This is a genomic window from Marinospirillum minutulum DSM 6287, assembly GCF_000422325.1.
Lineage (GTDB): Bacteria > Pseudomonadota > Gammaproteobacteria > Pseudomonadales > Halomonadaceae > Marinospirillum > Marinospirillum minutulum.
The window spans coordinates 1-115,343 of sequence record NZ_KE383818.1; the positions used below are offsets into that span (position 1 = coordinate 1).

At 43.4% G+C, this 115,343-nt stretch carries 106 protein-coding genes, 1 rRNA gene and 2 pseudogenes (1 of these 109 running past the window's edge); 75 read left to right on the top strand and 34 right to left on the bottom strand.

Annotated elements, in window-relative coordinates; genetic code table 11:
- The first annotated feature begins 203 nt into the window (after nt 1-203).
- A 5S ribosomal RNA gene (gene rrf, locus H571_RS0109525) occupies nt 204-319 on the top strand.
- A gap of 128 nt (nt 320-447) precedes the next feature.
- Nucleotides 448-1,008, top strand: a complete 561-nt coding sequence (locus H571_RS0109530) for a gamma carbonic anhydrase family protein (RefSeq protein WP_027849098.1) — start codon at nt 448-450, stop codon at nt 1,006-1,008.
- A gap of 61 nt (nt 1,009-1,069) precedes the next feature.
- On the opposite strand, the gene H571_RS0109535 is transcribed toward H571_RS0109530, so the two are convergent.
- The gene (locus tag H571_RS0109535; protein WP_027849099.1) at nt 1,070-2,065 is read right to left on the bottom strand and encodes a zinc-dependent alcohol dehydrogenase family protein; all 996 of its coding nucleotides are present in this window, start codon (nt 2,063-2,065) and stop codon (nt 1,070-1,072) included.
- 92 nt (nt 2,066-2,157) lie between these two features.
- Here H571_RS0109535 and H571_RS0109540 point away from each other — a divergent pair, with 92 nt between their 5' ends.
- Complete coding sequence (locus H571_RS0109540) at nt 2,158-3,033, top strand: AEC family transporter (protein WP_036218072.1); 876 nt, start codon at nt 2,158-2,160, stop codon at nt 3,031-3,033.
- 15 nt (nt 3,034-3,048) lie between these two features.
- On the opposite strand, the gene H571_RS0109545 is transcribed toward H571_RS0109540, so the two are convergent.
- A complete protein-coding gene (locus H571_RS0109545) occupies nt 3,049-5,538 on the bottom strand; it encodes an AsmA family protein (RefSeq protein ID WP_027849101.1) in 2,490 nt (829 codons plus the stop codon).
- Nucleotides 5,539-5,631: 93 nt separating this feature from the next.
- On the bottom strand, nt 5,632-6,072 hold the full coding sequence (locus H571_RS0109550) for a hypothetical protein (protein WP_027849102.1): 441 nt from the start codon (nt 6,070-6,072) through the stop codon (nt 5,632-5,634).
- Nucleotides 6,073-6,298: 226 nt separating this feature from the next.
- Here H571_RS0109550 and fabV point away from each other — a divergent pair, with 226 nt between their 5' ends.
- Nucleotides 6,299-7,510: an enoyl-ACP reductase FabV gene (gene fabV / locus H571_RS0109555; RefSeq protein ID WP_027849103.1), complete on the top strand. Its 1,212-nt coding sequence runs from the start codon at nt 6,299-6,301 to the stop codon at nt 7,508-7,510.
- Nucleotides 7,511-7,595: 85 nt separating this feature from the next.
- Here fabV and polA read toward each other — a convergent pair whose 3' ends face one another.
- On the bottom strand, nt 7,596-10,346 hold the full coding sequence (gene polA / locus H571_RS0109560) for a DNA polymerase I (protein ID WP_027849104.1): 2,751 nt from the start codon (nt 10,344-10,346) through the stop codon (nt 7,596-7,598).
- Nucleotides 10,347-10,458: 112 nt separating this feature from the next.
- On the opposite strand from polA, the gene H571_RS0109565 reads away from it, so the two are divergent.
- The 3 genes from H571_RS0109565 to H571_RS0109575 all read left to right on the top strand — a co-directional run bounded on the left by H571_RS0109565 (nt 10,459) and on the right by H571_RS0109575 (nt 12,850).
- Entirely contained in the window at nt 10,459-10,740 is a 282-nt protein-coding gene (locus H571_RS0109565; RefSeq protein WP_027849105.1) for a DUF2782 domain-containing protein, read from the top strand.
- Between the two features lie 13 nt (nt 10,741-10,753).
- Nucleotides 10,754-11,662: a lysophospholipid acyltransferase family protein gene (locus H571_RS0109570; RefSeq protein WP_027849106.1), complete on the top strand. Its 909-nt coding sequence runs from the start codon at nt 10,754-10,756 to the stop codon at nt 11,660-11,662.
- A gap of 66 nt (nt 11,663-11,728) precedes the next feature.
- Nucleotides 11,729-12,850 carry a Fic family protein gene (locus H571_RS0109575; protein WP_027849107.1) on the top strand — a complete coding sequence of 374 codons (1,122 nt, stop codon included), beginning with the start codon at nt 11,729-11,731 and terminating at the stop codon, nt 12,848-12,850.
- On the opposite strand, the pseudogene H571_RS15855 reads toward H571_RS0109575, so the two are convergent.
- Nucleotides 12,839-13,483 (bottom strand): annotated as a pseudogene (locus tag H571_RS15855) (IS30 family transposase). The gene H571_RS0109575 and the pseudogene H571_RS15855 sit on opposite strands and share 12 nt — an antisense overlap.
- A 380-nt stretch (nt 13,484-13,863) precedes the next feature.
- Here H571_RS15855 and H571_RS0109595 point away from each other — a divergent pair.
- The gene (locus H571_RS0109595; RefSeq protein ID WP_027849109.1) at nt 13,864-14,847 is read left to right on the top strand and encodes a hypothetical protein; all 984 of its coding nucleotides are present in this window, start codon (nt 13,864-13,866) and stop codon (nt 14,845-14,847) included.
- A gap of 518 nt (nt 14,848-15,365) precedes the next feature.
- Here H571_RS0109595 and H571_RS0109600 read toward each other — a convergent pair.
- Nucleotides 15,366-16,667 carry an ISL3 family transposase gene (locus H571_RS0109600; protein ID WP_027849110.1) on the bottom strand — a complete coding sequence of 434 codons (1,302 nt, stop codon included), beginning with the start codon at nt 16,665-16,667 and terminating at the stop codon, nt 15,366-15,368.
- 132 nt (nt 16,668-16,799) lie between these two features.
- On the opposite strand from H571_RS0109600, the gene H571_RS14855 reads away from it, so the two are divergent.
- Complete coding sequence (locus H571_RS14855; protein WP_036218074.1) at nt 16,800-17,009, top strand: helix-turn-helix domain-containing protein; 210 nt, start codon at nt 16,800-16,802, stop codon at nt 17,007-17,009.
- A 166-nt stretch (nt 17,010-17,175) separates the two neighbouring features.
- On the opposite strand, the gene fic is transcribed toward H571_RS14855, so the two are convergent.
- From fic to def, 6 genes are read right to left on the bottom strand one after another with little or no spacing between them, the layout of a single operon-like run.
- Nucleotides 17,176-17,781: a protein adenylyltransferase Fic gene (fic, locus tag H571_RS0109610; protein ID WP_027849111.1), complete on the bottom strand. Its 606-nt coding sequence runs from the start codon at nt 17,779-17,781 to the stop codon at nt 17,176-17,178.
- Between the two features lie 27 nt (nt 17,782-17,808).
- Entirely contained in the window at nt 17,809-18,096 is a 288-nt protein-coding gene (locus tag H571_RS0109615; protein ID WP_027849112.1) for a type II toxin-antitoxin system RelE family toxin, read from the bottom strand.
- Entirely contained in the window at nt 18,086-18,328 is a 243-nt protein-coding gene (locus H571_RS0109620; protein ID WP_027849113.1) for a type II toxin-antitoxin system RelB/DinJ family antitoxin, read from the bottom strand. Before H571_RS0109620 ends, H571_RS0109615 begins: the two co-directional genes overlap by 11 nt.
- Nucleotides 18,329-18,375: 47 nt before the next feature.
- On the bottom strand, nt 18,376-19,677 hold the full coding sequence (rsmB, locus tag H571_RS0109625) for a 16S rRNA (cytosine(967)-C(5))-methyltransferase RsmB (protein WP_036218077.1): 1,302 nt from the start codon (nt 19,675-19,677) through the stop codon (nt 18,376-18,378).
- Nucleotides 19,674-20,630 carry a methionyl-tRNA formyltransferase gene (fmt, locus tag H571_RS0109630; protein ID WP_027849115.1) on the bottom strand — a complete coding sequence of 319 codons (957 nt, stop codon included), beginning with the start codon at nt 20,628-20,630 and terminating at the stop codon, nt 19,674-19,676. Before fmt ends, rsmB begins: the two co-directional genes overlap by 4 nt.
- Nucleotides 20,631-20,635: 5 nt before the next feature.
- A complete protein-coding gene (gene def / locus H571_RS0109635) occupies nt 20,636-21,142 on the bottom strand; it encodes a peptide deformylase (protein ID WP_027849116.1) in 507 nt (168 codons plus the stop codon).
- Between the two features lie 127 nt (nt 21,143-21,269).
- On the opposite strand from def, the gene H571_RS0109640 reads away from it, so the two are divergent.
- The 11 genes from H571_RS0109640 to H571_RS16115 all read left to right on the top strand — a co-directional run bounded on the left by H571_RS0109640 (nt 21,270) and on the right by H571_RS16115 (nt 33,311).
- Nucleotides 21,270-22,280: a LysM peptidoglycan-binding domain-containing protein gene (locus H571_RS0109640; protein ID WP_027849117.1), complete on the top strand. Its 1,011-nt coding sequence runs from the start codon at nt 21,270-21,272 to the stop codon at nt 22,278-22,280.
- A gap of 14 nt (nt 22,281-22,294) precedes the next feature.
- The gene (dprA, locus tag H571_RS0109645) at nt 22,295-23,446 is read left to right on the top strand and encodes a DNA-processing protein DprA (protein ID WP_051168272.1); all 1,152 of its coding nucleotides are present in this window, start codon (nt 22,295-22,297) and stop codon (nt 23,444-23,446) included.
- 30 nt (nt 23,447-23,476) lie between these two features.
- A complete protein-coding gene (gene tsaC, locus H571_RS0109650) occupies nt 23,477-24,076 on the top strand; it encodes an L-threonylcarbamoyladenylate synthase type 1 TsaC (RefSeq protein WP_051168360.1) in 600 nt (199 codons plus the stop codon).
- Nucleotides 24,077-24,098: 22 nt separating this feature from the next.
- Nucleotides 24,099-25,016 (top strand): oxygen-dependent coproporphyrinogen oxidase, encoded by a 918-nt coding sequence (gene hemF, locus H571_RS0109655; protein WP_027849120.1) that lies wholly within the window; start codon nt 24,099-24,101, stop codon nt 25,014-25,016.
- The gene (locus tag H571_RS0109660; RefSeq protein ID WP_027849121.1) at nt 25,017-26,132 is read left to right on the top strand and encodes an NAD(P)/FAD-dependent oxidoreductase; all 1,116 of its coding nucleotides are present in this window, start codon (nt 25,017-25,019) and stop codon (nt 26,130-26,132) included.
- 3 nt (nt 26,133-26,135) lie between these two features.
- Nucleotides 26,136-26,975 carry a shikimate dehydrogenase gene (gene aroE / locus H571_RS0109665; protein WP_027849122.1) on the top strand — a complete coding sequence of 280 codons (840 nt, stop codon included), beginning with the start codon at nt 26,136-26,138 and terminating at the stop codon, nt 26,973-26,975.
- A gap of 5 nt (nt 26,976-26,980) precedes the next feature.
- Nucleotides 26,981-28,510: a dGTPase gene (gene dgt / locus H571_RS0109670; RefSeq protein WP_027849123.1), complete on the top strand. Its 1,530-nt coding sequence runs from the start codon at nt 26,981-26,983 to the stop codon at nt 28,508-28,510.
- Nucleotides 28,511-28,595: 85 nt separating this feature from the next.
- Nucleotides 28,596-29,414 carry a crotonase/enoyl-CoA hydratase family protein gene (locus H571_RS0109675; RefSeq protein ID WP_051168273.1) on the top strand — a complete coding sequence of 273 codons (819 nt, stop codon included), beginning with the start codon at nt 28,596-28,598 and terminating at the stop codon, nt 29,412-29,414.
- 5 nt (nt 29,415-29,419) lie between these two features.
- Nucleotides 29,420-31,228 carry a DNA repair helicase RadD gene (gene radD / locus H571_RS0109680; protein ID WP_027849125.1) on the top strand — a complete coding sequence of 603 codons (1,809 nt, stop codon included), beginning with the start codon at nt 29,420-29,422 and terminating at the stop codon, nt 31,226-31,228.
- A gap of 89 nt (nt 31,229-31,317) precedes the next feature.
- On the top strand, nt 31,318-32,271 hold the full coding sequence (gene rfaD / locus H571_RS0109685) for an ADP-glyceromanno-heptose 6-epimerase (protein ID WP_027849126.1): 954 nt from the start codon (nt 31,318-31,320) through the stop codon (nt 32,269-32,271).
- A 56-nt stretch (nt 32,272-32,327) separates the two neighbouring features.
- Nucleotides 32,328-33,311: an RpnC/YadD family protein gene (locus H571_RS16115; protein ID WP_027849127.1), complete on the top strand. Its 984-nt coding sequence runs from the start codon at nt 32,328-32,330 to the stop codon at nt 33,309-33,311.
- Between the two features lie 121 nt (nt 33,312-33,432).
- Here H571_RS16115 and H571_RS0109695 read toward each other — a convergent pair whose 3' ends face one another.
- On the bottom strand, nt 33,433-34,929 hold the full coding sequence (locus H571_RS0109695) for a RimK family protein (RefSeq protein WP_027849128.1): 1,497 nt from the start codon (nt 34,927-34,929) through the stop codon (nt 33,433-33,435).
- Nucleotides 34,930-35,071: 142 nt separating this feature from the next.
- Here H571_RS0109695 and H571_RS0109700 point away from each other — a divergent pair, with 142 nt between their 5' ends.
- The 6 genes from H571_RS0109700 (at nt 35,072) to H571_RS0109725 (ending at nt 41,153) form a co-directional block, all read left to right on the top strand.
- Nucleotides 35,072-36,160 (top strand): M14 family metallopeptidase, encoded by a 1,089-nt coding sequence (locus H571_RS0109700; protein WP_036218080.1) that lies wholly within the window; start codon nt 35,072-35,074, stop codon nt 36,158-36,160.
- Nucleotides 36,157-37,299, top strand: coding sequence for a GNAT family N-acetyltransferase/peptidase C39 family protein (locus H571_RS0109705; RefSeq protein WP_027849130.1), 1,143 nt, complete (start codon nt 36,157-36,159; stop codon nt 37,297-37,299). Before H571_RS0109700 ends, H571_RS0109705 begins: the two co-directional genes overlap by 4 nt.
- A 192-nt stretch (nt 37,300-37,491) precedes the next feature.
- A complete protein-coding gene (locus H571_RS0109710; RefSeq protein WP_027849131.1) occupies nt 37,492-38,496 on the top strand; it encodes a cytochrome-c peroxidase in 1,005 nt (334 codons plus the stop codon).
- 134 nt (nt 38,497-38,630) lie between these two features.
- Complete coding sequence (locus H571_RS0109715; protein ID WP_027849132.1) at nt 38,631-39,452, top strand: ion transporter; 822 nt, start codon at nt 38,631-38,633, stop codon at nt 39,450-39,452.
- Between the two features lie 23 nt (nt 39,453-39,475).
- The gene (locus tag H571_RS0109720; protein WP_156887863.1) at nt 39,476-40,108 is read left to right on the top strand and encodes a CoA pyrophosphatase; all 633 of its coding nucleotides are present in this window, start codon (nt 39,476-39,478) and stop codon (nt 40,106-40,108) included.
- Nucleotides 40,109-40,139: 31 nt separating this feature from the next.
- Nucleotides 40,140-41,153, top strand: a complete 1,014-nt coding sequence (locus H571_RS0109725; protein ID WP_027849134.1) for a tryptophan--tRNA ligase — start codon at nt 40,140-40,142, stop codon at nt 41,151-41,153.
- Between the two features lie 58 nt (nt 41,154-41,211).
- Here the strand turns inward: H571_RS0109725 and H571_RS0109730 are convergent, their stop codons facing one another.
- Both H571_RS0109730 and H571_RS0109735 read right to left on the bottom strand, forming a co-directional pair.
- The gene (locus H571_RS0109730) at nt 41,212-42,510 is read right to left on the bottom strand and encodes an HlyC/CorC family transporter (protein ID WP_027849135.1); all 1,299 of its coding nucleotides are present in this window, start codon (nt 42,508-42,510) and stop codon (nt 41,212-41,214) included.
- Between the two features lie 12 nt (nt 42,511-42,522).
- Entirely contained in the window at nt 42,523-43,359 is an 837-nt protein-coding gene (locus tag H571_RS0109735) for a cytochrome C assembly family protein (protein WP_245562341.1), read from the bottom strand.
- A gap of 86 nt (nt 43,360-43,445) precedes the next feature.
- Between H571_RS0109735 and ffh the strand changes: the two genes are divergently transcribed.
- The 10 genes from ffh to recJ all read left to right on the top strand — a co-directional run bounded on the left by ffh (nt 43,446) and on the right by recJ (nt 54,905).
- Nucleotides 43,446-44,843 carry a signal recognition particle protein gene (ffh, locus tag H571_RS0109740; RefSeq protein ID WP_027849137.1) on the top strand — a complete coding sequence of 466 codons (1,398 nt, stop codon included), beginning with the start codon at nt 43,446-43,448 and terminating at the stop codon, nt 44,841-44,843.
- Nucleotides 44,844-45,125: 282 nt separating this feature from the next.
- Complete coding sequence (gene rpsP / locus H571_RS0109745; RefSeq protein WP_027849138.1) at nt 45,126-45,374, top strand: 30S ribosomal protein S16; 249 nt, start codon at nt 45,126-45,128, stop codon at nt 45,372-45,374.
- A 47-nt stretch (nt 45,375-45,421) separates the two neighbouring features.
- Entirely contained in the window at nt 45,422-45,979 is a 558-nt protein-coding gene (rimM, locus tag H571_RS0109750; RefSeq protein WP_245562342.1) for a ribosome maturation factor RimM, read from the top strand.
- Nucleotides 45,966-46,775: a tRNA (guanosine(37)-N1)-methyltransferase TrmD gene (gene trmD / locus H571_RS0109755; RefSeq protein ID WP_051168274.1), complete on the top strand. Its 810-nt coding sequence runs from the start codon at nt 45,966-45,968 to the stop codon at nt 46,773-46,775. Before rimM ends, trmD begins: the two co-directional genes overlap by 14 nt.
- 17 nt (nt 46,776-46,792) lie before the next feature.
- Nucleotides 46,793-47,149, top strand: a complete 357-nt coding sequence (rplS, locus tag H571_RS0109760) for a 50S ribosomal protein L19 (RefSeq protein ID WP_027849141.1) — start codon at nt 46,793-46,795, stop codon at nt 47,147-47,149.
- A 148-nt stretch (nt 47,150-47,297) separates the two neighbouring features.
- Nucleotides 47,298-48,014, top strand: coding sequence for a DsbC family protein (locus H571_RS0109765; protein WP_027849142.1), 717 nt, complete (start codon nt 47,298-47,300; stop codon nt 48,012-48,014).
- Between the two features lie 50 nt (nt 48,015-48,064).
- On the top strand, nt 48,065-49,369 hold the full coding sequence (locus tag H571_RS0109770; protein ID WP_027849143.1) for a homoserine dehydrogenase: 1,305 nt from the start codon (nt 48,065-48,067) through the stop codon (nt 49,367-49,369).
- Nucleotides 49,370-49,388: 19 nt separating this feature from the next.
- On the top strand, nt 49,389-50,783 hold the full coding sequence (thrC, locus tag H571_RS0109775) for a threonine synthase (protein ID WP_027849144.1): 1,395 nt from the start codon (nt 49,389-49,391) through the stop codon (nt 50,781-50,783).
- 68 nt (nt 50,784-50,851) lie between these two features.
- Nucleotides 50,852-53,122, top strand: a complete 2,271-nt coding sequence (locus H571_RS14860; protein ID WP_051168275.1) for a methyl-accepting chemotaxis protein — start codon at nt 50,852-50,854, stop codon at nt 53,120-53,122.
- Nucleotides 53,115-54,905, top strand: coding sequence for a single-stranded-DNA-specific exonuclease RecJ (recJ, locus tag H571_RS0109785; protein WP_027849145.1), 1,791 nt, complete (start codon nt 53,115-53,117; stop codon nt 54,903-54,905). Before H571_RS14860 ends, recJ begins: the two co-directional genes overlap by 8 nt.
- On the opposite strand, the gene H571_RS0109790 is transcribed toward recJ, so the two are convergent.
- From H571_RS0109790 to H571_RS0109800, 3 genes are read right to left on the bottom strand one after another with little or no spacing between them, the layout of a single operon-like run.
- Nucleotides 54,898-55,146 (bottom strand): hypothetical protein, encoded by a 249-nt coding sequence (locus H571_RS0109790; RefSeq protein WP_027849146.1) that lies wholly within the window; start codon nt 55,144-55,146, stop codon nt 54,898-54,900. The genes recJ and H571_RS0109790 overlap by 8 nt on opposite strands.
- A 53-nt stretch (nt 55,147-55,199) precedes the next feature.
- Complete coding sequence (gene dauA, locus H571_RS0109795; RefSeq protein WP_027849147.1) at nt 55,200-56,912, bottom strand: C4-dicarboxylic acid transporter DauA; 1,713 nt, start codon at nt 56,910-56,912, stop codon at nt 55,200-55,202.
- A 43-nt stretch (nt 56,913-56,955) separates the two neighbouring features.
- The gene (locus tag H571_RS0109800) at nt 56,956-57,669 is read right to left on the bottom strand and encodes a 2OG-Fe(II) oxygenase (RefSeq protein ID WP_084482781.1); all 714 of its coding nucleotides are present in this window, start codon (nt 57,667-57,669) and stop codon (nt 56,956-56,958) included.
- Nucleotides 57,670-57,764: 95 nt separating this feature from the next.
- Between H571_RS0109800 and glnE the strand changes: the two genes are divergently transcribed.
- Entirely contained in the window at nt 57,765-60,686 is a 2,922-nt protein-coding gene (gene glnE, locus H571_RS14865) for a bifunctional [glutamate--ammonia ligase]-adenylyl-L-tyrosine phosphorylase/[glutamate--ammonia-ligase] adenylyltransferase (RefSeq protein ID WP_051168276.1), read from the top strand.
- A gap of 8 nt (nt 60,687-60,694) precedes the next feature.
- On the opposite strand, the gene H571_RS0109810 is transcribed toward glnE, so the two are convergent.
- Together H571_RS0109810 and H571_RS0109815 are read right to left on the bottom strand one after the other, a co-directional pair.
- Nucleotides 60,695-61,066: a type II toxin-antitoxin system death-on-curing family toxin gene (locus H571_RS0109810; protein ID WP_211219788.1), complete on the bottom strand. Its 372-nt coding sequence runs from the start codon at nt 61,064-61,066 to the stop codon at nt 60,695-60,697.
- A 14-nt stretch (nt 61,067-61,080) separates the two neighbouring features.
- Nucleotides 61,081-61,305 (bottom strand): AbrB/MazE/SpoVT family DNA-binding domain-containing protein, encoded by a 225-nt coding sequence (locus H571_RS0109815; protein ID WP_027849150.1) that lies wholly within the window; start codon nt 61,303-61,305, stop codon nt 61,081-61,083.
- A gap of 141 nt (nt 61,306-61,446) precedes the next feature.
- Here H571_RS0109815 and H571_RS16195 point away from each other — a divergent pair, with 141 nt between their 5' ends.
- From H571_RS16195 to sufT, 12 genes are all read left to right on the top strand, one after another.
- On the top strand, nt 61,447-61,578 hold the full coding sequence (locus tag H571_RS16195) for a hypothetical protein (RefSeq protein ID WP_281167279.1): 132 nt from the start codon (nt 61,447-61,449) through the stop codon (nt 61,576-61,578).
- Nucleotides 61,579-61,670: 92 nt separating this feature from the next.
- Nucleotides 61,671-62,642 (top strand): lipopolysaccharide heptosyltransferase II, encoded by a 972-nt coding sequence (gene waaF / locus H571_RS0109825; RefSeq protein ID WP_027849151.1) that lies wholly within the window; start codon nt 61,671-61,673, stop codon nt 62,640-62,642.
- Nucleotides 62,643-62,808: 166 nt separating this feature from the next.
- Nucleotides 62,809-65,031 (top strand): NADP-dependent isocitrate dehydrogenase, encoded by a 2,223-nt coding sequence (locus H571_RS0109830; protein WP_027849152.1) that lies wholly within the window; start codon nt 62,809-62,811, stop codon nt 65,029-65,031.
- Nucleotides 65,032-65,284: 253 nt separating this feature from the next.
- Nucleotides 65,285-65,971, top strand: a complete 687-nt coding sequence (locus H571_RS0109835) for a response regulator transcription factor (RefSeq protein ID WP_027849153.1) — start codon at nt 65,285-65,287, stop codon at nt 65,969-65,971.
- Between the two features lie 146 nt (nt 65,972-66,117).
- On the top strand, nt 66,118-67,857 hold the full coding sequence (locus H571_RS0109840) for a hypothetical protein (RefSeq protein WP_027849154.1): 1,740 nt from the start codon (nt 66,118-66,120) through the stop codon (nt 67,855-67,857).
- A gap of 251 nt (nt 67,858-68,108) precedes the next feature.
- The gene (locus tag H571_RS0109845; RefSeq protein WP_027849155.1) at nt 68,109-69,896 is read left to right on the top strand and encodes a hypothetical protein; all 1,788 of its coding nucleotides are present in this window, start codon (nt 68,109-68,111) and stop codon (nt 69,894-69,896) included.
- Between the two features lie 343 nt (nt 69,897-70,239).
- Nucleotides 70,240-70,698 carry an SUF system Fe-S cluster assembly regulator gene (locus H571_RS0109855; RefSeq protein WP_027849156.1) on the top strand — a complete coding sequence of 153 codons (459 nt, stop codon included), beginning with the start codon at nt 70,240-70,242 and terminating at the stop codon, nt 70,696-70,698.
- A gap of 242 nt (nt 70,699-70,940) precedes the next feature.
- Nucleotides 70,941-72,398: a Fe-S cluster assembly protein SufB gene (sufB, locus tag H571_RS0109860; RefSeq protein ID WP_027849157.1), complete on the top strand. Its 1,458-nt coding sequence runs from the start codon at nt 70,941-70,943 to the stop codon at nt 72,396-72,398.
- 53 nt (nt 72,399-72,451) lie between these two features.
- On the top strand, nt 72,452-73,201 hold the full coding sequence (sufC, locus tag H571_RS0109865) for a Fe-S cluster assembly ATPase SufC (protein ID WP_027849158.1): 750 nt from the start codon (nt 72,452-72,454) through the stop codon (nt 73,199-73,201).
- Nucleotides 73,198-74,505, top strand: a complete 1,308-nt coding sequence (sufD, locus tag H571_RS0109870; RefSeq protein ID WP_027849159.1) for a Fe-S cluster assembly protein SufD — start codon at nt 73,198-73,200, stop codon at nt 74,503-74,505. The genes sufC and sufD overlap by 4 nt, the downstream gene beginning before the upstream one ends.
- Nucleotides 74,502-75,740 (top strand): cysteine desulfurase, encoded by a 1,239-nt coding sequence (locus H571_RS0109875; protein ID WP_036218085.1) that lies wholly within the window; start codon nt 74,502-74,504, stop codon nt 75,738-75,740. The genes sufD and H571_RS0109875 overlap by 4 nt, the downstream gene beginning before the upstream one ends.
- Nucleotides 75,741-75,756: 16 nt before the next feature.
- Nucleotides 75,757-76,311, top strand: coding sequence for a putative Fe-S cluster assembly protein SufT (sufT, locus tag H571_RS0109880; protein WP_156887864.1), 555 nt, complete (start codon nt 75,757-75,759; stop codon nt 76,309-76,311).
- Between the two features lie 50 nt (nt 76,312-76,361).
- Here the strand turns inward: sufT and H571_RS0109885 are convergent, their stop codons facing one another.
- The 3 genes and pseudogenes from H571_RS0109885 to H571_RS16350 form a co-directional block, all read right to left on the bottom strand.
- Nucleotides 76,362-78,275 (bottom strand): methyl-accepting chemotaxis protein, encoded by a 1,914-nt coding sequence (locus H571_RS0109885; RefSeq protein WP_027849162.1) that lies wholly within the window; start codon nt 78,273-78,275, stop codon nt 76,362-76,364.
- A gap of 79 nt (nt 78,276-78,354) precedes the next feature.
- Complete coding sequence (locus H571_RS16345) at nt 78,355-78,732, bottom strand: CZB domain-containing protein (RefSeq protein ID WP_245562354.1); 378 nt, start codon at nt 78,730-78,732, stop codon at nt 78,355-78,357.
- A gap of 48 nt (nt 78,733-78,780) precedes the next feature.
- Nucleotides 78,781-79,443, bottom strand: a pseudogene (locus tag H571_RS16350) (methyl-accepting chemotaxis protein); the annotation flags it as partial.
- A 195-nt stretch (nt 79,444-79,638) separates the two neighbouring features.
- On the opposite strand from H571_RS16350, the gene H571_RS0109895 reads away from it, so the two are divergent.
- Entirely contained in the window at nt 79,639-80,856 is a 1,218-nt protein-coding gene (locus H571_RS0109895; protein WP_027849164.1) for a TraB/GumN family protein, read from the top strand.
- Here H571_RS0109895 and H571_RS0109900 read toward each other — a convergent pair.
- Entirely contained in the window at nt 80,853-82,400 is a 1,548-nt protein-coding gene (locus H571_RS0109900; protein ID WP_027849165.1) for a cation:proton antiporter domain-containing protein, read from the bottom strand. The two genes, H571_RS0109895 and H571_RS0109900, sit on opposite strands and share 4 nt — an antisense overlap.
- A 153-nt stretch (nt 82,401-82,553) precedes the next feature.
- On the opposite strand from H571_RS0109900, the gene H571_RS14875 reads away from it, so the two are divergent.
- On the top strand, nt 82,554-82,901 hold the full coding sequence (locus tag H571_RS14875) for an outer membrane protein assembly factor BamE (protein WP_051168363.1): 348 nt from the start codon (nt 82,554-82,556) through the stop codon (nt 82,899-82,901).
- 2 nt (nt 82,902-82,903) lie between these two features.
- Entirely contained in the window at nt 82,904-83,167 is a 264-nt protein-coding gene (locus H571_RS0109910; protein WP_027849166.1) for a DUF1653 domain-containing protein, read from the top strand.
- Here the strand turns inward: H571_RS0109910 and H571_RS14880 are convergent.
- Complete coding sequence (locus tag H571_RS14880) at nt 83,164-83,517, bottom strand: YqcC family protein (protein ID WP_051168277.1); 354 nt, start codon at nt 83,515-83,517, stop codon at nt 83,164-83,166. The genes H571_RS0109910 and H571_RS14880 overlap by 4 nt on opposite strands.
- Before the next feature lie 232 nt (nt 83,518-83,749).
- Between H571_RS14880 and flgB the strand changes: the two genes are divergently transcribed.
- The 11 genes from flgB to flgL all read left to right on the top strand — a co-directional run bounded on the left by flgB (nt 83,750) and on the right by flgL (nt 94,745).
- Nucleotides 83,750-84,151, top strand: a complete 402-nt coding sequence (flgB, locus tag H571_RS0109920; RefSeq protein WP_027849167.1) for a flagellar basal body rod protein FlgB — start codon at nt 83,750-83,752, stop codon at nt 84,149-84,151.
- A 14-nt stretch (nt 84,152-84,165) separates the two neighbouring features.
- Nucleotides 84,166-84,639, top strand: coding sequence for a flagellar basal body rod protein FlgC (flgC, locus tag H571_RS0109925; RefSeq protein ID WP_027849168.1), 474 nt, complete (start codon nt 84,166-84,168; stop codon nt 84,637-84,639).
- Between the two features lie 76 nt (nt 84,640-84,715).
- Nucleotides 84,716-85,402 carry a flagellar hook assembly protein FlgD gene (locus tag H571_RS0109930; RefSeq protein ID WP_027849169.1) on the top strand — a complete coding sequence of 229 codons (687 nt, stop codon included), beginning with the start codon at nt 84,716-84,718 and terminating at the stop codon, nt 85,400-85,402.
- A gap of 25 nt (nt 85,403-85,427) precedes the next feature.
- On the top strand, nt 85,428-86,963 hold the full coding sequence (locus H571_RS0109935; protein WP_027849170.1) for a flagellar hook protein FlgE: 1,536 nt from the start codon (nt 85,428-85,430) through the stop codon (nt 86,961-86,963).
- Nucleotides 86,964-87,112: 149 nt separating this feature from the next.
- Nucleotides 87,113-87,850: a flagellar basal body rod protein FlgF gene (locus H571_RS0109940; protein WP_027849171.1), complete on the top strand. Its 738-nt coding sequence runs from the start codon at nt 87,113-87,115 to the stop codon at nt 87,848-87,850.
- A 23-nt stretch (nt 87,851-87,873) separates the two neighbouring features.
- Complete coding sequence (flgG, locus tag H571_RS0109945; RefSeq protein WP_027849172.1) at nt 87,874-88,662, top strand: flagellar basal-body rod protein FlgG; 789 nt, start codon at nt 87,874-87,876, stop codon at nt 88,660-88,662.
- A gap of 28 nt (nt 88,663-88,690) precedes the next feature.
- Entirely contained in the window at nt 88,691-89,374 is a 684-nt protein-coding gene (flgH, locus tag H571_RS0109950) for a flagellar basal body L-ring protein FlgH (protein WP_027849173.1), read from the top strand.
- Nucleotides 89,375-89,390: 16 nt separating this feature from the next.
- Nucleotides 89,391-90,503, top strand: coding sequence for a flagellar basal body P-ring protein FlgI (locus tag H571_RS0109955; RefSeq protein ID WP_027849174.1), 1,113 nt, complete (start codon nt 89,391-89,393; stop codon nt 90,501-90,503).
- A gap of 10 nt (nt 90,504-90,513) precedes the next feature.
- Complete coding sequence (gene flgJ, locus H571_RS14885) at nt 90,514-91,668, top strand: flagellar assembly peptidoglycan hydrolase FlgJ (protein ID WP_051168278.1); 1,155 nt, start codon at nt 90,514-90,516, stop codon at nt 91,666-91,668.
- Nucleotides 91,669-91,703: 35 nt separating this feature from the next.
- Nucleotides 91,704-93,758 (top strand): flagellar hook-associated protein FlgK, encoded by a 2,055-nt coding sequence (gene flgK / locus H571_RS0109965; protein WP_027849175.1) that lies wholly within the window; start codon nt 91,704-91,706, stop codon nt 93,756-93,758.
- A gap of 3 nt (nt 93,759-93,761) precedes the next feature.
- Entirely contained in the window at nt 93,762-94,745 is a 984-nt protein-coding gene (flgL, locus tag H571_RS0109970) for a flagellar hook-associated protein FlgL (protein WP_036218089.1), read from the top strand.
- On the opposite strand, the gene H571_RS0109975 is transcribed toward flgL, so the two are convergent.
- Nucleotides 94,746-95,009 carry a hypothetical protein gene (locus H571_RS0109975; RefSeq protein WP_027849177.1) on the bottom strand — a complete coding sequence of 88 codons (264 nt, stop codon included), beginning with the start codon at nt 95,007-95,009 and terminating at the stop codon, nt 94,746-94,748.
- Nucleotides 95,010-95,151: 142 nt separating this feature from the next.
- Here H571_RS0109975 and purE point away from each other — a divergent pair, with 142 nt between their 5' ends.
- From purE to H571_RS16205, 5 genes are all read left to right on the top strand, one after another.
- Entirely contained in the window at nt 95,152-95,643 is a 492-nt protein-coding gene (purE, locus tag H571_RS0109980) for a 5-(carboxyamino)imidazole ribonucleotide mutase (protein ID WP_027849178.1), read from the top strand.
- Nucleotides 95,644-95,670: 27 nt separating this feature from the next.
- Nucleotides 95,671-96,810: a 5-(carboxyamino)imidazole ribonucleotide synthase gene (locus H571_RS0109985; RefSeq protein WP_027849179.1), complete on the top strand. Its 1,140-nt coding sequence runs from the start codon at nt 95,671-95,673 to the stop codon at nt 96,808-96,810.
- A gap of 136 nt (nt 96,811-96,946) precedes the next feature.
- Complete coding sequence (locus tag H571_RS0109990) at nt 96,947-97,420, top strand: Dps family protein (protein WP_027849180.1); 474 nt, start codon at nt 96,947-96,949, stop codon at nt 97,418-97,420.
- A gap of 93 nt (nt 97,421-97,513) precedes the next feature.
- The gene (locus tag H571_RS0109995; RefSeq protein ID WP_027849181.1) at nt 97,514-98,038 is read left to right on the top strand and encodes a DUF501 domain-containing protein; all 525 of its coding nucleotides are present in this window, start codon (nt 97,514-97,516) and stop codon (nt 98,036-98,038) included.
- A gap of 114 nt (nt 98,039-98,152) precedes the next feature.
- Nucleotides 98,153-98,281: a hypothetical protein gene (locus H571_RS16205; RefSeq protein ID WP_281167280.1), complete on the top strand. Its 129-nt coding sequence runs from the start codon at nt 98,153-98,155 to the stop codon at nt 98,279-98,281.
- Nucleotides 98,282-98,328: 47 nt separating this feature from the next.
- On the opposite strand, the gene H571_RS0110005 is transcribed toward H571_RS16205, so the two are convergent.
- From H571_RS0110005 to H571_RS0110015, 3 genes are all read right to left on the bottom strand, one after another.
- A complete protein-coding gene (locus H571_RS0110005; protein ID WP_027849182.1) occupies nt 98,329-101,490 on the bottom strand; it encodes an efflux RND transporter permease subunit in 3,162 nt (1,053 codons plus the stop codon).
- Complete coding sequence (locus H571_RS0110010; RefSeq protein WP_027849183.1) at nt 101,490-102,569, bottom strand: efflux RND transporter periplasmic adaptor subunit; 1,080 nt, start codon at nt 102,567-102,569, stop codon at nt 101,490-101,492. The genes H571_RS0110005 and H571_RS0110010 overlap by 1 nt, the downstream gene beginning before the upstream one ends.
- 70 nt (nt 102,570-102,639) lie before the next feature.
- Nucleotides 102,640-103,575 (bottom strand): LysR family transcriptional regulator, encoded by a 936-nt coding sequence (locus H571_RS0110015; RefSeq protein ID WP_027849184.1) that lies wholly within the window; start codon nt 103,573-103,575, stop codon nt 102,640-102,642.
- A gap of 109 nt (nt 103,576-103,684) precedes the next feature.
- Between H571_RS0110015 and H571_RS0110020 the strand changes: the two genes are divergently transcribed.
- The gene (locus H571_RS0110020) at nt 103,685-104,575 is read left to right on the top strand and encodes a prenyltransferase (RefSeq protein WP_036218093.1); all 891 of its coding nucleotides are present in this window, start codon (nt 103,685-103,687) and stop codon (nt 104,573-104,575) included.
- Nucleotides 104,576-104,646: 71 nt separating this feature from the next.
- Here the strand turns inward: H571_RS0110020 and H571_RS0110025 are convergent, their stop codons facing one another.
- From H571_RS0110025 to H571_RS0110045, 5 genes are all read right to left on the bottom strand, one after another.
- Nucleotides 104,647-104,970, bottom strand: a complete 324-nt coding sequence (locus H571_RS0110025; RefSeq protein WP_027849186.1) for a hypothetical protein — start codon at nt 104,968-104,970, stop codon at nt 104,647-104,649.
- A gap of 90 nt (nt 104,971-105,060) precedes the next feature.
- Nucleotides 105,061-106,443, bottom strand: coding sequence for a sensor histidine kinase (locus H571_RS0110030; protein WP_027849187.1), 1,383 nt, complete (start codon nt 106,441-106,443; stop codon nt 105,061-105,063).
- Nucleotides 106,444-106,454: 11 nt separating this feature from the next.
- Nucleotides 106,455-106,955 carry a putative pterin-binding protein gene (locus tag H571_RS0110035; protein ID WP_036218095.1) on the bottom strand — a complete coding sequence of 167 codons (501 nt, stop codon included), beginning with the start codon at nt 106,953-106,955 and terminating at the stop codon, nt 106,455-106,457.
- A gap of 128 nt (nt 106,956-107,083) precedes the next feature.
- Nucleotides 107,084-109,120, bottom strand: coding sequence for a TonB-dependent receptor domain-containing protein (locus H571_RS0110040; RefSeq protein WP_027849189.1), 2,037 nt, complete (start codon nt 109,118-109,120; stop codon nt 107,084-107,086).
- Nucleotides 109,121-109,334: 214 nt separating this feature from the next.
- Entirely contained in the window at nt 109,335-109,706 is a 372-nt protein-coding gene (locus tag H571_RS0110045) for a hypothetical protein (protein ID WP_027849190.1), read from the bottom strand.
- Nucleotides 109,707-109,827: 121 nt separating this feature from the next.
- Between H571_RS0110045 and tcdA the strand changes: the two genes are divergently transcribed.
- The 6 genes from tcdA to H571_RS14890 all read left to right on the top strand — a co-directional run.
- Nucleotides 109,828-110,622, top strand: coding sequence for a tRNA cyclic N6-threonylcarbamoyladenosine(37) synthase TcdA (tcdA, locus tag H571_RS0110050; protein ID WP_027849191.1), 795 nt, complete (start codon nt 109,828-109,830; stop codon nt 110,620-110,622).
- A gap of 126 nt (nt 110,623-110,748) precedes the next feature.
- Complete coding sequence (locus tag H571_RS0110055) at nt 110,749-112,080, top strand: NAD(P)/FAD-dependent oxidoreductase (RefSeq protein ID WP_027849192.1); 1,332 nt, start codon at nt 110,749-110,751, stop codon at nt 112,078-112,080.
- Between the two features lie 11 nt (nt 112,081-112,091).
- Nucleotides 112,092-112,427 (top strand): hypothetical protein, encoded by a 336-nt coding sequence (locus tag H571_RS0110060; RefSeq protein ID WP_027849193.1) that lies wholly within the window; start codon nt 112,092-112,094, stop codon nt 112,425-112,427.
- 60 nt (nt 112,428-112,487) lie between these two features.
- Nucleotides 112,488-113,357 (top strand): MBL fold metallo-hydrolase, encoded by an 870-nt coding sequence (locus H571_RS0110065; RefSeq protein ID WP_027849194.1) that lies wholly within the window; start codon nt 112,488-112,490, stop codon nt 113,355-113,357.
- 12 nt (nt 113,358-113,369) lie between these two features.
- Nucleotides 113,370-113,795: a protein tyrosine phosphatase family protein gene (locus H571_RS0110070; RefSeq protein ID WP_027849195.1), complete on the top strand. Its 426-nt coding sequence runs from the start codon at nt 113,370-113,372 to the stop codon at nt 113,793-113,795.
- 18 nt (nt 113,796-113,813) lie between these two features.
- Nucleotides 113,814-115,343: the 5' portion of a SulP family inorganic anion transporter gene (locus H571_RS14890; protein WP_051168279.1), read on the top strand. 282 nt of this gene lie beyond the right edge of the window; the window shows 1,530 of its 1,812 coding nt (coding positions 1-1,530); its start codon is at nt 113,814-113,816; its stop codon lies beyond the right edge, outside the window.

Below are 115,343 nucleotides of genomic sequence, written 5' to 3' on the forward strand. Positions count from 1 at the left end.
CACAGCAACGAAAAAAACCGGATACGACGGTTAATGCACAGAATCAAGGCTGCTTAAACTAAGCAATCAATAGACACCCAGACAAAACACTTTTAAAACACTTGATCTTAAAAAGATCAAAACGAATGTTTGCCCCTTTTTGGATAAAAGCCCAGTAACAACGCAAATAAGCGTTAAAGAAAAGCTTTTAACCGCCAGTTAAGCCTGACGACCATAGCAAGTGGGAACCACCTGATACCTTGCCGAACTCAGAAGTGAAACCGCTCAGCGCCGATGATAGTGTGGGGTCTCCCCATGTGAAAGTAGGTCATCGTCAGGCACTTATTACTAAACCCTCAGCCAATAGGCTGGGGGTTTTTTTATGAAAAAAATTAAAGCCTAAATTTCATTCATCTGCTATGCTTTCTGCCGCTTTAGTCTAATTCATAATTTATTTTGAGGTCTAAGATGATTCGACGCAATCCAAACGGCGATATGCCACAAATACACCCTGGTGCCTATGTTGATAATACTGCGATTATTTGCGGTAAAGTAATCATAGAAGACAATGTATATGTTGGGCCTTATGCCGTTATTCGTGCGGATGAAACGAATGAAGAAGGTGATATGGATCCAATCATCATTAGAGCTAACTCAAACATACAGGATGGCGTCGTAATTCACTCTAAAGATGGTGGCTTAGTTGATATAGGTGAATGTACATCTATTGCCCACCGTTCAATTATTCATGGACCCTGTAAAATAGGTAATCGAGTATTCATTGGTTTTAACAGTGTTATTTTCAACTGTGAAATTGGTGATGGTTGTGCAGTACGCCATAACGCTGTAATTGATGGCTGTGACCTACCAGCAGGTTTCTATGTGCCTTCTACTATGCAGCTTAGTAAAGGCTCTTGCTTAGATAAAGTGCCCCGTGTAAAAGCTTCAGAATCTGAGTTTTCTGAGCAGGTAATTACTGCTAACCATGAGCTAGTTAAAGGTTATAAGGCGCTAAGTAACGAGTTCTAAGGAAAGCTTTATTCAAATGCAGGGGCTAGTTATTTAGCTAGCCCCTTTTGTTAGCAAAAGATTAAATGCCTTGATGCGTTAACAGTATTTTACCTTTAGCTTTTCCTGATTCTAGGTATTCATGCGCTGCAGCTACCTGATGAATACCAAAAGACTTTGCTGCTATTAAAGGTTTTAGCTGACCCTTTTCAACTAGTTGTACTAGTGCTGCTAACCTAGCCCTTTCAGACTCAATTCCTAAGCCGGTTAATAGTGGTAAAGCTCTGAAGACAACGTGCAGGGTTAGGCTTTTACCATGCATTAGTGACAGATCATGCGTTGATCGTGTGTTAATAGAAACTACCTGACCCTTAATGCTTGCGGCAGCAAAGCTGTCATCTAACGACTTGCCGCCAACCGTATCAAATACCACGCTAAAACCTTTGCCATCTGTTAGGCGCTGTACATAGTCTTCAACGGCTTCCTTCTTGTAATTAATGACTTCATCTGCACCTAGGCTTTTAGCTATTGCCGCTTTTTCATCAGATGAAACAGTTGTGTAAACTTCAGCGCCTCTAGACTTCGCTAATTGAATAGCTACATGACCAACACCACCTGTACCACCATGAATAAGTACTTTTTCACCGTTTTGTATATTGCAGCGCTCAACCAGTGCTGTCCAAGCAGTCATAAACACTAAAGGCAATACGCTGGCTTCTTCTAAAGCTAGGTTAGTTGGTGCATGGGTAATAAGCCGCTCATCTGCAAGCATAAAGTTTGCTAACGCGCCTTGATTACCTTTTAAGCCCCCTGCACAACCTATAACGGCATCACCGACTTCAAAATGACTGACACCTTCACCAACCTGATCAATTATTCCACCAACATCTGCATTTAAGATTGCTGGATAATCTGGGCCAGCAGCCACTAGACCTTCACGAATTTTAAGCTCTAGTGGGTTAATACTGGTGGCTTTAACTTTAATACGAACCTGGCCTTTACCTGCTGTTGGCTCTGGCATATCAGCTGCTTCAAAGACACTATAATCACCCGGCTTACGAATTATCATTGCACGCATAATATTTTGCTCTTTGTTGAAGTTGTGTTTAGAGTTACCTTCTTTCAGTTTAGCCTTTGTTAGCTAGAAAATCTCACATCTAAGGAATACCTGTGTTTCTAACCCTTGCCAATATTGTGCTGCCAGTTTTCTTGATCATTGCTGTTGGTGCTGTCTATGCCAGAAAATTTAAGCCAGACATTCGCTGGATAAATAAAGTGAATATGGATGTTTTTATTCCTGCACTGATATTTTCAGCACTCTCTAGTAGCGACTTTGAGCTAGTCAACTATAAAGACTTGGCGATTGGCTCGTTGGTTGTGGTTATAGGCTCTGGCTTAATTTTATGGCCCTTAGCTAAGTTTTTGAAAGTAAGTGCTAAAACCTTCTTGCCACCCATGATGTTTAATAACACAGGAAACATGGGTATTCCTTTATTAGTGCTAGCCTTTGGTGAAGAGGCTCTGCCTGCCGCCATTACTATTTTTGTTACCGTTAACCTGCTGCACTTTACTTTAGGTTTATACATTTTAGATAGCCGCACTAAATTTAGCTCACTACTAAAAAACCCTATTGTTGTTACTTCTTTTGCAGGCTTAGCTTTTAGTCATTTTAATCTGCATTTACCTGCTTTTTTAGCTTTGCCTACAGAAATGCTTGGACAAATCTCCATACCACTAATGCTATTTGCCTTAGGCGTTCGCTTACTGGATGTGGATTTAAGTGATTTAAAGCTAGGGACAATTGGGGCCTTTGCCTGCCCTGCTTCTGGTGTATTGTTAGCTTATCTAATAGCGCCCTTCTTAAACCTACCAGATCAACAGTGGGGCATTTTATTAGTTTTTGCAGCCTTACCCCCTGCAGTGCTTAACTTTATGCTGGCTGAGCAATACCAACAAGAACCACAACGTGTTGCCTCGATAGTTCTTGCTGGCAATTTTGCTAGCTTAGTTTTTATTCCTTTAGCACTTTGGTTAGCATTATTTTAAGCGTTTCAGTTAACTTTATTTAAAGAGGGAGCGAATTTTCTTACTCGCTTCTTCTTTAAGCTGGCTTTTTTGTTCATCAGCTTTTGCCTTAACTTCTTGTTTGGCTTTTTCTTTAGCTTGTTCTTTTATTCTATTTGCTTCTTGTTTAGCTGCTTCTTTGGCCATTTGGCCAACCAAACGAGTGACAGCTTGAGTGTCTGCTTTGCAACTAATCTTAGGTTTTTCTTCTGCAAGTGAGCCTTTACATTCTACTGGCCAGCGTATTTTTGCCAAGGTTGAGTTAACTGGGCAGCTATGTTGATCAGCATCTTCACTAAACCTAATACCTAAATTATATAAAAAGTCTGCTGCTACTAAGTGATAAAAACCATAGCCTGAAACCTCAAAACCAGGAATGGCAAGTTTTAAGTCTTGGTTATTCAATTGGCCATTCACTAGCTTTACATCAGCTGATAAGTTGGTGAACTCAGTATCTTCGCTCCATTGTTTATTGCTTGTGCGACCATCAATCGTTGCCGCAGCTACACAAACTTCTTTCGAAAGATTAATACCTGTAAGAGCACCGTTAATCATACGCAGTTTGCCTGGGCCATTGGAGTAAGCCAGCCATTCAGAAAGGCGCGTACCTTGAGTGGTAAAATCACCAGCAAAATTTAGCTTGCCACGCAGAGGAAGTGACTCCTTCTCTAGGTCATCAAGCAGTGGGCGTAAATTTAGGTTTTTAAGGTCAGTGGTAAGGCTGAGTTTTGCAGGTGCTTTACGAACATCAATCTGTGCTTGATTACGGAAAGTGCCTTGGTAAAGGTCTAGATTAGCCCGCTGTACATCAATTAAGCCATCTTTAGCAGTTAAACCGAGATTTATTTTTTCAAGATTGAGTCCACTAATTTTTAGCTTAGCTAAGTTAAAGCCAATATCTAGATTGAGTTCCTTGAGTAGCTCAACGGGTAGCAGCTCTTCATCATTAGCTGCTTGCTGTTGTGCATTGGTTGCGGTGCTTTGGTTAGTAGAACCCTGAGTAGCAGCTTGTGCTTTTGTAGCTGCCGTTTCTTTTTCTGTTAAGGGCGGTGGCAAATAACGACCAGCATCTAACGCATTACCTGTAAGGCGTAAAAAAACAGCTAAGGTTTGTAAGTTAACCTCGGCCTGGCCTTTAAGTTCAGTTTCATCCAGTTGAAGCTGCATCTGGTTAACGGCCAACTTGTTTAGATTGCCCTCAAACCCAAGATTGGTAATTAGCTGACCTAAAGTTGTGGTGTCAGCCATTGTAGGTAGCTCTATGCCTAAGTCAGTGAGAAGTTTTCTTAGCTGAGAAACTTCAATATTTAATACACCAGAAAATTTAAGCGCTTCGAGCAGTTCACTGGCCTTAATGTTGAGAGTTTGTTGAAACTCATTAAGGCTAAGCTGTTGGTTAAGGGTTGCTAGCTGTTTTTCTAAATCAGCTTCACCCGTTACCTGTAGGCTTAATGGCAGCATTTTTTGCTTTTTATCTAAAGCTAGGCTGGTGTTTAGTTGTAGTTTATTCAGTAAATAAAGCTGCTTGTTTAAATCTAAATTGGCATCTAGTGCAAGCCGAGTCGCGGCAATTTTAGGCAAGCTAGCATCTACCCAGTCTGGGGCGCTTAAAGCTAGTGTTAAGGGTAGCTTTACTTCGCCACTGGCCATTTGTGCATCTACCTTGCCTTCTAGGGTAAGAGTGGCAGGTGTTTTAAGTACTTCAGGATAAGCTGCAATAAGCTTTATTTTTAGCTGATCTAAACCATAGTGCTGGGCATTTAAATCGAGTTTAATGTGGCTGCTAAGGTTTAAATCTAAATTTGTTTTTGGTTTTGCAAGGCTTAGCTTGGCGGCCAACTCAAGAGGGAAAGCTTGTGTCAGGCTAACGTTTTTAGCGCGAATTGATACATCGGTTAATTGCACATCAAGCTGGTCAATTTCATCTTGTATTTGAACTTCTGCCCTATCTAACCAAATATCGGCAATGGCAAGGTTTAGCTCTAATGGTGAGGTGGTAGCAGGTGTAGCCTGTTCAGGTTGAATGCTTTCTGCTGGTGTACTGTTGGTTGTAACTTCAGCTTCGCTAGGATTTTTTACTAATCCTTCTTGAACTAGCTCCCAATTGGCGATACCTGCTGTGTTTCTATGTAAATAAACCTTAGGTTGAATTAGATGAAGGCGATCTATTTTTACCTCGCCTTTTAATAAAGGAATAACTGCAATACCTACAGCTGCTTCTTGTATAGAAGCAAGAGGGCGAGCGTTAGGGGTGGCTAGCGGGCGAACTTGAATTTCACCTAACTCTATACCTAGGTAGGGAAAGAAACTCCAGCTAAGGTCACCTGCAATATTTAGGTCAATTTTTGCCTGCTCTTTTGCTAGTGTCTCTAGGCGTGGTTTTAAACTATTGAGATCAACAAAAGTGACCAGTAAAAAAATAAGCAAGCCGACTAGAAAAACTAGGCTGAATAAACCACCTACTAGCCACTTTAAAAAGCGTCCCATAAATTAACTCCCTAAATTTTAGGTTTTGCTGACTTTAGAATTACTGGTCTATTCTACATGACTTAGTGTAAGCTGGTGAAGGTTTGCTCACCGCTAGAAGGGCGAGGTTTCTTGAACTTCAAAAGTTAAGGTGAAATCTTTAATGATTTCAGGGCAGCCATGCAGTGAACCGCAGCCACGACCATCTTCTACTCTTAATACATAAGTGCCAGCGGCTAAGCTCTCGCTAATACGAAAATTACGCCCCTGCCCACCATTCCAATCCCTTTTTATCACACTACCATCGGCATGAAAAAGCACCGCCCCTGGGTAAACATTATTGCTTCTTTTTAAGGTGGTATGGCTTTCAAGCACTACATCCATGCCACGCTCTAGCACAAAATAAAAGCGCATCACTTCTTTGGGGTTAAGCTGTCCTTCATAACTAGTACCGGGTTCTAATTTAATAAAATTATCGGGAAAAGATTTGGCCTGTAAGGGAAATGCCAAGAAGGTAGTGAAGAGAAACACTAACCAAAAACGACGTTCTAGCATGTTGAATCCTTGCTTAAGTATTGACACGGTTACACTTTTAAAATTGATAGGTCTGTTATATACCCTTGGGTTTCAGTAAGCTAGCCAAAAAGTGTGGGCAGTTAAGTGCCCATTGTACCCTTAGAGCTAAGCTAGTTGGCTAGGTGTTTATAGCTAAGGTGTTTATAATACGCTTTGCTCATCTATCCAAATCTTAGAAGATTAAAATATAAATTGAGGCCTATGCATGATTATCAAGCCCAAGTACCGTGGTTTTATTTGTACAACAACCCATCCTAAAGGTTGTTTTAATAACGTTGCCGACCAAATTGCTGTCACCAAACAGCAGGGTGTTAAAAGTGAAGGCCCTAAAAAAGTGCTTGTCATTGGTTCTTCCAGTGGTTACGGCTTGGCAGCACGCATTACCGCCGCCTTTGGTTACCAAGCAGCTACTTTAGGCGTTTTCTTTGAAAAGCCAGCCACAGAGCGCAAGCCAGGCACTGCCGGTTGGTATAACTCTTGGGCTTTTGAAGAACAAGCTAAAGAGGCTGGCCTTTATGCTAAATCCATTAATGGCGATGCTTTTTCTGATGAAGTGCGTGCTAAAACGATTGAAACCATTAAGGCTGATTTAGGTGAAGTCGATTTAGTTATTTATTCGTTAGCTTCACCAGTGCGTAAACTACCAACTACCGGCGAAGTAAAGCGTTCGGTACTCAAGCCAATTGGTGAAACTTACCGTTCAAGCGCTATAGACACCAATAAAGACGTTATTATTGAAGCTGAAATTGAACCCGCTACCGAACAAGAAATTGCCGACACCATTGAAGTAATGGGTGGTCAGGATTGGGAATTGTGGATGCAGGCTTTAGACGAAGCAGGCGTTTTGGCTAAAGGCGTTAAAACAGCCGCTTTTAGTTACATAGGTACTGAAATTACTTGGCCAATTTATTGGCACGGTGCTTTGGGCAAGGCTAAAGAAGACTTAGACCGCGCTGCTGCTGAGCTAAACAAAATGCTAGCCGAAAAGTATTCCGGTACAGCTAATGTTGCTGTGCTTAAGTCAGTGGTTACTCAAGCCTCTGCCGCCATTCCGGTAATGCCTTTATACATTGCTTTGGTCTACAAGGTGATGAAAGACAAAAACTTGCACGAAGGCACCATAGAACAGCTTAACCGCTTATTCCGTAGCCAATTATACCGTGATGATGGCCAGCCTACAGAGCTAGACGAGGTCGGTCGCCTGCGTATGGACGATTGGGAATTACGTGACGATGTACAAGAAGCCTGTACTAAGCTTTGGGGTGAAGTGAACGACGACAACCTGTTTGAAATTACTGATTACGCTAACTACAAGCGCGAGTTCTTAAAGCTATTTGGTTTTGAGCGTGACGACGTAGACTACGAAGCAGACATTTCGCCACTGGTTGATTTTACTGTGCTAGAAGCTGACGCATAAACTAACAACTAAGCAGTAAGTAAAACAGTAATAAAAAGGGTAGCTTCAATGGCTACCCTTTTTTTGTACTTAAATAGGTTTAAGGTTAATGCGCTTCGTCCCAGTTTTTACCGCTAGCGGCTTCAACTAATAAGGGTACATCCAGCTTGGCAGCATTTTCCATACAGGGTGTTATGCCAGTAATTAATGCTTCTACCTGATCTTCTTTCACTTCAAAAACCAACTCATCGTGTACTTGCATAATAATGCGTGCATCTAGCTTAGATTCAACTAGCCACTGGTCAACAGCTAACATAGCCGCTTTCATAATATCGGCTGCTGTGCCCTGCATAGGCGCGTTAATGGCGGTGCGCTCTGCTGCTTGGCGTTGATTAAAATTGCGTGAATGAATTTCTGGTAAATACAAACGACGACCAGCTAAGGTTTCTACATAACCCTGCTCTGCAGCAAGTAGGCGTGTGTCTTCCATATAGCGGCGTACACCTGGGTAACGCTCAAAATATTTTTCTATATACAGCTTAGCCTGCCCAGCATCTATACCTAGCTGGTTGGCTAGACCATAAGCACTCATGCCATAAATTAAACCAAAGTTAATGGCCTTAGCATTGCGGCGTTGATCATGAGTGACTTCATCTAAGGGAGCGCCAAAAACTTCAGCTGCTGTAGCACGGTGAATGTCTTTACCCTCGGCAAAGGCTTTTAATAAACCTTCATCGCCCGATAAGTGCGCCATAATGCGTAGTTCAATTTGCGAGTAGTCAGCAGCCACCAGCAAATAACCGGGTTCAGCAATAAAGGCTTGGCGAATACGTCGCCCTTCTTCGTTACGTATGGGGATATTTTGCAGGTTAGGGTCGGAACTAGACAAACGCCCTGTTGCTGTCACCGCTTGGTGGTAGCTGGTATGAACTCGGCCAGTGCTAGACTCAATTAGTAGCGGCAGCTTGTCGGTATAGGTATTACGTAACTTAGCTAAACCACGGTGCTCCATAATTAACTTAGGCAGCGGAAAGTCTAAGGCTAACTTTTCTAGAACACCTTCGGCTGTTGAAGGTGCGCCCTTGGGTGTTTTTTTATGAACCGGTAATTGCTGTTCAACGTAAAGTATTTCAGCCAATTGCTTAGGCGAATTTAAATTAAACGGACGGCCAGCCAGTGCGTGGGCTTCTTCTTCTATTTCTAGAATGCGCCGTGCCATTTCTTGTGAATGCAGTTGCAGGTGAGGTACATCTATTTTTACACCCTGACGTTCAATTTTAGATAAAAGGCTAATTAAGGGTACTTCTAACTCATCAATTAAGGCCTGCAAACGCCCAGTGTTTTTTACTTGCGGGCTAAGGGCTTGGTGCAGTTGCAAAGTAATGTCAGCATCTTCAGCGGCATAAAAACCTGCGGCTTCAATCTCAAGTTGATCAAAAGTTAATTGCTTAGCACCCTTGCCTGCCAGCTCTTCAAAACTGACCGTGCTACGGCCTAAGTATTTAAGTGCTAGGGAATCCATATCATGACGAGTGGCGGTGGAATTAAGCACATAAGACTCCAGCATGGTGTCGGCTGTAATACCCTGCAAATGAATGCCGTAGTTGGCTAGCACACTCATATCATATTTTAGATTTTGACCAATTTTGCCTAGCTGGGGGTCTTCTAAAAGCGGTTTTAACAGGGCTAGCACTGCATCTCTATCTAGCTGCTCTGGCATACCTGGGTAGTTATGCGCTAAAGGCACATAAGCTGCTTCGCCTGCGGTTACTGCAAAAGAAACCCCAACTAGTTCGGCTTGCATATAGTTAAGGCTGGTGGTTTCAGTATCAAGGGCAAAGCACCCTGAAGCTTGTAGCTTGTTAACCCACTTATCTAAATCTTCTTGCTTGAAAATAATTTCATAGTTAGCTGCAACAGCTTCAGGTAAGGCAGTGGCTTGGCTGCTAGCTGAAGTTGGCTGCTCATCATTAGTTTTAAGTAAATCGTTTAACCAGCTTTTAAATTCAAGTTCGGTATAAAGGGTTTTTAATGCTTCGGTATCAGGCTTATTTAAATGAAGCTCGTTCCATTCTAGGGGAAGGTCACAATCCAGCTTAATGGTGGCAAGTTGATAAGACAGGTAGGCCTGTTCACGGTTTTCTTCAAGTTTTTTAGCGGTTGTTTTTGCGCCACGAAAACTAAGGTCAGCAATTTTATCTAGGTTGGCATAAAGTGCATCCATACTGCCTATGCCTTGCAAAAGGGCGAGGGCTGTTTTTTCACCAATACCAGGAACGCCAGGAATATTGTCTGACTTGTCGCCCATTAAGGCTAGAAAATCAATAATCAGTTCAGGGCCAATGCCATATTTTTCTTTTACGCCAGCTTCATCCATAAAGGTGTTGGTCATGGTGTTGACTAAAGAAACGTTAGGGCAAACCAACTGCGCCATATCTTTATCGCCGGTGGAAATTATAACGGCTTGGCCTTGATCGGCAGCTTGCCTTGCTAGCGTGCCAATTACATCATCGGCTTCTACGCCTTCAATGCATAACAAAGGTAAGCCCAAGGCTTTAACGCTGGCATGTAAAGGCTCTATTTGGCTGCGTAAATCATCGGGCATGGGTGGGCGCTGCGCCTTATATTCAGCAAAAAGCTCGTCTCTAAAAGTAGGGCCTTTGGCATCAAAAACCACCGCAATCGGGCTGTTGGGGTAGGTTTTAATAAGGCTTCTAAGCATATTTAAAACACCTTTGACTGCACCCGTCGGCTGGCCTTTAGAGGTAATTAAAGGTGGCAGGGCATGAAAAGCACGGTAAAGGTAAGAAGAGCCATCTACTAGAATAAGTGGTAGTTGAGCAGAAGCTGGTTGCATAAGGTGGTTCCAAATGTAGGGTAAAAGGTTAGTTTGCGTTAGAATATAAGAATTAGAAGTTATAGAAAGCATACTGAACTCTGCTAGAAAACGCATCCTTGAAGGAATTCTTATGAAAAAAATACGCTTGTTTAGTTTGCCAGCAATGATGTTTGCTTTGCTGCTAGCAGGTTCTGCTATGGCAAATACGCCAGAGCCGGAAATCACGATTCGACAAGAAGCAGATCGAACCATTGAAGAATACCGAGTAAATGGTTTGCTTTATGCCATTAAAGTTATTCCTAAGGTGGGTGAGCCCTATTATTTGGTAGATTCTGAAGGCGATGGGCAGTTAGATAAACGTCAAGAACGCGGCCGTTTATTAATTCCTAGTTGGATTTTGTTTAAGTGGTAGAAGTGAAGACCCTGTGAAGAAAAGCAAACTATCTAACCGTTTGAAAGCGGGTGTTATAAGTAAAGGTTGGTGGCTATTATCACTTTTACCCTTAGCTTGGGTGCAAGCCATAGCTGTACCTATCGGCAGCCTAGTGTGGCGTTTTGTTAAGCGTGAAAGAAACATTGCTAAGGTGAATTTAGCCCTGTGTTTTCCTGAAATGCCAAAAGCTGAACGCGATGCTTTGGGTAAACAGTCCATTATAGAAATTACCCGCACTATGTTAGAAATGGGGCGTATGTGGATGGCACCTAAAGATAAAGTACTGGCCGATTTTGTTTCTTTTCAAGGCTTGGAAGCTGTAGAAGAAGCCAATAGAAATAAACAGCCGGTTATTTTGTTAGGCCCGCATATAGGCCAGTGGGAATTAATCGCTCAGTTTATATCGCACAAGTTACCTTTCACCTTTATGTATTCGCCACCTAAACTTGCCGAACTAGATTCCACTATACGTGAAGGTCGCTGTCGTATGGGTGGCAACCTAGTGCCAGCCGATTTAAAAGGCGTTGCAGGTTTATTAAAAGCATTAAAGCGCGGTGAAATGATAGGGATTTTGCCCGACCAAGTACCCGAAAAAGGGCAGGGTGGCAAACTAGTCCCTTTTTATGGACAAGCTGCTTTAACTGCAACACTGCTACCTAAGCTGGTACAAAAAACCGGCGCCAAAGTTTTTACTGCTTTAGCTAAACGCTTACCCAAAGGCAAAGGTTTTGAACTGATTTTAATTCCAGCCGATGAAAAAGTTTATTCAGAAGATGAAGAAACAGCAGTAGCCGGTGTGAATGCCAGCGTAGAACAAATTATTGCCTATGCGCCTGAGCAATACCAATGGGCGTATAAACGCTTTAAAAATACACCCGGGAAAGATGTTTACAAAAGCTAGTTAACTTGCCTATTCGGATCAGTATGTGATTAGATTAAAGCCGTTAATCGCATCACGAGGCTTAGTATGTGGATCTGGCAGCAAGCAAATTGGCCCAGTTTTACTTGGGATAACAGTATTATCGAACCTTTATTAAGGCAAACACGCCTAAACCAAGGTGTGTTGTTGGGTAAAGCTACTAGTCAGTCGCCAAGTGAAAAGCAAAGCAGGTTAAATACATTACTTGCTAACCTAGTGCATTCAAGCGCTATCGAAGGTGAGCAGCTTAACGCCTTTTCTGTGCGTTCCTCTTTAGCCAACAAATTAGGCATTAGCGAAGCTCGGCCTTTTCCTACCACTAAGCAAACCGATGGTTTAGCAGAAATTATGCTTGATGCGGTAGATAACCTAACTGAACCGCTTACTTTAAACCGTATTTTATATTGGCATCGCTGTTTATTTGCAGAAGATAGCAGCTTGTTGAACCCAGTAGTTGGCGGTCAACTAAGGGGCAATGCGCCTATGCAAGTGGTATCTGGGCGGTTAGATAAACCTAAAGTACATTTTACTGCACCTAGTAGAGACGTTTTAGAAACAGAGCTGCAGGATTTTATAACTTGGTTTAACTCCTCCCTTACCGATACTAACCTAGACCCTTTGCTAAGAGCGGCTATAACGCATTTTTGGTTTATTACCCTGCACCCTTTAGAAGATGGCAATGGGCGTATTACCCGTTTATTAACCGACTTAGCCCTAGCCCAAGCAGAGCAGCAGTCGATTCGCTTTTATGCTATGTCGGTAAGTATTTTAGCTAAGCGATCGAGTTATTATTCGGTGTTAGAACAAAGCCAGAAGGGCGATATGAATATTACTTCTTGGCTCGTTTGGTTTTTAGAAACTTTAAATGATGCTTTTTCAGGGGTAATAACAGAGCTAGAGAGCACCTTATTTAAAGCCCATTTTTGGCAGAATGTTGACCAAACCCAGCTATTAGCCGAACAGGTAAAAGTGCTTAACAGAATGTTAGATGGTGATTTTGAACAAGGTATTAACACCAGCCAATACCACAAGGTTGCTAAGGTAAGTAAACCCACTGCAACCCGCCACTTAAGCAGCTTAGTAAGCTTAGGCTGTTTGATAAAATCTTCTGCAGGTGGGCGTAGCACCCGGTATTTATTGAATTTAAATTTCTTGGATTCAACTTGCTAGTGCAACAGCCTGTAATTCTTCAAACAATACTTCATTTGGTGTTTTCATTCCAAGTGTTTTCCTAGGTCGGTTATTTAAACGATGCATAATGAATTCAAAATGCTCATCATCTAAGTGCTTAAAGCATGAACCTTTAGGGCAGTATTGACGTATTAAGCCATTTGTATTTTCATTCAATCCACGTTGCCAAGAAGCATAAGGGTCTGCAAAGTAAAAGTCATAATTCAGTGCTTTTGCAATGGCTTGATGCTCAGCAAACTCTTTACCATTATCTGCCGTTAGAGTATGCACTAAACCAACAGAAGCAAAAGGTGTCCACCAAAGCGACGTTTGTATTTTTTCTGACAACGGAGATGCTTATAAAGGGATCCACCTTGTAATTTATCTGCGAATATATGCTGATAAATTCGCTCATGGCTGACCTTTAAAATACCTAGCTTGGCTAGCCTTTTACTGATTTGCTCTGGATTCCAGTCATTAACCACGTTTGCCTGTATTACGTTTAAGCTCACGACTAATGGTTGATTTGTGAACACCAAGCGTTTTAGCGATCTCAGTTTGGGTTAAATTGTTATCAAGCAGGGCAGATATTTGGTATCGTTGCTCTCTGGTGAGCTGTGTGTAGTGTCTCATGTTTGCTTCTCATTCTTGGTCGATTGAAAAGCATAAGATGCTACAGCAGCTTGCCATCCAATCCTAGTTTAATGAGTTGCACTTGGTGGTTGAATCTAGGATTTATAAAAGTATAGACGAATGAAGCTAAGTCTTAGCCGTCTAAACAGTAACAACAGATGTTAATTTATTAGCAGTAGTGATGTTAGCAGTTAGGCAATGTGCAGCTACATTCCCCCTAAATCACCTAACTATTAAAATTAACCGCATAAATTTAAATCAAGTTAAAGAAGAATCTTTAACTTACTTGGTAGTCTGATGTTTTTTATTATAACATAAAAACCTTACCTTAACATATGTTGCTTGAGTTTTTATACTACATAACTATAGAGGAAGATAACATGAAACAACTTTACATGGCCTTTATTTTAATTATGGCGCCATTATCTGCAATGGCACTTAATATTAATTTATCTGACATGCGTGGTGTGCCAAGTCTAGGCGGGTTCAATTCGTTTCAATTTGGACTGACTTCGCTACGAAAAGAAGATTATGATGCTCTTGGCCCAGTAAAGTCTCTAGAGCTAACAACGCGAGACAATAAGATCTCATGGATAAGTTATGATCGAAATGGTGATACGCTTAAACCAGAGTATATTAATTTTGATCGTGCAGGTAACGTGACAATGATCAAAGCAAGCCACAAAGATTCTAATAACAAGATTATTACTGTCGAGGCGGTGGTTCAACTAAACAATCACGGCTATCCCGAAATTTACGTAAAAAGATATAGCAATAATTTCTGCAAAGTACGTAAAAATGACTTCAAGGACGTTATCAACGGACCCTTCTTGTCTAGAACAGTAGAGGCAGATAGCTTAGGTATTCCCTATGAATTATGTGCAGTCAGTAAGTTTGATGATTTAAATATTAGAAAAATCACAACCTATGACTATATAAAAAGCAATAGCAGCCTTCTAATTAGTGAACGTTACTCTTACCATCCAAAATTAAATGAGTTCAACGTTTCTACAAGAAATCGAAATTTAAAACCTTCATTAATGAAAACAAGTGATGGTCGTGGATATGAAAAGCAGGAATTCGGTTACAAAAGCGCCTTACTATTTGATAAACATATTGTTAGTACCCATCATGACTCATTTATAGCCTACTACTTCGATGATAATGATGTACTTTACGCATATACAAAACATAACAATGATAACGAAAAAGACACCTACATAATAGTCACTAGGAGTGACACAACTTTTGATAGTTACGGTAACTGGACTTCTTTCAAAGCGACAGAGGAGCATATATCAGCAGGAATATCATACAAAAAGCAGAGTGAAATATTTGCTAGGAAGATTAAGTACTACGATTAAGCTACCTGTACGGCTAATATCAAGCTTTGTAATTTATAAACCTCAGCAAGTATATAGCCTGATGGTAATGTTTTATTTGGTAGATATAAAGTTGATGATTGTGGAACAGAAAAATCAAACTTCCTTATTAATTTAAATGACATATCAGAGATGCAATCGGAAAACTTTATATTTATCAGAGGCAGCAATTCGATCAATTAAATAGATTTACTTAGATCTATATACACTAAAAAAAGCACCAAGCCCTGTCTTAAAAAGTAGGGCTATTAATTTATCTCTAATCCTATTTTACGGTATCACCCGCCAATTGCTTCAACTCAAAAACCATTTTAACAATCATCTCCACAAGCATGCAATAGACACATGCTGTTATAAACCTTTCCCATGGGAAAGAAAGCACCCCTACGGGCGTGGAGTAGTGGCATAGTTAATCTGGCCACCTAATTAGAGGTGCTATCATGCACCAATGAGCAATTAGGTGAGTATATGAAAACAAGACCCAAACAGGCTCTTCGCATTTAAGGGTGTAGCTGCTTTTTAAACCTACCTGATTCTAATAAGCACCTTGCTATGTAATTGGCTAAATTTCTAAATCCAAGTGCTATGCCTCGTAAGTGCTCAAGCCTGCCGTTAATCGCTTCAGTTGGCCCATTGCTAGTGGCTGGGCGGTCGAAGTAGGCAAGGATGCTCTGAACGTGTTTTTTTAACGTCATACCTAAGCGTTTAATTTCAATCAGCTCTATCAGCAAGTCGGGTGCTGTGATTATTTTTATGAGCTTTTGCATAAGCTTTTTGCCACGTCTACGGTCTGGCTCGTTGTAGGCTGTAACCGCTTGCTGATACATACTCCAACTACAATCTACTTCAAGGTAGCGTTCATCTAAAAAAAACCGATCAAGCTGCGCTTTATTTGCTTCATACAGGTAACTAGTGCGAGTAAGTAACACTCTACAATTTTTATAAAGCAGGTCACTTTTACGCCTTCGATTGCCTAGTATTTCCTGTTGAGCACACCTGCGGCAGTCATCTAGCATACTGCTTGCCCAGCGTACGACATGGAAGGGATCGAGCACAGTTTTGGCTTTGGGGATAACTTCTTCAGCAGCCGATTCAAACCCTGAGAAGCCATCCATGGCAATGCTTTCTATTTTGTCACGCCAGGGCTGAGGGCGGTTCTGCAACCATTGCTTAAAGGCTTGCTTAGAACGTCCTTCTAATACATCAAGTAAACGTGCTGGCCCAGTTTTATTACGCACGGGCGTGAGGTCTATGATGGCAGTAACGTACTTATCGCCGTAGCGTGTATGCCGCCAAACATGCTCATCAACACCCAGCACAGTCACACCGTCAAAACGTGCTGGATCATTAAATAATAGGCGCTGACCTTCGTTGATAATGGCATTATTAGCAGTGTGCCACGCTACACCAAGATGAGCAGCAACACGTGATACCGATAGATGATCAATCACGATAGCAGCCAATGCCCAGCGTATCGCCCCATAGGAAAGCTTTGAGCGTGGCGGTGCAGCACTGCTTGTATCTTCATGCCAGAAACAACCGCAAGCACAACTAAAACGACGAATACGCAGCAGTAATGTGGTCGTTCGCTGACCATAAGGCACGTGGGCAAGACACCTATCGACAGTACCTCGAGAAACGCCATAAGTTAAGCATTTAGGGCAAGGCTCTGGCAATTTAGTGAAGCGACACTCAAGAACAGCATGGCTTTCAGTAATATGCTGGCCAGTAGCAACAAGGCCAAGTTTATTTAGTTGGCAAAAGCTGGAAAGGTTAGGGCTAGAAAAGGTAAGATTGTTCATGTCGGGGGACTTAGTTTTTGTTTGTGTAGGAACTTACATTCTCTAAGAAACCCGACTCCTTTTCTAGTTAGTCAGATTTTATCTACACCCTTAAATGCGAAGAGCCATGCTGCCTTTGCTTTCGGGCTTTCAGTGAAGTTAAAACGTGTAGAGCTGGGTATGAATCAAGAGGCACTTGCTTTTGAGGCTGGTATGGCACGTTCTTTTGTCTCGGGCATCGAGCGGGGGACGGCTAAGGCTTCTATAGATTCTGTTTGGAAGTTATCACAAGCATTAAAGTGTAGACCGTCTGATTTGTGGCAGGTTACTGAACGCTTGTATTTTGAGCAGAAAAAATCTTAAAGTTTCTAGTAGTATACTTTCAATGAATGAATACCTCTCCCCCGCTTTTCTATTAATCAATAAAAAAACATAGCACCCTTTTTCTTGTGTCAGTAGTAGTTGCTATTTTGTCGAATGAGCTGGCTCATTAGTGATTTAATAGAAACATTGTTAGTGTTAGCTATGGCTAGAGTTCACTGGTCTTAAATTCACTATAGCCTTCGTAGAAGTAGCTAACGTCTATCCCTTTCATGAAAAGTTCGCGGTCATTAATTTGGTTGGTTAAGGCATTTTTGAGTAGCTTTTTAATATCGGCATCATCGACTGGGCTGCGTTGCATAGCATTAAGGTAGGTTTCTTTATTAACCAAGTTCCAGTCAATAACCTGTTGCAGTTCTTTTTTTAAGATAAGGTCTAACCAGATGCGGGTCGTACGACCGTTGCCTTCACGAAAGGGATGGGCAACATTTATTTCAACGTACTTTTCAATAATTTGTTCAAAACTGCTTTGCGGCATTTTGTCGATTTGTTTTAGGGCTTGTGCAAGGTAAATAACCGGTGTAAAACGAAAGTTACCTTTGGCAATATTCAGTTCACGTAGTTTGCCTGCAAATTCGTAAATTTCACCAAATAAATAAGCATGAATATAAGATAAACCGGCAAAGGTGCCGGTTTCAGCTTGCTCAATATTGCCTGTATCAAAAAGTTGCCTGGCTTTTTGCTTGCTGATTTTCTCTTCAGCTTTTGCCAGCTCGACTTGATGGGTGATATTGAGTTTGTTGTCTAAAATCATGATTCCGTTTTTTCTAGCAAGCAGTTTTTATTCAACTCTATTGTGTGCATTTTTGTAGGCAACATCTTTCTCTCGTTTCCCTATAGCTATAACTAACACAACCAGAGCTTTATCTTGTACTTGATAAACGAGTCTATACCCATCAGCTTTAAGCTTGATTTTGTAGCAAGCAGGTAAGCCTGTAAGTTTGCTTTTTTCTACATGTGGGGATTTAAGTACTTCTTTTAATTTCTTGCGCAAAGCTTCTTTTATAGTATGCCCAAGCTTGTTCCACTCTTTTAAAGCGCGTGGATCAAATTGTAGCTTATAAGTCATCTATGCTGACTTCTATGGGGGATAATGGGTTACTTAAACGTTGACGAACAATTGCTATTAAATCAGCTTCATCATTCGTTAATATTTCATTTTGAAAAGGAAGCTTGCCGCTGCTAGCAACGTACTCAAGTGTTTGTCGAATCACCTCAGAAGGTGTTACACCCAGCGTTTCTAGTGCTGCATAAGCACGGTCTTTTAACTCTCCATCAATTCTAATATTTATACTAGCCATAATAACCCACCTGCTGTAATGACGTTTGTATTTACATTTTAGCACGGCTAGCTTTTTTCTAGCAAACAATAAAAGAACCCATCCTGCCCTTCTGCTTGTGGAAAAAGCTGCCTACCTAAGCGTTGCTTTGTTCCCCAGTCTGCTTGAATAACCACTTCTTTAGCATCGGGTGTTTGGTGCAAAAAGCTGGCTAGGGGGTGTTGGTTTTCTTCTGGTAGTATCGAACAAGTGGCATAAAGTAGTTTGCCGCCTGCTTTGAGTAGCGGCCATAGCTTGTTTAAAAGTTCTAACTGCAACTTAGCCAGTTTGGGTATATCTGTTTCGCGTCTTAATAATTTAATGTCTGGGTGACGTCTTATAACGCCAGTAGCGGAACAGGGCGCATCTAATAAAATTCGGTCAAAAAGTTCGCCATCCCACCAGTTGGCTGTATCACCAGCATCAGCACATTTTACTTCGGCTTTAACTTGCAGGCGTTCTAGGTTTTCGTGAACACGGTTAAGGCGTTGGGCATCTATATCTAAAGCCACTAGGTTGATGTCGGCTGTTTCTGCTAGGTGGGCAGTTTTGCCGCCAGGGGCGCAGCAGGCATCTAACACCTTATGACCATTTTTAAGGTCAATCACTAAAGGTACTAGCTGGGCGGCTTCATCTTGTACACTGAAAAAGCCTTCCGCAAAGTTGGGCAAGTTAGCTGGGTGCGTTGGCTGGGCAAGGGTAATGCCCCAAGGGCTAAAGGGTGTAATGCTGGCTTCAACGCCTTGTTCTTCTAGCTGTTGAAGGTAGGCAGCACGGCTAATTTTGCGCTGGTTTACCCTTAGTGTCATGGGCGGTTGCAAATTGTTAGCGGCACAAATGGCTTGCCAGTCTTGGCGGTAAGCTTTTTTAATTTTCTTTAATAACCAAGGTGGGTGAGCTGTGGCGGCTAGTTCTTTACCTTCGGCTAGGGCAGTTAGCTCTACTTTTTCACGCTGAAAACGCCTTAGGCAGGCATTAATTAGGTTGCTTGCCCAAGGTTTTTTTAGGTGTTTGCTGGCTTCTACGCAGGTGTCTATGGCGGCATAGTCGGCGACCCTTTCTTCTTGTAATTGATATAAACCAATTAGTAATAAAAGGTGTACGTCTAAATCTTGGCTTTTAAAAGGGCGTTGTAACAGTTGTTCTGCCCAAAAATTAAGCCGTGGGTAAAAGCGGCACACACCAAAGGCTAGGGCTTGGGTTAGCGATGCTTCTTCACTGCTTAGCTTTTGTTGGGCTTTGGGTAGGCTGCTGGTTAGCGAGGTTTTTTGTTGCACTACTGGCAATAAAGCCTGCACTGCTTTTAAACGTGCGGCGACACCTTCGTTCATTGAAATACCTGTTTATTAGCGGTGAAGCGGTCGGGGTTGCCGTTGAGTAAATCACTGACCTGCATTTGTGGGCGGCCTGCCAGTTGTAAGCGGGTGATTTTTAAATAGCCTTGGCCACAAGCAATAATTAATGCATCTTTGGTTACTTCAACAAGGGTGCCAGGGGTTGCAGTGCTGGTTTGTTCTTGCAGTTCTGCTTCTGTAACCGCTTCTGCTTGCCAAACACGTATAACCTCTTCGCCGTCTTTAAACCAAGCGACGGGTCTTGGGTTATAACCACGCACGGCGCGGTCTAATTCAAACGCAGATAACTGCCAGTTTAACTGGGCTTCTTCTTTAGTTAGTTTGGCGGCATAGGTGGCTTCGGCTTCATTTTGTGTTTCGGCGGTTATTTCGCCTTTGGCAAGCAAGGGCAATAATTCTAATAACGCTGCGCCACCTTGTTCGGCCAGTTTGTCGTGCAGGCTGGCGCTGGTGTCGCTATTGGTAATTGGGCAATGGGTTTTAAGCAGCATAGCACCAGTATCTAGGCCAGCATCCATTTGCATTAGGGTAACGCCGGTTGCGGCATCACCGGCTAACAATGCACGTTGAATAGGAGCAGCACCACGCCAGCGAGGTAAAAGGGAGGCGTGAACATTAATGCAGCCTAAACGTGGCATAGCTAAAACGACTTGTGGTAGCAATAATCCGTAAGCCACCACGATCATTAAATCGGCTTTAAGTGCGTTTAATTCTTGTTGGGCAGCTGGGTCTTTAAGCGTTAAAGGCTGAATGACTGGAATGTTGTGTTCAAGTGCTAAGGCTTTAACTGGGCCGGGTTTAAGTTTTCGGCCTCTGCCTGCAGGGCGATCTGGTTGGGTATAAACAGCAATAATGTCATGCCCAGCATTCAGCATGGCTTGTAAATTGGTGGCTGCAAATTCAGGTGTTCCAGCAAAAATAATCCGCATTCAACTTAAGCCTTTTGAAGTTTTAGGTATTTCTTACGCAAGCGTTCTTGTTTAAGGCGCGAAAGGTAATCGACAAAGACGATGCCTTTTAAATGGTCGCATTCGTGTTGCACACAATGGGCAAGCAAACCCTCGCACTCAAATTCTTGTGGGTTGCCATGTCTGTCTAGTGAGGTTACTTTTATGCGTAAATAACGCTCAATGTCTGCAGTGTATTCAGGCACTGAAAGGCAGCCTTCTTGCATGAGTTCGCAAGTGGGTTCTAAGGGAGTAAGCTCTGGGTTAATGAGTACCCAAGGCTGGTTTTTTTCTTCAGAAACATCAATCACTATAAGTTGTTTATGAAAGTCTACTTGAGTCGCCGCTAAGCCTATACCGGGCGCTTCGTACATGGTTTCAAACATGTCATCTATTTGTTGCTGTAAAGCAGCTGTGAAATCAGCTGCTACTAAAGGCGTAGCCTTAGTGCGTAAGCGTGGATCTGGGTATTCAAGAATGGTTAACAGGCTCATGTCTCATCTCTATCTATTTTATACTTGCTGCCTTTCTAGCTTTAAGGCAAAGTGTAACTTAAAGTAAGTAAGCAAGGCTTAGACACCTTTGCTACCTAAGAGTTTTGGTTTCTATACGGATATAATTATGTTGCTTGTATTTCTTCGTACTCGTTTTATAGCTTTATTTATAGCTGCCTTATTTTCTACAGCAGCTGTTGCGCAGACGGTTAGTTTAAAGGCTGATGCGCCGAAACGCTATGAAGTTCAGCGCGGGGATTCGCTTTGGACTATAGCAGCAGAGTTTTTAGAAGACCCTTGGATGTGGCCCCAGCTTTGGCAGGCTAATCCACAGGTTGATAACCCCCATGAACTTTATCCTGGTGATGTAATTGAGCTGCTAGAAGGGCGAGCAGGTATTCGCTTGCAACCTAGGCTTAGAATTTTAACCCTGCAAAAACCCATTCCTTTTCTTCCCTTAGAGCAGGTCAGTGCCTTTCTAAACCGTGATGTAATGATTGATCGTCCTGAGTTTGAAGATGCGCTTTATACCGTGCATATCACTGGTGATCGCAGCCTTGCAGCTAAGGGCGACAAGTTAGAAGTATTAGGTGATTTGACCGAAGGGGTGACTCACTATGGTATTTATCGTGAATTAGAAGCGGTGCGTGATCCTTTAACACGAGAATACTTAGGCTACCGCGCTCGTGCCTTGGGTAGTGCACAACTTGTTAATAAAGAAGGTGATCTACCTCAGCTAGAAATTACGGATAGTTTTGAAGAAATAAAAGTGGGTGATAGGTTATTACCCTTTATAGACAACCCTTTTGGTGAAGGTTTTCAGCCCAGTGTGCCCCAGCAACCTTTACACGGTACTTTGCTGCAAGGTTTGTCAGATCAAAAATTAATTTCTCGCTACCAAGCCGTAATGTTAAATGTGGGTGGTGATAAGTTAAAACCGGGTGCACTCTTAGAAATTATTGCTCCAGGTCGTCGTTTGCGTAATCACAATACAGGTGAAGTGATTTTTGCGGCAGAAAACCGTAAAGGCACGGTTATGGTTTATCGAGTGTTTGAAAACATTAGCTTTGCTTTGGTTATGCATTCTAAAGAGCCAATGCAATCGGGTGATATTTTTCGTCGTGCGGAGATACGTTAGTTAGGGGAGGCGCTATGCCATTACACAAGGAAAGTGAACAGCTAACCCAAGAACTCGCACTCTGGCTAATTCCCGGACACAACCAAAGGCGCTTGGTTAAGCATTACTTAGCCACTGCAACTTCGCCAGACTTATGCAAGGTTACAGCAGTTGAACTCTTAGAAATAATGGCAAGTAGCCCAGCTTTTAAAGATAAAACGCGTCAATTGGCTCGCTTAGCCTTGCATAACCCTTGGCAACTTCCTTTTGCTGACCTTATTAAATCCCACCTTGTTTGGGCTGAACAAGACAATCACTGGCTAATATTTTTAGCTGCGTTACCTAACTTACTGCAAGAAATAGCCGACCCTCCTTTACTGTTGACTCTTCTAGGTCAGCCAGAGCAACTGGCAGCGCCTTCTCTTGCTGTGGTAGGCAGTAGAAAACTTAGCCCAGAAGGCGAGCATCATGCAGTGAACTGGTCTTATCAGCTAACTTGGCAGGGTTTAAATATTGTTAGCGGCTTGGCTAGGGGTGTGGATAGTTTTGCGCACCAGGGCGCTTTACGCGCTGTTACAGAAGGTGCTTCAGGCTCTACCTGTGCAGTTTTGGCTCATGGGTTGGATACTATCTACCCACCAGAACACCAAAGGATGGCAGCCAATATTAGTGAAGCTGGCGCATTAATTAGCGAATATCCCTTAGGTACACCGCCTTTACCCCGTTATTTTCCAGCTAGAAATCGTATTGTTACAGGCTTGTCTTTAGGTGTGCTTGTTGTTGAAGCTACTTTGCGTAGTGGCTCTTTAGTGAGCGCTCGTCATGCAATGGAACAAGGTCGTGAAGTGATGGCTATTCCAGGCTCGGTCAGGCGGCGACAAAGTGAAGGTTGTCACCAACTTATTCGACAGGGTGCAGCCCTAGTAACCTGCCCAGAGGAAGTGCTGAGCGAGTTAAGTACGCCACTAAAAACTTTTTTACCCATCTCCACTGCTGAAGAAGCAAGTCCGCAGGTACCAGAACATTTGCAGCCTCTCTATTGTTTAATGCATGATGCACCCCAATCTGTAGATGAGTTGCTAGGTAAGTTAGGATTAAATGCAGAAGAGGGTTTAGTGCTTTTGCAAGAACTAGAACTTGAGGGGCTAATAGTGCAGCAACCGGGTGGTTGGTGCAGAAGCGCCTAATGTTGTTTTCTTTATTTATTGAGTAAAAAAATGCCCAAAGAAACCTCAGTTACTTTCAACAGTTCTTTAGAGCAGGTTGATTATAAAGCAGTGCAAGAAGCTGCTGCGCTACTGAGACAGGGAGGTGTGTTAGCTTATCCAACTGAAGCCGTTTGGGGCTTAGGTTGTGATCCTTTTAATAGCCGTGCTTTACAGCGCTTACTGCTGTTAAAAGAGCGAGATCCAAGTAAAGGCGTAATTTTAATTGCTGCCAATATAGATCAATTTAAACCTTGGCTTACAGATATAACACCAGCACAGCAAAAGGTGTTGGAAGAAAATTGGCCAGGGCCGCAAACTTGGTTGGTTAAAGATAATGGTTATAGCCCAGAACTCATTCGTGGTAAACACACGCGGGTAGCACTTAGAGTGAGTAATCACCCTTGGGTGGTTGCCTTGTGTGAAGCCTTTGATGGCCCCATAGTTTCCACTTCAGCCAATGCGGCTGGACAACCACCCTTGCTTAGCTATGAAGAAGTTGAGCAAAACTTTGGTGGTGATCTTGATATGATTTTAAAAGGTGCTTTGGGCGGTTTAGATCGGCCAACACGTATAACCGACTTGGCAACAGGTGAGGTTCTACGCGCTTAAAGCCTGAATCTAGGAGAATACTTTGTCACAAGTTGATATAGCAGCCGTTAAAAAATATTTATTAAATTTACAGGACTCTATATGTCATCAGCTAGAGTCTCTGGACGGCAATCACTTTGTTGAAGATAGTTGGGAACGTGCTGGTGGTGGCGGTGGTCGTACCCGTGTTATGCAAGAAGGTGGACTAATAGAAAAAGGCGGTGTTAATTTTTCGCATGTATTTGGCAATCAATTACCGCCTTCAGCCACAGCAGCCAGACCAGAACTTGCTGGGCGTAGTTTTCAAGCCATGGGTGTTTCTTTGGTTATTCACCCACGCAACCCTTATGTGCCTACTTCTCATGCCAATGTGCGTTTTTTTGTAGCTGAAAAACCCGGTGAAGATCCCGTTTGGTGGTTTGGTGGCGGTTATGACTTAACACCCTACTATGGTTTTGAAGAAGACGTCATTGAGTGGCATCAGGTAGCAAAAAATGCCTGTGAGCCTTTTGGGCCACAAGTTTACCCACAATATAAAAAATGGTGCGACGAATACTTCTACCTAAAACACCGTGATGAAGCGCGGGGTGTAGGGGGCTTGTTTTTTGATGATTTAAACGAACCTAATTTTGAGCAGAGCTTTGCCTTTATGCGCTCCGTGGGCGATAGCTATATGCAGGCCTATGCACCGCTTGTTGAGCGTCGTAAAGCCATGCCTTATGGTGAGCGAGAGAGGGAATTCCAAGCTTATCGTCGTGGGCGCTATGTAGAATTCAACCTGGTTTGGGATAGAGGCACTTTGTTTGGTTTGCAAAGTGGTGGTCGAACTGAATCCATTTTAATGTCTTTACCGCCCCAAGTACGCTGGGGTTATGATTGGAAGCCAGAAGCTGGATCGGTGGAAGAGAAATTCTATACCGACTTTTTGAAGCCTAAAGATTGGCTAGCGAGCAAAGACTAGGTGGAAAAGCTTGATGCAGTAGTGATAGGTGCAGGCGTTGTTGGCCTTGCGGTAGCTAGGGCTTTGGCTTTGGCAGGTCGTGAGGTCTTTGTTTTAGAAAAGAACCCACGTTTTGGAGAAGAAACCAGTGCTCGTAATTCTGAAGTGATTCACGCAGGTTTTTATTACCCTCAAGGTTCTTTAAAAGCTCAAACCTGTGTGCGAGGCAATCAGCTTTTATACGACTATGCCAAGCAGCACCAAATAGCGCATCAAGCCTGCGGTAAATTAGTTGTTGCCACTTCAATAGAGCAGCTGGCAGGCTTAAAAAAACTGCAACAACAAGCTTTAGATAATAATTGCCAACCACTGCAATGGTTAGATAAAAACCAAGTAAAAGCCTTAGAGCCAGAGCTAAAAGCCGAAGCTGCTTTATTTTCACCAGCGACAGGCATTATTGACAGCCACGGTTTAATGCAGGCTTTGCTAACAGATTTAGAAGCCGCGGGTGGGCAGTTGGTAACGGCTAATCAAGTGACCGGTGGTTGTTTAACCGCCACGGAAAAAACCTTAGCTATTGATGGTTATTCTTTAACCGCTAATTTAATTGTTAATGCCGCAGGGCTACATGCACCTGCCTTAGCCAATAAACTTCACCCTCCTGCTGATTGGATTCCTAAACCCTATTTTGCGCGTGGTCAGTATTTTTCTTTAACTGGCAAACAGCCTTTTAAACATTTAATTTATCCACTGCCAGAAAAAGCCGGTTTGGGTATTCATCTAACCCTAGATTTACAAGGCAGAGCGCGTTTTGGTCCTGATGTAGAATGGCTAGCAGTAGACAATGCAGAAGCATTAGATTATCGGGCAGACCCATCACGCCTTAATGCCTTTGCAGAAGCGGTAAGTCATTATTGGCCTAAGCTAGACAAATCTAAGCTAACAGCAGACTACACAGGTATTCGCCCCAAAATAACGCCACCCACCAGTGACGCTGCCGACTTTTATTTAGCGGATGAAACACACCATGCTTGCCTAGGTGTCATGCATTTATTTGGAATTGAGTCACCTGGTTTAACGGCTGCTTTAGCCTTAGCCGAGGTGGTTGTAGAACGCCTATTAAAAACAGGAAAATAAAAAATGCTGGATCAGTACGCTGTTTTTGGTAACCCCATAGCGCACAGCAAATCGCCACAAATTCATACCTGGTTTGCGCAGCAGACCAAGCAGTCATTAGACTACAAGGCTATTTTGGTACCAGAAGATGATTTTGAAGCCAGTGCTAAAAGCTTTTTTGCTAGGGGTGGTTTAGGTGCAAATGTCACTGTTCCCTTTAAGTTAGATGCGTTAGTTTTTGCTGATACGCTTTCGCCTCGTGCACGTCGAGCCGGTGCGGTAAATACCTTGCAGCTAGGTAAAAACAAACAAATTTATGGCGATAATACCGATGGTGTTGGTTTGGTTAGAGATTTAACCAATAACCTAGGTTTTAGCCTAGCCGGTAAAAAGGTTTTATTGGTTGGAGCAGGTGGTGCTGCCCGTGGGGTAATAGAACCTTTATTGAATGCTGGCATTGCCCAGTTAAAAATTGCTAATCGCACCCCAGAAAAAGCCCAACAGCTAGTCAAAATATTTCATGGTTTACAACCAGAAACGCAATTAAGCTCAAGTAACTGGGCAGCATTAGAAGCTAACCAGTTTGATTTAATAATCAATGCCACTTCATCTAGCTTGGCAGGTGATCTTCCTCCCTTGCCAGATCACTTGTTTAGCAAGCAATCACTCGCCTATGACCTAATGTATAGCCAGCAGCCCACGCCTTTTATGCTTTGGGCTAAGCAGCAGGGTGCGACACAAGTAGCCGATGGTTTAGGAATGCTGGTAGAGCAGGCTGCTGAAGCCTTCTTTTTATGGCGACAAGTAAGACCAGCAACGCAAGCAGTTTTAGAAAAGCTAAGGCCTAAGCAAGTAGGAAGCTAAAAATAATGCAAAGAATTCTAAGTCGCTACAGTGCGTTACGGCCTTATCTAAGAGAGGCTAAGCTTGATTCTGCTTCCCAGCAGTTACCCCAGTTAAACATTAGTGCCTTAGAAAACAAGCTAGAAAGTGACCGTGGCCGCATTATTAATTCTGCAGCGGTTAGGCGCTTACAACAGAAAACACAGGTTTTTCCCTTAGAGCGTAATGCAGCGGTAAGAAGTCGCTTAACCCATTCGTTAGAAGTTCAGCAAGCAGGACGCTTTATTACCCGCACGGTTTTTCAGTTATTACGCAAACAGAAGCAAGCAGGCCAAGAAGTTTTGGCATTAGAGCGTGCAACAGAAACGCTAGTGGAAATGGCCTGCCTAATGCACGATATAGGCAACCCACCTTTTGGTCATTTTGGTGAAGAAATTATTTCGCGTTGGTTTGCGGAAAAACTACCTAAGCTAGACGTTTTTAAGCAGTCTTTGCCCGATGCTGCACAAAGCCAGTTACGTGATGAACTGCTTTTAGAACTACAGCAATTTGAAGGTAATGCCCAAGCAATTCGCCTACTATTTAGCCTGCAAAAACTTAACCTTACTTATTTGCAATCTGCCTGCGTACTTAAATACACCCGTTGTGCAACCCAACCCAAGCCTGAAAATGATCATCCATTAAGTTACTTGCAAAAAAAGCCAGGCTTTTATTTTTCAGAAAAAAAATTTATCGAAGACCTTTGGCAAGAATTAGATTTACAGCCAGGGCACAGGTTCGCCTTAAGTTATTTAATGGAAGCCGCCGATGATATTTCTTATTGCCTAGCCGATATAGAAGACAGTGTAGATAAAGATATACTTAGCTATACCGAGTTGGCTCAGCTACTAAAAGAAGAATTTGCACAGCAGTATTCACAAAACCCTGAAGGTACACACTTTAAGGGTAAGTCGTTTAATCAGCTAGTTGATGAAGCCCTTGCCGCTGCCAAGTTAGAAAACTACAACAAAGACCATGAGTTTTTTGTAAGGCTTAGAGTTAATTTAGTCCATCCACTCGTAGAACATGCCGCGCAAGCCTTTGTTGACCATCTGCCGCAGGTTGCAGAAGGCAGCTTAAACAAGGCCTTATTAGAAGATGACTCACCTTGCCATGCGTTAATTAGCACCTTAAAGCAAGTGGCGTTCAAGCATGTTTTTAATGTGAGTGAAGTAACCACCCTAATGCTACAAGGCCACCGCATTATTACTGGTTTATTAGACTTTTATTTGCCATTACTTCAACTACCCAGAGAAGATTTTAGCCTTTTAGCTAGGGGCAAGCGTGTTCCAGGTAAACAGCTGCTGTTTGAAGTTCTATTGGTTGATCGTATGCCAAGAAAACATTTAAAAGCCTATCAACTACTTTGTGCCTCGGCGGTAGAATTGGGTGCTGGAGCGTTGAATGCTGATACTTGGGAGCTTTACTGCCGTTGCCGATTATTACAAGACATGATTAGTGGTATGACAGACCAGTACGCTTTAGATGAATATCAAACCTTAGCAGCGACCCATTAACCTAATTGCGTATCAAACAGTTGTTTGACTTTATCTTAACCTTTGCCTAATCTCAGCTTACCAAAACCTGCAAGGCTTACTCAAAATGACAAAAAATATCGCAGATCAACATGAAGAACCCTGTGTAAAACTATCGCTACAAGAAGGTATTGCCCGAGTGGTGCTTAATCGCCCCAAGCAACATAACAGCTTAGATATAGAGCTAATTACGTCACTCTTAGAAGTGTTAACTACGCTAAATTCTAGCCGTGATCTACGCGTTGTTATTCTCTCAGGTAGTAACCATAACTTTTGCAGTGGGCTAGATGTTGCCGGAGTAATGGCCGACCCTAAAAATATTCAATGGCTACTCAGTAGCTGCGATGGTTATCCGCATAATAAAGTTCAGCATTTAGCTTTGGGTTGGCGCTCATTACAAGTGCCAGTTATTGCTGCCATTGAAGGCTACTGTTATGGCGGTGGTTTACAAATCGCTATGGGTGCAGATATGCGTATTGCCCACCCAGATGCACGCTTGTCGGTGATGGAAGGCCGCTGGGGCATTATTCCTGATATGGGCATTAGCGTGACAGCCCGAGGCTGTGTTAAAGAAGATGTGTTATTACGTATGACGGTTACAGCCGAAGTGGTTAATGGTCAGGCAGCATTAAGCTCAGGCTTAGTGACTGAGGTTGCCGATGATCCAGTGGCCCGTGCAGAAGAGCTGGCAGCACTTATCTGTAAACGCTCGCCCGATATGGTGGAAGCGGCTAAGCGCCTGCTGCGTGATTCTTATACCCAAACCGATGATGAACGCCTAGCTTTTGAAGAAAAACTACAGCGCCGTTTGCTGGGTTCACCTAACCAAATGGAAGCGGTGATGGCTAATATTGAAAAGCGTGATCCTGTTTATACTTCTGAATAAGCAGTATGACTAGCCCAGCCTTCCAGCGACAAGCATTTCAATTAAGGCCTTACCAAAAAGAAGCAGTAGAAAGGGTGCTGGAATGGTTTCGGGCAACCAGTGACCCAGCGGTTTTATGCTTGCCCACTGGTGCTGGCAAAAGCTTGGTGATTGCAGAACTCGCCCGTTTAGCTAGAGGGCGAGTGCTAGTGCTGGCGCATGTCAGTGAACTGGTTGAACAAAACCATGCCAAATATGAAACCTATGGCCTAGCTGCCGATATTTTTAGCGCGGGTTTAGGTTCTAAAAAAGCTGCCAGCCAAGTGGTGTTTGGTTCAGTGCAATCGGTCGTGCGTAATCTTGAGCAGTTCAATGACGCGGCTTTTACCCTGCTAGTGATAGATGAATGCCACCGAGTTAGCTTGGGCGAAGCGACCTCCTACCAGCAAATTATCCAACACCTATTAAAGCTGAATCCTAATCTAAAAATCCTTGGTTTAACGGCCACACCTTTTCGTTTAGGGCAGGGTTTTATTTATCATCGTCACCTACAGCAACAAGCCGTTAGAGGTGATGAAGACAGCTTTTTTAAAGCCTGCATTTATGAATTGCCGCTGCGTTGGATGGTTAAAAATAACTTTTTAGTTAAACCAGAACGCTTGGATATGGCGATTTTGGCCTATGATTTTTCTAGCCTAGTGCCTGCCAATACGGGTTATTACCCAGAAGCAGAATTAGACAAGGTGGTTAAAGATAACCGCGTTACGCCTAGCATAGTTGCAGACATTCAACAGCGAGCAGCCCAGCGCCAAGGTGTGATGGTGTTTTGTGCCAGTGTGCGCCATGCAGAAGAAGTCGCGGGTTTATTACCGGCTGAACAAACCGCTTTAATTACTGGCAAGCTGGCTAGCAAAGAACGTCAGCAAATTATTCAAGCCTTTAAAGCCCAGCAAATAAAATACTTGGTGAATGTCTCAGTATTAACCACGGGTTTTGATGCGCCTCACGTGGATTTAATTGCCATTTTAAGGCCCACCGAATCAGTCAGCCTGTATCAGCAAATTATTGGTCGAGGATTACGCCTTTCGCCTGCTACCCAAAAAACTGACTGTTTAATTTTAGACTATGCTGGCAACCCTTGGGATATTTGGGCGCCAGAAGTAAATACACCCAAGCCCAATGCCAATACTGAATTAGTGCAGGTACTTTGCCCCGGCTGTGGTTTTGCCAATAGCTTTTGGGGTGTAACAACAGCCGAAGGTGAACTATTGGAGCACTTTGGTAGGCGTTGCCAAGGTTGGTTGGAGGGTGTGGGCGAAGGAGTGGATAAAAAAGGTGAGCAATGTGATTTTCGTTTCCGTTTTAGGGTGTGTGAGGCCTGCGGTGGCGAAGCCGATATTGCTGCCAGAGTTTGCCCGCATTGTGATACCACGCTGGTGGATGCCGATAAAAAACTCAAAGAAGCCTTGCAACTTAAAGATGCCAAGGTATTAAGAGTCAGTGGCATGACTTTAGAAGTTGCCTTAAATGGCAAGGGGTTAGAACGTTTAAAAGTCAACTACTATGATGAAGATGCTAGTGAGTTAAGCGATTGGTATGCACTAGAAACACCCGCCCAGCGTAAAGCGTTTGAGCAGGTATTTTTGCGTGAACATTTAAAAGCCCCTGCTAGTGGTTGGCTGCCTAAAAATGCTGAAGAGGCCGTTGCTGGCGCAGAGCGTTTGCGCTACCCAGACTTTGTCATCGCCCGCAAAATCAATAAAAAATATTGGCGTATTCAGCAGCGTTTATTTGATTACCAAGGCAGTTATCGTAAAGCTGTAGCAGCGGGTTAAACCTGCTAAACTTTCAATCATACTTCAGCAATCTTTTCAGTAATTGAATTCTTAAACTGGGTTTTTACCAGTCAGCAAGAGGCATAAACATGATAGTAGTAACAGGCGGTGCTGGTTTTATTGGTAGCAATATCGTCAAGCAATTAAATGAACAAGGCCGTACCGATATTCTAGTGGTCGATGATTTAACCGATGGCACTAAGTTCGTTAATATTGCTGATTTAACCCTTGCTGACTATATGGATAAAGATGAGTTTCGTCAGCGGGTGTTAGCAGGCGATGAATTTGAAGAGCTAGGGGGTATTGACGTTATTTTCCACGAAGGCGCTTGTTCAGCAACCACCGAGTGGGATGGTAAATACATGATGGATAATAACTATCAGTATTCCAAAGACCTGCTGCACTTTTGCCTTGATTTAAAAATCCCTTTTATTTATGCCTCTTCTGCGGCGACCTATGGTGGTCGTAACGACAACTTTATTGAAGAGCCACAATATGAGCAACCGCTGAATGTTTACGGTTATTCTAAGCAGCTATTTGACCAGTATGTGCGCCAATTATTGCCAGGACTTAAATCTCAGGTAGTGGGTTTAAAATACTTCAATGTCTATGGTCCTCGTGAGCAACATAAAGGCGGTATGTCGAGTGTGGCGTTTCATTTAAATACTCAGCTAGTAAATGGTGAAAACCCTAAGCTGTTTGAAGGTAACGATGGCTTTCCAAATGGCGGCCAAAAACGTGACTTTATTTATGTTGAAGATGTTTGTAAGGTTAACCTGTGGTTTTGGGAAAATCCGCAAGTCAGCGGTATTTTTAACTGTGGTACAGGCCGTGCGGAACCCTTCCAGCAGGTAGCAGAAGCAGTTATCAAACATCACCAAACAGGCGAAATTGTTTATATTCCCTTCCCTGAACAACTTAAAGGCCGTTACCAAAGCTTTACTCAAGCCGATTTAACTAAGCTACGTGCTGCCGGTTATCCGTATGAGTTTAAAACCGTTGCCGAAGGCGTAAGCGAATACATGGCTTGGTTAAATCCTTAGGCTATTTATAAAAAAACATACTAGGCTTATACAATAACCTCTAAAAAGGAGTTTGTATGAGTGCTTCAGCAACCGAAGATGGGCTAGTTGTTCGTTCTGATTACGATGGAGCTTGGAAGGCAGCTTTAGAAAAGTATTTTAAAGAATTTCTTCAGCTGTTGTTTCCAGAGATTCATAGTGAAGTTGATTGGAAAAAAGGCTATGAATTTCTTGATGGTGAGCTAGAAAAAATAACTGTTGATGCTAAAACTGGTCGCCGTTATACCGACAAGCTGGTTAAGGTTTACTACCTAGACGGCACGGAAGAATGGCTGCTAATTCACGTAGAAATTCAAAGCTCGCCCGAATTAAAAGGTATTTTTGCACGGCGTATGTTTACCTATTGGTCACGCTTGACCGACCGCTACCAAGTAGACGTTGTTAGTCTAGCAGTCTTGGCAGATACTAACTCAAACTATCGCCCCAATACTTTTTACTTCAACCGTTCGGGAACTGAAATTACCTTTACTTATCCAACGGTTAAGCTGGTTGACTTTGAGAGTGAAGCTAACTGGACTAGCCTTGAATCTGATAACAATATTTTTGCCTTGCTGGTGATGGCGCAGATCAAAGCTAAACGCCTTAAAGGTAATAACGAAGGTTTGTTTGATTTTAGGTTAGGCTTAACCCGATCACTTTATATTCGAGGTTACAATCGTGAGCAGGTGGTTGAGTTATTTCACTTTATTGGCTGGATGATTCGTTTACCTGAAATGCTTGAATATCGTTTAATTGAAGCCGTTAAACGTGTCGAAGAGGAGTTTAAAATGCCTTATATCAATACAGTTGAGCAGTACGGAAGAAAACAAGGAATTGAACAGGGAATCGAGCAAGGTCGCCGTGAAGCGGAAGAGCGAGCCGCAGAAGAGCAGCTTAAAAATACAAGGCGTATTGCTTGCGGTATGTTTGCAGTTGAGGGACTAAGTGATGAGCAGATTGCTGAAATTACAGGTTTAGCCGTTGAAGAAGTTACTCAGCTTCGCCTAGAAAAAAAACACTAAACCTTATAAGACTAGTGTTTAAAAGATTTAGCAGGGAATTAAAAAGGGTCGCTAGGAGTAATCTTAGTGGCCCTTTTTAAGTTGGTTATTTAATGGCTAATTCTTGCCTTAGCTTTAGGCCTTAGCCATGACCACTGCTTCTTAGTTCCATACGGCGTAAAAACTCGCCCATAACTTGTAGGTAAAGGTCTTCTTTGGAATACAGGTCTTCTACGTCAGAATCAATATTAGGGTTGTCGTTCACTTCGATAACTACCACTCTATCGCCACTTTGTTTTAAGTCCACGCCATAAAGCCCATCACCAATTAACTTGGTGGCTTTAAGTGCAGTTTTTAAAACCTGTGCTGGTACTTGGTGAATTGGCAGGGTGGCAAAACCACCTGATTCTGCTTCGCCACTGGAATGGTTATAAATTTGCCAATGGCCTTTAGTCATAAAGTACTGACACGCAAAAATCGCCTTATTATTCAGCACGCCAATGCGCCAATCATAGTCGGTGTACATAAATTCTTGTACCAACAAAATGGCTGACTGTTTAAAGTAATGCGCGGCTTGTTCTAGCAGCTCTTTTTGGTCATTCACCTTAACCACGCCCTTAGAAAAAGCCCCATCGGGTACTTTTAGGACCGCAGGGTAGGCCATGTTTTTAGCAACTTGGCGCAACTCTTTTATATGGTCTTTATAAAGAAAAGTAGTTTGCGGCATAGGAATGCCTTTACTGGCCAATAAATCGGCTAGGTAAACCTTATTGCAGCAGCGCAAAATAGAGGTGGGGTCATCAAACACCACCAAGCCTTCAACTTCGGCTTTTTTAGCAAAGCGATAGGTGTGGTTGCTAATCGAGGTGGTTTCACGAATAAACAGTGCATCGTATTCAGCCAAGTGGCTAAAATCTTTCTTTTCGATTAGCTCAACATCGATACCTAGTTTATTGCCGGCTTTAATAAAGGCTTTAAGTGCCACTGGGTCAGAGGGTGGCAATTTTTCTTGAGGGTCAACCAAAATGGCTAGGTCATAGCGGTATTTCTTTTTAGTGCTGGGTTTGCGCCAAATTTTGCGGCTATAGCTGTCTAACGCCTTAGCAAATAAGTCTTCATCTTCGCCTGTTAAATGCTTTAAACCTTCTGGGCGAATGGCTTCTATTTGCCAGTCTTGGTTTTTACGAAAAGTAATGCTTAATACGGGGCAGGGAAATTGCTCAAATATTTGTCTAGCTAGGTCGGCTAACGGGGTAAAGCGGGTTTGCCCAAAACAGAGGGTGACTTCTAAACGCTGGTTTTCTTCGAGTTCAGCTTTTAAAAGAGCATCGCGGCTTACCAATTTATTTAATAAGGCATTCAGGTTTTCTAGATTCAAGCCATAAATGGACTTCTTGCCCAAGTCATTAATGGTACGAATAGAGGGGATAACCTTGTGCCCACGGGCTTCTGCTAGTAGCGAGGTGTAATAACCATAACTTAGGTAACGGTAGCTATTGCAGAGGTTGATAACCTGAGTCGCAGCAGTTTCTGTCGAGCTACCCTGAGCTAAATAGTCGTGGGCAGTAAACAAATCTTCTGTGGGGTAATAAGCTAACCAGTCAATGGTTTTATCAACAATAATTTTCAAACGAGCCATGGTCTACCTCAGGGTAATTAATAACTGCACTATCTAATGCTAGGGCAGACTAATCAATAGCTAACCAGAGTTTTTTTACCCTCTAGCCTGGTGGTCTAGCTAGGCGTAATCTAGGCAGATAAGTATTCAGAGGTTAGTTTTTATGTCAGGTTATTTTTCAACCGATTATAAAGCGGCAAGGCAAGCTTTTTTAAACCAAGCTCTAGAGGTTAAGGGCATTGCTTGGCAGGCCAGTTTCAAGCACCCATGCTTGGGCGCTCAGGGTGAAGAATTGGCTTTAGATGCTGTTTGGATGGGTGATTTAAATGCTTCTAAGCTTTTAATCGTTCAGTCGGCAACGCATGGCATTGAAGGCTTTGCTGGCTCCGCCATTCAAACAGCTTGGCTTACCGAAGCTGGCTTAAAGCAACTACCTGAAGACACGGCTATCTTGTTTTTACATGCCATGAACCCTTGGGGTTTTTCCTTTTTGCGCCGTGTTGATGAAGCCGGTATCGATTTAAACCGTAACTTTATTGATTTTACAGCCGTGCCAGACAATAAAGGTTATGAGGTTTTAAATGCGCTGCTTATTCCTACAGCTTGGCAACCAGAAGTTTTAAGCACAGCTGATAGTAAGTTAGCAGCTTATCAGGCTGCTTGGGGTGAAAGGCTGTATGAAGAAGCCGTGAGTGGTGGGCAATACACTCACCCACAGGGTTTGTTCTATGGCGGAAAAGAGCCTAGCTGGTCACGTTCAGTATTAACCCAACTGGCAACCGATTTACAACTGGCTGAACGAAAAGCTGTTGCCATTATAGATGTGCATACTGGCTTGGGCGATTATTCGGTAGGTGAAGTGATTTGTGACCACCCGCCCAATAGCTTGGGTGTGAGTTGGGCTAAACGCTGGTATGGCGCAGCGGTGACCGAGCCATTTTTAGGCACTTCATCCTCTGTACCCAAGCTGGGCTTAATTGATTATTTCTGGCATCAAACTTTACCCGATGCCTGTTGTTTTATTACTTTGGAATTTGGTACCGGCAGCACTGAAAACTTATTTAACGTGCTGCGTGCTGATCATTGGTTAGCAGGCCAAGCCACCAAAGATTTAGATAAAACACTACAACAAAAAATTCAGCAAGATTTATTAACGCATTTTTACCCAACCGATAAAACTTGGCAGCAGGCAGTTTTAAAGCAGGGTTTAGAGCGTATTAACCAAGCATTAGAAGGTTTACAACAAGTATGAAAGAGCAGGCAAAAAAAACATTACGCGAAGCAACCCTTGAGGACTTACCTAACCTGCTTGCACTTGAAAACCGTTGCTTTACGGGAGATAGGCTTAACAGAAGGCAATTTCGTTGGCTAATACAAAAAGGCCATGCTGCCGTACAGCTACTGGAACTCACTGCACCGCAAGAATCAGCCGAAGGAAAAACCTTAGCCGCTTATTTATTAATACTTTTCCACCGTGGCACTGCGCTGGCTAGAATTTACTCTATTGCTGTTAACCCTGACTTCCAAGGCCAAGGCTTGGGCGAATTTTTAATGCAGCAGGCAGAAGTTTTAGCCTTAGATGCTGGATGTACTGCTTTACGGCTTGAAGTACGTACCGACAATACCGGTGCCATTGCCTTATATGAGCGTTTAGGTTATCGAAAATTTGGGCAGTATGCCGATTATTATGAAGACCATAGCGATGCCCTGCGCTTTCAAAAACGCCTGCATAAAGAACCCGCTGGGCAATTCAGAAAAATACCCTACTACCAACAAACCCTACCTTTTACTTGTGGCCCGGCTTGTTTGCTTATGGCCATGAAAGCACAAGATGAAAGTACGCTACTCACTCGCCAGCAAGAATTGCAGCTTTGGCGTGAAGCGACCACTATTTTTATGACCACGGGGCATGGTGGTTGTGGTCCCAGAGGTTTGGCTTTAGCAGCTTGGCGACGGGGATTTAAAGTGGAGTTATGGCTGAATGTTGAAGGCCCTTTATTTATTAAAGGTGTGCGTAACCCCGTTAAAAAAAGTGTGATCTCGTTGGTTCATGAGGGCTTTAAAGAAGAATTAGCTCAAACAGACATAGTCGAGCACTTTGCAGAAATTACTCAAGCTGACTTAACAAGCGTTTTAGAAGCCGGTGGTGTGCCTTTAGTACTGATAAGTTCGTGGCAGTTTAGTCGCGAAAAAAGCCCCCATTGGGTGGTGGTTACCGCTATGGATGAGCAGTTTATTTATTTACATGACCCAGATGTGGATGAAGAAGATCAGAAGTCCTTGGTGGATACACAACAAGTGCCTATTTCCCGCCTAGAATTTTCAAGAATGGCCTGTTTTGGTAAAGAAAAGCTACGTACCGCCGTGGTGGTTTATCCAGCAAGAAGGTAAACCGGCTCCTTACTTGATTAAGGTCAAAATTATGCATCTATCCTTGCTGGTTTCTATAATTTGACAGGATATACTCTTAGTTGACCCTACTTAATTTTATTGATAAGTCATTGATAAATTTAAACTAATAGAGCGATAGCTAAAGCCAATAAGGGTCGATTTATCAGGCATAAATCATGAGGAGAGAACTCCATGAGAATAACGACTAATCTTCGAAAAATAAGCAGTGTTCTAGGCGTAGCAGGACTCGTTGCTTTAAGTGGAAACCTATTAGCTGGTGATGGTTATCACAGTAAATATGCAAATCGCTTTGAAGCACTACCTGCTATTTCACCGATTCCAGCCAATAACAGCCTAACGGAAGCTAAAGTTGAGTTAGGTAAAATGTTGTTTTTTGAACCACGCATTTCTGCCAGTGGTGTTATTAGCTGCGCTACCTGTCATAACCCAGCCTTAGGTTGGACTGACCGCATACCACGTGCAACAGGTCATGCGGCACAGGTGGGTGAGCGTAATACCCCTACAGTACTTAACTCCGGCTTTTTTACAGCACAGTTTTGGGATGGGCGAGCGGCTGACTTAGAAGAGCAGGCTCTAGGGCCAATTGAAGCCGATATCGAAATGAATATGTCGCTTGATGACGCTATTGCTCGTTTAAAAGGTTTTAAAGCCTACCAAGAAGCTTTTGCTCGTGCCTATGGTGGAAAGGGTGAGAAGCAAATCACACCAAGAAATGTTGCTCATGCAATGGCAAGCTTTCAACGCACTTTAAATACACCTAACTCGCCTTTTGATCGTTATTTGAACGGTGATTTAGATGCTTTAACAGAACAGCAAAAACGCGGCATGGCTGCTTTTGCAGATAACGGATGCAGTGCTTGTCACAACGGGCCAGCACTGACTGACAGCCTATTCCATGCTATTAAAGTACCTGGTTCAACCGATCTAGGCCGCTTTATAGTAACGGGTGATGAAGGTGATAAGCACCGCTTTAAAACACCAACTTTGCGTAATGTTGCTGTTACCTACCCCTACTTCAACAATGGTGGTACTGCAACACTAGAAGAAGCAGTTCAGGTGATGGGCAAAGAGATGCTAGGTCGTGATTTTGATAAGCGTACCAATGCCGATATCGTTGCCTTTTTACACTCTTTAACGGGTAAAATGCCGTCAATTGAAATACCAGCACTGCCCTAGTTTTAAATTTAAAAGAAAGAGGCCGAGTTGGCCTCTTTTTTTTAGCAAAAATTCTAGTAGAGCCAGTTATTAGCTAGGAATAATCTTGGCTTTCCTTGATAATCTTGCTTCTTTGTTTTGGAGATACAGGTGTAATGAAACGGCAAGCAGTGTATTTGCGAAAGCAGCTAGAAAAAATAAGAAAGAATAAGCTTTTTGAACTGACAGTCATTAGCATTATTATTATTTCTGCTTTGCTTATTGGAGCAAAAACCTATGAGGAAGCCAGCCGATTCGACCGAGTTATTTACTGGCTAGACTGGGGCGTTACAGCATTTTTCTTGGTCGAAATTATTATTCGCCTACTGTCAGAAAGAAGGTTTATCAACTTCTTTAAAAAAGGCTGGAATATTTTTGACTTCATCATAGTTACCGCCAGCCTCATTCCCATGGATTACTCAGAAATGGTGCTCCTAGCTCGCTTATTAAGGGTGTTTAGAGTACTGCGTTTGGTTTCTATGGTGCCAGAGCTAAGAATTCTTTTGTCTGCCTTGGTTAAGTCTTTGCCACGTATGGGTTATGTTGCACTGCTGATGTTCATTATTTTCTATATCTACGGTGCGATAGGTAGCTTTTTATTCCATGAGGTGAACGAAAAGCTTTGGGGTAATATTTCTTTAGCAATGCTTACGCTCTTTCAGGTAGCAACGTTTGAGAGCTGGGCAACCGCAGTACTTTACCCAACCATGGAGCACTTCCCTTACAGTTGGATTTATTTTTTAACCTTTATCTTTCTTAATGCCTTTGTTTTTTTGAATATGATGATAGGTATTGTTTTAGACGTAATGCAAAAAGAAAGTGCGCTTTATGAGATAGAAACAGGTGAAGGTGAAGCTGCAGAAATTCACTGGATGCGAGAGAATATGGAAACTTTACGTCAACAGATGGATCGAATAGAAGCCAAGTTAGACAAATAAAGCAACAAGGCGGAGGAGGTAAAATGTCAGCAATACTCGCTAACCTAACCCGTCAAATGCAGGGTTATCAGCCACAGCTACTTAAAAACACACTACCAGAAGCTGCAGTACTGCTGGCAGTAACTAAAGGTGAAAATCCAGAAGTTATTTTAACGCGCCGAGCGCAGCACTTAAAAAGTCACCCAGGGCAGGTAGCTTTTCCTGGTGGTAAGCGTGACAAAGAAGACCCGAATCTTTATGCAACCGCTTTACGTGAAGCAGAAGAAGAAATAGGGCTTAACCCCACACAAGTAGAGCCTTTAGGCCAGTTAAGCGATGTGATTTCTTTGCATGGTGTTAAAGTAACACCCTACGTTGCACTAGTACCTGATCAATTAGAGTTTAGGCTTTGTGAGGAAGAGTTAGACGCTATATTTAATGTGCCTATTGAATGGTTATTAGAAGACCCACGTAGCCATACCGATGTTATACACCTAACCGATGCTAGCAAACTCTATGTACCTAGTTATTCTTTTTCTGAGTTCACCATCTGGGGGTTATCTGCGATGATGCTAGTTGAGTTTTTGCAGGTTGGCTTTAATATGCCTATCGACCTATATCAGCAACCCAAAGGCAAGTTATTACACAGACCTTTGCGACCCTTGCCGGTTAACTAATTTCTAAAATAAGTATTTACAAAGAGTTCACATGACTAAAACACGAGTTTTAACAGGCATTACCACCACAGGCACACCCCACCTAGGCAATTATGTAGGTGCAATACGCCCAGCCATTGAAGCAAGTCGTGACCCTGAGGTGCAGTCTTATTATTTTTTGGCTGACTTTCATTCCCTAATTAAATGCCACGAGCCTGCACGCATTGCAGAATCTCGCCGTGAAATTGCATCCACTTGGCTGGCGCTAGGTTTAGATACTGACAATGCTATTTTTTACCGCCAAAGCGATATTCCAGAAATTCCTGAATTAACCTGGTTGTTAACCTGTGTGGCTGCTAAAGGCCTTATGAATCGCGCCCACGCTTATAAAGCGTCAGTGCAAGAAAACCTAGATGCGGGTGATAAAGATGCTGATGCAGGCATTAATATGGGGTTGTATAGCTATCCCATTCTTATGGCAGCCGATATTCTGCTATTTAATGCCAACAAAGTACCCGTAGGGCGGGACCAAACTCAGCACCTTGAAATGGCTAGAGATATAGGTCAGCGCTTTAACCATATTTTTGGTGAAGAGTTTTTTGTTATGCCAGAAGCAGTGGTTGATGAAAGAGTGAGTGTTTTAGCTGGCTTAGATGGCCGAAAAATGAGTAAGAGCTATAACAACACCATTCCATTATTTGAGCCTGAAAAGAAATTCCGTAAGCTGATTAACAAAATTAAAACTAATTCTTTAGAGCCAGGCGAGCCAAAAGAAACGACCGACTGCACCCTCTTCCAAATTTACAGTGCTTTTTCTACCGATGCAGATATTGCCAAAATGCGAGAGCGTTATGCCACAGGTATCGGTTGGGGCGAAATGAAGGGTGAGTTATTTGAGCTATTAAATGAACAGCTTAAAGGCCCGCGAGAAGAGTATCAGCGTTTGCTAGCAGACCCTGTTTATGTAGAAGGCGTGCTACAAAAAGGAGCTGAAAGGGCAAGAGCAGTAGCAACACCTACCTTGGAACGCTTAAAAGTTGCTGTAGGTTTAGGTCGCTTTATCTAACACCCAGAATAAGAAAAACCTGCTTTAAGCAGGTTTTTTTTAGGTAAGTGAATAGGCGTTATTTACTGGTGCGAAGCAGTTTCTTACGCTTTTTGCCAGTATCCTCCCAGCCTCTAACTGCTTTAATTAGATTTTCTTTTACTTCCAGCGTTTCAAAGCGGTAGTTACCAAAAACCACACAGGCATTACCATCAGGGATGGATTCTAAATACTCAAGAATGACACCATTCAGGGTTTTAGGGCCTTGTGTAGACAAATCCCAGCCGAGCTGTTTGTTAATTTCACGAATGTTGGCACTGGCATCAATTAACCAAGATCCATCTTGCTGTAGCTGAATATCATCTTGGTGGTGCAGGGTGTCGGTAGTAAATTCGCCGACTATTTCTTCTAAAATATCTTCTAGGGTTACTAAACCCTGCACATCGCCATATTCATCAACCACCATACCAATACGGCGCTTTTCTTTTTGGAAGTTAAGCAGTTGAGTCTGTAGAGGGGTAGATTCAGGAATAAAATAAGGCTCACGGCTTTCCTGAATTAACATGCCCTTGGTGGGGTTTTCTGAAGCAATAAGCCTAAGCGCACCACGCAAATGTAAGATGCCTATAACATCGTTGATATCGCCCTTATAAACAGGAATGCGGGTATGTTGCGAGTGGCGTAACAATTCTAGAATTTGCTCTATGTCTTGCTCTAGGTCAATCCCCGTCACTTCTTGGCGAGGAATCATTATGTCATCAACAGTAATTTTTTCTAAATCAAGAATGGATAAAAGCATTGCTTGGTGACGACTAGGTATAAGGTTGCCAGCCTCATTAACTACGGTACGTAACTCTTCAGAAGTTAGGTTATCTTGTTTGTTTTGATCAGGACGAGCACCGAGCAGTCTTAAGAAAAAATTGCCTATAAGGTTGACTACCCAAACTAAAGGATAAAGCAATTTAAGAAGTGGAATTAACGCATAGGAAGCAGGTTTTGCAAACTGCTCAGGGTGCAGGGCGGCTAAAGTTTTAGGTGTTACTTCAGCAAAAATAAGTACCACAATTGTTAAAGCAAAGGTGGCAACAACTGGACCAAGGCTTTCGCCTAAAAAATTAATGGCTATTACCGTGGCAATAGCAGCAGCAAAGTTATTAACAAAGTTGTTGCCAATAAGAATAACACCCAGTAATCGGTCTGGGCGTTCAAGTAGTTTGCTAATTCTAATCGAAGTTTTATCGCCTTGTTTTGCCTTGTGACTTAAACGATAACGATTAATGGACATCATGCCCGTTTCAGAGCCTGAAAAGAATGCAGAGCAGGCAATTAGCAGCACTAAAAGCCCGAGTAAAAAACCTATGGGTAGTTCAGCGTCCAAACAGTTTAGGCCTCACGCCAAGATGAATTGAAGTACAAACTTACTTCCAAAGTAAGCCAAGAGTAATAATAAGCTGCCGCCAAGCGTCCAACGAACAGCAGTTAAACCGCGCCAACCTAGCCGCCAGCGACCTATCAATAATAAACCAAAAACAACCCAAGCAGCTAAGGAAAGAAGCGTTTTATGTGCCATTCCAGCAGCAAACATATTATCTAAGAAAATAAAGCCACTTAATATACCTAGGCTAAGTAAAAGCTGCCCTGCAAATAAAAGCTCAAAAAGTAAGCGCTCCATGGTTTGTAAGGGTGGCAAAACAGCTATAAGACCACTCATGTGGCGTTGTTTTAATTGGTGGTTTTGAATAGCAAGCAAAAGGGCTTGCACGCTAGCGAGTGCGAATAAACTGTAAGCTGAGAGAGAAACAACAATATGAAAAAATAAGCCATTTCGACCTTCTATAGGAAAGGTGTTACTAAGGCTAAACTGATTAAACAATAAAGTGACGGCAGCTAAAGGGAAAAGTAATACTGCTAAATTCAGGGTAGAATGACGCAAGCTCGCAATTAAAATAAAAGCACAAATAAGCCAGTTGGCCAGCGATGCTGCTTCAACTAGGCCAAGGCTGAGGTTAGCAGGTAAGCCTAGGTGGCTATAGAGTGCGAGTCCGTGTGCTAATAAGGCACCCAAACCTAGAAGGCGAACAAGCGCTAACCTAGCCGGCGCTTTACGCGCTAAATGTAGTAGAACCCAGGTGCCAGCGGCAATATAAAAGGCTGCAGCAAGCAAGGTAAATGGAAGAAAAGCGGTCATACTAGGAAAGTGTAACTCCATAAATAAATATCTTACCATCCTAGCGGATTCCTTTGACTTTAGCATCCATTCCTAAAGCTTATTAGTCTATAATCGACACAAATGCTTAGTACTGAGGGCAAGACATGTTTGAAAATTTAAGTGATCGTCTGTCGCATACGTTACGCAGTATAACGGGTAACGCTAAATTAACAGAAGATAATATCAAAGAAACGCTGCGTGAAGTGCGTATGGCTTTACTTGAAGCCGACGTTGCACTGCCTGTTGTAAAAACATTTATTGAGCAGGTTCGTGAACGCGCTGTAGGGCAGGAAGTTTCTAAAGCCTTAAAACCAGGCGAGCAATTCTTAAAAATTGTTAACGAAACGCTAACCGACACCATGGGTTCCTCCCATGCGGGCTTAGAGTTAAAAGGTGAGCCTGCCACTATTTTGATGGCTGGCTTGCAAGGTGCAGGTAAAACGACCACCGTTGCAAAGCTTGCTCGCTTTTTGCGTGAAAGAGAAAAGAAAAAAGTTTTGGTTGTTTCTGTCGACGTTTACCGCCCTGCGGCTATGGATCAGCTAAAAACCTTGGCTGATGAAGTGGGTGTCGATTGCTTTCCTGCCACGCCAGATCAAAAGCCTTCCGCTATTATAGAAGCAGCAAAGCGCCAAGCTAAGATTCAATTCTACGATGTAATGCTGGTAGATACGGCCGGTCGTTTGCATGTAGACGAAGCCTTGATGGATGAAATAAAAGCCATTCACGCCCAACTTAACCCTTCTGAAACCCTGTTTGTTGTTGATGCCATGACAGGTCAAGATGCGGCTAACACTGCTAAAGCTTTTAATGAAGCGCTTCCTTTAACGGGTGTAGTGCTAACTAAAGCCGACGGTGATGCGCGTGGTGGTGCGGCTTTATCAGTACGCCAAATTACGGGTAAGCCCATTAAGTTTATGGGTATGGGCGAAAAAACCGATGCCCTAGAACCCTTCCACCCAGATCGTATTGCGTCACGTATTCTAGGTATGGGTGACCTGCTCTCGCTAATCGAAGAAGCAGAGCGCACCATGGATAAAGACAAGGCCGCCAAGCTAGCCAAAAAGGTTAAAAAAGGTAAAGGCTTTGATCTAGAAGATTTTCGTGAGCAGCTACAGCAGATGAAAAAAATGGGCGGCATGTCCAGCATGTTAGAAAAACTACCCGGTATGGGTGGTATGGCTAAGATGGCAGAACAACAAGGCCCCATGAAAGAGTTTGGTAAAATGGAAGCGCTAATTAACTCCATGACACCTTGGGAAAGACAAAAACCAGAATTGCTTAACGGCTCTCGTAAGCGCCGCATCTGTGAAGGTTCAGGAACTCAGTTACAAGATTTAAACCGCCTAATCAAACAGCACAAACAAATGCAGAAAATGATGAAAAAAATGACCAACAAAGGCGCTGTCGCTAATATGATGCGCGGTATGCAAGGTCAGTTACCACCGGGTATGGGCGGCATGGGTGGTATGGGTGGCGGTGGTTTTCCTCCTCGCTTTTAATAAAAGAAGGCTTCAGGCTTGCGTTTGTTGGTTAGGTCACTACAATAGCGCATCCCTGAAGGTCAGCGTTTAAATAGTAGGTTAAATCTAAGTCAAAGCTTCCCAAGGCTGAAGTAATCCATTAGAATACTTCGCCTTTCAGGTGGCTTGCCTTTTGAGCAGATTTTTTAAGTGCTGGGTTGGCTACCCGGATTAGGGTGACATCCTGGTCACAAATTTATTGCAGCGGCAGAAATAACTTCTGCGTTGTGTTTTCCGGATATTTTAAAGGAAAGACTCGTAATGGTAACCATTCGTTTAGCACGTGGTGGCGCAAAAAAGCGTCCGTTTTATCACCTACACGTAACTGATTCACGTAATGCACGTGATGGTCGTTACATTGAGCGCCTAGGTTTCTTTAACCCTGTAGCTCAAGGTAATGCAGAGCGTCTACGTATTGATACTGATCGTCTACAGCACTGGGTTGCTCAAGGCGCACAGTTGTCAGAGCGTGTTGCTAAGTTAGTAAAAGAAGCAGCTAAGCAGCAGTAATTACTGCTGTAACGCTAGTTGATATTTCGCACATGAGCGAGGTGCGCATGAGCGGAACAAAAAATCAGCTGACAGCAAAAGAAGATAAAGCTGAGCTAATTGTACTGGGTAAAATAACCAGTGTTTTTGGTATTAAAGGTTGGGTTAAAGTTTATTCTTATACCGACCCCATGGAAAACTTACTTGGGTACTCCCAGTGGCAGCTTAGGCTGAATGGGCAAAGTAAGTTAGTACGTCAGCTTGATGGTCGTAAGCACGGTAAAGGCCTAATAGCTAAGTTAGAAGGTGTAGATACACCAGAAGAAGCACGCTTATTATCAGGTGCAGAAATTCTACTTAGTAAAGACAAGCTACCCAAACTGCCTGAAGGTGACTATTACTGGAGTCAATTAATTGGCTTGAAAGTAGTTAACCTAGCAGGACAGCTTTATGGCGAAGTAAGTAGCTTGCTAGAGACTGGTGCCAACGATGTGCTGGTGGTTAAAGCTTGCCCCGGCAGTCTTGACCAGCAAGAACGTCTTATACCTTGGTTGTTGCCTGATGTCGTTCGTCAGGTCAATCTAGAAACTGCCCAAATTGAAGTGGATTGGGATGCAGACTTCTGAGTTAGAGGCACAACAAACGAGCAAATGGTTTGGTGTTGTCTCCTTGTTTCCCCAGATGTTTGATGCCATTACCCAGCAGGGTGTTATTTCTAGGGCAGTAAAGCAGGGTTTGTTGAATTTCGAATTCTGGAACCCGCGAGATTTTACTAGCGATAAGCATCACACGGTTGATGATCGCCCTTACGGTGGTGGTCCTGGAATGCTTATGAAGGTAGAGCCTTTGCAAGCCGCTATAAAAGCAGCAAGAGCAGCGGCAGGCTCTACTGCTAAAGTGATTTATCTCTCACCTCAGGGTAGAAAGTTAGATCAAGCAGGTGTAGAAGAATTAGCAGCCTGCAACAAAAACTTGATTCTTGTTGCAGGTCGTTATGAAGGTATTGATGAGCGCCTTGTGGCCTCAGAGATCGATGAGGAATGGTCCATTGGTGACTATGTTCTCAGCGGCGGTGAACTAGCAGCTATGACACTGATTGATGCAGTGTCTCGCCTTGTACCAGGAGTGCTCGGGCATGAGGCATCAGCAGAAGAGGATTCTTTTGTTGATGGTTTGCTGGACTGTCCGCATTATACGCGGCCTGAAGAGATAAATGGTGTAAAGGTGCCTGAGGTTTTACTCAGTGGTAACCATGAAGCCATACGTCGTTGGCGTCTGAAGCAGGCGCTCGGTCGAACCTGGTTGCGGCGCCCCGATTTACTGAAAGGACGTCAGTTAAATCAGGAGCAGCAGGTATTATTGACAGAATTTATCCGTGAATACGAAGCCCCGCTTGCCAGGGTGCAAGTCGAGCGGCCTTAGTCCAGGAGTGAGCAGCAATGAGCAGCAGAAACCTTATTATTCAGGCTATTGAAGCCGAACAAATGAACAAAGAAGTTCCTAACTTTGCACCTGGTGACACAGTTGTTGTTCAGGTAAAAGTAAAGGAAGGTACACGTGAGCGTCTACAGGCTTACGAAGGTGTTGTACTAGGTAAGCGCAATCGTGGCTTAAACTCAGCTTTCACCGTTCGTAAAATTTCTAGCGGTGTAGGTGTAGAGCGTACTTTCCAAGTTTACAGCCCTTTAGTTGAATCTATTCAAGTTAAGCGCCGTGGTGATGTACGTCAGGCTAAGATTTACTACCTACGTGATCGTTCTGGTAAGTCTGCACGTATTAAAGAGAAGCTAGCTTAAGTTATTTTTGCTTGATGTGTTTAGCAAAAGTAGGCTAGTTAAAACGGGCGCCCTCGGGTGCCCGTTTTTGTATTTAAGCTGAGTAACATTAGCCATTTTAAAAGCTGGCAGGCATACTGGTTTGCTAATAATTTTCTAGGGGATAAAAATGCTTAAGCAGTTTTTTACGGGTTTATTGCTGGTATTTTTTGTGGCTACTGCAGCCGCAAACACCAAAGACGAAATACAACTACGTTTACAAAAGATTGACCCCAGAATTGAGGTTGTTAAAGTCACGGCTGCACCCTTAAAAGACTTCTATCAAGTAGAGTTAAGTTCAGGTGATTTGCTTTACGTTAACAAGCAGAAAGATTATATTTTTGCAGGTAATTTATTAGAAATAACGAATGATGGTTTGGTTGACTTAACAGAAAACGCACGCTCGGCCATACGCACCCAAGTAATTCAAGCAGTTGCAGCCGAAGATCAAGTTGTTTTTGTTGCCAAGGGGCAGACTAAAGCAATCGTTCAAGTTTTTACTGACTCAACCTGCCCTTACTGTTCACGCTTGCATGAACAAGTTCCCGAATTAAACCAGCAGGGTGTAGAAGTACGCTACCTAGCTTTTCCACGTCAAGGTTTACAAGGCAAAGGCTACAATGATTTAGTCAACATCTGGTGTGCAGACAATCAACAAGAAGCAATGACAGCAGCTAAAGCCGGTAAAAAGTTGCCAGCAAAAGCCTGTAACAACCCTATAGAAGAACAGTATGAATTAGGGCGCAGGTTAGGTGTACAAGGAACGCCAGCTATCTTTTTACCCGATGGCAGACTTATTCCAGGCTTTGTGCCAGCAGAACGTTTGATAAGTGAGTTAGGGTTGTAAACTAGGTTACAATTAAAGAACAAAGACACCTTTAAGTTTAGGAGAGTAATTTGAAACCTGTAAAAGTGGCTATATGTGGACTAGGTACCGTTGGCGGTGGTGTATTTAATGTGTTGTTACGCAATGCCAGCGAAATTTCCCGTAGAGCAGGTCGGCCGATTGTTATCGAACAGGTAGCTACCCGAACTCCTAACCCAGACTGTGAAACATCTAGCGTTTATATGTCGCAAGATGTTTTTGATGTTATAGACAACCCAGAAATTGATATAGTCGTCGAACTTATTGGCGGTTACGATATAGCTTACGACCTAGTAATGAAGGCCATACAAGCAGGCAAGCATGTTGTTACTGCTAATAAAGCTTTGATTGCTGTTTATGGTAATGAAATTTTTCAAGCTGCACGTGAAGCCGGTGTAGTGGTTGCTTTTGAAGCGGCAGTTGCTGGCGGTATTCCCATCATTAAATCCATTCGTGAAGGCTTAACCGCCAATAAAATTCAATGGGTTGCTGGTATTATCAATGGCACAGGCAACTACATACTTAGCAGTATGCAGCAAGAAGGCAAAACCTTTGAAGAAGCCCTAGCCGAAGCGCAAGAGCTAGGTTATGCCGAAGCTGATCCAACCTTTGATGTGGAAGGCATAGATGCAGCCCATAAGCTAACCATTCTCTCTGCTATCGCTTTTGGTGTTCCATTAAGCTTTGATAAAGTTTATACCGAAGGCATTAGTCGCATTGAAATTGAAGACATTAAGCAAGCCGATGCACTTGGTTATGTTATTAAGCACCTAGGCATAACACGCCGTACCGAAGAAGGGCTAGAGCTAAGAGTTCATCCAACCCTAATACCTAAAGAACGCCTGCTAGCCAATGTTAATGGCGTAAAAAATGCCGTTATGGTTTCTGGTGATGCAGTTGGCCCAACACTTTATTACGGTGCTGGTGCTGGGGCAGAACCTACCGCTTCTTCTGTTATTGCAGATTTAGTTGATGTGGCGCGTGCTATGGGTGTAGATCAAGCCTCACGTGTGCCCTACCTTGCCTTTGCAGACCAGTCTTATGATTTGCCTGTACTGCCTATGGAAGAAATTGAAACAGCCTATTACCTGCGCTTGCTAGCAGTAGATCGCCCAGGCGTTCTTGCCCGTGTTGCTACAATTTTGAGCGAGCAGGGAATAAGCATTGAAGCCATAGTGCAAAGAGATTCAATTGAAGGCGAGCTAGTGCCCATTATTTTACTTACTCATGTCACTAAAGAAGCAGCCATGAACGAAGTAATACGCCAGATAGAATCGCTAGCTGATATTGCTGGTGGTGTCATGCGTATTCGTGTTGAAAGCCTAAACGATCAATAATTAAAAGCGAGATAAAGCCGTGCGTTATATCAGCACTCGCGGGCAAGCGCCCGCACTTAGTTTTGAAGAAGTGGTATTAACTGGACTAGCCCCAGACGGTGGCCTTTATGTGCCAGAAACCTACCCACAAATGAGTAAGCAAGAAATTGCTGACTTGGCAGGCTTGCCTTATCACGAAGTTGCTTTTCGAGTAATGCGTCCCTACATAGGCGACTGCATAGATGAAGCAACCCTGCGTGATATTTTAAAGAAAACCTATGCCAGCTTTAATCACGATGCAGTAGCGCCTTTAAAACAGTTAGATAACAACCACTTTTTATTAGAGCTTTTTCACGGCCCAACCTTGGCATTTAAAGACGTTGCCTTGCAGCTTCTAGGTCGTTTGCTAGACCATTTTTTACTAAAGCGTGGCGAGCGCGGTGTAATTATGGGGGCAACTTCTGGTGACACAGGTTCAGCAGCTATCGAAGGCTGTAAACCTTGCGAGCAGGTCGATATTTTTATTCTGCATCCGCATAACCGCGTTTCAGAAGTCCAGCGTCGTCAAATGACTTGTGTACTTGCACCTAACGTACACAACCTAGCCATTGAAGGTGACTTTGATGATTGCCAAGCTATGGTTAAAGCCAGTTTTGGTGATCAAAGCTTCTTAAATGGTCAGCGCCTAATTGCAGTTAACTCAATTAACTGGGCGCGTATTATGGCGCAAATTGTTTATTACTTTACCAGCGCAGTTGCGCTAGGTGCGCCCCACCGTGAAGTGTCTTTCAGTGTGCCTTCAGCCAACTTTGGCGATGTATTTGCAGGTTATGTAGCACGGAAAATGGGCCTGCCTATTCGTCAGCTAATTGTGGCTACTAACGCCAACGATATTTTACACCGCACTTTACATAGCAACGATTTCAGCAAAAAGACCCTAGAACCCACTTTAGCGCCTTCAATGGATATTGTAGTTTCTTCTAACTTTGAGCGTTTATTGTTCGATCTTTACGACCAGGATGGAGCCGCTGTTGCAGAGTTATTAGAAGATTTCCAAAGCAAAGCAACTCAGCTAGACCCTAAAGCTTGGGCTAAGGCACAAGAGGTTTTTGCTAGTCTGGCCGTTGATGATGCAACCATTTTAAAAGTAATAGCCGATGCCTTTAAACGCACGGGAGAGCTGCTAGACCCCCACACTGCAACGGGTTACCTAGCAACTGAAAAGTGCGCTACCGACCCTAAAGTTCCTGTAGTGACCTTAGCGACAGCACATCCAGCTAAATTTGAAGAAGCCATTATTAAAGCAGGTTTTGTTCAAGGTGCTAGTTTGCCAGAACACATGAGTGATCTCTTAGAACGAGAAGAGCGTTACACTGTACTACCAGCAGACTTAAAAACTGTACAAAATCACCTAGCTGAAGTACAAAGTAAATAACTAAACCAGATTGTTGTAATCAATTGGCTTTATACGAGTCATCTATATTTACAAGGAGAAACAACACTATGTTGAATAAGCTAAGTATAGGGCTAAGAATACAATTAGGCTTTGCGTTGGTGTTGATACTAGGTATTGGCATACTACTACCGCTTCAGCTACAAAATATGGATCAACTGATGCTGCGAACAGAGCAGGATGCTCTAAAACGCTTGCATCAAGCTGCCTTAGACGAAATAACAAATCAGCAATCTCAGGCCTTACATTTAGCGGCAGCTATTGCTAATCAACCAGATATACAACGTAATTTTGCTGTACAAAATCGTCAAGTTTTAGAAGAACAGCTTTTACCAGTATTTCAAAACTTGCAGCAAATGGCGGGCATTGAACAAATGCAATTCCACCTACCGCCAGCTACCTCCTTCTTACGCTTACACAAACCAGCTAAGTTTGGTGATGACCTTTCTTCTTTTAGACATACCGTTGTTGAAACCAATCGCAGTAAAAATGCAGTTTCTGGTATAGAAAGTGGCGTAGCGGGTATAGGTATACGGGGTGTAGTACCTGTTACTTGGCAAGGCCGTCATTATGGCAGTTTAGAGTTTGGTTTATCTTTACGCCAAGCCTATGCTGATGCTTTTAAAGCAAGTCAAAAAGCAGACCTAATTATTTACCAAGCAACAGACAAAGGCTTTGAACAGTTAGTAAGTACTTGGCAGGGTCAAGAGCTAATTAAAGCTAACGACCTAAAGCAAGTGATGCAGGGTAAGGTTATGACAACTAGGGCAAGTGACCAAGGTTTAGACATAGCCGTGCTAGCAGCACCTTTAAAAGATTACAGTGGTAACACCATTGGTGTTATGGCTATTTACTCAGATCGCTCCGCTAGCGTTACTGCCTTCCAAAGTGCTATAGCAACCACTTCAACAGTGTCTTTCTTTATCCTTCTAGTAGGCTTGCTGGTTTCTTGGTTGTTAGCAAGAGGCATTATTTCTCCAATTAAACGCCTAAACCTAGCCTTACAAAACATTTCTGAAGGTGAGCAAGACCTGCGTCAACGCTTACCTATAGAGGGTAAAAATGAACTATCAGAAGTAGCCAAGTCTTTTAACAACTTTGTCGCCAAGGTTGAAAAAACCGTACTGTCTGTTTTAGATCATGTGGGCGAGTTAGGCTCTAAGGCTGAATACACCTTCCGTATTACGGGTGAAACCGCTGACTCAATGAAGCGTCAGCAAATGAGCACCGAAGAAGTTTCAACCGCTATGAACGAAATGTCAGTTACTGCAGTAGAAATTGCCAGCCATGCTGCCGAAACTGCCAATGCAACAGAGCAGGCTGATCAAAGCTCAGCCCATGGTAATGATGTTGTGCAGCAAACCAGTGAAGGCATCTCTCGCTTGGCAGCCGAAGTAGATCAAGCGGCACAAGTGATTCGCAAGTTAAATGAATACAGCGAAAACATTGGCAGTATTTTAGATGTTATCAGCGGTATTTCAGAACAAACCAACCTCTTAGCCCTTAATGCGGCCATTGAAGCAGCAAGGGCTGGTGAGCATGGTCGTGGTTTTGCCGTGGTTGCCGATGAAGTGCGTCAGCTAGCACAACGCTCACAAGAAGCCACAGGCCAAATTCACGGCATGATAGAGCAGCTACAACAAGGCGTTGAAGAGTCTGTTAATGTGATTGAACGCAGCCATAAAGAAGCTGAAAAAACCGTTGAACAAACCGAAGCCGCTCGCCTTGCACTGCAAGAAATTACTGAAGCCATGCGCCGTATTAGTGATATGAGCGCACAAATTGCTTCTGCCGCTGAAGAACAAACAGCCGTATCTGATGATATTAACCGTCACATTGTTATTATTAGCGAAGGTGCAGTAGAAACAGTCGGACAAACAGGTAATATCATTGCTGCTACGAGTGGTATAGGCAGTGAAATATCCGCGCTAATGAAGCAAATGCGGGGCTTTAAGGTAAATATTGAACCTCACGTAGAGCTGGCTTTAGCAAAAAGTGCTCACCGAGCATGGAAAGTGCGTTTACGTAGCTTCCTAGATGGTCAATCAACCTTAAGTTTAGATCAAGCAGTAAGCCACAATGATTGTGACCTAGGTGTTTGGTACGGCGGCGATGGCATGAAAAACTTTGGTCATTTCCCCGAAATGAAAGCCTTGAATGAACCGCATAAGCAAATGCACATTCTTATTCAAGAAATTATTAAAGCTAAACAAAATGGCGATACAGCCGAGGCTGAAGACCTCTACCTAAAAGTAGATGATTACTCAGATCAAATTATTGCCTTGCTGAATGAAGTTTTAGCGAAGATAGGGCGTGCTTAAACCTGCTAAAAAAATTGAACTACGCCTTCGGTCAGTTGATAGAAACATTTATCAGCAAGCACTGACTGAAGGTGTTCATCCACTTCTAGCCAGAATACTAGCAGGGCGCTTAAATCAATCTTCACCCTCCATAGCTGCCCTGATAGAGCCGGGCTTAAATCAGCTAGCAGCACCCGATTCACTGGCTGATATAAAACCAGCAGTTGAAAGATTAAAGCTAGCAATTCAAAGGGGTGAAACGCTAGGACTGCTCACTGATTATGATGTTGATGGCATTACCTCTCATGTAGTTATTTATCGTACTCTAACCGAGCTTCTAGGGGTTCCTGCTGAACAGCTACTTAGCTTAATTGGCCATCGTATTGATGATGGTTACGGTGTTAGCGATTCCTTAACAAACCGTATTCTTGCTGCTGACAAACTTCCTAGCGTTATTATCACCGCTGATTGCGGTTCTTCAGATGAACCACGCATTGCCAGACTTAAAGCTGCGGGTATAGATGTGTTAGTAACAGATCACCACACCCTCCCCAAAAGTGGCCCACCAGCTTCAGCTTATGCAGTGATTAACCCAACACGTACAGACTGTAACTACCCAGATAAAACCCTTGCCGGTTGTGGCGTTGCTTGGTTGTTAATGTCTGCCTTGCGTAATTCCATGGTTCAAGAAGGTTTGTTGCCAAGTAGCACACCCAAGCTTAGTTACCTCTTGCCTTTTGTAGCCTTAGGAACTGTTGCCGACTGTGTTTCTTTGGGTGCTAGTGCTATCAATCGTGCTCTAGTTAGAGCGGGATTACAGCTGATGAATACGTCTAATGAAGCTTGTTGGCAAGCATTTCGACAGTTAATGGGAAAGCGACAGGAAGCATTCACTGCCTCCACCCTAGGGTTTCAGCTAGGGCCAAGAATTAACGCCAGCTCACGTATGGCAGACCCTTACGAAGCCCTGCAATACCTACTAGCCAAGTACCCAGAAACAGCAGCACAACATTTAGAATTATTAGACAGCGACAACCAACAAAGGCGAACGGTTGAAAAAGAAATGGTTCAGGCTGCTTTGCAAGGGGCGGAAGAACAGGTTGCTGCGGGTATGCAAAGCTTGGTTGCTTACCTAGAAGAAGGGCATTCGGGCGTACAAGGTATCGTTGCATCAAGGCTAGTAGAAAAACACGGCCGTCCTACTGTAGTTTTAACCCCTGCAAGTGATACTAAACACTTGGTTGCCTCAGCAAGAAGTGTCCCAGGAATTAGCATTCATGCCGCCTTACAGCGAGTCGATGACATGAATCCTGGTATGCTAGTCAAGTTTGGTGGTCACCAAGCCGCTGCGGGCTTAACGCTTTGGCGTGAACGGTTGGTTGATTTTCAGCAGGCTTTTGAACGCGCTATTGTTCTTCAGTTAGGCGAGCGTAAACTAGCACCCTACCTACTAACAGACGGAGAACTAGAACCTAATTTAGTTAGCCTAGAAGCGTTTAATCTACTAAAAAAACTTGAACCCTATGGTAGGGAGTTTGAAGCGCCTTTATTTGAAGGTGTGTTTCATCTGGCGGGAATAAGAGCTGTCGGCGCAGACCCTATTCATCTACAACTCGACTTAACCCTAGCGAATGATACTAATTTAATAAAAGCCATTTGGTTTCGTGCTTTACCTCAGGCTGGGGCTGATTTTCCTTTTCAGGAGGGTGACCAAGTCCGTTTGGCCTACCGTTTAGAAGAGAATGTATTCAGGGGAAGAACAAGCTTACAGCTAATGATTAGTTATGCCGAACTAGTTACTTAAGGCAATCTTTATAATAAATGCCACGGTAATCACGCCAACCTTCTCTGCCATTGGTGTCCATATAAAGCTTAACCATTCGGCAATAATCTGCATCTCTATGCCCTTCCCGAAGTTCGTTAGAATGGGGCTGAATCATAAACTTAGTAAAAAACAAATAAACTAAAACTGCAAAAGCCAAAATAAACAATATTGAGGCAACTAAGGCCACCGTTTTGTTTTGTTCTTCTGGTGAATTGTCCATTTTGCTACTCCAAAATTAAAACTTAATTTATTAACAAGCTTATCGGCTAAGCTTTACTTAATTGTAGTTTGATAGGCTAACCAGCGTTTGCTAGCCTGATTAGCACTGCGAGCAAAGCTAAGGTTGGCATTCTTGCGTATGCCCGCCCTGCGCAGTTTTAAAATTAAATTGGGGGCTAAGCCAATAAATATAATGCGTTTCCCCCTTGCTTCTAATTGGCGTATTGCAGCATCGAGAGAGTCAATAGCAGTTATATCCAAACTAGAAACCTCATGCATATCAACAAAAACAGCATCAATACTAGAAGACACTTGTGATAAACGCCCCAAAGCTTTTTCAGCAGCACCAAAAAATAGTGGGCCAGCAATGCGAATATAAGCAACACCCTTTGGTAGCTGCCTATCTTGGTGTTCACGTTCATTCAATGTATAGCTTTGTGTTGCCTGCGCCATGCGCCCCATAAACAGCAATGAAGCTAACACTATACCTACGCCTACCGCTAGCACCATATCAAACATAACGGTTAGGCTAAAACAGGTAACTAATACTAGCAGATCGCTGCGAGGCGCAACTTTCAACATACGTAACACGTGATGGGCTTCACTCATATTCCAAGCAACAATAAGTAATAACCCAGCTAAAGCGGCCATAGGAAGGTAGGAAAGCCAATCAGAAAAAATAAGCACACTGGCTAGTACCATAAGTGCGTGGAATAAAGCGGCAAAAGGCGAGCGACCGCCTGCCCGTATATTGGCTGCTGTTCTAGCCAAAGCACCTGTAGCAGTAATACCGCCAAAAAAGGGTGCAACTAAATTACCTAAACCTTGCCCAACCAGCTCAGCGTTAGGGTCATGTTTTGTACCTGTTAAAGAGTCGCCCACCACCGCACAAAGCAAAGATTCAATTGCGCCTAACATGGCAATAGTAAAAGCAGCGGGCAGTAGGGCGCTGAATAATTCCCAGCTAAAACCTATTGCTTCAGCTTCGGCATTAGGCATTAACCAAGGCAATAAAAATGAAGGTGCAACGGGCGGAATGCCACGCCCAGACTCTTCACCTAGCGTCCAGCTAAATTGATCACCCAGTAGCACCACATGAAAATCAGTAAACCAAAAACCACCAAGCAAAGCTAAAGCCGTGCCTAGCAATAAAGCAGGTAAGTGACCAGGAATGGGTGTTTTTAAGCGCGGCCAAGCAATAAGAATGGCTAGGGTAACTGCACCAACTAAAAAGTCACCCCAGCTAATTTGTCCAACTAAACTAAAAAAATCCATCAGCTTTATAAAAAAGTGGGCGGTGTTATCCATACCACTCAGCCCAAAAAAATCTTTAAGCTGTAAGCTAGCAATTACTAAAGCAATACCTGCCGTAAAACCCAAGGTAACGGGTGCTGGAATAAATTGAATCAGTCGCCCTAACCTGAGCGCACCCATAGAAAGCTGAATTGCCCCTGCCATTAAAGTAGCTAAGAGCAAACCACCTAAACCGTACTGGCTAGTAACTGGCAACAAAATAACGACAAACGCAGCCGTTGGACCACTAACAGAAAAGCGTGAACCGCCCGTTAGTGCAATAACAGCACCAGCCACTATAGCGGTATATAAGCCGTATTGGGGCGGCACACCACTAGCGATTGCCAGTGCCATAGCCAGAGGAACAGCAATAATACCAAGGGTAATACCGGCTAAAAGGTCGGCGCGTAAATCTTGAAAAGAATAACCTTGTTTAAGGGTTTCTTTAACAGCAGAGGCAAGAGGAAAGGACATGACTCTCCTTAATTTTTACATGAATAAAAAAGATGCAGCCTGTTTAAAGTGCTGGATCTATCCGCCCATTTAAGGAGGTATTACAACGGAACCAACCGGCAATACTCATCCGATTTTTATTGGTAGGAAGCACTTCATGGGGCAAGTCTTCCGACATAAAACAAACAAGCGTACCACTACGTGGTGCAACATCTAATAAAACTTGGTTAGTTTGCGGGTGGTAGAGACGCATTTCACCTGCATCTTCTGTTTGCCAGGCCGAGTTTAAATAAACCACCGTGGTTACCTTGCGGCTAGTGCGCCCACGAAAGCTATCGAGGTGTTTTTTATAAAAAGCACCCGGCGGATAAAGTGCATAGTGGCACTCGTATTCAAACAAGCCTAAAAATAGCTCACGGTTTAGGGTGTTTTTTAACTCCCGCATTATTGCTAAATAAGATTGCTGAGCTAGGCTGCTACCATCAAACCAGTGGGTATAATCACCACGAACGTCTTCATTCAATAGGTGGTTTTTGCCTCTACCTATACCCGCCGGTGAAAGGCGTGACTGCTCACGCAAGCCCTGTAAATCTTGCTGCAGCTGATCACATAAATCTTGCGACAAATAATTCTCTGCAACAAACCACTGGTTTTCTACTAGGCCATTAATTAGGCTAGTGAAACAAATGTTTGCCGGTTCTGCTGGGGTAACTAAGTCTGGGCTAGGTGGTGTTTCTAGTGCTAAGTTTACAGCGAGTTTTAAAGGAATTTCAGACATACTTAAGTGCCTGTAAAATAAGGTTGAGCCAGAAAGTATCAGTCACTAGGCTGACAGGATTATTTTAAACTTTTTTCTAAGGTAGGGTTATAGCCGTGTCACCAGTTGATTTATCATTTTTGCCTTCCAAGCTACAAGCTATAACCCATCAGGCACTCAGCCGTTTAAACCCTGATGCTGCTACACAACAGCCCGAAGGTTTAGCTGGGCTATTAGCCACCAGTGATTACGCGGCAGAAGTGCTAGCAACAGATGCTAAAATGTTATCTCAGCTAGCCAAAGCAGACCGTTTAACTCCACCCCTAAAATTGGCTGATTATAAGCTTTGGTGCCAGCAGGCCTTAAGCAATGAAGAGGGTCGGCCACCTACCGATGAAGCAAGTCTACTAACTAAATTAAGGCTTTTTCGTCGTGCTGTTATGTTACGCCTATTATGGCGAGATTCCCAATTTGCAGGTCAACCCCAACAGGTTTGGCAAACTGCCGCAGAAATTACCGCACTAGCAGAAGTTACCACCGAAGCTGCTTTAGCTTGGCTAGAAGACTTCTATGCACCCTTATGGGGAAAACCTTACCCAAGAGGAACTAGCCCAGCTAAGGTTGAAGCAGGTGAAGTAAAGCCACTTCGCCTTGTTGTTTTAGGTATGGGAAAACTAGGCGCAGGTGAATTAAACCTATCCTCAGACATAGACCTTATTTTTGCCTTTGAATCCCAAGGTGAAACGCTAGGCGGCAAACGCAGCTTTGAGAATCAAGAATACTTTACTCGGCTAGGTCAAAAGCTAATTGCCCTGTTAGATAAACCCACGGCAGAAGGTTTTGTATTTCGGGTTGATATGCGACTACGCCCTTATGGCGATGCCGGTGCTTTGGCACTCAGCTTTAATGCCTTATTAGAATATTACCAGCAACAAGGCCGTGATTGGGAACGCTACGCCATGATTAAAGCACGGGTAATTGCCGGTGATAAGCAGGCAGGTGAAAGTTTACTAAATGAGCTGCGCCCCTTTGTGTACCGTAAATATTTAGACTTTAGCGCCATTGAAGCTTTACGCGCCATGAAGGCAATGATTAACCGAGAAGTGCGCCGCAAAAGCTTAGAAAACAACATTAAGCTAGGTTTGGGCGGTATTCGTGAAGTGGAATTTATTAGCCAAGTTTTCCAGTTAATTCGAGGTGGCAGAGATACAGAATTACAAGAACGCTCTATTAGAAAAGTGCTACCAGTTATTTCTAGCCTAGGCTTAATGCCAGAAGAAGCCAGCAAAGAGCTATTAGTAGCCTATGAGTTTTTGCGTGATTTAGAACATGCCTTGCAAGGTTTAGCAGACAAACAAACCCAAACCCTGCCTGAAGATGAAATAGCTCAAGCACGCCTTGCTTGGCGCTGTGGTTTTGCAGACTGGCCAGCTTTATACCAGCATTTACAGTTAATTAAACAGCAGGTTCGCCAGCATTTTAATGCAATTATTGCCGACCCAGAAGAAGAGCAACCAGAGCCAACCAAAATAGATGAAGCCCTTGCTTGCCTATGGAATGAACAAGCAGAACCCGCCCTAGCAGAAGAAGCATTTCAGCAAGCAGGCTTTAAAAAAGCCGATGCCAGCTTAAAAGTATTGCAGTCGCTTTATTCCAGCCGAGCCGTTGCCAATATGCAGCCCATCGGTCGTGAAAGGCTTAACCAACTAATGCCACAACTATTAATGGCCGTAGCTGCCACCCAAAACCCAGATGCAGCCTTAGAGCGAACCCTTTGGTTAGTCGAAGCCGTGTTACGCCGTACCGCCTACCTAGTTTTGCTAACAGAAAACCCAGAAGCCCTAAAACAACTGGTCACTATTTGTGCCGCCAGCCCTTGGTTAGCCGAGCAGCTAGCTAAAATGCCAATCCTTTTAGATGAACTGCTTAGCCCAGAAACCCTTTACACCCCTGCCGATAAAAACCGCTTACAAGATGAACTTCGCCAGCATTTAACCCGTATTCCAGAAGAAGACATAGAAGCCTTAATGGAAGCCCTGCGCTATTTTCGTCATGCCAATGTTTTACGTGTCGCCGCCTCTGATTTAATCGCCCAGCGGCACTTAATGAAAGTTAGTGACTACCTCACCTACATAGCAGAAGTGCTACTTGAAAAAGTGCTTAACCAAACCCTGCGCGATTTAACCCGCCGTTATGGTCGCCCCAGGTTAAGTAATGGTGAACCAGCAGACAGCGGCTTCATTATAGTGGGTTACGGCAAACTAGGCGGTATAGAACTAGGCTATGGCTCAGATTTAGACTTGGTTTTTATCCATGACGGTCACCCCACCCTAGCCAGTGATGGAGAAAAAAACCTAGACAGCGTGACTTGGTTTAGCCGTTTAGGGCAGCGCATTATTCATTTTTTAGCCACAGCAACACCCTCTGGGCAACTCTATGAAGTGGATATGCGCCTACGACCTTCAGGCAATGCCGGTTTATTAGTCAGTAGCTTAAAAGCCTTTGCCGATTACCAAGCCAACCAAGCTTGGACTTGGGAACACCAAGCCTTAGTGCGTGCACGAGTTGTGGCGGGTGATGCCCAGCTAACACAGCAATTTAATGCATTGCGGGGCACTATTCTTGGTCAAAAAAGAGACCTAGCCAAGCTAAGAGAAGATGTGGTTAGTATGCGAGAAAAAATGCGCGCTAACCTAGGTTCAAAACAAGGCGAAGTTGACCTCTTCCATGTAAAACAAGATGCCGGTGGTTTGGTGGATATAGAGTTTATGGTGCAATACCTAGTGCTTGCCTACAGCCACGCCCACCCACAGCTTTATGAATTTACCGACAATATGCGTATTTTAGATGCGTTAGCCGCCACAGGCGTATTACCCCAAGCAAAGGTCGATAGTTTACAAGAAGCCTATTTGATTTACCGCAAAACAACCCATCATGCAGCACTAGAAAAAGCCGGTACTTTTTTACCCGCACAACCCTGGGTTGAATACCGCCAGCAAGTCACACAAGTATGGCAAGAGCTTTTGCTTAATGGCTAAAAATTGGACTAGATAAAAGCTATATTTGATTCAAACCATTTGCTTAGCTTTTCTTCTCCAATATCACCTGCAGCTAAAGCCTCAAAGGTAACCGCAGCTTCGGCTTCTGCTGCCGTAAACTCATAGCCATTCAATTCTAAAAACAAAACACCAACAGTAAAAGCTACTCTCTTATTTCCATCAATAAAAGCGTGATTTTTTACAAGCCCATAGCTGTAGGCTGCTGCTAAATCAAAATGTGTAGCTAATGGCTCATAAGCAAACTTTTGATGTGCTCTAGCTAGTGCAGACTTAAGTAATGCTTCATCTCGAACACCTGATGCTCCACCATGTTCTGACAACAACATGGTGTGAATTGCTAGAACAACACTTTCTAACACCCATTTAGGCTCCATCATTTAGCTAGTTCACGGAGTGTATTGCGGTAGCGTGCCATAATATTTTCGGCAGCTGAAATCTGTTCCTCAAAATCTTGTTGGTAGGGTGTTAATGTATAACCCTCAGGTGACTCAACTAAATACAAAAAATCCCCTTTATTTGCTTTCATCTTGCCAAGTGCCTCTTTGGGTAGGAGAATTCCCATTGAATTACCTACAGTTGTAACTTTCACCTTAAGCATAAGTCCACCTTGATAAAGTTATAACAAATGTTATTACAAAGATTATCACTATCTAATTTGCTTAACAAGGTTGCGTCCTACCTTGTGTTACTTGTTTTTATTTAAATTTTTTAATTAATCTAAAGATACAAGAGGCGTGAAATGACACTAAAATTCTACAACAGCCCCTTTCATGCAACCCATGACAAAGAAACTGCAAGAAAAATGCTAAGAAAGATTGATCTTTCCATACTGCTAAAAAGCTTTAAAAAAGAGCCTAGCTTGTTTCAGTGATCTAGCGCAGTTAATTCAAAAAATGCAAAAGACTAAAATTTGCCCGTGCAGTAAGCTTGTTTGCAGCCTAGTTAAATAACCATAGGAATTTTATGCCCCGCTTTAAACGTGCCAAGTCAGGTCGTAATCTAGTGCTACTGCCCGGTAGTGCAGAAAAGGTTTTGCTGGCGCAAGCCTTATTAAATGATGTTCGTGCTCGCTACCCTAAGCAACCCCTAGATGTAATGACTCCTATGGGGCTAACCAACTTGGTTAAGCGTTTTCCACAGGTTGATGAATTATGGAATATGCCCGAGCCTAACATGGGCATTAAGGTGTTTTGGAATGCTGGTGTTACTTTGCAGGGCAAAGATTATGACCGAGCTTGGGTTTTGCCAGAACGCTTTAAACCAGCATTAATTCCTGCCCTTGCCAACATTCCAGAAAGAACGGGTTACCGTGGTTTATACCGCTATGCCTTGTTAATGGATATTCGCCTAGCGCGTAAAGATTTACACCCCCATTTGGTTGATCGTTACCGTGCTTTAGCTTGGGATATAGGCGAACCCTTGCCGGAATATCAGCCAGTTAAACTTAAAATTGATGAAAAACAACAAGCCGCACTGCTAGAACAGCATAAACTTACCCTAGATAAACCCGTTTTAGCTTGGAGTCCAGGTACTCGAAATGTACCCAAAGACAGCTTAAATTCTGTAGCTAGCCTACAAGCAATAGAAGCAGAGTTATTAAAAGCAGTAGAGCAAGGCTGGCAAATTTGGTTATTTGGCTCGCGCCATGAGTTATTAGAAATTGCCGAGCTGATTGCCCAGATGAACACCCAACTCGCTGCATCAGTAACAGTTTTAGCAGGTTTACTAAGTTGGGATGAAATTGTCGATTTAATGGCTTTAGCTAAAGCGCAGGTAGCACAAGACAATGCGCTGGCTTTGTTAGGCTTAAGTTGCGGTCTGCCTACCTACCTAGCAGTTGCAGAAACACCTAAGCATTTAGGTCAAGCAACGGGTTTGGGGGCTGAGTGGGTAAAGGTAGATCAACTAGCAGCGAGTCTAATCCCTTGGTATTAAGCTCTGCTGGTATAAAAATTGGCAAATTTTCTGTAAAATGGATGTTGTAAAATTACTAGCCAAATTCAAAACCTGTTTTTAAGCGTATAACTCTAGCGTTAAGTGTGATCAAAAGTTACACCAGCAGAGAGTTGTCGATCATGCAACTAAGGAATCGGGGAATTAAATGACAACACCTAAAATTGTTTATACTTTGACAGATGAAGCACCAGCTCTAGCAACCTATTCACTTCTGCCTGTTGTTAGTGCTTTTGCAAAAGCCGCGGGTATTGAAGTAGAAACCAGCGATATTTCTGTTGCTGCCCGTATTCTAGCCGGTTTTTCTGACCGTCTAAAAGAAGATCAGCGTGTGGCAGATACCCTAGAAGAACTAGGTGAGCTAGCCAAACAACCAGACTCTAATATTATAAAACTACCTAACATTAGTGCTTCTATCCCTCAGCTAAAAGCAGCCATAAAAGAGCTACAGTCGCAAGGTTTTGATTTGCCTGATTATGTAGACGAACCAACAACCGAAGAAGAAAAAGACACCCACGCACGTTACGCTAAAGTTTTAGGTAGTGCGGTTAACCCAGTTTTACGTCAGGGTAACTCAGACCGTCGTGCACCCCCTGCTGTTAAAGCTTTTGCGCGTAAATTCCCTCACTCTATGGGTAAGTGGAGCAAGGCATCACGTTCACACGCAGACTACATGCGTGGCGGTGACTTCTTCTCTACCGAACAAGCCATTACCATGGAAAAAGCCGGTGATGTGCGTTTAGAGTTTGTAGGTAAAGATGGCAAGGTTGAAGTTAAAAAGACCCTAGCTTTACAAGAAGGCGAAGTATTAGACAGCATGTGCATGAGTGCTCGCCAGCTTAGCAACTTCTTCGAGCGCACCCTGCGTGAATGTAAAGAAGATGGTGTTATGTGGTCGCTTCACGTTAAAGCCACCATGATGAAAGTCTCTCACCCTATCGTTTTTGGTCACGCGGTACGCACCTTCTTTAAAGAAGTGTTTGATAAGTACGGTGATTTGTTTGAAGAGTTGGGCGTTAACCCTAACAACGGTATGGCTAGCGTTTACGACAACATCAAAAGCTTGCCTCAGTCGCAGCAAGAAGAAATTGAAGAAGCCATTCATGCTTGCTACGAGCACCGCCCAGAAATGGCAATGGTTGATTCAGTAAAAGGTATTACTAACCTGCACGTACCTAGCGATGTAATTGTTGATGCTTCTATGCCAGCAATGATTCGTAACTCAGGTAAAATGTGGGGTCGTGATGGCAAACTGAAAGATGCTAAAGCGGTTATGCCAGAGTCTACCTACGCACGTATTTACCAAGAAATGATTAACTTCTGCCGTACTAATGGCGCATTTGACCCAACCACTATGGGTACTGTGCCTAACGTTGGTTTAATGGCCATGAAAGCAGAAGAATACGGTTCGCACGACAAAACCTTTGAAATGCAAGCAGACGGAACCATGCGTGTTGTGACAGCAGATGGCACAGTTCTTATGCAGCATGAAGTAGAAAAAGGTGATATTTGGCGTGCTTGTCAAACCAAAGATGCCGCTATTCGTGACTGGGTAAAACTAGCAGTAACCCGCGCACGTAACTCAGAAACCACAGCAATTTTCTGGTTAGATGCCGAGCGTGCCCACGACCGTGAGCTACGCAAAAAAGTAGAAGTTTACCTAAAAGAGCATGACACTTCTGGCTTAGACTTGCGTGTAATGGGCTACAACCGTGCCATTCGTACCACTATGGAACGTCTAATTCGCGGTAAAGACACCATTTCTGTAACCGGTAACGTATTGCGTGACTACCTAACTGACTTGTTCCCCATTATGGAACTAGGCACTTCAGCTAAAATGCTGTCGATTGTTCCTATGTTGGCAGGCGGCGGTATGTACGAAACAGGCGCAGGCGGTTCAGCACCTAAGCACGTACAGCAAGTGCTAGAAGAAAACCACTTGCGTTGGGATTCTTTAGGCGAATTCTTAGCTATCGCGGTTTCTTTAGAAGAGCTAGGCATGAAGAACGACAATAAAACCGCTAAGGTTTTAGGTCAGGCGCTAGATAAAGCCACAGGTACTTTGTTAGAAAATAACAAGTCGCCTTCACGTAAAGTAGGCGAGCTAGACAACCGTGGTAGCCATTTCTACCTAACCCTTTACTGGGCGCAAGAGTTGGCAGCACAAAAAGATGATGCAGCACTAGCAGCTAAGTTTGCTCCTTTAGCTAAAACCCTAGCAGAAAAAGAAACACAAATTCTTGAAGAGCTAGGCAAGGTGCAAGGTCAGCCAGTTGATTTAGGCGGTTATTACCGTTTAGACCAAGCCAAGGTGAATGCAGTGATGCGTCCTAGTGCTACCTTCAATCAGGCGATTGAAAGCGTTAAATAATCCAGCGGGTTGAACGATGAAAAACCCCCGAAGTACCGCAAGGTGCTTCGGGGGTTTTGTTTTGAGCTTGCCTGATGGCTGAAGCTTGTCATTGCCACCGTTTTATGCGCTTAGTGTTAATAATATTGCAAGTTCTGTCATAATGTCTTTTAATGATCTGTACAGCCGGTCAGACATGTAGACTGCCAACGTATAACCCAAGGTTCCCGCCACCCCTCTCTGGAGGAAAAGGAATAGCAATTTTTGGTCGATTATGGAAACGGACTTCAAGATAAAGCCTAGTAAAACACAAATAAAATCCATCTTAATGGTGGAAGGTGAACCTGCAATGCAGGTACGTTTGCTGACTCTTTTAAGAAGTCTGGGTTACAGCAGAGAGTCTGTCTATATCGCCGGTAGTTTTTCAGAGGCTCACGAATTGGTTCACGCCAAGGTATTTGAGCTGATACTGATTGATGTGGGTTTATCCAAAGAATGTGGGGTTGATTTTATTAAGGCTGTGCGCCAGCAGAGTGCAGATGTAATCATGCTGGTTATTTCTGCATGGAGTACACAGGCGTGCATTTTGGGAGCACTGAATGCTGGTGTTAGTGGCTACCTGCTTAAAGAACGTGATGATTTTGAATTAACCTTGCTACTCCGAAGCGCTACAAAAGGTGGGACACCCATAGATCCCTTTATTGCCAAACACCTGCTGTCGAACTTGCAGTCGGACGAAAAAACACAGGTCGTCAGTGAAAACCCACTCTCAGCAAGAGAGACTGAGGTTTTACAGCTGCTTGCAAGGGGGCTTTCCAATCCGGAAATTGCAGAAAATCTCTTTATTTCACGTAATACCGTTGAAGCGCACGTTAAAAAAATCTACCGAAAGTTGGATGCTGGTTCCCGCATGAACGCAGTGAGTGCCGCTCGAAGCATGGGCTTGATCGATTTGGACTGATCGCTCATTAACGAGACCTTAACCATCTGGCAAAGTTTGTCCAGCTGTTCCAAAAAATCACCGAACTCGGTAATAGATCTGACCGAGCGGATGGTTTTTAATGCGATCTTTACAATCCATCAGGCATAAATTGTAAGGAAAGCAACGTGCGTACAAAAAAAACAACAGGTCTGCAGTTTGCAGCGACATTACTGGCCACGCTGGTCTTGGCGGCTTGCGGCGGTGGAGACAGCTCAAGCAGTGCAGGCAGCACTCCAACAGGTGGTGATACCGACACGCACCCAACCAGCTATACCCTGACCGTAGATTTGGCAGGGTTGAATACGGGTGCTGAGTTAGTGCTCAAAGATCAGCAGCCGGGTTCGCCGCTGGGTGATTTACACCTGACTGAAGATGGCAGTTACACCTTTACCGGTGAGTTAAAGCCAAATGATGCGTTCGACCTGGTGATTGCCAGGCTGACACAACCGCACGCCAATCTTCTAGATAATTCGGAACCTGACATTTATGCGCCAAAGCCGCGCAGTCAGTGCCAGCTAACCGGTGCAGAAGGGAATGCAGAAGGAACCAGTCAAAATATCAATGTAAAGGTTGAGTGTGAAACCGACCTCGTCTACGTGCATACTGCTTTTAATGAATCTTATGCGTTTGAAGAGGTTTGGTCCTGGAATGGCACAAAAAAGACATTGATCCATCAATTTGATCAGAGTGAGTCTCTTAAATATTGGGGTATAGCAAATGATAAGTTACTGGTTGCTACTGAAGTTGACGGTAACTTAAGATTGCAAATGATTGATGAGCAGGGAGCGCATCTGGTGAAGGGGATTGCTTCACCTTCCCTTCATCATTTTTACGAGCATGATGGCAAGGTTTATTTGTTTTACCAGGAGAGTTCTGACAGCAACTCACTTCTCTATCGTGTGAGTCATGAGGGTTTGGTTAATCTGGCTATCGATACTAAAAGTTTTAGACCTGATCGTGTTCTAGTGGGTGATGCGGGCGTTTTTATATGGGACGGGGGAGCGGGGCTTTGGAAGCTGGATGAGGAATCAAATGCTTTTATTAAGGTTTTAAATCTGGTTATTAAAAATAATGTTGATCCGATCAATGACAGTGATGGTGTTGGTACACACATTGAAGAAGTGTATATGGCTGGCGATAGGCTCTATATTTCTGCAATGCGTTTCCTTGATTTTGACCCTACGTACACTTTGTGGACTTTAGCCGCAGGTAGTAATGAACCAGAAATAATCCAGGACAAGAATAGTGAAATGTCTAACGCCTATTTCTCAATAGGTAGTGATTTCCTATTTTCCGATAATGGTTGGAATGTTCTGGAAAAAATAAATGAAGATGGTCAACGTGAGTTTCTGCTTTACTATTCGGTTTACAACTGGAAAGATGTATGGCCTGCACCGGGCGGCGTTGCTTGGGGCGATAAGAAATACTTTTTTAATGGCAAAACTGAAGGAGTTTATCGTTATCAAGTGTTGTGGGCTTATGGAGAAAATGGCATTGCATCAGAGGTTGATATTGCAGATAACGATGGAAATTATTTTGAACTGGTAAAAACTGGTCACACTATCCATTCTATTCATCGGCTGCATGATACTGTGCTGATAGATATTAATGCCAATCCTGATAAAAAGCCCTATTACCTGCTGAATAAAAATGCTGAAGGTGGCATTGTGCAAAGGCAGTTGAAGACTGATGTTAGTTACAAGACTTTTGAAGCTTTCAACGTTGCTTACATGAATGATCAGCTTTATTTCTTTGGTGAAGCTAAAGTCGATGATGATGTGAAAAATATATCCGATATCGGGTTGTGGAAAGCAGACCCGGATACCGGTGTTCTAGAGGCTGTGCATACTGTGCGCTTTGAGTGATCAACTTCCCGGCTACGGCCGGGTTTTTTTATACCACAATGTAAAAATTCTGATTGCTGATGACCTGTCAATACTCGCAGTATGGGCTTGATCGATTTGGACTGATCGCTCATTAACGAGACCTTAACCATCTGGCAAAGTTTGTCCAGCTGTTCCAAAAAATCACCGAACTCGGTAATAGATCTGACCAAGCGGATGGTTTTTAATGCGATCTTTACAATCCATCAGGCAAAAATTGTAAGGAAAGCAACGTGCGTACAAAAAAAACAACTGGACTGCAGTTTGCAGCGACATTACTGGCCACACTGGTCTTGGCGGCTTGCGGCGGCGGAGACAGCTCAAGCAGTGCAGGCAGCACTCCACCAGGTGGTGACACCAATACTCAACAGCCACCAACAACCGATACCGACACGCACCCAACCAGTTATACCCTGACCGTAGATTTGGCAGGGCTGAATACGGGTGCTGAGTTAGTGCTCAAAGATCAGCAGCCGGGTTCTCCGCTGGATGATTTGTACCTGACAGAAGATGGCAGCTACACCTTTACTGGTGAGTTAAAGCCAAATGATACGTTCGACCTGGTGATTGCCAGGCTGGCACAACCGACCGCCACGCTTGACACGGATGAAGGTGTAGGTCATGCGCCAAAGCCGCGCAGTCAGTGCCAGTTAACCGGTGCAGAAGGGAATGCAGAAGGAACCAGTCAAAATATCAATGTAAAGGTTGAGTGTGAGACCGACCTCGTCTACCTGCATGAAGCTTTGATTGAGGATGGAGCGGGTAATAAAGATTCATTTTGGCAGGTTTGGTCCTTGAATGGCATAGAAAAGACATTAATCCATCAATTTGCTGAGCACGAGCTTCCTAAGTACTGGATTGTAGCAAATGATAAATTGCTGTTTGTTACTGAGGTGTTAGAAGATGGCGGAAAAATTAGGTTGCAAATGATTGATGGGCAGGGAGCGCATGTGGTGAAGGAGATTGCTAGCCCTTACGATTATGAATTTTACGAGCATGACGGCAAGGTTTATTTATTTTACCAAGAGAAATATGCAGGCAACTCATCGCTCTATCGTGTGAGTCATGAGGGTTTGGTTAATCTGGCTATCGATACTGAAAGATTTGAAGATGAAGGTGTTCTAGTAGGTGATGCGGGCGTTTTTATATGGGATAGCCGCGAGGGTCTTTGGAAACTGGATGAAGAATCAAATGCTTTTATTAAGGTTTTAAATCTGTTTAATACCAATTTTGTTGATCCGATCAATGACAGTGATGGTGTTGGTAGATTCATTGATGAAGTGTATATGGCTGGCGATAGGCTCTATATTTCTGCAAAGCGTGCCCTTGAGTTAGGCACTACGTACACTTTGTGGACTTTAGCCGCAGGTAGTAATGAACCAGAAATAATCCAGGATAAGATGCCTTCAGAAGGTTTCTCAATAGGTAGTGATTTCCTATTTTTCGATATTAGAGAGAGTGTTCTGGAAAAAATAAATGAAGATGGTCATCGTGAGTTGCTGCTTGACAGTTCAGTTCACTTCTGGTCAATAGCTTGGGATTGGCGTGGTGGTGTTGTTTGGGGCGATAAGAAATACTTTTTTAATGGAAAGCTTGAGGAGGGTAAACCTTATCAGGTCTTATGGGCTTATGGAGAAGATGGCATTGCATCAGAGGTTGAGTTTGCAGAAAACCATGGAAATTATTTTGACCTAGTAAAATCCGATTATTATATCGATTCTATTCATCGGTTGCATGACACTGTGCTGATAAAAACAACTGATAGCGATCCTAATAACAACCCCTATTACTACCTGTTGAATACAAATGCTGCAGGTGGCATTGTGCAAAGGCAGTTGACGACTGATGTTAGTTACAAGGCTTTTGAAGCTGAATCTGTTGCTTACATGAATGATCAGCTTTATTTTCTTGGCGCCGCTAAAGTCGATGATAGTAGCAATAATATATACGATGTGGGGTTGTGGAAAGCAGACCCGGATACCGGCGTTCTAGAGGCTGTGCATACGGAGCGCTTCCAGTGATCAACTTCCCGGCTACGGCCGGGTTTTTTTATGGGTTGCAGGTTCACGTAAAGCGGGCGGGCTCCAGAGCCCGGGAACCTTGATCACCTTCATCAAACTTGTCGTCAAAATCTTTAGTTTTCATACAGCTCTACCTCTTTCTCGTCCCGGTAAGTGATCACGGCTGACCAGTGCTTCACACCAATACGACCGATAACAACAAGTAAATCCTGATCCTTTTGTACTCGTTAAGCAAGAATGCAGGTGTGACTGGCTTTCAGTACCTGACTGGTTTACTGGGAATTTAAAAGGGACTAGAATAGTCTTCAATAGAAAAGAACAGGGGATGCCCTCGGGGCTGGATGTGCTTAGACTCAGTAAACTGACCGATTACGCCGTGGTGTTGATGGCGCAGCTGGCGCGTGAGCCAGGGCGTTTGTATGCCTCGGCAGAGCTGGCGGAAACACTGGGTTTGCCGAAACCGACGGTGAGTAAGCTGTTAAAGATGCTGGTGAAGTCACAGCTGCTGGTGTCCCGTCGGGGTACTCAGGGTGGTTATCAGCTAGCCAAAGCAGCGCATCGAATTACAGTGAGTGATCTGATAGCGGCAATAGAAGGGCCGGTAGCGATGACAGAGTGCAGTTTGGAAGACTCTCAGTGTGACTTGATCAGCCAGTGTGGTGTTGCTAACAACTGGCAGCGCGTAACCTTGGCAGTGCACCAGCTACTTGCTTCAGTAACCTTAGCGCAGCTGGCACAAACGCAGCCAATTAAACTACCTTGGATACAGATACAAACCCTAACTTTGCATGATGTAGGGTAAATATTGGTAGAGACTGGCGATAGGGTGGCTGCTGATTACAAGGTGCCGACTTTGCATGGTGCAGGGTAAATATTGATAGAGACTGGCTGTAGGGTGGCTGCTTCTTCAGGCTGTCCACAACAGGACGTTGTGGCCAGAGCTTACAGGGATGTATTTACGCGTCCTGAAGAAGCCTAGCCTACAAAGCCAGCCAGTAAGAAACCAAGATTATAAATAAGACTTGATGATGTCCGGAGACCAGCATGGCAAATGAAGAAATGGAGCAGCTTGTTAGCAGTGAATATAAGCAAGGCTTCGTAACCGATATAGAAAGTTATACTCTACCGCCTGGGCTGGACGAAGAAGTTATTCGTTACATTTCCAGCAAGAAAAAAGAACCGCAGTGGTTGCTAGACTGGCGTTTAGAAGCCTTTGCCCTGTGGAAAGAAATGCACGACCCTCAGGCTTGGGCGAATATTGGATACCCCAAAATAGATTTCCAAGCTATTTCCTACTATTCCGCGCCAGGTGCTAAAGACAAAAACGCACCTAAAAGCCTAGATGAAGTAGACCCTAAACTGCTAGAAACTTTTGAAAAACTGGGTATTCCACTACACGAACGCGCAGCACTTGCCGGTGTTCGGGGCGTGGCGGTAGATGCCGTGTTTGATTCCGTTTCTGTAGGTACTACCTTTAAAAAAGAACTGGCCGAAGCTGGGGTAATTTTTTGCTCCATTTCAGAAGCGGTGCAAGACCACCCAGAGCTAGTACGCAAATACCTAGGCACGGTGGTTTCTAAAACTGACAACTTCTATGCCGCCCTTAACGCTGCTGTGTTTACCGACGGTTCTTTTGTATTTGTGCCTAAAGGCGTTACCTGCCCAATGGAGCTTTCTACCTATTTCCGTATTAACGCAGCTAATACGGGGCAGTTTGAGCGCACGTTAATTATTTGTGAAGAAGGCGCTCAGGTTAGTTACCTAGAAGGTTGTACAGCGCCCATGCGTGATGAAAACCAGTTACACGCTGCGGTTGTTGAATTGGTTGCCCTAGATGATGCCTACATTAAATATTCAACGGTACAAAACTGGTATCCGGGTGATGAAGAAGGCCTAGGCGGTATTTACAACTTTGTTACCAAGCGTGGCGATTGCCGTGGTGACCGTTCCAAAATTAGCTGGACGCAAGTAGAAACCGGTTCGGCAATTACTTGGAAATACCCTAGCTGTATTCTGCGTGGTAAAGATTCAGTGGGTGAATTCTATTCCGTTGCGGTAACTAATAATTTTCAGCAAGCCGATACCGGTACCAAGATGATTCATCTTGGTGAAGGCAGTCGCTCGACCATTATCTCTAAGGGTATTTCAGCGGGTCGTTCTAACCAGTCTTACCGTGGCTTGGTTAAAATTCTGCCCAGCGCAAAAAATGCCCGTAACTTTACTCAGTGCGATTCTTTACTGTTAGGCGATAAGTGCGGTGCACACACCTTCCCTTACCAAGAAATTGGTAATGCTACGGCTCAGGTTGAACACGAAGCGACCACCTCAAAAATTGGTGAAGACCAGCTTTTCTACTGTATGCAGCGCGGTATTTCTGAAGAAGATTCGGTCAACATGATTGTTAACGGTTTTTGTAAAGATGTTTTCCAAGAATTGCCGATGGAATTTGCGGTTGAAGCAGAAGCCTTATTAAACGTCACCTTAGAGGGCGCTGTGGGTTAAATAGAAACCACCGCTTAATTAAAAATATTTTAGCTTATAAAGAGATTACCAAGATGATAGAGATTAAAGACCTACACGCAAAAGTTGAAGGCAAGCCCATTCTTAAAGGGCTAAGCCTAAGCATTAAGCCTGGGGAAGTTCACGCCATTATGGGACCCAATGGTTCAGGTAAATCAACACTTTCTGCTGTTTTAGCTGGGCGTAGCGATTACGAAGTCACCAGCGGTACAGTCACCTTTTTTGGCGAAGATTTATTTGCTATGAGTGTTGAAGAACGTGCCTGTGCAGGTTTGATGTTGGCATTTCAATACCCTGTAGAAATTCCCGGTGTAAAAAATGTTTACCTTTTAAAAGCCGCCTTAAATGCCCAGCGTAAAGCCCGTGGCGAGCCAGAAATAGAAGCTCCAGCCTTTATGAAACTAGTGCGTGAAAAACTGCAATTTATGAAAATAGACAACAGTTTTTTACACCGCGCTGTGAACGAAGGTTTCTCGGGTGGTGAAAAGAAGCGTAACGAAATTCTACAAATGCTGATTTTAGAACCCAAGCTAGTGTTGCTAGATGAAATTGATTCTGGCCTAGATATAGATGCCTTAAAAGTGGTTGCCGAAGGGGTTAACTCTTTACGTGATGCAGGCCGTAGCTTTTTAATGATTACCCACTATCAGCGCTTGCTAGATTACATAGAGCCAGATTTTGTGCACGTTTTAAACGATGGTCAAATCATTAAAACAGGTGATAAGTCACTAGCGCTTGAACTAGAAGACCGTGGTTACGATTGGGTAGTGGAGGAAACTGCATGAAACACTACGCCCAAGCCTTTGACGCATTTAACAAGAATGCTGAAGACGGCTGGTTAAAAAGTCAGCGCATTGCTGCTTTTGCCCGTTTTGAGCACTTAGGTTTTCCTACCCCCAGTGTTGAATACTGGAAATATACCGACACCAAAGCTTTAGCTAAGCGTGAGTTTAAGCTAGCCACTGGCTATGACCAGCAAGCAGCGGCAGAGCTTTTAAAAGCCAAGGGTTTGAAGCTAGATGCCCACCGCTTGGTATTTGTTGATGGTTTGTTAAGTTCTGAATTGTCTAATTTGGAAGGCTTACAAGATGCCGTTGTTATCGAACCTTTATCGCAAGCTTTAGCTACTGAATTAGAGCTAACTAGCGGCATGATGGGTCGCTTAGCTGGTATTGATGTAGATGTATTCACGGCACTTAATTTTGCTTTTGTTAGCGAAGGTGTTGTGGTGCGTGTGGGTGCTAACCAAAAGGTGAATAAACCACTGTTAGTGACCTACCTTTCAACTGCGACTGAAGAAGTTATGTCGCACCCACGCATTTTAATTGCCGCTGGCGCAAGCAGTGAGCTGCAATTAATTGAACACTTTATTGGTGCAGACGAAGCTAAAAACTTTACTAACCGTGTGGTTGAAGGGGTAATGGAGCGTAATGCTAAAATCCATCACACCCTTTTACAGCAACCTAGCGATAAAGAATGGTGGGTAGGCCGCATTCAAATAGAGCAAAAGCGAGACAGCCGCTACACCAGCCACCAGATGAATTTAGGCGGCAAGCTAGTGCGTGATGACTTGGTTTGTGATTTAAACGGTGAAGGTGCGGAGTGTGACTTTTCTGGCTTATTGTTTGGTCGTAATCGTCAACACCTGGATATTCACACCCTGGTTAACCACAATGCGCCGCTTACCAATAGCTATGAAACCTATAAAACCATTTTAAACGACCGTTCGCAGGGCGTATTTAATAGTAAGGTTATTGTTAAAAAAGATAGCCAAAAAATTCATGCGGTACAGAATAACGCCAACCTTTTGTTAAGCGACCAAGCGCAAATTAATGCCAAGCCTGAATTAGAAATTTATGCTGATGACGTTAAATGTGCCCACGGTGCAACCACGGGTCAGCTAGATATGGACGCACTTTTCTACCTTATGGCGCGTGGCATAGGCGAAGAAGAAGCGCGAGGTTTGCTCACCTTGGCTTTTGCTAATGAGGTAATAGATAAGCTGGAATTACCAGAAATTTATAACCTAGTTGAAACCACCGTTGCTGGTCAGTTGCCCCATAAAATTGAGCTGGAATTAACCCAATGACTCAGCCACAGCCAGCCTATGACCTAGCCAGCTTAAGAGCAGACTTCCCAATTCTTGCGCGTGAAGTAAATGGCAAGCCTTTGGTGTATTTAGACAATGCCGCAACCAGCCAAAAGCCTTTAGCGGTTATTCAGGCAATGGATGATTATTACCGTAAAACCAACGCTAATATTCACCGTGGTTTGCACACGCTTTCACAAGAAGCAACGGATGCACACGAGCTGGCGCGAGAAAAGGTGCAAGGTTTTATTAATGCTGCTTCAAGTAAAGAAATTATTTTTACGCGTGGCACAACAGAAAGCATTAACTTGGTGGCACAAAGCTGGGGTAGGGCAAACTTAAAAGCGGGTGATCAAGTGATCTTGTCGATGCTTGAACACCACGCCAATATAGTGCCTTGGCAAATGCTGCGTGAACAACTAGGCATAGAGTTGGTAGTTATTCCTATCTTGGCCGATGGTAGCTTAGATAGGGAAGCCTTTTATAAGCTGCTAACGCCTAAGGTTAAATTCCTAGCCATTACGCAAGTGTCTAATGCTTTGGGAACAGTTACGCCGCTAGATGAAATCATTCCTGCTGCCCATGCTTTAGGTATTCCTGTCTTGGTCGATGGGGCGCAGGGTGTTCCGCATCAAAATGTGGATGTGCAAGCCTTGGATGCAGACTTTTATGTTTTCTCTGGGCATAAAATGTACGGCCCAACGGGTATTGGTGTGCTCTATGGTAAAGAAGCTTTGCTAGAAGCCATGCCGCCTTGGCAGGGTGGTGGCGATATGATTGAGCATGTCTCTTTTGAAAAAACCACCTACGCTAAATTGCCGCACAAGTTTGAAGCCGGTACACCGGCCATTGCTGCTGCCATAGGTTTAGGCGCAGCGGTGGATTGGATGTTAAAAGTTGACCCAGATGCCATCGGTGCTTGGGAAAACCAGTTATTAACCTATGCCACCCAGCAGATGAAAGCCGAGTTACCCGGTTTGCGTATTTTGGGCGAAGCCGAAGGTAAGGTGGGTGTTATTTCTTTTGTGCTAGAAGGCGCTCATGCCCAAGACCTAGGCTTACTTACCGATCAGCTAGGTGTTGCCCTGCGTACTGGTCATCACTGCGCTATGCCGGTATTAGAGCACCTAGGCGTAGCGGCTACTGCCCGAGTTTCTTTTGCGGCTTACAATACGTTAGAAGAAGTGGACGTTTTTGTAGCAGCGCTCAAGCGGGTTAGAGAAATGCTGATTTAACCAGCAGGAGTTGTTTATGAGTCAGGTTAACAAAGGCGACAAGCTAAACCTTTTGCGTGAAACGGAAGTTATTTCTGTCCCTTTTGGCTTAACCATTAGTTTGCCTGAAGGTGAAGAAGTCGAGGTTATGCAGGCCAAGGGCAGTACGGTGAGTGTGGGGCATCAAGGTCGTATGTATATGATTGAAGGCATTAACCTAGACGCTTTAGGTATGCCTAGCCTTAAACAACCAGTTTTGCCTAAGGGTGCAACCAATGAGCAGATAATGGATTTTGCTTGGGATCAACTGCGTACTTGTTTTGACCCAGAAATTCCCGTGAATATCGTCGATCTGGGTTTGGTTTATGGCATGAAAATTGTTGATTTAATCGATGGCCGTAAAATGCTCAATATTAAAATGACTTTAACCGCACCCGGTTGCGGTATGGGTGAAGTGATAGCCGCTGACGCAAGGCGCAAGCTGTTAGGCGCTGAAGATTTAAGCTCGGTGAATACTGAAATAGTATTTAACCCGCCTTGGTCACGCGAAATGATGTCTGAAGATGCCCAGCTAGAACTGGGTATGTTCTAACTAAAAAGCCTCTCAAGGGAGGCTTTTTAGTTAGTTGCAGCTTGTATCTATTAAGTTTTAAAGTGACTGGCTTCTTTTCTTAGCGTTTGGGCAAGCTTGGTTAGCTGAGTTGAAGCTGCTGCAGTGTCTCTTGCATTCTCTGTTACCCCACGAATACCCTCATTAAGCTGGTTAAGGGTTAGGTTAAGCTCTGAAACAACAGCACTTTGCTCTTCGGTTGCTGTGGCTATTTGTTGGTTAAGGCCTAAAATTTCACGGGTGGAATCTGCCGTTTGGCTAAAGCGTTGGGTAGATTCTTTAGAGCTTTCCGTACCTTCTGAAGCAAAACTACTGCATTGCTGCATTTTTATTAAGGCTTGTTGAGCTGCTTGACGGAAGCTTTCAATTTTTTCACGAATGCTGCCAGCCGCTTGCTGAGAATTGCCTGCCAAAGAGCGAACTTCATCGGCTACTACCGCAAAGCCACGACCATGTTCTCCGGCGCGAGCTGCTTCTATGGCTGCGTTTAGTGCTAACAAGTTGGTTTGTTCAGCAATGCTACTAATAATGCTTAATACTTGATCAATTTCTTCTGTACGACTATTCAGCTCAGAAACTATATCTGCCGTAGCAAGCACTTCTTCTTCTAGCTGGTTAATGGTTTTTTGGCTGTTTTCTACTTGCTCTCGCCCTTCATCGGTTTGCTCTACTGCCGCTTCAGCACGTTCAGAAGCCCAAACCGTATTTTGTGCTACTTCGTGAATGGCGGTGTTCATTTCTTCCAGCGCAGCAACTAGCTGAGTTGTCATGGATTCTTGACGATTGGATTCGTCTAAAAGAATGTTGCTATTTTTATCTAGCTGTTCTGATGCAGCAAAAAGTTCTTCGGTAGAACTACGCATTTTGGTTACTAGCTCTTGGAAGGACTGCATCATGGAATTAAAAGCTTGGCCTGTAACAGCCATTTCATCCTGACCTTTTAACTTAACTCTAAGTTGCAGGTTGCCTGTTTGCTGTACTTGTTGTACTACATCTTTGATGTGCTGAAGGGGTCTAATAACAATGCGTTGGCTAAACACCTTGGCAAATACCATGCCTATAATAATGGCAGCAATAGACATTAAGCTAAGTAGCCACTGTAATAGGTTTAAACGTTGAAATACTTCAGTATTTTTTGCTGTTACACCTAAAACCCAGCCCGTTGCTTCTATGGGCGCAAAGCCTACTAGGTAGTCTTGACCATCGGCTTCAAGCCGTAAATCTATCGTGCCACTACGCTGTTTTACAATTTCTGAAAAGGTTTGAATACTGGCTGCGTCGCCAGTTTCTAGGGTGTTGTATTGGTTTAGAACTTTTTCACGGTCACGGTTAGCTATAACGATGCCTTTTTCATTCAAAACAAAAGCAAAGCCACCCTCACCAAAACCCAAGTCATCGGTAATGTTGCTTAACAAAGAGGCATCCATACGGGCTATAAGTACCGCTTTAACCTTTTGTGTTGCCTTGTCTCTAATGGGGGTAGCTAACATGATGACGGGCATATTAATCACTCGACTAATAATAACGTCCGACATATTGGTTTGGTTTTCAAAGGCCTTAATGATGTAGCTACGGTTAGCAAGGTTGGCGGTATTACCAGCAGGATAATGCGCAATACCTTCTGCATTTACCCAGCCTAAACCGAGGTAGCCAAGGCGTTTAGTTGCATCACCTAAATAGCTTAAAGACTCATCCGAAAGCTCTTGTAACAAAGGCTGTTCAGCTAGTTCTGCAAGGGTGGCTAGTTGTGTGTTTATACGGCTACGCACTGTGTCGCTAGCACTAACTGCAATATTATTTAGGGCTAGCTCTACCTGTTCATTAACGGCAAGGGTTGACTGATAAAGTGCAGTTAAGCCAAGACTACCCGAGACTATTAGTAAGACAAGAAAGAATGCCAGCATTAAGCGCTGGCTAATGTTTTTAAAGGGGGAAGCAATTGCCACGTGAAATCCTCTCAAGTTAAATCCATTAAAACAAGCGTTAAAAAGCCACTAGCACCTTAAAAGGGTGTGGCTTAGCTTATTATTTTTTAGCTAGCTCTTCTTGTAGTTGATCTATAAAGGTTACTACCTGATGACCAGCATCTTCCATAGCTTCAAGTGCTGCCACTAGCGTTTCCATATCGCCTCTTGCACCGGCTTCTAAGGCTTGATTACCATATTCATGCACTGCTTTATGTGGGCTGTTTAAGTCTTTAAAGCTGCTTAATTGTTGGTAATGTTTAGCACCATAACCTTCAAAATACCACTTACCTAGGCGGCAAGCTGTGTGGTCGCCCGCACTTTCATCGAATCGTCCTTCACTTATTCTTTGATAAATGCCTGCTTTCCATACGGCATGATCTAGCTTAACGGTATTAAGGAAGGCATTGGTTGTTGTGCTATGAATAACCGACTGCATGTGATCTGAACTATTGATAACTTGATCAACAGTGCTGCTAATTTGTATTGATGAGCTAGAAACATCTTCTGCGCTAGCTTGGCTAATATCGACTAGGTGACGAATGCTCTCAATTTGACGAATGATTTCGGCGATGAGTTTTTCGATTTCACCACTGGCAGAACTAGCCTTGCCAGCTAATTGCCTAACTTCATCGGCTACTACTGCAAAACCACGACCATGCTCGCCAGCACGCGCTGCTTCAATAGCCGCATTAAGGGCTAAAAGGTTGGTTTGGTCAGAAATTTCTTGAATACTACCAATAAGTTTGCCAATGCTTTGCGCTGTGACTTCAAGGGTGCGCGCCCCAGAAGAACTTTGTTCTGCTTGTTGGCTAATGGTTTTAGCGCGTCTGTCTAGCTGCTCTACTGCTGTGCGCGTTTGATTGAAGATTTCATCAAGCAGTTTTAAGGCTTTGCGTTCACCGCGTAGAACATCAGTATCCCTTGCTAAACCATCACGCACAGCGTTTAACATGGCGCTGCCACGTTGATTTACCTGTTGAATTTTTTCCATCTGATCGCAATGGCTAGCCTTGGTATGAATGTCTTCACGTAAACGTTTGATTTCTTGTTGTAGCTGCTGCACTTCTTGCTGGTGTTGGCTTTGATTTGCTTCAAGCTGTTGACGCAGTTGCAGGTTTTCATTTTTAAGTGCGTGTCCAAAAAACATGTCTCTCTCCTTTAAAACGTTGGTAACACACTACTTTTTTGTAATAGTTAGTCTGCTTACATTCTAATGATTTATATCTTTAAAGTATATTTTTGTTACAGATTATATACCTGCTGTAGCCGTTTCTACTAGCCTGACTTTTAGCTGTAAGTCTGTTCTAATGCTGCTTTTCTTGATTTCAGCAAGAGACGCTACATGGATACTAGTCAACTAGATGGTTTGAGCAATAATGGCCCGCGCAAAATTCTACAGAAATATAATACTGAGTATACCCTTTTAGGTACTGCTCATGTTTCTAAGGCAAGTGCCAATGAGGTAAGTCAATTAATTAGCAGTGGTGAATTTGATGCTGTTGCTATTGAGTTGTGTCCAGCACGCTTTGCATCTTTAAAAGACCCCGATGCGCTTGCCAAATTGGACCTTTTTCAAGTGATTAAACAGGGTAAAGCTGGCATGGTTGCTGCCAATTTAGCTTTGGGCTCTTTTCAGCAGCGAGTAGCGGAGGAGTCTGGTATTGCGCCTGGCGAAGAAATGAAAGTTGCCATAGAGGAAGCAACTAAGAGAAACCTACCCTTATTAGTGATTGATAGAGATGTAGGCATTACCTTAAAGCGTGTTTACCGTAGCGTGCCTTGGTGGCAAAGAGCAGGGTTAATTACTGGGTTGGTGGGTAGCCTATTTTCACGTGAAAAGGTTTCGCCAGAAGAAATTGAGAAGTTAAAGCAAGGCGATATGCTTGAATCAACCTTTAGTGAGTTTGCGGCTGATTCAGAGCACTTGTACCAAGCTTTAATTGCCGAGCGTGATCACTATATGGCGCTAAGACTGGCGCAAGAAAATGGTGATAGTCAATACAAAAAAGTATTAGTTGTGGTGGGTGCAGGGCATTTAAAGGGATTAGAAGAAAGCTTAGCTGGTCACCTGCCTGCTGATCCTAGCGAGCAACTAGAAGTGCTAAGAAGCTTACCACCTGGAAATAAGTGGTTAAAATACGTGCCTTGGTTGGTGGTGGCGCTCATTCTTTCTGGTTTTGCTCTTGGGTTTAGCCGTGACACGGGTTTGGGCCTACAGATGGTTCTGGACTGGGTGCTGATTAATGGTGGGCTGAGTGCTTTAGGGGTGTTAATAGCGGGTGGGCATCCGCTGACTGTCTTAACGGCTTTTGTAGCTGCCCCTTTAACTTCGCTTAACCCAACCATAGGTGCAGGCTTTGTTGCTGCAGCAGCAGAAATATTTTTTCGTAAACCTAAAGTGGCTGACTTTTCAAAACTACGTGAAGACACAGCAACGCTTAAAGGTTGGTGGCGAAATCGTGTGTCACGTACTTTGTTAGTTTTTATTATGGCTACCTTAGGTTCTGCTATAGGCACTTATGTCGGTGGTTTTTTGGTGTTTGAGCAGTTGATTAACTAGCCTTCTTTATCTGCCTCTTTAAGCAGGTGCTTAGCTAAACCCACACCCGTTTCAGAAAAGGTTTGGTGGGTGTAATTAGCGCCTGCTGCATTAATAGCAGCAGCATCCTCTGCAAAAGAGCTATGGCTAATAATAACGCCCTTAAAGCCGTATTTTCTTAATTTGTGTGCTGCAATAACCTTGGCTTCTACATCGTTAGCAGTCAGTAGTACATATTTAAGGTTAGGTGCTTCAAGTTGTTGCCAAAGCATTTGGTCTTCTGCATCGGCAAAAACCGTGTTAAACCCTTCTTTTAAAAGATTTTCAACCTTCATAGGGTCAGAATCTATGCCAACCATGGCTAGTCCTTTGTCTTCTAGGTGAAGGTAGGCAGCGGTACCTGTGCGTCCCATACCAATAATTAAAACTTCTTCGTCTAGCTTTAAGGGCAACTCGTCTGGGTGAAACCCTTTTCGTTCAAAGGGTACTAGGTAATTCGATAGCTTCTCATACAAGGGTTGTGCAGCTCTGTATAAGGGCGCTGAAATTAAAAAGGACAGACTAACGGCAAGGGCGAGAGGTACTAGCCATTCGGGTAGAATTAGGCTGGCAACGATTAAACCAAATTCACTAAAGTTAGTTAGGCTTAACCCTGTTAAAAAAGCACTACGGGCGCGTAATTTAAAGGTTACAAGTATAAAAAAGAATAAAATACCTTTAATTGGCAGTAGCAAAGTGACTAGGAGTGCAAAAATAATCGCGTTGCTGTTGGGTAGGCTACCTATACCTATTTGTAAGAAAAAACCTACTAAAAAAACCTCTTTTATACTCCATAAGGCTTTGGATAGTTCAGGTGATCTTGGGTGGTTGGCAAGCAAAGCACCAAAAGCAAGTGCGCCCAGTTCAGAACTTAAACCAACACTTTCAAAGCCAAAACCACCAATAACTAAGGCAAGTAATAAGCCAAGCAAGACTAGCAGCTCATCTTGGCCACTGAAGTCTAAAAGCTTATAAAAAACAGGACGTAGGAGTGGAATACCAAAAACGACTAATGCCCACATAGAAGGCGTGCTACCACTGGTAATACTCATGACTAGCAGGGCTATTAAATCTTGTATTACCAATATACCAATGGCAACGCGGCCATGAAAGGCTCGCAACTCTCGCTTGCCTTCTAAGACTTTGGCTGCAAGTACTGTGCTAGAAAAAGATAGGGCAACGGCAAGCATTAGCGCTGTATAGGCACTAACATCCATAAAGTAGAAAATACCGGGAGCAAAAATAATGCAGGAAATAATAAAGTGAATTAAGCCACCCCCAATAACTTCTGGGCGTGCCAAACTTTGTATTTTTAATTTTAAACCCACGGTGAAAAGCAATAATAAAACACCTAGGTGGGCAAGGTGCTGTAGTGCTGCTGTGCTTTCTGCGGGTAAGCCAATAAATTGACTGGAGGCTGAAATAGCAAAGCCGGCCGCTAAATACCCTATAAGGGGCGGCAAGCCTAGCATTTTCATACTTGCGCCTAAGCCAAACGCAAAAATAATCCAAACCGCTTCGGTCATATCTAAGTCCGTCAGAATTACTAAAAAAGAGGGTGAATTAAGTCAGCTTGAAGGAGGTAAATCAAGGTTTAGTTATTAAAAAGCAACACTAGGGTTAAAGTTGTTGGATGTGTAATAATGCAAATACAAGCGTTAAACCTAAGAGGTCTTAGTATGAAACTTATTAAAAATACTTTATTTGCACTAATGGTAGTTGGGTTGTTTGCTGGTTGTGCCACCGTTGGCCAACCCTATGCTGAACATAAGGTTGCAGACATAGTTATAGGTGAAACCTCTAAAGCAGATATTCAATCCATGTTTGGTAATCCTTGGCGTACTGGCCTTGAAAGCGGCAAGCAGACTTGGACTTACGGTAATTACCGCTACAGTGCTTTTTCAGATGCACAAACCAGTGATTTAGTGATCCGTTACAACAAAGAAGGCAAGGTTGCTTCTTATACCTATAACCGAACGACTGCTAATCCAGAGCAGCCAGCTAAAACTAAGCAAGCTGGGCCTTAGTTATGACTGTAAACCTTAACGCTACACCGCCTGTTGAGCTACCACGGGGTATTTATCGTCACTTTAAGGGTGCAGAATATGAGGTGCTTCGACTAGCACAACACAGTGAAACTGAAGAATGGCTAGTGATTTATCGCCAGTGTTATTCCGATGGTAGCTGGTGGGTTCGTCCTCTAGCCATGTTTATAGATAAGGTAGAGGTAGCCGGTGAGCAGGTGCCGCGCTTTGAATATCAGGGTGCTAAACCCGACAAAGGCATGGATTAAACCTGCTTTAATAAACTAGCCGGAGGAATTTTTTGTTCGGTTAGCAGTTGATCAATAGCCAGAGTCACTTCCATGACTCTGGCTTTTTCATTTTTAGTAAACACCATTTCAACTTGTTCCGTAATAGCGCAGCTAGTCGGTAAGCCGTTGTCTGCATCAACTAAGGCTCGCATTCTAGGTATAAACAAATAGCGTAACCACTGCTCTAGACTCATGGTATCTACACAAAAGGGTGTGTGGCTGTTAAAGGCAGAAGCTTCAGGCTGGGCGATCTGCCAAGCGTCTATTTGCTTTAGTCGGCTTTCTAAGAGAAGAAGAAGTTTACTGAGTAGCTTTGAAGTTGGGGTCATCTTGGGTTGTTAGGCTCGTTACTGGCGGCTAGTTAGGTTTAAGAGTTTAACAAAAAATAGTGGCTAATCACTAGAGCGGCAGAGGCTTGCCGCTTTTAATCTAATTTGGTGCTGCTCGTCAAAATTTTGAAGCTTTTTTTCAGGTTTCTTTTTGTTAGTTGTTGATTTATAAAGAAAAATAAAACATGGCACTAAAATTGAATGTATAAAGGCAAAGCAGCGGAGAATAGATATGTCGATCAACTTTAAAAATGCCCTAGGCCTACACCCAGATGCACTTAATGTGCGTAGTAAGCGTTCAGAGATTTTGGCTAACAACCTAGCAAACAGTGATACGCCAGGCTATAAGGCACGTGACCTAGACTTTAAAGGTATTTTAAAAGGCGAATATGAAAACCGTCAGCGTATGGAGCTTAATCGCACCAGTCAACGGCATATTCCTGCCGCTGCAATAGTGATGGATCAGTCATTAAAGTTTCGTACACCGCACCAGCCTTCGGTTGATGGCAATACTGTTGAAACGAATATAGAACAGGCTGAATTTGCTAAAAATGCGATGGACTTCCAGAGCAGTTTTACATTTTTAAACAGTAAATTCAGTGGCTTAATGAAAGCCATGAAGAGCCAGAGCTAATTAGGAGCTGAGTTATGTCTTTAAATAAGATTTTTAATATTGCTGGAAGCGGTATGAATGCTCAAACAGTGCGTTTGAACACCACAGCTTCGAATATGGCTAACGCTCAAAGTGTCAGTTCCTCTATTGATGAAACCTACCGTGCTCGCAAGCCGGTGTTTGCGCCAATGTTAGAGCGCTACAAGCAGGGCATTAGTGACGAATATGGTTACCAAAACCCCGTTACAAGCTTTAACCCACGCGATGTTGCTGGTGAAGGTGTTCAAGTGTTGGGCATTGTTGAGAGTAATCAAGAATTACAAATGCGCCACGAGCCTAATCACCCTATGGCAAATGAAGAGGGGTATGTTTTTTACCCTAACGTTAACGTAGTAGAAGAAATGACCGACATGATGTCTGCTTCACGTTCTTTCCAAACTAACGTTGAAGTAATGAATACCACCAAACAAATGATGCAGCGTGTTTTGACTCTAGGTCAGAATGGCTAAAAGTAAAAAATTATAAGTAAGGCAAAATTTTGCCGCTATTGTTGCCCTAGCGGCAACTGTGAGTAGAGATAAGACTATGAGTATTGAAAAAACAAGCTTTTACCAAGACTTGCAGGTCGAAAAAAAGCAGCGTGAGGCCGAAAAAGCCGGTAAAAGAAATGATATGGGTAAAGACGAATTTATGCGTCTGCTCATTGCTCAGTTAGAACACCAAGATCCGTTAGAACCAACGGATAACGGCGAGTTTATTGCTCAGATGGCACAGTTTTCATCTTTGGAAGGTATTAGCAACCTTAATTCCACGGTAGAAAACTTTGGTGCAAGCATGCAGTCAACTCAGGCTTTGCAAGCTTCAACACTGGTTGGTCGCTCGGTACAGGTGTTGAGTAATTGGTCTGAGTTAAAAGACGGCAAAGCAATTAACGGTACGGTTGATTTAAAAGAATCTTCGTCCGATGTGTTTGTTGCTGTTTACTCAGGCGAAGGCGAGTACCTAGGCGATATTTCTTTAGGTTCACGTGAGCCTGGTGAGGTGGCTTTTGAATGGAATGGTTTAGATACTGATGGCAACCCTTTTCCTCCGGGTTCTTATCAGTTCCGCGCTTTTGCCAATAACGGCAAAGAACACGAAGGGGTTGATTTATACCTTGCTCAAAATGTAGCTAGCGTATCGCTTAATTCGGGTGCTCGCGGTGAAATAATGTTGAATATCAGTGGGCTAGATAAAGCCATACCACTGCGTGAAGTCAAAGTAATTAACTAATTTTAAGGCAGGGGAGTGCTTAACTATGAGCTTTAATACAGGTCTTTCAGGTTTGCGTGCCGCGCAAATGGATTTAAGTGTTACCGGTAATAACATTGCTAACGCCAGCACCAAGGGTTTTAAACAATCTCGCGCAGAGTTTGGGGATGTTTACAGCGCCTCTATTTTAGGTACTGGCCGCAACTCGGTAGGTTCGGGTGTACTGGTTGAGCGAGTTTCTCAGCAGCATACCCAAGGTAATATTGACTATACCGACCGTGCCTTAGACATGGCAATTGAAGGTAATGGCTATTTTGTACTTTCAAATAATGGCGTAAAAGAGTACACCCGCGCTGGTTATTTTGACCTAGATAAAGAAGGTTATGTTACCAACAATACCGGTAAGCGTTTGCAAGGTTATGAGGCCGACTTAAAAGGTAATGTGCAAGGTGTCATGGGTGATATACGCTTAACACAAACCAATGTAGAGCCTAATGCAACCACACGAGTGGATGTAGAGCTTAACTTAGATTCGCGTAAAGAAAGCTTAGATCTTAGTGGGTTTGATCCGCGTGATAGAACAACTTACAGTGACGCCAACCAAACGGCTATCTATGACAGCTTGGGTATAGAGCACGTCTTAACCCAGTATTTTGTTAAAGTCGACTCAGATAATACGAGTGCTGGTAATACCTGGGCTACTATCAATGCGTTTGATGGTAAATTTTATTCTGGGAATGGTGATCCTTTATATATTGAAGACTCAACGGGTACTTTTGCAATTCCACTGACTGCTGAAAACTGGAATACAACTAGAAACCTGTTCACCAGCGTAACAGGTACGCCACCTGCTACTACGGGTGTTACTGCTGCGCCAGGTGGTGGTACGCTTGCTGGCTATCTTACTCATTCAGATACTCCTGGTGCCCCGCCAGCTCCAGTCGCTGATGGTATAACCCAAGCAACCTTGGCGTTTAATACTCAGGGTGCTTTAACCGGTTATAACCCAGGTTATGGTAACTTTATAAATGCAACAACAGGTGCTCCTGCTGCTACAGGTGCTGTAACAACTGGACCAATACCGATTGATGTACCTGCTGACTTTTTAGGTGGTGCATTTTTGGGTACCACAACAAACCTAAACCAAGTTGCTTACCATATGCGTGGTACAACTCAGTATGGTGCTTCTTATTCTGCTCAATCTCAGTATCAAGATGGCTATACCACTGGGCGTTTAGCAGGCATAGAAGTAAGCCCTGATGGTACTATTTTTGGTCGTTATACTAATGGTCAAAACCGCACTGTTGCTCAGGTTCCTTTGGTGACTTTTAGGAACCCTGAAGGTTTGAAGCCTAATGGTTCAACGGCTTGGCTGGAAACTTCTGAATCAGGTATTCCAACGACTAATACGGCTGGTACGGGTATTACCGGTACGATTGCTGGTGGTGCTTTGGAAGAGTCTAACGTCGACTTGGCAGAAGAGTTGGTCAAAATGATTATTGGTCAGCGTAACTACCAAGCCAACGCCAAAACCATTCAAACTCAAGACACCATTACCCAGACCATAATTAACCTACGTTAATTAGCCCTCTGAATTAAAAAGCTCCTTCGGGAGCTTTTTTTATGCCTACTTTTTAATTTACTCGTCTGCAATGAATAGCCGCTAGGCTTCAGTACACGGTTGGCACAGAGTTTGCATAATACTAAGTCATTAAGAATTCGGAGTTACTCATGGACAAAGCACTCTTTATCGCAATGACTGGCGCCAAGCACAATATGATGGCGCAAACGGCACGTTCAAATAACCTAGCCAACGTGAATACCACCGGCTTTCGCGCCGATTTTGAGCAAGCCCGTGCCATGCCAGTATTTGGTGAGCACCACCCAAGCCGTGTTTACTCGCTTACAGAGCGTCCAGCAACTGATATTCAATCCGGCAGCTACGACTACACAGGTAATCCGCTCGATATCGCTGTGCAAGGTGAAGGCTGGATAGCGGTGCAAGCGCCTAATGGTGAAGAAGCTTACACTCGCCGTGGTGATTTGAATATTGACCCTACAGGTATGCTACGTACCGGCAATGGTTTGCCGGTAATCGGCAATGGTGGACCGATTGTTCTACCACCCGGCCAGCGTTTTCATATCAATGGTGATGGTGGCATCAGTCTAAATGATGCAGGCCAAGCCGCTTTAGTTGATCAAGTTAAGTTGGTTAGCGCCCAAGCTTTGGGTGTAACCATGGAAAAAGGCCTAGATGGCTTAATGCGTCCACGCGATTTTGCTGGCGCACTGCCTGCCGATGAACAAGTTAGAGTAGAGTCAGGCGCAATAGAAACCAGCAACGTAAACGCAGTCAACGAATTAACGAGCCTACTGGCACTTTCTCGCCAGTATGAAATGAACGTAAAAATGATGAAAACCATCGATGAAAATGGCGCTTCTGCAAGCAGCGTTATGCGCATGGGCTAAAAATTTTAAAAGAGGTTTAAGTTATGCATCCGGCACTTTGGACAGGTAAAACAGGCTTAAATGCCATGGACGTTAAAATGTCCACTATTTCTAACAACCTAGCTAACGTTAATACGGTAGGTTACAAGCGCAATCGTGCAGTGTTTGAAGATTTACTTTACCAAGCACAAAAAATGCCAGGCGCACAAAACGGTGGTGATACTCAATTACCTACAGGTTTGCAGTTGGGTACAGGTGTGCGTGTAACAGCAACCCAGCGCCAGTTCACCGAAGGTAGCTTAGAAACCACTAACCAGCCTTTAGATATAGCGATTAATGGCCGTGGGTTCTTTCGTTTAATGATGCCCGATGGTGAGGTTTCTTACACGCGCAATGGTCAGTTTCACTTAGACTCAGACGGTCGCATAGTGAACTCGAATGGCTTTCCCTTAGAGCCAGAAATTGTTGTGCCAGAAAACACTAACTCGGTAACTATTGGCCGTGATGGTACGGTAACAGTAACCGAAGCGGGTCAGAACAATCAGGCGCAAGAAATTGGTCAAATAGAAGTGGTCGACTTTATTAACCCTGCAGGTTTACTAGCCATGGGTAATAATGTTTATGCCGAAACTGCTGGCTCGGGTGCACCCTTAGATGGTGTTGGTGGTGAGAATGGTTTTGGTGCAGTCGAACAAAGTATGTTAGAACTTTCTAACGTGAGCGCAGTAGAAGAGTTGGTAGATATGATTACTACTCAGCGTGCTTATGAGATGAATACCAAGGTAGTCTCTGCAGCCGATGATATGTTGCGTAACCTAACTCAGACGCTCTAATGATTAAAGATGTTGCGGGGGCAATAGCATGAAGCGCGTATTTTCTATATCACTAGTGTTATTACTGGCTATGCAGCTTGCTGCTTGTGCTGCGAATCCAGGTGAAAAGCAGGTTAAACCTGATGATCCTGTTTATGCGCCAGTTCAGCCTAGTCGTATGGCGCCACCGCCGCCAACACGTGGTTCTTTATACCAAGCTTCGCATAGCAAAGCCTTATTTAACGACCGTAAAGCCTACCGTATTGGTGATGTAATAACGGTTAACTTGGAAGAACGTACTCGTTCATCTAAGTCTGCAAAGTCAGATATTTCTAGTAACAGTAATATTACTGTTGCCAACCCAACCATTGCTGGGCGTGAATCGCCTATTAATATGGGGTTAGGTTTGGACTCAGATAGAAGTTTTACGGGTGATGCTAGCGCGGATCAAAGCAACAGTCTGCTAGGTAAAATAACGGTAACCGTTCACGATGTTTACCCCAATGGTAACTTGTTAATTCGCGGTGAAAAATGGTTAACCCTTAACCAAGGTGATGAGTATGTGCGGGTTTCAGGTATTGTAAGACCTGAAGACATCCTTCCTGATAACTCTGTTAGTTCTAGTCAGTTAGCTGATGCAAGGCTTACTTATAGTGGCACAGGTGATCTAGCCAATTCTAACCGTCAGGGCTGGTTAGCACGTTTCTTTAACAGTGGCTGGTGGCCGTTGTAATATGAGGGTTTACCGAATGAAGCTTGCTAACCTAGTACGCTTAACGGCAATTACTTTAGTTTTATTTAGCTGGCCTTTTACTTTGCAAGCCAGCACTAGCCGCTTAAAAGATATTACTACTGTTGAAGGTGTGCGTAGTAACCAACTGATAGGTTATGGTTTGGTGGTAGGGCTAGATGGTACGGGCGACAATGCGCCTTTTACCAATCAAACCTTTGCCAATATGATGAACCAGTTTGGTATTACTTTACCGCCTGGTGTTAACCCCAAGTCTAAAAACGTAGCAGCAGTAACTGTTAGTGCTGAACTACCACCCTTTGCCAAGCCAGGGCAAAGTGTTGATATCACGGTTTCTTCTATAGGTAATGCTGAAAGCCTGCGTGGTGGTACTTTGTTAATGACACCCTTACGTGGTGCAGACAGCAATGTTTATGCAGTCGCTCAGGGCAGCTTAGTTGTGGGTGGTTTTGGTGCAGCCGGTGCGGATGGCTCTAGAGTAACGGTGAACGTGCCGAGTGTGGGTCGTATTCCTAACGGTGCAACTGTTGAGCGTGAAGTAGCCAACTTTTTTGGCGATAGCGATACCCTAACTTTTAACTTGCACTACCCAGACTTCACTACAGCAAGACGTATCGAAGAAACCATTAATGGTTTAATGGGGCCAAACGTTGCCCAAGCCTTAGATCCAGTTTCCGTTAGAATTCGTGCTCCAAGGGATACCAGCCAGCGCGTTGCTTTTTTATCGGTATTAGAAAATTTAGAAGTAACCACTGCCGACGCTGCTGCCAAAGTGATTATTAACTCACGTACTGGCACGATTGTTATAGGTCAGAATGTTCGAGTAGCTCCAGCGGCAGTAACTCACGGCAGTTTAACGGTTACCATTGCCGAAAATCCTGAAGTTGTGCAGCCCGATGCTTTTACTGATGGCGAGACAGAAGTTCAACAGAATACACAAATTAATATTCAACAAGAAAATAGCCCCATGTTTAAGTTTGATGCTGGGGTTACTTTAGATGAAATAGTGCGAGCGGTTAATCAAGTGGGTGCAGCACCCGGTGATTTAATGGCTATTTTAGAAGCCTTAAAACATGCTGGCGCTTTAAATGCTCAGCTAATTGTAATTTAAGGGTAAAAAAATGATTGGGGATAAACCAACCAACGGTAACTACGCCAAAGCTCAAAATGCTTACCATGATTTTCAAGGTTTGCGTGAGTTAAAAAAAGGTGCGGTTGAGGAAGACCCAGAAGCCCTTAAAGAAGTTGCGCGTCAGTTTGAAGCACTTTTTATACAAATGATTTTAAAAAGTGCGCGTGAAGCAGATGAGTTAATTGGTGGCGAAGAAAGCTTGATGCGCTCTAAAGACATGTCTTTTTTTCAAGGCATGTTAGATGAGCAGTTTTCTATTGCTATGACGCAATCCAATAACGGCCAAGGTTTAGGCTTGGCAGATGTCCTAGTTAGCCAGCTAGCTAAAACACCCAAAACACCTGTTGGTGAAGTGTCTGAAGATGTTCGCCGTGGAGCGCAATTACTAACAGAAGACCTAATGCAGCAGCTGAATGACAGGCGTTTACGCTTTTCTCGTGCGCCCTTAGCTGCCGCTGGTCATAGCAGCAATCAAGAGCAAGATCGCCAAGCAGCTTCACAAGCCATACAAGCAGCACAAAGGCCACCCCTGGCCGCTGCTAGTGAAAAAGCAGGACGCAAACCATTAGAAATTGAAGGCTTGCCTGTTAGTGCTGATAAACGTGCTTATTTTGCTTCACCTGAAGACTTTGTACGCCACATTTACCCCTTAGCGCAAAAAGCTGCGGCACGTATTGGTGTCGACCCTAAATTAATGCTAGCGCAAACTGCACTAGAAACGGGTTGGGGTAAATTTATGATCCCTCGTGAAGATGGCACAAGTAGCTTTAACTTGTTCAATATTAAAGCTGATAAACGCTGGGATGGTGAATCAGCAGAAGTGCAAACGCTAGAGTTTCGTAATGGTCAGCCGCAACAAGAGCGCTGGCCTTTTAGAGCCTACGAGTCACTTGATGCTTCTATAGACGATTACATCGATTTTTTAACTGCTAATCCACGCTATCAACAAGCACTGGAAAAAGCAGCTGACGCTCAAGCCTTTGCTAAAAGTTTGCAGCAGGCGGGTTATGCAACTGACCCACGTTATGCACGAAAAATTATCAATATTATGGATGGCAGCACTTTAAATCAGGCATTAGAAAATATTTCAACGCAAGAGCAACAAAAAACGCCTACAGACGTTGCTTTAAAAGACGATAAATAAATTTGTAATGCAGAACACTAGGTAAGGATAAAATTATGTCAGATTTGCTTGGTATAGGTTTGTCAGGCTTGCGTACTAGCCGCAACAATATATCTGTTACCGGACACAACATTAGTAATATTGATACGCCTGGCTATTCTCGTCAGCGTGCTGTTCAAGTTACTAACCCTGCTTTTGGTACGGGTCAAGGCTATTTTGGTTCTGGTTCACGTACGCAAACGGTAGAGCGTATTATTGATCAATACACTATTCATCAAGTAAGGGTGGATACCAGTAGAGTAAAAGACCATGAAGCTTATTTACGCAATGCTAGTGAGCTAGACAGCCTATTAGCTAATGAAAACTCTGCCCTAGGTAATGCACTTAATGGCTTTTTTGAAGGCATTCAATCGGCAGCCAATGACCCACTGTCTAAACCTGCGCGTCAGTTAGTTTTTAGCCAGGCAGATAGCGTTAGTCAACGCTTTAAAACTGCTCAAGCTCGTCTTACTGATCAAAATAATAACCTGAATACTCAGCTAAGAACCTATGCCTCTAAAATAAATGAGCTGAGTACTGGTATTAGCCAAATAAATAAAGAAATTGTGGTTTATCAAGGCACGCGCAACCAGCCACCGAATGATTTATTTGATAAGCGTGATGAGCTACTGCGTGAGCTGAGTGAAATTGTTGATGTTAATGTGCAAGAACAAGATGCCTTAAACATTAATGTTTCTATTGGTAATGGCATACCGCTTATTACCGGTGAGAATGTTAATAAGTTAGAAGCTGTACCAGGCCGTAATGACAAAAGCCGCTATGAAATTAATATGATTGATAGTCGTGGCAGTAAAATGCACATTACTAATGAAATAGCCGGTGGTGAAATGGGTGGTGTTTTACGTTACCGCTCCGACACGCTAGACCCTGCCTTAAATGAAATGGGTCGTATTGCAATCGTTTTTGCAGGTGAAATGAATAACCAGCATAAAGCGGGTACAGACCTGAATGGCGATCAAGGTGTTAATTTATTTAAAGATATCAACACGGTCGAGTTTCAATTAGATCGCATAACGGGAATACAACGTACTGCTCCTGCTGGTGTTTGGATAGACCCAGAAGGTTTAAATAAACTACCTGCTAACGAGTTCCACCTTAAAGAAAGGGGCGGCTCTTATGTATTGCATGACTCAGTAACAGGTCGTGATATGACACCTGCAGGTGGGCCTTTTGCTAATACACCCGCTGGTGTTACTGCATTAAATAATGCTTTGCAAACCACTTATGGATTTAGGCTAACCGATGGAAGTGTAGGTAACCCACCTGCGGATATGAATTTATCTACTGCAGGAATACCTGAATATATTCAGGGCAGTGGTATGTTAATTTCCCCTACCCGTATTGGTGCTTCTCAGTTAGAACGCTCACCTGAGCTTAGTGATACCAATAAAATTGCTTTGGCAGGTATTAGTGGAGCTGAAAATAATACAGGAACAGCTAAGCTAGTTTATGGGCAAATAGGTACACCTGCTGCATTTAATTTACAAACTGCGGGTCTTAGTGGGTATCAAATTAGTTATGACGGTGCTAACTACAGTGTGCTAGATAATGCCGGAAACGCCACTGCTTTAGCGACAGGTTTTGTGGCTAATGCTGCACCTGCTGTGGGGGGTGTTTTAACCATTACAAATGCCGATGGTGCTGGTAATAATTTAATCATTAATGTTAGCAATAATGATACACAAGCAGGTGATATTTGGACTTTAGAAGGCACAGCCGGTGGTGAGAACGGTGCGGGCTTGTCTTTCTTACAACAAGCCAAACTCATTGAAAGTAAAGATGATGGTACAGGTGGTGCATCTTTAGGTGAAACCTATTCCATGTTGGTTGAGCAGGTAGGTATTAAAACCTCTGAATCACGTACGGCTGCTGAGGTGGGTATTGCCACACTTAATCAAAGCATTGCCATGCGTGAGTCGGCTTCAGGCGTTAATATGGATGAAGAAGCAGGTAACCTTATACGTTTTCAGCAGGCCTACATGGCCTCTACTCAGGTTATATCAACAGCACAAAAGTTGTTTGATACCTTAATTTCAAGTGTTGGGAGATAAGCCATGATTCGTTTGTCCACTACGCAAATGTACAACAGTAGTATGAACGGCATGTTAGATAGCTATAAGCGTCTAAACACGGTTAATAATCAAATGAACAGTGGTAAGCGGGTGCTTACCCCAGCCGATGACCCTGTAGCTGCTGCGCAAACATTGAACACCAAAACACGTATGGCAGTAGTGCAGCAATACAACCGTAATGTTGATTTTGCCGATAAAAATCTTAGCTTAACTGAGTCTGTCTTTAATCAAACAGAATCTTCTTTAATTAAATTAAAAGAGTTAGCAATTAAGCTAGGTAGTGATCAGTGGAGTGATGAACAGGTAAGCTCTTCGGGCATAGAAGTTAAAGAAATACTTAAACATTTACAGGGAATGCTGAATACTCGCAATGAAAGCGGCGAGTATATTTTTGCAGGTAGCCAAGCAGAGAAAAAGGCTTATAACGGTAACAACTTTGTAGGTGATGCCATAGAGCGTGAAGCTCAGGTTGCAGATGATACCTTTATTAAGATGCTCACTTCAGGCGCTAGAGCTTTTGAAAGCCTTAATACAGCAGATTTAACTACCCATGATCCTGCACAGGCAATTTTTACTACTGGGCCAGAAAACTTAGCAGCGACACCTAAAGAATACACCAACAATATGTTGGGCGTTATTCAGTATTTTGTGGATGCTACGGGTAATGGCAACCCGCCAGCGCCAGTTAATAAAGAAGCTATACGTAGTGCAATCAGCAATATAGATGTGGCTTTTGAACAAGTTGCCCAAACGCGCTCACAAATAGGCGCTAGACAAAATACGTTAGAAGCAGTTAAAGATAACAACCTAGACTTTGAAGCCTTTGCTAAAAAGAGTATTTCTGAGTTAGAGGACTTAGACTGGGCTGACGCTTATATGCGTTTAGAGCAATCTAAGCTTTCTTACCAAGCCGGTATGCAGATAACAGGTCAAATATCTGGTTTAAGCTTGTTTAACTATATTTAACTAGCTGCGGTCTTTATATAGGCCTACCAAAGTAAACACCAGCCCAGCGCAAGAAGCCCAGAGGCTGGTGCTTACAAGTAGAGGGTGGCGCTCAGCAAAGCTTACAAAAACTCCCTGCTGCCCCATTAAACACTCGCCTAACAAGTAATCGTAGCTACCGCCTTCATAAATACAGCTACTAACATCGGCATACTCCATGCCCCAAGTACCCATTAGAATTAATAAAGGCAAAATCAGTAGACTCAAGCCTAACTTTAGTAGCATTAGCCTTCCTTAAAAGTAAAAAATAGCCAAGAAAAATGAACCTGACTAGATTAACACTTTTCTCTTGGTCAGTTTATAGGGTATGCTTTCCGGCTTTCATTTTAACTGCTACTGACTCAATCAGATCTGGGAGCAAGCGTAGATGCAACCACAAGTAGGTGTCATCATGGGGTCTAAGTCAGACTGGCCCACCATGCAACGTGCTACAGCACTGTTAGATGAGCTGGGTGTTACTTATGAGGTAGAAGTTGTTTCTGCCCACCGCACCCCCGACAAGCTATTTTCCTATGCTAAAAGTGCTCAAGCCCGTGGCTTAAAAGTTATTATTGCTGGCGCTGGTGGTGCAGCCCATTTGCCTGGTATGGCAGCTTCACAAACCAACTTGCCTGTTTTAGGTGTGCCGATTGAAAGCCAAGCTCTAAAAGGTATGGACTCTTTATTGTCTATAGTACAAATGCCAGCCGGTGTACCTGTTGCCACCCTAGCTATAGGCAAAGCAGGCGCAGCCAATGCAGCAATTTTAGCAGCCCAAATTCTTGCTTTGAGTGATGCGACAATCGCTAAAAAGCTACAAGAGTTCAGTACTAATCAAACCCAAACAGTATTGAATAATCCTGATCCACGGGTTGACTAAAAGTGTTAAAAGACTGAGGTTTAAAGCATGCGTATTGGAATTCTAGGTGCAGGTCAATTAGGGCAAATGCTAGCTTTGGCTGGTTATCCTTTAGGGCAGCGCTTTACTTTTTTAGACACCACAGGCAACCCTAGTGCCGATATAGGGCAAACACTGGTCGATAAAAACAACACTCGCTTAACTGAATTCTTAAACCAAGTTGATGTGGTTAGCTACGAGTTTGAGCACCTACCCGTAGCGCTAGTAAGCGAAATAGAACAGCATAAACCCGTTTACCCATCTAGCCGCGCCTTACAAATCTGCCAAAACCGTGGTTTAGAAAAAGCCTTATTCACTCAACTAGCTATCCCTACACCTGAATACCATTTGGTTAACTCCTTAGAAACCTTGCAACAAGCAGTGACAGATTTAACCACCAAGCATCAAAAGCCTGTAGTGATTAAAACTGTTACCGAAGGTTATGACGGTAAAGGCCAAGCAGTACTAAAAAATGATGCCAAGGATGAAGTGGCTGATGTTTGGCAACGTATCGGTAACCGTGAATTAATTGTTGAAGCCTTTATAGACTTTGTGCGCGAAGTTTCCATTATTGCGGTGCGTAGCCAAGCAGGAGAAGTGCGTTTTTACCCTATGGCCGAAAACCACCATGTAGATGGCATTCTGCGTTACTCTTTTGCCCCCTTACCTAATTTGAATCCACAGCTGCAAGAACAAGCCGAAGGTTACATTCAAGCACTGCTTAATGAACTAGATTATGTCGGCGTATTAACTTTAGAGCTGTTTCAGCAAGAAAACGGCCAACTAATGGCAAATGAAATGGCACCTAGAGTGCATAACTCAGGACACTGGACGCAAAATGGTTCAGTAACTAGCCAGTTTGAAAATCATCTTAGAGCCGTTGCAGGCTTGCCTTTAGGCTCTACTACTGCTACTTCTCCTACCTGTATGGTAAATATTATTGGTCGTGCTGGTGATGCACAAGCACTATTAAAAGTAAAAGGCTGTCATCTACACCTCTATGGTAAAGAAGAGCGTGCAGGACGTAAGCTAGGTCATTTAAACTTGGTTGCAGAAACCACCAGCGAGCTTTTAGCGCAAGTAAATCAGGTGACTAAACTGCTACCAGATGCACCAGCAGCTAAATTCAGTTTTGTAACAAAAGATTGATTCTAATAGTTATTATCTATCAACTGGATTTGCAAAAAATCTTAGCTCTAAGCCCCTTACTGAGTTAAGATTAAATCCATAGCAACAATATAGCTTTAAAAGGCTAACAAAGATGTTAAATCTGTAAGGAGGTTTTATGAGCACTAACCGCATTGGTTTAGATATTTCAAAAGCACAGACTTTATCTGAAAAGTTGAATACGCTGCTTGCCAACTACCAGATTTTTTACATGAACGTTCGTGGTTACCACTGGAATATTCAAGGTCGCCAGTTTTTTGAACTGCATGTTAAATTTGAAGAAGAATATAATGACCTACTCTTAAAAGTAGATGAACTTGCAGAGCGTATTCTTACCTTAGGTCATCGTCCACTTCATGCCTTTAGCGACTATATCGCACAAAGCAGCATTAAAGAGCATAAGCAAGCTACCGATGGCAAAGTGTGTGTAGAAGGGTTGTTAGCTGGTTATAAGCAACTAATACAAATGCAACGTGATCTTATGAATGTTGCCGCAGATGCTGGTGATGAAGGTACTGCTGCGTTAATGAGTGACTACATTGGTCAGCAAGAAAAAACAGTTTGGATGCTAAGTGCCTACCTAGCTGGTTAATAACTAGCTATATTCTTGGTAAAGTAATTAGCAGTAGAATAAAAACAGCGGGCAAACTAGCCCGCTGTTTTTTTATTGTTATGAGAAAAGTTTATGTTTCAGAGAGTTGCCCTTAAACCTACGGATGAACAGCGTTTATTAATTGCCGATGAACTAGGTAAAGAACCTAAAGGCATGGAGTTAATTACTGCTATTGATAAGCAAGGCCGACCTTTAGCTTTGCAAGTTGCAGCTTTAGTGAAGGGTAAACCTTTTCCAACCTTTTACTGGTTAAGTAGTCGTTTTCTAGTTAAAGAACTATCCCACTTAGAAGCTGCTGGTTTAATAAAAGAACTGGAAGAACGCTTGCAAGACGACCCTGTTTTAATGGCTGAGTATCACCAAAGCCATGAAGACTATGTAGCAAGGCGTTGGGCTGCAATGAGCGATACCACAAAAGCAGAGATTCAACGCTTAGGCTTTACCGATGTTTTTACTAAACGCGGCGTGGGTGGTATAGAAAACTGGCAACAGGTTCGTTGTTTGCATACACAATATGCACATCACCTAAGTAGTGGTAATAATGCGATAGGTCGACTATTAGATGCAGAGTACGGTATAGCCAATTTATTGCCTTAAACAGCGAATTAGTGACTTGGGTTAAGGTTCAGACTATTTCTTCTACTAGAATATGGGTTAAACTAACTTAGTGGAACTTAAAAGAGTTTTTTGTGCTTGAGTGGAGAAAGCCTTATGTACTTAGATGTATACGTGGTTTCCAGTATTGTGCTTGTGGCAGTCATGGTTGTAGCAAGCTTCTGGTCAGTTAAAAAAGTAAAAGAATTAATTGCCAAAGATGCAGCAACCGAGTCTAAGAAGTAATAAAAATCCCCGAACCTGAGTCGGGGATTTTTTTTGCTTCGGTTTTTTTAAAGCCTAGTGTTTTTGGCTTGGGCTTTATTTAATTGACGAGAAGTAATAGATATTTTCTCACCCAGCACTAGCATACAAGGCGTTAAAATAAGCGTTAGCAGGGTAGCAAAAGCTAAACCACCCGCAATAGCACTAGATAACTGTCCCCACCATTGTGTTGAAGGCGCTTGCCAGCCTAAGCTAGGTTCTAGCAAATTAACATTCACCCCCACCACCATGGGTAGCAAACCTAAAATAGTTGTTACTGCTGTTAACAGGACGGGTCGCAAACGCAGGCTTCCGGTTTCTAATGCAGCCTCTATAGCACCTAAGCCTTGTTGGCGAATACGGTTGTAGGTATCAATTAAAACAATGTTGTTATTTACCACTATTCCAGCCAAAGCAATAATAGCCATACCCACCATGACTATGCCAAAAGCCTTACCTGCCAGCATTAACCCGAGTAGTACACCTGCAGTTGAGAAAACAATAGCAGACAGCACTAACAGGGTTTGGTAGAGGCTATTAAACTGCATTACTAAAATAATGAGCATTAAAAAGATAGCGACTAAAAAAGCACCAATTAAAAAAACCATGGCTTCTTGCATATCGGCATTTTCACCCGCTATTTTTACGCTTACCCCTTCAGGTAACTGGTTAAGCAAGGGTTTTAAAACGGTAAGCCGTTCATCTAGTTGGTAGCCAGGCTCTAAATCTGCTTTAAGGGTTAGGGTGCGCTGACCATTTAAACGCTTCAAGGTGCTAGTTTTAGGTGCTGGTTCTAGACGTACAAAGTTGCTCAGTGGAACTTGGCCACTGGTTGTTCGTATTGTCATACGATTTAGTTGGTCTAACGACCGAGAGGCCAAGGGTAGGCGTACACGAATATCGACTTCATCATTGGCATCTTCGGGTCGGTAGGTAGCCAGCATTAAACCATTAGTGACTAGTTGTACTGCACTACCTACAGCGGCCACATCGGCACCAAAACGGGCGGCGGCTTCTCTATCAACAATAAAGCGCCATTCTATACCGGGCAAGCTACGGTCATCTTGAAAATCCGTAAAACCACCGAGTTGTTGCATTTTTGCAATAATTTGCTCTATGGCTGCGGCTGCTTTAAGTGTATCGGATGAACTGACTTCTAGCTCGAAGGGCTTGCCACCCCCTGGGCCTTGCTGCTGTTCACGAAATTCTAAAAATATACCTGGAATATCCGCTGTTCTTTCACGCATTTCATCAATAATAGCGCGTGCGCGACGGCGTTCATCCCAGTCATTAAACTGGAATTGAATCGCACCAATGGTGTCTTCTGGTGTGTTGCCACCAAAACCACGACCGGCTTGGTTGGCAAAAGAACGTGCATAAAAAGCTTTCACTTCTGACATGCCCATTAAACGTTCTTCCACACGCTTAACAAGCGCATCACTTTCATAAACCGAAAGATCGCCCCTAGCACGAATTTGTACTTGGGCTGAATCTGGTTCAATGGAAGGAAAGAAATCAACACCATGGTTAAAGCGAGCATAGGCAAGATAAATAATCACTATTAAACCTAGCATGGCTAGCAGGGTATAACCTGGGTAATGTAAAAGTTTGCTAAGTAGGTTGCGATACATCACGCCTAATCGAGAAGGCGGTGTTGAGCCAACACGGTAATCTGCTGCTTCACCCAGCGCTTTAATTTGCTCTTGAGTTAGCTGTATGTTTTTTCCACCCCCTGAAATACTGCCTAAAGAGGGTAAAAATATGAGTGCCATAGCCAAGGAAGCTAAAAGGCAAAGAATGACAGTGATAGGTAAGAATTTCATAAACTCACCTACCATGCCCGGCCAAAATAGCAACGGCATAAAAACGGAAACAGTGGTAGCAGTTGAAGCGGTAATTGGCCAAGCCATACGGCTAGCCGCTTGTTGCCAAGCTTGAGGGGGTGATAAGCCTTCTTCAAGGTAACGATTAGCAAGCTCTGCAACCACTAACGAGCCATCGACTAGCATACCCGCCACTAGAATTAACGAAAAAAGCACCATGGTATTCATGGTGTAGCCTAATGACCAAATTAATAAAATACCGACTAAAAAAGCACCGGGGATGGTAACACCCACTAAAACAGAAGAGCGAAAACCCATGGCAGCAATAACAATTAGCATCACCAGCAATACCGCAGTTGCCACATTATTAAGCAGGTCATCTAGGGTGTTTTCTACATCAATGGACTGATCCATGATGTAGTCGACACTAAGGTCTTTAGGTAGTAGAGGTTCGGCTAGGGTCAATAAAGACTTAACCTCTGCTACTGTTTCAATAATATTCGCGCCACTACGCTTAGTAATTTCTAATACCATCGCGGGCTGGCCATTAATTCGTGCAAAACCCATGGGATCTTTAAAGGTTCGGTGAATGGTGGCTAAATCACCAAAGGTAACCACGGTAGAGTCATTAACTTTAATGGGCATTTTCATCAGGTCTTCTAGGTTTTCTATAACCCCAGGCACTTTCATTGCCATTCGACCCGAGCCAGTGTCTAAACTCCCCGCTGCAACTAGGCGGTTGTTACGAGAAACTAAGTTAAAAAGTTGGCCTGCATCTAGCCCATAACTTTCCATAACTTGTGGATCAATTAAAATTTCTAATAAGTCTTCTTTGTCACCTCCTATATCAACTTCAAGTACCTGAGGTAAGGCTTCAAGTTCAAGCTGTAAGCGACGTGCTGTTGCTACTAGCGCGGCTTCACCCACTGGGCCGGAAAGCCCAATCGACATAATAGGGAAGAGTGCAGTGTTTATTTCATGCACTTGAGGGTCATCAGCTTCAGACGGTAATTTGGTTCGTGCGGTATCAACCTGTTCACGCACATCTTGCAGAGCACGCTTTGAATCGAAACCTGCATCAAACTCTAGCAGAACAGAGGCATGACCTTCTGCGGCTATCCCTGATATTTTTTTAATGCCTTCTAATGAGCGTAACTCTTGTTCCATAGGGCGTACTAGAAGTCGTTCAGCATCTTCAGGGCTAATGCCTTCTAAGCGCATGGAAACGTACATGATAGGAATGGTGATATCAGGAAAAGCTTCTTTTGGAATGGCTGTATAGGCAGCCCAACCACCAAAAAGTAACAAGGTTAAAGCTAAAAGGGTGGCTCGGCTACGCTGGATAGCAACACGAATAATAGCCAGCATTAACGGCTCTCCTGTAACACAGGAAGCACTTTATCACCCGGCTCTACAAACCCTCCACCTAGAGTAATAAGCTGAATTTTTTCAGGAAGACCGCCCAACCAAGCGCCGTTAGTATCACTACTGAGTAGCTCTACGGGTGTAAAAACTACCTGCTGCTGATCATTTACATGCTTAACACCCAAACGGCCTTGTTTATCTAGGCTTAATCTAGCCAGAGAAAGGTAATGTGCAGGAAGGCTAGCACGTTGAATTGCCAAGGTTACACTGGCACCGGCTAAACGCAGTTGTTTAGGGTTGTCAACTAGCGCTTCTAGTTGATAGGTACGAGTAGAGGCATTGGCTAAACTAGCTATTAAAGTAATTTTTCCTGTCAATTCACGGCCATCAAGCAGCTCTAAAGTAACTGGCTGATCTTCTTGAATGCTGGCAACTTTTTGCTGGGGTATTTGCGCTATGGCTTTTAACTGGTTGATGTTAAGTAGGGTAAATAAAGGTTTGCCTGCTTGTACAAATTCACCTAGCTCAACATGCCGTTTTTCTAGCAGGCCATCGAAGGGGGCTTGGGGGCGAGTATTGGCTAAGTCTAACTCTGCTGCTTTTAAATCGGCTTCTATTTGCAACAAGCTACTTTTAAGGCGCAGTAGCTCATTTTCAGAAACTAGATTAGTGGCTTGTAGGCGTTCTGCTGCTTTAAGGTCGGCTGCACGATTTGCTCTTTCTGCTCTTAGTCTAGCCAATTGTGCAGGGCGGTTATCTTCAGCTAGTTGTAGCAGTTTGCTGCCTTGTTTAACCTGTTGCCCTTCTTTAGCAAAAAGTTGAGTCACTCTACCGCTGGTTTCTGCTAGTAGATTAACCTGTTGCCAAGGTTGCAGTTGGCCTTGGAGGGTTTCCACTGGATTAAAAAGTTTGGCTTCTACCCATTGGGTTTCAACACGCATTAATTCGTTTGTTTTATTTTGAATGCTTTGTTCAGGAGCAGTGGTTTCGCTGGCTAAAAAATCGCCACTAGCTAACCAAATAATCAATAATACAAATAATGCTAAGGCTAGTAGAGACGACAAAGCTTTTTTAGCAGGCATAGAATTTATTTTCCTGTTAGGTGTAAATAAGTTTCATCTTATATTACGATTAAATGTTCAGTAATACGATTTATAATGATGACTGACTGGGTTCAGCAGGTCTTATTCCTGTTAATACTTGGGCAGAAGTTTTGCGAGCGGTTTCAATAAAATCGGTAATAAACGCCATACTTTGCTGGCTTTCTCTATAGGCAGCATAAAGGGTTCCCCAGGTGCCATCTTTGCCTAATCTTCGTGCTGCAACGTATTCTCTTTCTAAATATTCTGTCATTGCCCAGTTAGGTAGAGCACAAACTCCACGGTGGCTAGCCACTAGCTGCATCATAAGAATGGTTAATTCAGCCGTTCTTATTCCAGCAGGCTCAACTGCTGCTGGGTCTAAAAAATGGGTGAAAATATCCAATAAATTACGTTCAACAGGGTAGGTAATTAGAGTTTCTGTTAGTAGGTCGGTGGGTTCTATAAATTCTTTTTCAATAAAGGCATGGTCTTTAGGAATGGCTAAAAGACTTTCATAACGAAATAAGGGCGAATAGACGATTCCTTCGATGGGCCTTGGGTCGGCAGTAATAACTAAGTCTAATTCTTGGCGCTTTAAGGCTGGTAGGGGGGCAAAGTGATGACCTCCAGGAACATCAATTTCTACCTCTGGCCAGTTTTTGCGGAAGGCATCCAGCGTTGGCATTAACCACTGATAACAACTATGGCATTCAATGGCTAGGTGGAGTCGACCAGCCTGGCCTTTGGCTAGGCGTTGTAAGTCTCTTTGTGCGGCTTCAAACCGAGGTAACACATCATCGGCTAATTTTAATAATCGCTGACCACTGGGAGTAAACTGTAGGGGTTTGCTTTTACGAATAAAAAGCTCGGTGTCTAACAGGTGTTCTAAGGCTTTTAACTGGTGAGACAGCGCAGACTGAGTTAGGTGAAGTCTATCTGCTGCATCGACCAAGCTACCCGTGGCACGTAAAGCAACCAGTGTTTTTAGGTGGCGCAGTTCAATCATTGCCTAGTCTCTTGAAATTTATTCATCTTGGTTCATGCTTTTGGCATTCTAACCTATAACTGGCTTAAGACTAGTATGTTAGACTTCTGATTTTTTTGGGAGCAGTTGCGTGCTGAAAGTTTTTTTTGGTGTGGCAAGGGTTAACTTCCTGACTTTAACACTGGTTTGTGTTGCTTTGGCTGCGGTATTAAGTTGGTATGAGCTAGAGCAATTGTCCTTAATAAGTGTTGTGTTAGTGGTTATTTTGGCCTTGGCTGCACATATTAGTGTTAACGCCTTTAATGAATACTTTGATTTTAAATCAGGCCTAGATTTCTTAACTGAAAAAACACCTTTTAGTGGTGGCAGTGGCACTTTAATTCATAACCCTGAGCGAGCTGGTTACGCCTTAGCTATTGCCTTAACCAGCTTGTTGGTTGTTTTGGTATTAGGTTTATGGTTTGTCTCTCAACAGGGTTGGCAGCTGCTTTGGATAGGTGTGCCTGGCGTACTAATTATTTATGCCTATACCCAATACATTAACCGTTTACCGCTTTTTTGCTTGTTAGCGCCGGGTGTGGGTTTTGGTTTATTAATGACGCTAGGTGCTAGCTGGGTATTTACGGGTAATTTAACGCCTGCTGCTTGGGTTTTGGCTAGTATAGTTACACTTTTAGTGAGTAACCTTCTGCTTTTAAACCAGTTTCCTGATGTAGAGGCAGATAAGAAAGTGGGGCGCCGTCATTATCCTATTCTAATAGGCAGGCTTGCTAGCGCGTGGATTTTTGTAGCTTTTTTAGTGCTTAGTTATTGCTTGCTAATCGCTGCTTATTTTTTTGGCTGGCTACCTTTGCAAGCCTTACTTGGTTTGCTTTCATTGTTCTTGGCTATTCCCTTAATGAACAAAGTTGTAAAGCAAGCAAACAATATTCCGCACTTAATACCTGCTTTGGGGATGAATGTAGCACTTTGCCATCTTTACCCTTTGGGTATAGTGGCTGGTTTGCTTTGGGCAGCCTAGTGAGTTTAAGAGGTGGGTTATTTAGCCCAGCGCTTTTATTGCTAGGCTAAATAGAGGTTTGCTAGGTAAATTTAGTGGGGTGCGTCGGCTTCTAGAAGGTTTAGATTAGCCATACGCGCTTTTAATGAGTTAAGGTCTGAATGAAGTTTCAGGTTGTCTTCAAAAGACTCTTCTACTAGAGAGCTTAGGTCGGCTTCAAGTAAGCGTTGGCGAGCTTTGCTGTAATCTTCAGCTGTAAGTGCAGCAATAATTCCATTTAAAGCGTTTGTATGGTCAGCATAAAGGCTACCCATGCTTTCTAGCCCTTTCTTTATGTCTGCAAAGAGTTCCACATATTTATCGTTAAAGGTGCGGAAGTTTTCTTCGATGCGCTGGTTGTTTGTTGAATTACTCATGTCGCGTCACCTCTGATTATATTTTTTGTTGATCTTTGATGGTAACAGTAAGGCAAAAGTAAACAATATAAGAAGTTTAAGACTTTCGTCTTAGGGGTAGATGGGTTGTAAGGGGAGGGTAAAGTAGAAACAACTGCCTTTATTTGGGCGACTGCGCACTTGGATACTGCCACCCATTTGCTCAATAATTTGCTTGGAAATGGCTAAACCTAAGCCTGTGCCGCCAAAGCGTCTTGAAATGCTCGCATCGGCTTGAGTAAAAAGTTCAAACATCTTTTGCTGTACTGCTTCATCTATCCCTACCCCTGTATCTTTTACTTCAAAGTAAAGTCCTTCTGGCGTTTGCTTAGTTTTTAATGTGACTTTTCCTTGTTCGGTAAATTTTAGCGCATTGCCTAAAAGGTTGAGTAATACTTGGCGTAAGCGGCCTGGGTCTGTTTTGTAAAAAGCATCGGTTTCGGGTGCAAGTTCTAAGCTAAGGGTTATTGGTTTTTGGTTAAGTCCTGCAGCAAAAAAATTAATGCTTTCTTTAAGTAGCGGGGCAAGCGGGGTTTCGCGGTAATCAAGCACCAGTCGTCCTGCTTCTAACTTAGAAATGTCCATTAGCTCATTAAGCAGTCGCATTAAAGCGTTAGCACTATTTTTGATTGCGCGGTTATATTTTTTTTGTTCGCAATTTAGGGGTGTTTCAAATAAAAGCTCGCTCATGCCTAGCACACCATTCATAGGTGTACGTATTTCATGACTCATGGTTGCTAAAAAGTCTGATTTGGCTTGGCTGGCTGCTTCTGCTTTTTGAACGGCTGTTTCTAGTTCGGTTGCCATAAGCTGAGCTTGATATTGCGCCTGACGTGCTTCAGCCATTTTTTTAATTAGCAGGTAAATAATTAAGCTCATAGTTAGTATGAGTAGGATAATCATGGCGAGCAAATAATGGTAAAGCTGGCGCAGCTCTTGTCGCTTTGCCGTATTAATTTGGCTACTAACACTCTTTAAAGTGGTAACCAGTTCTTCGGTAATACGATGCAGTTGCTGAGAAAGCTGCAATAACTTAGTTAGGTTTTCTGGCGAGGAGGAATTAGGACTAAAAAAATGTTCATCCATTAAGTCGATGATTCGAAAAGACTGCAAGCTAAGATTGCGTGTTCTTTCTTTGATTTCTATTAGGTTGTTGTATTGCCCATGACGCAGAACGGTAACTCGGCTGTAAAGAATTTCAAAACGTAACCTAGCTTCCTCCCATACTTTGGAATTTTGTTTGTATTGGAAGCGATTAAGCAGGCTGTTCAGCTTAAGGTTTTCACGGTCTAACTGGTAAGCAGCCCAGAGAACATCATCCCGTTCGGCAGTTTGAATTTCTTGCTCTCTGCTTTGCAGAATAACTAGCAGCGTTAGCGCAGTTAATAAAAAAAGTATGGCTAACACAGGCAAAAACCCAACTCTGGCGTGGCGTAGTAACTTGTCTTTATCCATCTTATAAGCTTCTAAAAAAATTCAATGGATTTTACCTGCCAAACAGAGCGGTTGTAGTGCATTTCTGTTTTTAATTGTGGGTATTTATCAAAAGGGTAAATAGTGAAAAGAGGTCCACGGTCACGGATGCGTTGGTACTTACCATTTTTTTTAAGCGCAAGAATAACATCGTAATCTAAAAAATCTCTGACAGGAATTTCAGCTATAAATCCGTTAAGTGAGGTAACTCGCATACTGCTTTGGGGGTTTGCGCCAACAGCAGCCACAAGTGCACGGCCAAGTGGGCCAGTGTAGCTATTGCTGCCTGCAAACCAAGGGTTGTGAGTGACAACTTCAAGCTGGTCTAGCGACTCAAGTAGTTGTAGGTCAAATACAGCAGAGTCTTGCTGGTTGGTGTGGCGTATCTTGCCAGTTACTGTTAATAAAATTTTACCTTCTACCTTAGGTAAGTCAGCAAAAGCTGAACTGGCTAGTAAGCAAGTCAGTAGTAGTAAAGAGACTGAACGCAACATAGCTACCTCATAACAGATAAGATTATTTAATTAGTATGCCTAAAATTTAAGTGATTTGTCAGAGTAGAAATGTAAACACTGCCAGTCTATGGCAGTGTTTAAGTAGGTAGATTGCAATTAAGTTAGCTTCAGAAGCGGTAGTTACCACTAACCCAGAAACTACGTCCTGGCTCGGTTAGGGTGTCTTTCCAAGCACTTGATCCTAAGTTAAGTGGGTCTGAACCTGCTGCATTACGGTTTAAGAAGTTTGCATAGTTTTTATCTAGTAGGTTAATGATGCCTGTAGAAACTTCTAGCTGCTTTGTAGGTTTCCAGCCTAGGGTTAAATCAACTACACCATAACCATTGGTTGTTTTTTCATTTGCATCAGCATTTAAGCGATTAGCTTGGTCAGCAAAACGAAAGGTAGCTGCTGCTTCCCATTGTTCAGTAATCCAATGCTGTGAAACTTGCCCAGTATAGGGCGCTATTTGTGCCAAAGTGCCGCCATCGGTGCGATTATCACCACGCAACAAACTTAGTTGTCCACGCGTTTCCCAATTGGATGCATAACGAAGGGTGCTTTCTAGCTCTAAACCATAAAGCGCCGCTTTTATATTATGGTAGGTCGATTTTCCTGCATTAGTAGCACGGTAGATATAGTCAGTAATCTGGTTGCTGAAAACTACGGCTGAGTAGTCGAAGCTTTTACTTTTACCAACTAAGCCTAGGTCAATTTGATGACTGGTTTCAGGCTTTAAATCAGGGTTGCCGACCCAAGTGCCTCGTGCCATGTACATTTCGGTAGCGTCACCCATGCGTTGGCTGCGGCTTAGGCTTACAAAGGCACGCTGCCACTGCCCCAGGTCTTGCTCAAAGCGCATAAATGCGCCGGTTAGCCACTTATCTCTGGCTAGATCACCAGTAATTCCGTAGGTACTTTTATAAATATCGGCTGGCATCATGCCATTAGCAGGCTTGCTCTTAGCTAAGTCAGCCTGTGATTTAAAGTAGTCAGCACGAATACCTGTAGAAATACGGCGATTAGCGCCTAACAGGTGTTCTACTTCTGCAAAAGCACCTACCTGCCTTTGAGTGACGTCAGGCCACATAAAAGCAAGATACTTAGGACTAGTCTTGGGTGAGCTTATTTGTGTGGCAGAGCGCTGGTTTTCTAGTAGATTAATTCCACCAGTAAATTGATTTGAGCCAAGCTGATGCTCAGCCATTAAACGCCCAGTTAAAGTGTCAGAAGTAGTAGGCACAGCCATTTGCATCTTGGCTTTAGGGCGTAAGGAAAAGTTATCCATTAGGTGCTCTACTTGGCTGTAGTTGAGGTTGCCACTTAGGGTTAGAAGGGGCGAAATATCATAACGTCCACGTATTCCGTAAGTTTTATTATCACTGGTAGGTGAATCCATGCCTGCACCAGCAAACTTAATGTCCCGTTCACGGGTTTCCTCATAGCTTACTTCTAGCCAGCTATCTAGGTTGGGTGTCCAACCCAGAGAAGCACCGCCCTGGCTGGTTTCATAGCCGCTCCAAATTTTACGACCGGCACCATCTTTGTAGTTTTCGGCTTGACTGTACTCTCCAAAAGCTCGGATATAGCCTTTTTCTCCACCGGCTAAAACACGTCCCCAGCCTTTAACTGCTTCACCATTGGTGGCATAGCTACTGCCTAGTTGCCCGCTAATGGTTGAATCATCGGCAGTAAAACTAGGCTGTTGGCGCTCAAAAACAACCGTTCCACCGCTGCCACCTGCACCGTGACGCAAGGTGGTAACACCTTTGCTAAGAGTAACTAAATCATAAGAGCTAAGAGCAGCGTAGGCGGTGGGTGGGTCCATGCGATTAGGGCAGCCGCCAAACACATAAGCGCCATCTAAGAGAATGTTGAGCCGGTTTTGGCCAAGACCACGAATAACTGGGTCTAGGCCCAAGCCACCCATACGGTTAGTTGAAATACCATTTTGCTTGGCTAGCCATTCACCAGTATCAGCTGTAACACCTTTAGCCTTGGCTGGGTTAAGTTCTTTGGTAAGGCTTGAGGTAGATTGGCCAGTAATAACAAGGGCCGGTAACTCATTGGCGTTGGCTTTGAAAGAATAAAAAACACTGCTGCAAGACAAAACAGCAGCAACGGCCAGCACCCTAGGGCGGGCTGAAATTAGAGGGGTGTTCATGATTTTTTCCTAAAATCTGAATAAAAAAAGAGGCTTTACAATTCAGTTTTAGGGTTTGCTATTTAATTAGTTGCGGCTGACATGAGCAATGGGAACTCCCGCTTCATTATAAACAGCAAACCCGAGTCAAAAAGGACTGGTTAATAACAGCTCAGCAGTTAGCTGGATGTGAGCGCATACAACTAATTTTAGCTATTAGTAACTAAGGCCTGACTCAGGCTAAAGGTGGTGCACGAGAAGGTGGTGGACGACTGACAAAAACAGCTTGTTTGGCTGTTGCGTTAAAGGGTAAAGAATTGAATCTGGCTGGAAGAGGATTCGGATTATTAAACGTTAGCACTGCTAAGGTAAGAGCAGCCGAGGCAACGCATTGAGGGCAGTGAGAGGCGGGTTGTAGCGATTCAACCTGTTCGCCAGCAGCATTGAGTAGAAGACGCTCAGTAACACCCTGCCAAGAGCAGACTTCGATATAACCATCAGCATGAACGACCAGTGGCGGCACTGAAAAAGGTGTTAACACGCGATTGACCATTACGGCCAAGGCAAGTAGTAACAACCAAGAGTTCAGATTGCGGCTGAGTTTCACGTCTAAAGTGGTTCCTTTATTAACTGTTACTTAATTTACCAGCTTTTACTCTATTAGCAACCGCTAGGGTATATACTAATTACATAAATTATTGGCTCATCTATTTTAAAGGTAGAGAAATTTGGTCGGTCAACACTTATCTGACACTTACCTCTTTCGTTTTGGTGGTATAGCACGCTTGTATGGGCAAGAAGCCTTAATTAAGTTAGCTGCTGCTAAAGTCGCTGTTATAGGTATCGGTGGCGTAGGTAGCTGGACAGCAGAAGCTTTAGTAAGAACAGGCGTGGGTGAAATAACCCTTTATGACTTAGATGATGTTTGCACCAGCAATATTAATCGTCAGCTTCATGCTTTAGATAACACTGTGGGTCAAGCTAAAGTAGAGGTAATGGCAGAGCGCTTGTTGCAAATTAATCCTGAAGTAAAAGTTAATCCCCTAAGTCAATTTATTACACTGAACAACCTCGCTCAAGAGTTAAGCCAAGGCTTTGATGCTGTGGTTGATGCTACGGATACTGTTCCTGTAAAAGCAGGCATCATAAATTGGTGTCGCAGAAACAAGGTTAGGTTAGTTGTAGTGGGTGGTGCAGGTGGGCAGGTTGATCCACGTTTAGTACAAACCGATGATTTAGTAAGAACAACTCAAGACCCCTTGTTAGCAAAGGTGCGTAATCTCTTACGTCGAGATTATGGTTTTAGTAGAGATACTAAAAAACGTTTTAATGTCGAGTGTGTTTATTCAACTGAGCAGTTGGTTTATCCACAAGCTGATGGCAGTGTTGCTTGTCGCAAACCAGCTGCTGGTGAAGCGCTTAAGTTAGATTGTGCTAGTGGCTTTGGTTCTGCTAGTTTTGTAACAGGTACTTTTGGCTTTGTTGCCGCGCAAAGAGTTATTGATCGGTTAATTAAAATTTAATTTTTATTGATGATCTAGTAAAGTGTGTAGTTGTATACCAAAGTTGTAGGGACGAGGCGCTTAAGTTAAAGCTAAATTAAGTGCAGCTGAATAATATAAAATTTAAAAAAAGCAGGAGCACATTTCATGCCCAAAAATTTCCTTCCCTTTGAAAGCGTTAGCCGACGCGATCTATTAAAGTTCGGTGTGGGTGCTGGGGTAGTTGGTCCCTTAGCACTGACAGCAGGCAGTGTTAAAGCAGTTAATACTAAAGCGCATGTTGTTATTGTGGGCGCTGGTGCTGGTGGTATCTCTATGGCTAACCGCCTAACCAACAGTCTACAGGGCGCCAAAATTACCATTATTGATACCCGTGAAAAACACTACTATCAGCCAGGTTGGACACTGGTTGCCTCTGGTGTTTGGAATCAAGCAAAAACTGAAACTCAAGTTTCAGATTGGCTACCTAAAAGCGTTAACTGGGTTAAAGGCAAGGTTGCTGAATATGACCCAGAAAATAACCAGGTTGTTCTTGAAACAGGGCAAACCGTTGCTTATGACCAACTCATCGTTGCTTCAGGTTTACAGCTGCGCTACGACTTAATTGAAGGCATGGATGTTGGTTTAATTGGGCAAGGCAAGGGTATAGGCAGTGTTTATGCTAGCTTAGATGCAGCAGCAGCAACCAATACTGAAATTAAACGCTGGATAAGCAAAGGCAGTGGTACAGGGCTGTTTAACTTGCCACCTACCGCTTTAAAGTGTGCTGGCGCACCTTTAAAAATGACGTTTACCACCCTGCACCGCTTGGAAGACACAGGTCGTCGTGATGACTTCAATGTTGAGTTTATGACGCCTTCTGGCAAGCTGTTTGGTGTTCCCTTCTACAATGACTTTGTAAAACAGCGCTTCTCAGATCAAGGCGTTACACGCAATGATTTCTGGACGCTTAAAGCTGTCGATGCCGATGCCAAAAAAGCGACTTACAGTGTTAAAGGTGGTGAAGATCAAGTAAAAGATTACGACTTCCTGCACGTAGTACCACCTATGACAGCGGGTGCAGCGCTAGAAAATAGCCCACTAGCATTTCAGCCAGGTGAAAGCTTTACCGGTTGGATGAAAGTAGACCGCGAAACCTTGCAAAACCCTGATTACCCGAATGTTTGGGGTATAGGTGATGTGATGGGTATGCCAAGCAATAAAACAGCAGCTAGTGTTAAAATGCATGCCAAGGTTTTAGAAGAAAACTTTTTAGCTAGCTTACAAGGCAAACCATTAACGGCAAAACACAATGGTTATACCTCCTGCCCCTTAATTACCGGTATTGGTAAAGCCATGTTGGTTGAGTTTGGTTGGGACAGTAAATTGCTGCCTTCTTTCTCCTTTATTGATCCAAAGCAAGAGTCTTGGACAGTATGGGTAATGAAAGAGCGTATGTTACGTCCCGCTTACTATGCCATGCTTGAAGGCAAAATTTAAGGAGATATTTTATGACATTTTTCGGAACATTAACCGTTGTTTGGTATTCCGCTTTGCCTTGGTTGTGGCTTATTGCTTTAATGCTAATTGTATTGCTTGTGCCACAAGTTATTGCACGCATGAAAGGCTATAGCTTTGGTAGCAAAGGTGGCATGGGTTCTAAGTACCTACCCCCTTTAGTGTTTATTTTAGCTTTATTCCTAGTGCCCATGCAGACACAATCGAGTATTGCTTATGTTAATACTTGGGTTGATTGGATGAACTTAATAGGTGCATCTATTGGCTTGGGCATTTATGCTTGGCTGGTATTTCACCCTATTTGTTTTCTACGCAACAAAAAAGGGTAAACTACCCTAAGTTTGACTAAGCCCTGTCTAGTACAGGGCTTTTTTTATAAGGATTTTCTTATGTTAAAGCCTCAAATACAGGCTTTCTTTGAAGCAGAAACCTTCACATACAGCTACCTAGTGAGCGATCCGCAAAGCAAAAGCTGTGCAATTATTGATTCAGTTTTAGACTTTGACCCAGCCTCAGGCAACACCGCAACTAAAAGTGCCGACCTAATAATTGCTGCCATTAAAGAGCAAAATTTACAATTAGAATGGATTTTAGAAACCCATGTTCATGCTGATCACTTATCGGCAGCACCCTACTTAAAAGCTCAGTTGGGTGGAAAAATAGGCATAGGCGCCAAGATAACTCAAGTGCAGGAAGTTTTTGCCGAGGTTTTTAACACTGGTTCAAGCTTTGCTAAAGATGGCAGTCAGTTCGATCAGCTTTTTAATGACGGGGATAGATTTCAACTCGGTCAGTTTCAAATTCAAGTAATGCATACACCTGGCCATACACCAGCCTGTATAACCTATTTAATTGCGGATGCTGCTTTTGTTGGTGATACACTGTTTATGCCAGATTACGGCACAGCACGTTGTGATTTTCCCGGTGGTGATGCAGCAACACTTTATCAGTCCATTCAAAAAATATTCTCTTTACCAGCAGAAACCCGCTTATTTATGTGTCACGATTATTTGGCTCCAGGGCGGGACAATTACCTTAATGAAACCACTGTAGCTGAGCAGCAACAAGAAAATGTGCATGTGGGTGCTGGCAGAAGTGAAGCGGATTTTGTGGCTTTGCGCACTAAACGCGATGCTTCTTTAGAAATGCCACGCCTTATTTTGCCTTCGGTACAGGTGAATATGCGTGCGGGGCAATTTCCGCCAGCAGATGATAATGGTGTAAGCTATTTAAAGCTTCCTTTAAACCTGTTTAAGTAAGGTATTTCCTGAATGATTGATCTCCCCTATAAGCGCCAGTTAGATGATTTAATTACTTGTGGACAATTAACGAGTGAGCAAATAGAGGCCTTAGCAACAGCAGGAATAAAAACACTCATTTTTAATCGCCCCGATGCAGAAGAAGTCGGTCAGCCTGCTACGGCAGAACTTCAGGCTAGGGCTGAAGCTTTGGGTATGCGCTGGATTTTTCAGCCAGTGATTTCAGGACAGGTTACTGATGAAGAAGGTGTTGAGTTCGGCAAGCTCTATGAGGCTGCAGCTAAACCTGTTGTTGCCTTTTGTAGAACAGGGGCGCGTTGTGGTTGTTTATGGGCGCTAAGTCAAAAGCAGAAAAAAACAGGTGCAGAACTAGTTAAAACTATGCAACAGGCGGGTTTTGATATGCCTGATTTTTTTAACCGCCTAATTGCTGAATAGCAGGCCTATAAACATAGAATGAAACCTATAGCTACAACTGCCCCCGAAAACCCAGAGCTTCAGGGTACAGCCATGCGTCAAGGCTTATGGGGGCTACTGAGAAGTGGTGCTTATAACACTCGGCTGTTTCGTCAAGATGCTACTGCCGCCCTAATTGTTAGTTTACTACTAATTCCACAAAGCCTAGCTTATGCCTTGTTGGCTGGTCTGCCTTTACAAACAGGCTTGTATGCCAGCATTTTACCCGCCATAGTTTATGCCTTTTTTGGCACCAGTGGTGTGCTAGCCGTTGGCCCCGTAGCCATCACTTCCCTGTTAACCTTTAGTGCTTTAAGTCCTATGGCCTTACCAGGCTCAGATAAATACCTGTTGTTGGCTATTTTATTAGCGCTTATGTCAGGCGCGTGTTTGCTTTTAATGAGCTTCCTGCGCATGGGTTTTTTAGCTAATTTTTTAAGTCATCCTGTTATGTCTGCCTTTGTTAGTGGTGCTGCCATTATGATTTTATTGGGGCAGTTAAAAGGTGTTACTGGTATTCCAGTAGAAGGCGCTAATTTGCCTAGTCAGCTAATTAGCCTCTACAAGGGATTAAATCAGCTCCACCTTAAAACGCTAGGCTTGGGTTTGGTATTTTTAGGTTTTCTTTACTGGTCACGTCATTACCTAGCAGGCCTATTAAAAAAATGGCAGGTAAGTGGTTCTAATGCTGCTTTATTGGCACGTATGGCACCCCTAGTATTATTGGTGCTTGCCACGCTAGGCGTTATGTTTACAGGCTTAGATCAACAGGGAGTTAAAATTGTAGGTAGGCTACCTTTAGAGCTTCCTAAGATAGCTTGGCAAAACATCCAGCTCACCAGTCTGCTAGCGCTTTTACCTATGGCGATGATGATTAGTTTAATTGGCTTTGCAGAGTCGGTAGCCATAGCAAGAACCTTTGCAGCCAAGCGTCGCCAGCAGGTGAATAGTAATCGAGAGCTATTTGGCTTGGGTGCAGCAAATTTAGTAGCAGGATTAAGTGCCAGCTTACCCGTTACCGGTGGGCTTTCCCGCACTGTGCTTAATAATGATGCTGGTGCTGTTACCCCTATGGCAAGTTTGCTTACGGGGCTGGCTATGGGGCTTATCTTACTTTTCTTTACTGGCTGGCTGTATTACCTGCCGCAAGCCATGTTGTCTGCTGTCATCATAGTGGCTGTTTTATCTTTAATTGAATGGCGACAGCTACCTTACCTATGGCGCTATAGCAGAGAAGATGCCTGGTCTTGGCTAGTCACTCTTTTAGGTGTGCTCTTTTTGGGGTTAGAGCTAGGGTTGCTGTTAGGTGTTTTGGTTTCTTTAGCTGCTTGGTTAGCTAAAAATAGCCGACCTCACATGGCCGTGGTTGGTTTAGTGCCGGGTACTGAGCATTACCGTAATGTGCAGCGTTATGAAGTGGAAGTACATCCCGCTATTTTGTCTTTGCGTATTGATGAAAGCCTAATGTTTGCTAATGCCCAAGAGGTAGAGCAACAAATACTTAAAGAAGCTACCCTACACAGCCAGTTA

Bases quoted from the DNA above. Each gene is read 5' to 3' on its own strand.
- H571_RS16345 (WP_245562354.1), bottom strand. From the start codon at position 78,732: ATGCAGTCGGTTATTCATAGCACAACAACCAATGCCTTCCTTAATACC.
- flgL (WP_036218089.1), top strand. From the start codon at position 93,762: ATGATTCGTTTGTCCACTACGCAAATGTACAACAGTAGTATGAACGGC.
- H571_RS0109940 (WP_027849171.1), top strand. From the start codon at position 87,113: ATGGACAAAGCACTCTTTATCGCAATGACTGGCGCCAAGCACAATATG.
- H571_RS0110060 (WP_027849193.1), top strand. From the start codon at position 112,092: ATGACATTTTTCGGAACATTAACCGTTGTTTGGTATTCCGCTTTGCCT.
- H571_RS0110040 (WP_027849189.1), bottom strand. From the start codon at position 109,120: ATGAACACCCCTCTAATTTCAGCCCGCCCTAGGGTGCTGGCCGTTGCT.
- H571_RS14875 (WP_051168363.1), top strand. From the start codon at position 82,554: ATGAAACTTATTAAAAATACTTTATTTGCACTAATGGTAGTTGGGTTG.
- H571_RS0109765 (WP_027849142.1), top strand. From the start codon at position 47,298: ATGCTTAAGCAGTTTTTTACGGGTTTATTGCTGGTATTTTTTGTGGCT.
- H571_RS0109675 (WP_051168273.1), top strand. From the start codon at position 28,596: ATGACAAAAAATATCGCAGATCAACATGAAGAACCCTGTGTAAAACTA.
- dprA (WP_051168272.1), top strand. From the start codon at position 22,295: ATGCCATTACACAAGGAAAGTGAACAGCTAACCCAAGAACTCGCACTC.
- H571_RS16115 (WP_027849127.1), top strand. From the start codon at position 32,328: ATGAGTGCTTCAGCAACCGAAGATGGGCTAGTTGTTCGTTCTGATTAC.
- radD (WP_027849125.1), top strand. From the start codon at position 29,420: ATGACTAGCCCAGCCTTCCAGCGACAAGCATTTCAATTAAGGCCTTAC.
- flgH (WP_027849173.1), top strand. From the start codon at position 88,691: ATGAAGCGCGTATTTTCTATATCACTAGTGTTATTACTGGCTATGCAG.
- H571_RS0109800 (WP_084482781.1), bottom strand. From the start codon at position 57,669: ATGTCTGAAATTCCTTTAAAACTCGCTGTAAACTTAGCACTAGAAACA.
- H571_RS0109550 (WP_027849102.1), bottom strand. From the start codon at position 6,072: ATGCTAGAACGTCGTTTTTGGTTAGTGTTTCTCTTCACTACCTTCTTG.
- H571_RS0109545 (WP_027849101.1), bottom strand. From the start codon at position 5,538: ATGGGACGCTTTTTAAAGTGGCTAGTAGGTGGTTTATTCAGCCTAGTT.
- fmt (WP_027849115.1), bottom strand. From the start codon at position 20,630: ATGCGGATTATTTTTGCTGGAACACCTGAATTTGCAGCCACCAATTTA.
- H571_RS0109700 (WP_036218080.1), top strand. From the start codon at position 35,072: ATGTCAGGTTATTTTTCAACCGATTATAAAGCGGCAAGGCAAGCTTTT.
- H571_RS0110005 (WP_027849182.1), bottom strand. From the start codon at position 101,490: ATGCTGGCTATTATTCGTGTTGCTATCCAGCGTAGCCGAGCCACCCTT.
- dgt (WP_027849123.1), top strand. From the start codon at position 26,981: ATGCAAAGAATTCTAAGTCGCTACAGTGCGTTACGGCCTTATCTAAGA.
- sufC (WP_027849158.1), top strand. From the start codon at position 72,452: ATGATAGAGATTAAAGACCTACACGCAAAAGTTGAAGGCAAGCCCATT.
- H571_RS14860 (WP_051168275.1), top strand. From the start codon at position 50,852: ATGTTGAATAAGCTAAGTATAGGGCTAAGAATACAATTAGGCTTTGCG.
- rpsP (WP_027849138.1), top strand. From the start codon at position 45,126: ATGGTAACCATTCGTTTAGCACGTGGTGGCGCAAAAAAGCGTCCGTTT.
- H571_RS0109975 (WP_027849177.1), bottom strand. From the start codon at position 95,009: ATGCTACTAAAGTTAGGCTTGAGTCTACTGATTTTGCCTTTATTAATT.
- H571_RS0110025 (WP_027849186.1), bottom strand. From the start codon at position 104,970: ATGAGTAATTCAACAAACAACCAGCGCATCGAAGAAAACTTCCGCACC.
- H571_RS0109735 (WP_245562341.1), bottom strand. From the start codon at position 43,359: ATGGTAAGATATTTATTTATGGAGTTACACTTTCCTAGTATGACCGCT.
- def (WP_027849116.1), bottom strand. From the start codon at position 21,142: ATGAGCCTGTTAACCATTCTTGAATACCCAGATCCACGCTTACGCACT.
- H571_RS0109600 (WP_027849110.1), bottom strand. From the start codon at position 16,667: ATGAACAATCTTACCTTTTCTAGCCCTAACCTTTCCAGCTTTTGCCAA.
- fic (WP_027849111.1), bottom strand. From the start codon at position 17,781: ATGATTTTAGACAACAAACTCAATATCACCCATCAAGTCGAGCTGGCA.
- flgK (WP_027849175.1), top strand. From the start codon at position 91,704: ATGTCAGATTTGCTTGGTATAGGTTTGTCAGGCTTGCGTACTAGCCGC.
- rfaD (WP_027849126.1), top strand. From the start codon at position 31,318: ATGATAGTAGTAACAGGCGGTGCTGGTTTTATTGGTAGCAATATCGTC.
- sufB (WP_027849157.1), top strand. From the start codon at position 70,941: ATGGCAAATGAAGAAATGGAGCAGCTTGTTAGCAGTGAATATAAGCAA.
- H571_RS0109895 (WP_027849164.1), top strand. From the start codon at position 79,639: ATGGATACTAGTCAACTAGATGGTTTGAGCAATAATGGCCCGCGCAAA.
- tsaC (WP_051168360.1), top strand. From the start codon at position 23,477: ATGCCCAAAGAAACCTCAGTTACTTTCAACAGTTCTTTAGAGCAGGTT.
- H571_RS0109725 (WP_027849134.1), top strand. From the start codon at position 40,140: ATGACTAAAACACGAGTTTTAACAGGCATTACCACCACAGGCACACCC.
- purE (WP_027849178.1), top strand. From the start codon at position 95,152: ATGCAACCACAAGTAGGTGTCATCATGGGGTCTAAGTCAGACTGGCCC.
- H571_RS0109535 (WP_027849099.1), bottom strand. From the start codon at position 2,065: ATGCGTGCAATGATAATTCGTAAGCCGGGTGATTATAGTGTCTTTGAA.
- ffh (WP_027849137.1), top strand. From the start codon at position 43,446: ATGTTTGAAAATTTAAGTGATCGTCTGTCGCATACGTTACGCAGTATA.
- H571_RS0109935 (WP_027849170.1), top strand. From the start codon at position 85,428: ATGAGCTTTAATACAGGTCTTTCAGGTTTGCGTGCCGCGCAAATGGAT.
- aroE (WP_027849122.1), top strand. From the start codon at position 26,136: ATGCTGGATCAGTACGCTGTTTTTGGTAACCCCATAGCGCACAGCAAA.
- rimM (WP_245562342.1), top strand. From the start codon at position 45,422: ATGAGCGGAACAAAAAATCAGCTGACAGCAAAAGAAGATAAAGCTGAG.
- H571_RS0109835 (WP_027849153.1), top strand. From the start codon at position 65,285: ATGGAAACGGACTTCAAGATAAAGCCTAGTAAAACACAAATAAAATCC.
- flgJ (WP_051168278.1), top strand. From the start codon at position 90,514: ATGATTGGGGATAAACCAACCAACGGTAACTACGCCAAAGCTCAAAAT.
- H571_RS0109910 (WP_027849166.1), top strand. From the start codon at position 82,904: ATGACTGTAAACCTTAACGCTACACCGCCTGTTGAGCTACCACGGGGT.
- fabV (WP_027849103.1), top strand. From the start codon at position 6,299: ATGATTATCAAGCCCAAGTACCGTGGTTTTATTTGTACAACAACCCAT.
- H571_RS0109565 (WP_027849105.1), top strand. From the start codon at position 10,459: ATGAAAAAAATACGCTTGTTTAGTTTGCCAGCAATGATGTTTGCTTTG.
- H571_RS0110010 (WP_027849183.1), bottom strand. From the start codon at position 102,569: ATGCCTGCTAAAAAAGCTTTGTCGTCTCTACTAGCCTTAGCATTATTT.
- H571_RS0109985 (WP_027849179.1), top strand. From the start codon at position 95,671: ATGCGTATTGGAATTCTAGGTGCAGGTCAATTAGGGCAAATGCTAGCT.
- H571_RS0109930 (WP_027849169.1), top strand. From the start codon at position 84,716: ATGAGTATTGAAAAAACAAGCTTTTACCAAGACTTGCAGGTCGAAAAA.
- H571_RS0110015 (WP_027849184.1), bottom strand. From the start codon at position 103,575: ATGATTGAACTGCGCCACCTAAAAACACTGGTTGCTTTACGTGCCACG.
- H571_RS0109790 (WP_027849146.1), bottom strand. From the start codon at position 55,146: ATGGACAATTCACCAGAAGAACAAAACAAAACGGTGGCCTTAGTTGCC.
- rsmB (WP_036218077.1), bottom strand. From the start codon at position 19,677: ATGAACGAAGGTGTCGCCGCACGTTTAAAAGCAGTGCAGGCTTTATTG.
- waaF (WP_027849151.1), top strand. From the start codon at position 61,671: ATGCCCCGCTTTAAACGTGCCAAGTCAGGTCGTAATCTAGTGCTACTG.
- H571_RS0109615 (WP_027849112.1), bottom strand. From the start codon at position 18,096: ATGACTTATAAGCTACAATTTGATCCACGCGCTTTAAAAGAGTGGAAC.
- H571_RS0109995 (WP_027849181.1), top strand. From the start codon at position 97,514: ATGTTTCAGAGAGTTGCCCTTAAACCTACGGATGAACAGCGTTTATTA.
- H571_RS0109595 (WP_027849109.1), top strand. From the start codon at position 13,864: ATGAAACAACTTTACATGGCCTTTATTTTAATTATGGCGCCATTATCT.
- flgC (WP_027849168.1), top strand. From the start codon at position 84,166: ATGTCTTTAAATAAGATTTTTAATATTGCTGGAAGCGGTATGAATGCT.
- H571_RS0109900 (WP_027849165.1), bottom strand. From the start codon at position 82,400: ATGACCGAAGCGGTTTGGATTATTTTTGCGTTTGGCTTAGGCGCAAGT.
- H571_RS0109705 (WP_027849130.1), top strand. From the start codon at position 36,157: ATGAAAGAGCAGGCAAAAAAAACATTACGCGAAGCAACCCTTGAGGAC.
- H571_RS0110030 (WP_027849187.1), bottom strand. From the start codon at position 106,443: ATGGATAAAGACAAGTTACTACGCCACGCCAGAGTTGGGTTTTTGCCT.
- H571_RS0109575 (WP_027849107.1), top strand. From the start codon at position 11,729: ATGTGGATCTGGCAGCAAGCAAATTGGCCCAGTTTTACTTGGGATAAC.
- H571_RS0110070 (WP_027849195.1), top strand. From the start codon at position 113,370: ATGATTGATCTCCCCTATAAGCGCCAGTTAGATGATTTAATTACTTGT.
- H571_RS0109640 (WP_027849117.1), top strand. From the start codon at position 21,270: ATGTTGCTTGTATTTCTTCGTACTCGTTTTATAGCTTTATTTATAGCT.
- H571_RS0109530 (WP_027849098.1), top strand. From the start codon at position 448: ATGATTCGACGCAATCCAAACGGCGATATGCCACAAATACACCCTGGT.
- H571_RS0109695 (WP_027849128.1), bottom strand. From the start codon at position 34,929: ATGGCTCGTTTGAAAATTATTGTTGATAAAACCATTGACTGGTTAGCT.
- polA (WP_027849104.1), bottom strand. From the start codon at position 10,346: ATGCAACCAGCTTCTGCTCAACTACCACTTATTCTAGTAGATGGCTCT.
- rplS (WP_027849141.1), top strand. From the start codon at position 46,793: ATGAGCAGCAGAAACCTTATTATTCAGGCTATTGAAGCCGAACAAATG.
- H571_RS16205 (WP_281167280.1), top strand. From the start codon at position 98,153: ATGTACTTAGATGTATACGTGGTTTCCAGTATTGTGCTTGTGGCAGTC.
- H571_RS0109990 (WP_027849180.1), top strand. From the start codon at position 96,947: ATGAGCACTAACCGCATTGGTTTAGATATTTCAAAAGCACAGACTTTA.
- H571_RS14880 (WP_051168277.1), bottom strand. From the start codon at position 83,517: ATGACCCCAACTTCAAAGCTACTCAGTAAACTTCTTCTTCTCTTAGAA.
- dauA (WP_027849147.1), bottom strand. From the start codon at position 56,912: ATGTCCTTTCCTCTTGCCTCTGCTGTTAAAGAAACCCTTAAACAAGGT.
- sufD (WP_027849159.1), top strand. From the start codon at position 73,198: ATGAAACACTACGCCCAAGCCTTTGACGCATTTAACAAGAATGCTGAA.
- flgB (WP_027849167.1), top strand. From the start codon at position 83,750: ATGTCGATCAACTTTAAAAATGCCCTAGGCCTACACCCAGATGCACTT.
- H571_RS0110065 (WP_027849194.1), top strand. From the start codon at position 112,488: ATGTTAAAGCCTCAAATACAGGCTTTCTTTGAAGCAGAAACCTTCACA.
- H571_RS0110055 (WP_027849192.1), top strand. From the start codon at position 110,749: ATGCCCAAAAATTTCCTTCCCTTTGAAAGCGTTAGCCGACGCGATCTA.
- H571_RS0109875 (WP_036218085.1), top strand. From the start codon at position 74,502: ATGACTCAGCCACAGCCAGCCTATGACCTAGCCAGCTTAAGAGCAGAC.
- H571_RS0109955 (WP_027849174.1), top strand. From the start codon at position 89,391: ATGAAGCTTGCTAACCTAGTACGCTTAACGGCAATTACTTTAGTTTTA.
- sufT (WP_156887864.1), top strand. From the start codon at position 75,757: ATGAGTCAGGTTAACAAAGGCGACAAGCTAAACCTTTTGCGTGAAACG.
- H571_RS0109715 (WP_027849132.1), top strand. From the start codon at position 38,631: ATGAAACGGCAAGCAGTGTATTTGCGAAAGCAGCTAGAAAAAATAAGA.
- H571_RS0110035 (WP_036218095.1), bottom strand. From the start codon at position 106,955: ATGTTGCGTTCAGTCTCTTTACTACTACTGACTTGCTTACTAGCCAGT.
- trmD (WP_051168274.1), top strand. From the start codon at position 45,966: ATGCAGACTTCTGAGTTAGAGGCACAACAAACGAGCAAATGGTTTGGT.
- H571_RS16195 (WP_281167279.1), top strand. From the start codon at position 61,447: ATGACACTAAAATTCTACAACAGCCCCTTTCATGCAACCCATGACAAA.
- H571_RS0109620 (WP_027849113.1), bottom strand. From the start codon at position 18,328: ATGGCTAGTATAAATATTAGAATTGATGGAGAGTTAAAAGACCGTGCT.
- H571_RS0109710 (WP_027849131.1), top strand. From the start codon at position 37,492: ATGAGAATAACGACTAATCTTCGAAAAATAAGCAGTGTTCTAGGCGTA.
- flgG (WP_027849172.1), top strand. From the start codon at position 87,874: ATGCATCCGGCACTTTGGACAGGTAAAACAGGCTTAAATGCCATGGAC.
- H571_RS0109815 (WP_027849150.1), bottom strand. From the start codon at position 61,305: ATGCTTAAGGTGAAAGTTACAACTGTAGGTAATTCAATGGGAATTCTC.
- H571_RS0109830 (WP_027849152.1), top strand. From the start codon at position 62,809: ATGACAACACCTAAAATTGTTTATACTTTGACAGATGAAGCACCAGCT.
- H571_RS0109720 (WP_156887863.1), top strand. From the start codon at position 39,476: ATGTCAGCAATACTCGCTAACCTAACCCGTCAAATGCAGGGTTATCAG.